This window comes from Nonomuraea insulae, assembly GCF_042656245.1.
Genome location: NZ_JBHSPA010000014.1, coordinates 1 through 112172 on the forward strand (window position 1 = coordinate 1; position 112172 = coordinate 112172).

Annotated in this window: 104 protein-coding genes, 2 tRNA genes and 1 pseudogene (1 of these 107 running past the window's edge); 56 read left to right on the plus strand and 51 right to left on the minus strand. The window is 69.8% G+C overall.

Going from position 1 to position 112172, the window contains the following annotated elements:
• Nucleotides 1-4: 4 nt before the first annotated feature.
• The 4 genes from ACFPZ3_RS10305 to ACFPZ3_RS10320 all read right to left on the minus strand — a co-directional run bounded on the left by ACFPZ3_RS10305 (nucleotide 5) and on the right by ACFPZ3_RS10320 (nucleotide 4184).
• Nucleotides 5-1426 (minus strand): type I restriction-modification system subunit M, encoded by a 1422-nt coding sequence (locus tag ACFPZ3_RS10305; protein WP_379513772.1) that lies wholly within the window; start codon nucleotides 1424-1426, stop codon nucleotides 5-7.
• 212 nt (nucleotides 1427-1638) lie between these two features.
• The gene (locus tag ACFPZ3_RS10310; RefSeq protein ID WP_379513773.1) at nucleotides 1639-1878 is read right to left on the minus strand and encodes a hypothetical protein; all 240 of its coding nucleotides are present in this window, start codon (nucleotides 1876-1878) and stop codon (nucleotides 1639-1641) included.
• Between the two features lie 164 nt (nucleotides 1879-2042).
• Nucleotides 2043-2555: a hypothetical protein gene (locus ACFPZ3_RS10315; RefSeq protein ID WP_379513774.1), complete on the minus strand. Its 513-nt coding sequence runs from the start codon at nucleotides 2553-2555 to the stop codon at nucleotides 2043-2045.
• A gap of 654 nt (nucleotides 2556-3209) precedes the next feature.
• Nucleotides 3210-4184 carry a hypothetical protein gene (locus tag ACFPZ3_RS10320; RefSeq protein WP_379513775.1) on the minus strand — a complete coding sequence of 325 codons (975 nt, stop codon included), beginning with the start codon at nucleotides 4182-4184 and terminating at the stop codon, nucleotides 3210-3212.
• 519 nt (nucleotides 4185-4703) lie between these two features.
• On the opposite strand from ACFPZ3_RS10320, the gene ACFPZ3_RS10325 reads away from it, so the two are divergent.
• The gene (locus tag ACFPZ3_RS10325) at nucleotides 4704-5156 is read left to right on the plus strand and encodes a DUF6119 family protein (RefSeq protein WP_379513960.1); all 453 of its coding nucleotides are present in this window, start codon (nucleotides 4704-4706) and stop codon (nucleotides 5154-5156) included.
• Between the two features lie 1161 nt (nucleotides 5157-6317).
• Entirely contained in the window at nucleotides 6318-7883 is a 1566-nt protein-coding gene (locus ACFPZ3_RS10330; protein ID WP_379513776.1) for a tyrosine-type recombinase/integrase, read from the plus strand.
• A 207-nt stretch (nucleotides 7884-8090) separates the two neighbouring features.
• Here the strand turns inward: ACFPZ3_RS10330 and ACFPZ3_RS10335 are convergent.
• Nucleotides 8091-8164 (minus strand) — tRNA-Arg (locus tag ACFPZ3_RS10335).
• A gap of 245 nt (nucleotides 8165-8409) precedes the next feature.
• Entirely contained in the window at nucleotides 8410-8931 is a 522-nt protein-coding gene (locus tag ACFPZ3_RS10340) for a ZIP family metal transporter (protein WP_379513777.1), read from the minus strand.
• Between the two features lie 90 nt (nucleotides 8932-9021).
• Between ACFPZ3_RS10340 and ACFPZ3_RS10345 the strand changes: the two genes are divergently transcribed.
• Together ACFPZ3_RS10345 and ACFPZ3_RS10350 are read left to right on the plus strand one after the other, a co-directional pair.
• Nucleotides 9022-9810 (plus strand): phosphotransferase, encoded by a 789-nt coding sequence (locus ACFPZ3_RS10345; RefSeq protein WP_379513778.1) that lies wholly within the window; start codon nucleotides 9022-9024, stop codon nucleotides 9808-9810.
• Entirely contained in the window at nucleotides 9794-10732 is a 939-nt protein-coding gene (locus tag ACFPZ3_RS10350) for a cobalamin biosynthesis protein (RefSeq protein ID WP_379513779.1), read from the plus strand. Before ACFPZ3_RS10345 ends, ACFPZ3_RS10350 begins: the two co-directional genes overlap by 17 nt.
• Before the next feature lie 72 nt (nucleotides 10733-10804).
• Here the strand turns inward: ACFPZ3_RS10350 and ACFPZ3_RS10355 are convergent, their stop codons facing one another.
• From ACFPZ3_RS10355 to ACFPZ3_RS10365, 3 genes are all read right to left on the minus strand, one after another.
• Nucleotides 10805-11038: a hypothetical protein gene (locus ACFPZ3_RS10355; RefSeq protein WP_379513780.1), complete on the minus strand. Its 234-nt coding sequence runs from the start codon at nucleotides 11036-11038 to the stop codon at nucleotides 10805-10807.
• A gap of 89 nt (nucleotides 11039-11127) precedes the next feature.
• The gene (locus tag ACFPZ3_RS10360; RefSeq protein ID WP_379513781.1) at nucleotides 11128-11925 is read right to left on the minus strand and encodes an exodeoxyribonuclease III; all 798 of its coding nucleotides are present in this window, start codon (nucleotides 11923-11925) and stop codon (nucleotides 11128-11130) included.
• A gap of 272 nt (nucleotides 11926-12197) precedes the next feature.
• Nucleotides 12198-12995 (minus strand): hypothetical protein, encoded by a 798-nt coding sequence (locus tag ACFPZ3_RS10365; protein ID WP_379513782.1) that lies wholly within the window; start codon nucleotides 12993-12995, stop codon nucleotides 12198-12200.
• 180 nt (nucleotides 12996-13175) lie between these two features.
• Here ACFPZ3_RS10365 and ACFPZ3_RS10370 point away from each other — a divergent pair, with 180 nt between their 5' ends.
• Nucleotides 13176-13904, plus strand: coding sequence for an AfsR/SARP family transcriptional regulator (locus tag ACFPZ3_RS10370; RefSeq protein ID WP_379513783.1), 729 nt, complete (start codon nucleotides 13176-13178; stop codon nucleotides 13902-13904).
• Here ACFPZ3_RS10370 and ACFPZ3_RS10375 read toward each other — a convergent pair.
• Both ACFPZ3_RS10375 and ACFPZ3_RS10380 read right to left on the minus strand, forming a co-directional pair.
• Nucleotides 13895-16888: an AfsR/SARP family transcriptional regulator gene (locus ACFPZ3_RS10375; protein ID WP_379513784.1), complete on the minus strand. Its 2994-nt coding sequence runs from the start codon at nucleotides 16886-16888 to the stop codon at nucleotides 13895-13897. The two genes, ACFPZ3_RS10370 and ACFPZ3_RS10375, sit on opposite strands and share 10 nt — an antisense overlap.
• A 50-nt stretch (nucleotides 16889-16938) precedes the next feature.
• Complete coding sequence (locus tag ACFPZ3_RS10380; RefSeq protein ID WP_379513961.1) at nucleotides 16939-17562, minus strand: hypothetical protein; 624 nt, start codon at nucleotides 17560-17562, stop codon at nucleotides 16939-16941.
• Nucleotides 17563-17583: 21 nt separating this feature from the next.
• Here ACFPZ3_RS10380 and ACFPZ3_RS10385 point away from each other — a divergent pair, with 21 nt between their 5' ends.
• Nucleotides 17584-17817 (plus strand): hypothetical protein, encoded by a 234-nt coding sequence (locus ACFPZ3_RS10385; protein WP_379513785.1) that lies wholly within the window; start codon nucleotides 17584-17586, stop codon nucleotides 17815-17817.
• 16 nt (nucleotides 17818-17833) lie between these two features.
• Here the strand turns inward: ACFPZ3_RS10385 and ACFPZ3_RS10390 are convergent, their stop codons facing one another.
• Nucleotides 17834-19393 (minus strand): ABC transporter substrate-binding protein, encoded by a 1560-nt coding sequence (locus ACFPZ3_RS10390; RefSeq protein WP_379513786.1) that lies wholly within the window; start codon nucleotides 19391-19393, stop codon nucleotides 17834-17836.
• Nucleotides 19394-19557: 164 nt separating this feature from the next.
• On the opposite strand from ACFPZ3_RS10390, the gene ACFPZ3_RS10395 reads away from it, so the two are divergent.
• Nucleotides 19558-21444 carry a sensor histidine kinase gene (locus tag ACFPZ3_RS10395; RefSeq protein WP_379513787.1) on the plus strand — a complete coding sequence of 629 codons (1887 nt, stop codon included), beginning with the start codon at nucleotides 19558-19560 and terminating at the stop codon, nucleotides 21442-21444.
• A complete protein-coding gene (locus ACFPZ3_RS10400) occupies nucleotides 21437-21793 on the plus strand; it encodes a DUF742 domain-containing protein (RefSeq protein ID WP_379513788.1) in 357 nt (118 codons plus the stop codon). Before ACFPZ3_RS10395 ends, ACFPZ3_RS10400 begins: the two co-directional genes overlap by 8 nt.
• Here ACFPZ3_RS10400 and ACFPZ3_RS10405 read toward each other — a convergent pair.
• Nucleotides 21771-23153, minus strand: coding sequence for an MFS transporter (locus ACFPZ3_RS10405; RefSeq protein WP_379513789.1), 1383 nt, complete (start codon nucleotides 23151-23153; stop codon nucleotides 21771-21773). The genes ACFPZ3_RS10400 and ACFPZ3_RS10405 overlap by 23 nt on opposite strands.
• 73 nt (nucleotides 23154-23226) lie before the next feature.
• On the opposite strand from ACFPZ3_RS10405, the gene ACFPZ3_RS10410 reads away from it, so the two are divergent.
• Nucleotides 23227-23694, plus strand: a complete 468-nt coding sequence (locus tag ACFPZ3_RS10410) for a MarR family winged helix-turn-helix transcriptional regulator (protein ID WP_379513790.1) — start codon at nucleotides 23227-23229, stop codon at nucleotides 23692-23694.
• Here the strand turns inward: ACFPZ3_RS10410 and ACFPZ3_RS10415 are convergent.
• Genes ACFPZ3_RS10415 through ACFPZ3_RS10445 form a run of 7 tightly spaced genes read right to left on the minus strand, consistent with a single transcriptional unit; the run spans nucleotide 23687 to nucleotide 31498 of the window.
• Nucleotides 23687-24553, minus strand: a complete 867-nt coding sequence (locus tag ACFPZ3_RS10415) for an ABC transporter ATP-binding protein (protein WP_379513962.1) — start codon at nucleotides 24551-24553, stop codon at nucleotides 23687-23689. The genes ACFPZ3_RS10410 and ACFPZ3_RS10415 overlap by 8 nt on opposite strands.
• A 2-nt stretch (nucleotides 24554-24555) precedes the next feature.
• Nucleotides 24556-25293 (minus strand): ATP-binding cassette domain-containing protein, encoded by a 738-nt coding sequence (locus tag ACFPZ3_RS10420; protein WP_379513791.1) that lies wholly within the window; start codon nucleotides 25291-25293, stop codon nucleotides 24556-24558.
• A 17-nt stretch (nucleotides 25294-25310) separates the two neighbouring features.
• Nucleotides 25311-26222: an ABC transporter permease gene (locus ACFPZ3_RS10425; RefSeq protein ID WP_379513792.1), complete on the minus strand. Its 912-nt coding sequence runs from the start codon at nucleotides 26220-26222 to the stop codon at nucleotides 25311-25313.
• A complete protein-coding gene (locus ACFPZ3_RS10430; RefSeq protein WP_379513793.1) occupies nucleotides 26219-27235 on the minus strand; it encodes an ABC transporter permease in 1017 nt (338 codons plus the stop codon). Before ACFPZ3_RS10430 ends, ACFPZ3_RS10425 begins: the two co-directional genes overlap by 4 nt.
• A gap of 3 nt (nucleotides 27236-27238) precedes the next feature.
• Nucleotides 27239-28843, minus strand: coding sequence for an ABC transporter substrate-binding protein (locus ACFPZ3_RS10435; RefSeq protein ID WP_379513794.1), 1605 nt, complete (start codon nucleotides 28841-28843; stop codon nucleotides 27239-27241).
• Between the two features lie 23 nt (nucleotides 28844-28866).
• Nucleotides 28867-30435: a hydantoinase/oxoprolinase N-terminal domain-containing protein gene (locus tag ACFPZ3_RS10440; protein ID WP_379513795.1), complete on the minus strand. Its 1569-nt coding sequence runs from the start codon at nucleotides 30433-30435 to the stop codon at nucleotides 28867-28869.
• Nucleotides 30428-31498 (minus strand): DUF917 domain-containing protein, encoded by a 1071-nt coding sequence (locus ACFPZ3_RS10445; protein ID WP_379513796.1) that lies wholly within the window; start codon nucleotides 31496-31498, stop codon nucleotides 30428-30430. The genes ACFPZ3_RS10440 and ACFPZ3_RS10445 overlap by 8 nt, the downstream gene beginning before the upstream one ends.
• A gap of 66 nt (nucleotides 31499-31564) precedes the next feature.
• Here ACFPZ3_RS10445 and ACFPZ3_RS10450 point away from each other — a divergent pair, with 66 nt between their 5' ends.
• The 5 genes from ACFPZ3_RS10450 (at nucleotide 31565) to ACFPZ3_RS10470 (ending at nucleotide 37509) form a co-directional block, all read left to right on the plus strand.
• Complete coding sequence (locus tag ACFPZ3_RS10450; RefSeq protein ID WP_379513797.1) at nucleotides 31565-31999, plus strand: RpiB/LacA/LacB family sugar-phosphate isomerase; 435 nt, start codon at nucleotides 31565-31567, stop codon at nucleotides 31997-31999.
• A 68-nt stretch (nucleotides 32000-32067) separates the two neighbouring features.
• Nucleotides 32068-33237, plus strand: coding sequence for an amidohydrolase (locus ACFPZ3_RS10455; RefSeq protein ID WP_379513798.1), 1170 nt, complete (start codon nucleotides 32068-32070; stop codon nucleotides 33235-33237).
• Between the two features lie 27 nt (nucleotides 33238-33264).
• The gene (locus tag ACFPZ3_RS10460; protein ID WP_379513799.1) at nucleotides 33265-35733 is read left to right on the plus strand and encodes a Tex family protein; all 2469 of its coding nucleotides are present in this window, start codon (nucleotides 33265-33267) and stop codon (nucleotides 35731-35733) included.
• A gap of 108 nt (nucleotides 35734-35841) precedes the next feature.
• Nucleotides 35842-36294 (plus strand): NUDIX hydrolase, encoded by a 453-nt coding sequence (locus ACFPZ3_RS10465; RefSeq protein ID WP_379513800.1) that lies wholly within the window; start codon nucleotides 35842-35844, stop codon nucleotides 36292-36294.
• A gap of 69 nt (nucleotides 36295-36363) precedes the next feature.
• Nucleotides 36364-37509, plus strand: a complete 1146-nt coding sequence (locus tag ACFPZ3_RS10470; protein WP_379513801.1) for a hypothetical protein — start codon at nucleotides 36364-36366, stop codon at nucleotides 37507-37509.
• A 222-nt stretch (nucleotides 37510-37731) separates the two neighbouring features.
• Here ACFPZ3_RS10470 and ACFPZ3_RS10475 read toward each other — a convergent pair whose 3' ends face one another.
• Nucleotides 37732-38430 (minus strand): TetR/AcrR family transcriptional regulator, encoded by a 699-nt coding sequence (locus tag ACFPZ3_RS10475; protein WP_379513802.1) that lies wholly within the window; start codon nucleotides 38428-38430, stop codon nucleotides 37732-37734.
• A 99-nt stretch (nucleotides 38431-38529) separates the two neighbouring features.
• On the opposite strand from ACFPZ3_RS10475, the gene ACFPZ3_RS10480 reads away from it, so the two are divergent.
• A complete protein-coding gene (locus ACFPZ3_RS10480; protein ID WP_379513803.1) occupies nucleotides 38530-39750 on the plus strand; it encodes a saccharopine dehydrogenase family protein in 1221 nt (406 codons plus the stop codon).
• A 74-nt stretch (nucleotides 39751-39824) separates the two neighbouring features.
• Nucleotides 39825-41474 carry a dihydroxy-acid dehydratase gene (ilvD, locus tag ACFPZ3_RS10485; RefSeq protein ID WP_379513804.1) on the plus strand — a complete coding sequence of 550 codons (1650 nt, stop codon included), beginning with the start codon at nucleotides 39825-39827 and terminating at the stop codon, nucleotides 41472-41474.
• Between the two features lie 323 nt (nucleotides 41475-41797).
• Here ilvD and ACFPZ3_RS10490 read toward each other — a convergent pair whose 3' ends face one another.
• The 7 genes from ACFPZ3_RS10490 to ACFPZ3_RS10520 all read right to left on the minus strand — a co-directional run bounded on the left by ACFPZ3_RS10490 (nucleotide 41798) and on the right by ACFPZ3_RS10520 (nucleotide 48210).
• Nucleotides 41798-42691 (minus strand): sigma-70 family RNA polymerase sigma factor, encoded by an 894-nt coding sequence (locus tag ACFPZ3_RS10490; RefSeq protein ID WP_379513805.1) that lies wholly within the window; start codon nucleotides 42689-42691, stop codon nucleotides 41798-41800.
• A 9-nt stretch (nucleotides 42692-42700) separates the two neighbouring features.
• On the minus strand, nucleotides 42701-43123 hold the full coding sequence (locus ACFPZ3_RS10495) for an STAS domain-containing protein (RefSeq protein ID WP_379513806.1): 423 nt from the start codon (nucleotides 43121-43123) through the stop codon (nucleotides 42701-42703).
• Nucleotides 43124-43129: 6 nt separating this feature from the next.
• Nucleotides 43130-44107 (minus strand): phosphotriesterase family protein, encoded by a 978-nt coding sequence (locus ACFPZ3_RS10500; protein ID WP_379513807.1) that lies wholly within the window; start codon nucleotides 44105-44107, stop codon nucleotides 43130-43132.
• A gap of 76 nt (nucleotides 44108-44183) precedes the next feature.
• A complete protein-coding gene (locus ACFPZ3_RS10505; protein ID WP_379513808.1) occupies nucleotides 44184-45584 on the minus strand; it encodes a methionine--tRNA ligase in 1401 nt (466 codons plus the stop codon).
• A 112-nt stretch (nucleotides 45585-45696) separates the two neighbouring features.
• On the minus strand, nucleotides 45697-46950 hold the full coding sequence (locus tag ACFPZ3_RS10510) for an APC family permease (RefSeq protein ID WP_379513809.1): 1254 nt from the start codon (nucleotides 46948-46950) through the stop codon (nucleotides 45697-45699).
• Nucleotides 46951-47076: 126 nt separating this feature from the next.
• The gene (locus ACFPZ3_RS10515; RefSeq protein WP_379513810.1) at nucleotides 47077-47535 is read right to left on the minus strand and encodes a universal stress protein; all 459 of its coding nucleotides are present in this window, start codon (nucleotides 47533-47535) and stop codon (nucleotides 47077-47079) included.
• Nucleotides 47536-47589: 54 nt separating this feature from the next.
• The gene (locus ACFPZ3_RS10520; protein ID WP_379513811.1) at nucleotides 47590-48210 is read right to left on the minus strand and encodes a DUF998 domain-containing protein; all 621 of its coding nucleotides are present in this window, start codon (nucleotides 48208-48210) and stop codon (nucleotides 47590-47592) included.
• Nucleotides 48211-48424: 214 nt separating this feature from the next.
• Here ACFPZ3_RS10520 and ACFPZ3_RS10525 point away from each other — a divergent pair, with 214 nt between their 5' ends.
• Together ACFPZ3_RS10525 and ACFPZ3_RS10530 are read left to right on the plus strand one after the other, a co-directional pair.
• A complete protein-coding gene (locus ACFPZ3_RS10525; protein ID WP_379513812.1) occupies nucleotides 48425-48775 on the plus strand; it encodes a MerR family transcriptional regulator in 351 nt (116 codons plus the stop codon).
• Nucleotides 48772-49749 (plus strand): aldo/keto reductase, encoded by a 978-nt coding sequence (locus ACFPZ3_RS10530; RefSeq protein ID WP_379513813.1) that lies wholly within the window; start codon nucleotides 48772-48774, stop codon nucleotides 49747-49749. Before ACFPZ3_RS10525 ends, ACFPZ3_RS10530 begins: the two co-directional genes overlap by 4 nt.
• A 1-nt stretch (nucleotide 49750) precedes the next feature.
• Here the strand turns inward: ACFPZ3_RS10530 and ACFPZ3_RS10535 are convergent, their stop codons facing one another.
• Nucleotides 49751-50671, minus strand: a complete 921-nt coding sequence (locus ACFPZ3_RS10535) for an anti-sigma factor RsbA family regulatory protein (RefSeq protein WP_379513814.1) — start codon at nucleotides 50669-50671, stop codon at nucleotides 49751-49753.
• A gap of 182 nt (nucleotides 50672-50853) precedes the next feature.
• Between ACFPZ3_RS10535 and ACFPZ3_RS10540 the strand changes: the two genes are divergently transcribed.
• Nucleotides 50854-51408: a DUF1707 SHOCT-like domain-containing protein gene (locus tag ACFPZ3_RS10540; RefSeq protein WP_379513815.1), complete on the plus strand. Its 555-nt coding sequence runs from the start codon at nucleotides 50854-50856 to the stop codon at nucleotides 51406-51408.
• Here the strand turns inward: ACFPZ3_RS10540 and ACFPZ3_RS10545 are convergent.
• Nucleotides 51378-52490, minus strand: coding sequence for an aromatic ring-hydroxylating oxygenase subunit alpha (locus ACFPZ3_RS10545; RefSeq protein WP_379513816.1), 1113 nt, complete (start codon nucleotides 52488-52490; stop codon nucleotides 51378-51380). The two genes, ACFPZ3_RS10540 and ACFPZ3_RS10545, sit on opposite strands and share 31 nt — an antisense overlap.
• Before the next feature lie 62 nt (nucleotides 52491-52552).
• Nucleotides 52553-53644, minus strand: coding sequence for an FAD-dependent oxidoreductase (locus ACFPZ3_RS10550; protein WP_379513817.1), 1092 nt, complete (start codon nucleotides 53642-53644; stop codon nucleotides 52553-52555).
• Between the two features lie 51 nt (nucleotides 53645-53695).
• Between ACFPZ3_RS10550 and ACFPZ3_RS10555 the strand changes: the two genes are divergently transcribed.
• The 3 genes from ACFPZ3_RS10555 to ACFPZ3_RS10565 all read left to right on the plus strand — a co-directional run bounded on the left by ACFPZ3_RS10555 (nucleotide 53696) and on the right by ACFPZ3_RS10565 (nucleotide 56251).
• A complete protein-coding gene (locus ACFPZ3_RS10555; RefSeq protein WP_379513818.1) occupies nucleotides 53696-54259 on the plus strand; it encodes a TetR/AcrR family transcriptional regulator in 564 nt (187 codons plus the stop codon).
• 90 nt (nucleotides 54260-54349) lie between these two features.
• Complete coding sequence (locus tag ACFPZ3_RS10560; RefSeq protein WP_379513819.1) at nucleotides 54350-54721, plus strand: hypothetical protein; 372 nt, start codon at nucleotides 54350-54352, stop codon at nucleotides 54719-54721.
• 153 nt (nucleotides 54722-54874) lie between these two features.
• Nucleotides 54875-56251 (plus strand): DUF2079 domain-containing protein, encoded by a 1377-nt coding sequence (locus ACFPZ3_RS10565; RefSeq protein WP_379513820.1) that lies wholly within the window; start codon nucleotides 54875-54877, stop codon nucleotides 56249-56251.
• Here the strand turns inward: ACFPZ3_RS10565 and ACFPZ3_RS10570 are convergent.
• The gene (locus tag ACFPZ3_RS10570; RefSeq protein ID WP_379513821.1) at nucleotides 56227-57342 is read right to left on the minus strand and encodes a glycosyltransferase family 4 protein; all 1116 of its coding nucleotides are present in this window, start codon (nucleotides 57340-57342) and stop codon (nucleotides 56227-56229) included. The two genes, ACFPZ3_RS10565 and ACFPZ3_RS10570, sit on opposite strands and share 25 nt — an antisense overlap.
• A gap of 23 nt (nucleotides 57343-57365) precedes the next feature.
• On the opposite strand from ACFPZ3_RS10570, the gene ACFPZ3_RS10575 reads away from it, so the two are divergent.
• The 3 genes from ACFPZ3_RS10575 to ACFPZ3_RS10585 all read left to right on the plus strand — a co-directional run bounded on the left by ACFPZ3_RS10575 (nucleotide 57366) and on the right by ACFPZ3_RS10585 (nucleotide 62770).
• The gene (locus ACFPZ3_RS10575) at nucleotides 57366-58184 is read left to right on the plus strand and encodes a PIG-L deacetylase family protein (protein ID WP_379513822.1); all 819 of its coding nucleotides are present in this window, start codon (nucleotides 57366-57368) and stop codon (nucleotides 58182-58184) included.
• Between the two features lie 50 nt (nucleotides 58185-58234).
• Nucleotides 58235-59290: a lysylphosphatidylglycerol synthase domain-containing protein gene (locus ACFPZ3_RS10580; RefSeq protein ID WP_379513823.1), complete on the plus strand. Its 1056-nt coding sequence runs from the start codon at nucleotides 58235-58237 to the stop codon at nucleotides 59288-59290.
• An 81-nt stretch (nucleotides 59291-59371) separates the two neighbouring features.
• Entirely contained in the window at nucleotides 59372-62770 is a 3399-nt protein-coding gene (locus ACFPZ3_RS10585) for a BTAD domain-containing putative transcriptional regulator (protein ID WP_379513824.1), read from the plus strand.
• Here ACFPZ3_RS10585 and ACFPZ3_RS10590 read toward each other — a convergent pair.
• Nucleotides 62739-63251, minus strand: coding sequence for a hypothetical protein (locus ACFPZ3_RS10590; RefSeq protein WP_379513825.1), 513 nt, complete (start codon nucleotides 63249-63251; stop codon nucleotides 62739-62741). The two genes, ACFPZ3_RS10585 and ACFPZ3_RS10590, sit on opposite strands and share 32 nt — an antisense overlap.
• A 132-nt stretch (nucleotides 63252-63383) precedes the next feature.
• Here ACFPZ3_RS10590 and ACFPZ3_RS10595 point away from each other — a divergent pair, with 132 nt between their 5' ends.
• Nucleotides 63384-63926 carry a DedA family protein gene (locus ACFPZ3_RS10595; RefSeq protein ID WP_379513826.1) on the plus strand — a complete coding sequence of 181 codons (543 nt, stop codon included), beginning with the start codon at nucleotides 63384-63386 and terminating at the stop codon, nucleotides 63924-63926.
• A 145-nt stretch (nucleotides 63927-64071) separates the two neighbouring features.
• Here the strand turns inward: ACFPZ3_RS10595 and ACFPZ3_RS10600 are convergent, their stop codons facing one another.
• The gene (locus ACFPZ3_RS10600; RefSeq protein ID WP_379513827.1) at nucleotides 64072-64263 is read right to left on the minus strand and encodes a YegP family protein; all 192 of its coding nucleotides are present in this window, start codon (nucleotides 64261-64263) and stop codon (nucleotides 64072-64074) included.
• Nucleotides 64264-64372: 109 nt separating this feature from the next.
• Between ACFPZ3_RS10600 and ACFPZ3_RS10605 the strand changes: the two genes are divergently transcribed.
• Nucleotides 64373-65209, plus strand: coding sequence for a D-alanyl-D-alanine carboxypeptidase family protein (locus tag ACFPZ3_RS10605; RefSeq protein WP_379513828.1), 837 nt, complete (start codon nucleotides 64373-64375; stop codon nucleotides 65207-65209).
• Nucleotides 65210-65269: 60 nt separating this feature from the next.
• Here ACFPZ3_RS10605 and ACFPZ3_RS10610 read toward each other — a convergent pair whose 3' ends face one another.
• Complete coding sequence (locus ACFPZ3_RS10610; RefSeq protein WP_379513829.1) at nucleotides 65270-65941, minus strand: hypothetical protein; 672 nt, start codon at nucleotides 65939-65941, stop codon at nucleotides 65270-65272.
• A 40-nt stretch (nucleotides 65942-65981) separates the two neighbouring features.
• Entirely contained in the window at nucleotides 65982-66161 is a 180-nt protein-coding gene (locus ACFPZ3_RS10615; protein ID WP_379513830.1) for a hypothetical protein, read from the minus strand.
• A 72-nt stretch (nucleotides 66162-66233) separates the two neighbouring features.
• On the opposite strand from ACFPZ3_RS10615, the gene ACFPZ3_RS10620 reads away from it, so the two are divergent.
• On the plus strand, nucleotides 66234-67283 hold the full coding sequence (locus ACFPZ3_RS10620) for a LacI family DNA-binding transcriptional regulator (RefSeq protein ID WP_379513831.1): 1050 nt from the start codon (nucleotides 66234-66236) through the stop codon (nucleotides 67281-67283).
• 85 nt (nucleotides 67284-67368) lie between these two features.
• On the plus strand, nucleotides 67369-67662 hold the full coding sequence (locus ACFPZ3_RS10625; protein ID WP_379513832.1) for a hypothetical protein: 294 nt from the start codon (nucleotides 67369-67371) through the stop codon (nucleotides 67660-67662).
• A gap of 363 nt (nucleotides 67663-68025) precedes the next feature.
• Here ACFPZ3_RS10625 and ACFPZ3_RS10630 read toward each other — a convergent pair whose 3' ends face one another.
• Nucleotides 68026-68379, minus strand: coding sequence for a hypothetical protein (locus ACFPZ3_RS10630; RefSeq protein ID WP_379513968.1), 354 nt, complete (start codon nucleotides 68377-68379; stop codon nucleotides 68026-68028).
• 22 nt (nucleotides 68380-68401) lie between these two features.
• Here ACFPZ3_RS10630 and ACFPZ3_RS10635 point away from each other — a divergent pair, with 22 nt between their 5' ends.
• Complete coding sequence (locus ACFPZ3_RS10635; RefSeq protein ID WP_379513969.1) at nucleotides 68402-68845, plus strand: hypothetical protein; 444 nt, start codon at nucleotides 68402-68404, stop codon at nucleotides 68843-68845.
• A 150-nt stretch (nucleotides 68846-68995) separates the two neighbouring features.
• Here the strand turns inward: ACFPZ3_RS10635 and ACFPZ3_RS10640 are convergent.
• The 6 genes and pseudogenes from ACFPZ3_RS10640 to ACFPZ3_RS10665 all read right to left on the minus strand — a co-directional run.
• A pseudogene (locus ACFPZ3_RS10640) lies at nucleotides 68996-69227 on the minus strand (TrmH family RNA methyltransferase); the annotation flags it as partial.
• A gap of 137 nt (nucleotides 69228-69364) precedes the next feature.
• The gene (locus ACFPZ3_RS10645; RefSeq protein WP_379513833.1) at nucleotides 69365-70024 is read right to left on the minus strand and encodes a response regulator; all 660 of its coding nucleotides are present in this window, start codon (nucleotides 70022-70024) and stop codon (nucleotides 69365-69367) included.
• A complete protein-coding gene (locus tag ACFPZ3_RS10650; protein WP_379513834.1) occupies nucleotides 70021-70917 on the minus strand; it encodes a sensor histidine kinase in 897 nt (298 codons plus the stop codon). Before ACFPZ3_RS10650 ends, ACFPZ3_RS10645 begins: the two co-directional genes overlap by 4 nt.
• 62 nt (nucleotides 70918-70979) lie before the next feature.
• The gene (locus ACFPZ3_RS10655) at nucleotides 70980-72617 is read right to left on the minus strand and encodes an alpha/beta hydrolase (RefSeq protein WP_379513835.1); all 1638 of its coding nucleotides are present in this window, start codon (nucleotides 72615-72617) and stop codon (nucleotides 70980-70982) included.
• A gap of 140 nt (nucleotides 72618-72757) precedes the next feature.
• On the minus strand, nucleotides 72758-73588 hold the full coding sequence (locus ACFPZ3_RS10660) for a TrmH family RNA methyltransferase (RefSeq protein ID WP_379513836.1): 831 nt from the start codon (nucleotides 73586-73588) through the stop codon (nucleotides 72758-72760).
• Nucleotides 73581-74354, minus strand: a complete 774-nt coding sequence (locus ACFPZ3_RS10665) for a DUF4184 family protein (protein ID WP_379513837.1) — start codon at nucleotides 74352-74354, stop codon at nucleotides 73581-73583. Before ACFPZ3_RS10665 ends, ACFPZ3_RS10660 begins: the two co-directional genes overlap by 8 nt.
• Nucleotides 74355-74495: 141 nt before the next feature.
• Here ACFPZ3_RS10665 and ACFPZ3_RS10670 point away from each other — a divergent pair, with 141 nt between their 5' ends.
• From ACFPZ3_RS10670 to ACFPZ3_RS10740, 15 genes are all read left to right on the plus strand, one after another.
• Complete coding sequence (locus tag ACFPZ3_RS10670; protein ID WP_379513838.1) at nucleotides 74496-75134, plus strand: cation diffusion facilitator family transporter; 639 nt, start codon at nucleotides 74496-74498, stop codon at nucleotides 75132-75134.
• A 223-nt stretch (nucleotides 75135-75357) separates the two neighbouring features.
• Nucleotides 75358-77040: a substrate-binding domain-containing protein gene (locus ACFPZ3_RS10675; RefSeq protein WP_379513839.1), complete on the plus strand. Its 1683-nt coding sequence runs from the start codon at nucleotides 75358-75360 to the stop codon at nucleotides 77038-77040.
• A gap of 105 nt (nucleotides 77041-77145) precedes the next feature.
• The gene (locus tag ACFPZ3_RS10680; protein ID WP_379513840.1) at nucleotides 77146-78723 is read left to right on the plus strand and encodes an RNA polymerase sigma factor; all 1578 of its coding nucleotides are present in this window, start codon (nucleotides 77146-77148) and stop codon (nucleotides 78721-78723) included.
• Nucleotides 78724-78988: 265 nt separating this feature from the next.
• Complete coding sequence (locus ACFPZ3_RS10685; protein WP_080045753.1) at nucleotides 78989-79360, plus strand: hypothetical protein; 372 nt, start codon at nucleotides 78989-78991, stop codon at nucleotides 79358-79360.
• On the plus strand, nucleotides 79357-80487 hold the full coding sequence (locus ACFPZ3_RS10690; RefSeq protein ID WP_379513841.1) for a GNAT family N-acetyltransferase: 1131 nt from the start codon (nucleotides 79357-79359) through the stop codon (nucleotides 80485-80487). Before ACFPZ3_RS10685 ends, ACFPZ3_RS10690 begins: the two co-directional genes overlap by 4 nt.
• A 147-nt stretch (nucleotides 80488-80634) precedes the next feature.
• Nucleotides 80635-81468: a glycosyltransferase family 2 protein gene (locus ACFPZ3_RS10695; RefSeq protein WP_379513842.1), complete on the plus strand. Its 834-nt coding sequence runs from the start codon at nucleotides 80635-80637 to the stop codon at nucleotides 81466-81468.
• Between the two features lie 11 nt (nucleotides 81469-81479).
• Nucleotides 81480-82421, plus strand: a complete 942-nt coding sequence (locus ACFPZ3_RS10700) for a glycosyltransferase family 2 protein (protein WP_379513843.1) — start codon at nucleotides 81480-81482, stop codon at nucleotides 82419-82421.
• Entirely contained in the window at nucleotides 82418-83221 is an 804-nt protein-coding gene (locus tag ACFPZ3_RS10705) for a polysaccharide deacetylase family protein (protein WP_379513844.1), read from the plus strand. The genes ACFPZ3_RS10700 and ACFPZ3_RS10705 overlap by 4 nt, the downstream gene beginning before the upstream one ends.
• Nucleotides 83214-84530 (plus strand): lipopolysaccharide biosynthesis protein, encoded by a 1317-nt coding sequence (locus ACFPZ3_RS10710; RefSeq protein WP_379513845.1) that lies wholly within the window; start codon nucleotides 83214-83216, stop codon nucleotides 84528-84530. The genes ACFPZ3_RS10705 and ACFPZ3_RS10710 overlap by 8 nt, the downstream gene beginning before the upstream one ends.
• Before the next feature lie 89 nt (nucleotides 84531-84619).
• A complete protein-coding gene (locus ACFPZ3_RS10715; protein ID WP_379513846.1) occupies nucleotides 84620-87505 on the plus strand; it encodes a hypothetical protein in 2886 nt (961 codons plus the stop codon).
• 42 nt (nucleotides 87506-87547) lie between these two features.
• The gene (locus tag ACFPZ3_RS10720; RefSeq protein WP_379513847.1) at nucleotides 87548-88873 is read left to right on the plus strand and encodes a DUF418 domain-containing protein; all 1326 of its coding nucleotides are present in this window, start codon (nucleotides 87548-87550) and stop codon (nucleotides 88871-88873) included.
• On the plus strand, nucleotides 88809-89384 hold the full coding sequence (locus ACFPZ3_RS10725) for a GNAT family N-acetyltransferase (RefSeq protein WP_379513963.1): 576 nt from the start codon (nucleotides 88809-88811) through the stop codon (nucleotides 89382-89384). Before ACFPZ3_RS10720 ends, ACFPZ3_RS10725 begins: the two co-directional genes overlap by 65 nt.
• Nucleotides 89385-89477: 93 nt before the next feature.
• The gene (locus ACFPZ3_RS10730) at nucleotides 89478-90356 is read left to right on the plus strand and encodes an alpha/beta hydrolase (RefSeq protein ID WP_379513848.1); all 879 of its coding nucleotides are present in this window, start codon (nucleotides 89478-89480) and stop codon (nucleotides 90354-90356) included.
• Nucleotides 90349-91680, plus strand: coding sequence for an acyltransferase family protein (locus ACFPZ3_RS10735; protein ID WP_379513849.1), 1332 nt, complete (start codon nucleotides 90349-90351; stop codon nucleotides 91678-91680). Before ACFPZ3_RS10730 ends, ACFPZ3_RS10735 begins: the two co-directional genes overlap by 8 nt.
• A gap of 104 nt (nucleotides 91681-91784) precedes the next feature.
• Complete coding sequence (locus tag ACFPZ3_RS10740; protein ID WP_379513850.1) at nucleotides 91785-92693, plus strand: RICIN domain-containing protein; 909 nt, start codon at nucleotides 91785-91787, stop codon at nucleotides 92691-92693.
• Between the two features lie 51 nt (nucleotides 92694-92744).
• Here the strand turns inward: ACFPZ3_RS10740 and ACFPZ3_RS10745 are convergent, their stop codons facing one another.
• The 3 genes from ACFPZ3_RS10745 to ACFPZ3_RS10755 form a co-directional block, all read right to left on the minus strand.
• Complete coding sequence (locus tag ACFPZ3_RS10745; RefSeq protein ID WP_379513851.1) at nucleotides 92745-94055, minus strand: GH39 family glycosyl hydrolase; 1311 nt, start codon at nucleotides 94053-94055, stop codon at nucleotides 92745-92747.
• 206 nt (nucleotides 94056-94261) lie between these two features.
• The gene (locus tag ACFPZ3_RS10750; protein WP_379513852.1) at nucleotides 94262-95014 is read right to left on the minus strand and encodes an SDR family oxidoreductase; all 753 of its coding nucleotides are present in this window, start codon (nucleotides 95012-95014) and stop codon (nucleotides 94262-94264) included.
• A 26-nt stretch (nucleotides 95015-95040) separates the two neighbouring features.
• Complete coding sequence (locus tag ACFPZ3_RS10755; RefSeq protein WP_379513853.1) at nucleotides 95041-96066, minus strand: phosphotransferase family protein; 1026 nt, start codon at nucleotides 96064-96066, stop codon at nucleotides 95041-95043.
• A gap of 156 nt (nucleotides 96067-96222) precedes the next feature.
• Between ACFPZ3_RS10755 and ACFPZ3_RS10760 the strand changes: the two genes are divergently transcribed.
• Nucleotides 96223-97305: a GNAT family N-acetyltransferase gene (locus tag ACFPZ3_RS10760; RefSeq protein ID WP_379513854.1), complete on the plus strand. Its 1083-nt coding sequence runs from the start codon at nucleotides 96223-96225 to the stop codon at nucleotides 97303-97305.
• Nucleotides 97302-98426 carry a DegT/DnrJ/EryC1/StrS family aminotransferase gene (locus ACFPZ3_RS10765; protein WP_379513855.1) on the plus strand — a complete coding sequence of 375 codons (1125 nt, stop codon included), beginning with the start codon at nucleotides 97302-97304 and terminating at the stop codon, nucleotides 98424-98426. Before ACFPZ3_RS10760 ends, ACFPZ3_RS10765 begins: the two co-directional genes overlap by 4 nt.
• On the opposite strand, the gene pdxR is transcribed toward ACFPZ3_RS10765, so the two are convergent.
• Complete coding sequence (pdxR, locus tag ACFPZ3_RS10770; protein ID WP_379513856.1) at nucleotides 98404-99783, minus strand: MocR-like pyridoxine biosynthesis transcription factor PdxR; 1380 nt, start codon at nucleotides 99781-99783, stop codon at nucleotides 98404-98406. The two genes, ACFPZ3_RS10765 and pdxR, sit on opposite strands and share 23 nt — an antisense overlap.
• Before the next feature lie 71 nt (nucleotides 99784-99854).
• Between pdxR and ACFPZ3_RS10775 the strand changes: the two genes are divergently transcribed.
• The 9 genes from ACFPZ3_RS10775 (at nucleotide 99855) to ACFPZ3_RS10815 (ending at nucleotide 109872) form a co-directional block, all read left to right on the plus strand.
• Nucleotides 99855-100493, plus strand: coding sequence for a pyridoxamine 5'-phosphate oxidase family protein (locus ACFPZ3_RS10775; RefSeq protein WP_379513857.1), 639 nt, complete (start codon nucleotides 99855-99857; stop codon nucleotides 100491-100493).
• Nucleotides 100494-100579: 86 nt separating this feature from the next.
• Nucleotides 100580-103012, plus strand: a complete 2433-nt coding sequence (locus ACFPZ3_RS10780; protein WP_379513858.1) for a serine/threonine-protein kinase — start codon at nucleotides 100580-100582, stop codon at nucleotides 103010-103012.
• A gap of 108 nt (nucleotides 103013-103120) precedes the next feature.
• Nucleotides 103121-104776: a serine/threonine-protein kinase gene (locus ACFPZ3_RS10785; RefSeq protein ID WP_379513859.1), complete on the plus strand. Its 1656-nt coding sequence runs from the start codon at nucleotides 103121-103123 to the stop codon at nucleotides 104774-104776.
• Nucleotides 104777-104798: 22 nt separating this feature from the next.
• Nucleotides 104799-106160: a protein kinase family protein gene (locus ACFPZ3_RS10790; protein WP_379513860.1), complete on the plus strand. Its 1362-nt coding sequence runs from the start codon at nucleotides 104799-104801 to the stop codon at nucleotides 106158-106160.
• A gap of 49 nt (nucleotides 106161-106209) precedes the next feature.
• Nucleotides 106210-107313 carry a DUF2510 domain-containing protein gene (locus ACFPZ3_RS10795; protein WP_379513861.1) on the plus strand — a complete coding sequence of 368 codons (1104 nt, stop codon included), beginning with the start codon at nucleotides 106210-106212 and terminating at the stop codon, nucleotides 107311-107313.
• A gap of 68 nt (nucleotides 107314-107381) precedes the next feature.
• The gene (orn, locus tag ACFPZ3_RS10800) at nucleotides 107382-107975 is read left to right on the plus strand and encodes an oligoribonuclease (RefSeq protein WP_379513862.1); all 594 of its coding nucleotides are present in this window, start codon (nucleotides 107382-107384) and stop codon (nucleotides 107973-107975) included.
• A gap of 67 nt (nucleotides 107976-108042) precedes the next feature.
• Nucleotides 108043-108118 (plus strand) — tRNA-His (locus ACFPZ3_RS10805).
• Nucleotides 108119-108306: 188 nt separating this feature from the next.
• On the plus strand, nucleotides 108307-108501 hold the full coding sequence (locus tag ACFPZ3_RS10810) for a helix-turn-helix domain-containing protein (RefSeq protein WP_379513863.1): 195 nt from the start codon (nucleotides 108307-108309) through the stop codon (nucleotides 108499-108501).
• Nucleotides 108502-108651: 150 nt separating this feature from the next.
• Complete coding sequence (locus ACFPZ3_RS10815) at nucleotides 108652-109872, plus strand: NAD(P)/FAD-dependent oxidoreductase (protein ID WP_379513864.1); 1221 nt, start codon at nucleotides 108652-108654, stop codon at nucleotides 109870-109872.
• A 7-nt stretch (nucleotides 109873-109879) separates the two neighbouring features.
• Here ACFPZ3_RS10815 and lat read toward each other — a convergent pair whose 3' ends face one another.
• The 4 genes in view from lat to trhA are tightly spaced (at most 47 nt apart) and all read right to left on the minus strand, a layout consistent with a single transcriptional unit that may run on beyond the window.
• A complete protein-coding gene (gene lat, locus ACFPZ3_RS10820) occupies nucleotides 109880-111148 on the minus strand; it encodes an L-lysine 6-transaminase (protein WP_379513865.1) in 1269 nt (422 codons plus the stop codon).
• Nucleotides 111149-111195: 47 nt separating this feature from the next.
• Nucleotides 111196-111738 carry an HdeD family acid-resistance protein gene (locus tag ACFPZ3_RS10825; protein ID WP_379513866.1) on the minus strand — a complete coding sequence of 181 codons (543 nt, stop codon included), beginning with the start codon at nucleotides 111736-111738 and terminating at the stop codon, nucleotides 111196-111198.
• Nucleotides 111739-111785: 47 nt separating this feature from the next.
• Nucleotides 111786-112151 (minus strand): PPOX class F420-dependent oxidoreductase, encoded by a 366-nt coding sequence (locus ACFPZ3_RS10830; RefSeq protein WP_379513867.1) that lies wholly within the window; start codon nucleotides 112149-112151, stop codon nucleotides 111786-111788.
• Nucleotides 112148-112172 carry the 3' portion of a PAQR family membrane homeostasis protein TrhA gene (gene trhA / locus ACFPZ3_RS10835; RefSeq protein WP_379513868.1) on the minus strand. Its footprint extends 623 nt past the window's final position, so only the last 25 of its 648 coding nucleotides appear in the window; its start codon lies beyond the right edge, outside the window; it ends in the stop codon at nucleotides 112148-112150. Before trhA ends, ACFPZ3_RS10830 begins: the two co-directional genes overlap by 4 nt.

Consider the following 112172-nt stretch of genomic DNA (forward strand, 5'->3'; position numbering starts at 1 on the left):
CTGCTCAGCCAGCTCCTGCGGCTCGGTACTCGGCATAGTCGCGATGTCGGCATAGGTCGATGCGGAGCATCTTGGAGTAGTCGGGGTCGGCGTCGGCGAAGTCGGCGTACAGCTGGACGACCTTGGCTCGGTCTGCGTCGCTGATCTCGCGGCCCTTGGAGCCGAGGTTCTTGCGCATCTTGGTCCAGAACGATGTGCCGTTGATGAGCTGGACTAGGCCCTTGCGGTCGGGGTGCTTGGTGTTGTCGAGGATCCAGATGTAGGTAGCGATGCCGGTGTTGAAGAACATGTTGGTCGGCAGTGCGACGATCGCCACGACCAGATCGTTCTCCAGCAGCCACTTGCGGATGTTGGACGGGCCGGACTCCGCGGCCCCATTGAAGAGCGGCGAGCCGTTCATGACGATCCCGACCCGGCCGCCGCCGTCCTCGGGTGCGCGCATCTTATGCGCCAGATGCAGCAGGAACAGCATCTGCCCGTCCGAGGCGGCCGGCAGGCCCGGCGCGAAGCGGCCGTACGGGCCGGCCTCGTCACGCTCCTTGGTGACGGCCTTGGCGTACTGCTTCCAGTCGACGCCGTACGGCGGGTTGGACATGCAGAAGTCGAACTGGCGGCCCTTGAAGGCGTCATCAGTGAGCGTGTTACCGAAGGCGATGTTGGACGCGTCGTGGCCCTTGGCGAGCAGGTCAGACTTGCAGATCGCGTACGACTGCGGGTTGTACTCCTGGCCATACAGGCTCAATCGGGCGTCCGGGTTCTGCGCGAGCAGGTGCTCCTCGGCGAGGGCGAGCATGCCGCCGGTGCCGGCGGTGGGATCGTAGAGCGTACGGACGATGCCCGCCTCGGTCAGGTCAGCGTCCTTCTCGGCGAAGAGCAGGTCGACCAGCAGCCGGATCGCGTCGCGCGGCGTGTAATGGTCACCAGAGGTCTCGTTCGCGGCCTCGTTAAACTTGCGGATGATGTACTCGAACGCGTCCCCCATGTCGGCGTTGGACACCACATCGGGGTGCAGGTCGACGGCCGCGAAGGACTTCACGATCTCGCGCAGGAGACCAGCCCGCTCCAGGGCGATGATCTCCTTCTTGAAGTCGAAGTACTCGAACACATCGACGCCGGCGGAGAACCGGTCGACGTAGTCGACGAGGTTGTCCTCGAGCCCGTCCGCGTCCTGCAGCAGGTTGGCGAAGCCGTACTTCGAAGAGTTGTAGAACGGCCGGCCAGTCTTCTTCTTAACCTCAGTCCGGAGCCGGTTCGGGTTCTCGTAGATCGCAGCCAGCTCTCGGACGGTCTCACGGTCCGGCTCCAGGATGCAGTCGAGGCGCCGAAGGATCGTGAACGGGAGGATCACGTTCCCGTACTGGTTGGGGCGGTAGGGACCCCGGAGCTGGTCGGCGATCGACCAGATAAAACTACCAAGCGTGCTCACAAGGCTCCTCACAGGGAATCACTCAACGTGCATGGCTGCGCCGGCCCACTGGGTAGTCGCGCCCACGCAAGGCAACGCACGTCCGCTGACGAGGCGTCATGAAGCCATCTTCGCGCACCTCGGTCTCCTGCGTACCTGGGAGTCAGGCGGAACTCCAGGCCCATCCGCACCGTAGCGGAGGGGACTGACACAAAAAAGCGAGCAAAGGTCAGTCAGCATCGGCTAGCTCCGCCTCGAACAGGCCGCACGGGATCAGGCCACTCTGGGCCACGGCGGCCGATGGCCAGATCCGGCTTGATCACCATGTCTTCGAAGGACTGTTCTGTCTTGGTGGTGTACCAGCGCGAGCGTGCCCGTCGTTCGGCGGTGTCGGCGGCGCTGTGTCCGCTCATGGCGTACCAGAGGATGGTCAGACTGAGGCAGATCACGCCGAACGGGACGGTGCGTTCCATTGCGGGTCGGGTGCGGTTGCGGGCTTGGCGATGCCGAGGTTCTGGCGGGCGTCGAAGAAGGCGACCTCGATGCACCGGCGGGCGGCGTAGCGGGCGATAGGTCTTCGGCGGGTGAGTGCAGGTCGGTGGTGATCAGGGGCAGGCCGTAGCCGCGATCGTCGCCGTCACGGGTGCGGGGGTGGATGTCGCGGACCAGGACGACGCGGATGCTCTGGCTGCGGAACGGCCCGTACCACAGACACGTTGTTTCGCTGTTCTGCACGGTATCGGTGTGTCCGTAGCGGCGTACCCGGGTGGTGCGCCAGGTGTCGGTCGCGGCCAGGTCGGCCGGGGTGCCCAGCCGGGCTCCTTGGTGCGAGCCGTCCGGACCTGCCGGTTCTGGGTGGGGGCAGGGCGTGCAGGACCGAGGTGACCTTCAGCCGGCTGGTCCAGGTGATCGAGGGGTCCAGGCCCCGCAGGTGTTCACCGGTGTAGGCGGCATCGTCGACAGCGTGCGCCACCAGGGCAGGGTGGCGGGCGGCGATCGCCTCGACCATCTCCCGGGCGAACGCGATCTTGCCGGTACGTCCTGGACGCCACAGCTGGGCCAGGACCGGCAGGCAGAGTGGCCAGGACAGGTGCCAGTCCAGCCCGACACCGTCCTGCGCCGGCACCGCGATCTGCTGCGGCGCCCTCACGCCGCGGCCAGCGCGCCTCGCGGGCGTGGACGCCCGCGCACCGTCCGGTCCATCCACTTGCTGGTGCTGCGACTGGCACGGGAGAACGCCTAGTTATGGAGCGGCAGCCCGTTCAGCAGCTTCCATCCGCCCGAACTATTCTCCTGGCATCCTGGGCTTCGCGGCGACTGCGACCCTTACGGTCTTCTCGGTAACCCATAGCATATGCGCAATGGTCAATGCTGCAAGGAGGATGGCAGCAAAACATAGAGTCGCTGCAAGCCGATTCGGACTGGTGTCGTTATCAACCAGCAGTGCAGCAAACGATAGGAGAGTAGCCATGGCAGCCCACCTCATACTTCTTGTATAGGAGCCAAACAGACGAGGCCACTGCTCGGTCCTGCGCAATATTTCGAATCTGGGAGAGTTTACGAAAGACAGGGCGATAGTGATGGCTGCAATGATGAAACCTAGAAGAGTTCCATGGAGTCCGAGAGTTGCGGCATAGATCTCCTTCCGGCGATCTAGAAGGATGCTTCGCAGCGGACTATCCAACTCTGGTAGCAGCGATAGCTGATAGAGCATTAAGGATATGGCGGCGAATACGGAGAGCTCTTTGGCGAAGGAGGGAAGTCGCCGCCACACCATCAGTTGCACCTCTTCGGGAGATTGGCTTTACCCCTTTGAGGACACACTAGCGGACGAGGCTGACAAAAGATCTTCGCGTAGCTCTCTGTAAGCCTCCTCTATCTTTCGGTAAGCATCGTCGCTGTTGAGTACCCTAGATCGCGAGGTTTGCCGAAGGATCGTCTTCTTACTGATGAGCTGATCCTCGAGGAGGTTTATTTCGTCGGCTCTTCCGGTTTGCTCGTTAACGATGGTCGCCTTGAGCTCCCGGGTCTGCTCACGAAGATCCTCCTTACGCATGATTCGACGCAAGAAGTGAATAAGATCGGACTTGAGGTCCACCCTCTTGTAAGGTTCCGGCTGGAGTATAAGTCCGACAACTGCAGCATCGCTTCCCAGAGCAGCAGCTTCGAGGGCCTGTCCCAGAGATTTGTTGGCCTCCCCGATAGTGGATGTATAGGATTTACGGACACGCAAGGTCAGCTTGCGGACAAACTTATTTCCTTCCAGCTGCTTGGCTACGTCGTGATTAAGCAGGACTTCCATCGCGAATGATGGAATTGCTCCAGAAAGAGCGTGCATCATATATGCAGGCAGGCGCTTTGCGCGGGGACCGTAGAAGTTATGCTCCACTCCGACAATCCCATCAGGAAAGAGACAAATATGCGACGTCTCACACAACCCTTCCTCTGCACCGAGTGCGAGATTGCGGAGAGTTCCTCCCAATTCGGATTGCGGAAGAGCGTTCTTTCTAATAGTCCCGAACCGTAGCCTGGTCACTTCCTCAGCGGCATCTATCCAAGCGCACAAACTGCTGCCATCTGATTGGTTCATATACCGGCGATTGGCAGAGTCGAAGGGAAGATCATCGATTGCCTTGAGGCCGGCCGCAAGATCGGCATCGATGTTCTTCGGGATGCCCGTCTCATCGGCGCCCGCATCGATTCGGTAGAAGTAGACGCTGCGCTTGACGGTCGGAGGCTTTGGCTGCTGGGGGCGGCGCTGAGGTGGCGGCGAACTCATGGCTCTAGGGTGCCACGAGTTGCTGGGTATCGTGTCCCTTGCGCAAGCATTCGCATTGATATGCCTGATCAAAGGGCCCCGCTTATACCACTATCGACCATAGAGTGAGATCATTTCGGCTGCGCACCTGCCGAAAACTCATCCGTGCAGCTCAAGCGGCATATGAGTACTGGTGAAGGAATCCTCTGAAGCTGTGTCGACGTAGGTTCAGGGCAGTGATTCGTCTTGGATCGGCGTTCGGAGCCGGGACAGAATGTACTGGAGCTGCCTGTTCGAGAGCTTGGTGGGCTCAGTGCGCGCTGTAGACCTGTTCGTACTCGCGTAGGGCATCGTGTGATGGTGTTCGTTCCAGGGCAGGCAGCTGTCTGACCATCCCGCAGCGGCCAACGTGTCCGCTGCCGCGTTCGGACTCCCCGCGGTCCGTCCCGCTCCCAGCCTCTACCAACTTCTTGTCGACAAATTGTCCGAGGATCAGCCAGCCAGTTTTTTGCGCGAAAAAAGGCAGAAGCAACCGCCGAGCTGAACCACCTCTTCGCGCAGGGCAAGGTAGCTATGGAAACCCTGCGCTTCGATACCGAGGCCCAGGAGAAGTTCCTTGCCAAGGTCGACGAGCTCGCCCCTGGCCACCCCCTGGACAGAACGTTCAGATCGCTGACCCTGATCTATGGCATCCTGCTCAAGGACTGGGTACCGCTGACCCCAGGCTCCCTGCTCGCCTTCGCGAAGGTCTCGCTACTGCACGCGGTGACCGCCCTGGAAGTGATGGGCGTGCGTGTGGAGATCATCTCCATCTCTCGAACTCGGCCACCAGGATGGTCACGCCGGAGGGAGGAGCAGACTCGTCTTCCTGACAGTCGCCGACCCGTGACGGTACCAGCAGCGCCTCAGAATCCATCGCGGGGTGCACCGAGGCGGCTTGACTCGGGCAAGATTCACCTCCAGGTATGGCCCACCCCAAGGTCTACCCCCTGAGATGCTCCTCTGAAAGTGATCGGCTCACAGAGTCGACGCCTCAAAACCATCGAAACCGGACGGTCAATTCCGCGCCAAGCGCCGTTCGGTTGCTCGGGAGTTGCTCTTCGGCATCTGATAAAGCATGACACCGGACGCCATTCTTAGACATTTCGGCGAGTGGTATCTGCACTTAGAATAGTACATTAAAATATAGATTGGCACGGTCGAGCATTGATGCTGTCGACTTTTAAATCCACAGGTTCGAGACCTTGGCGCTTTGTCGCCCACATCTTGAGCACCGTATCCACCATCGCCTTCATCCGGATAGGGCCGAGGTGCCTACCACCCAGGCTGGAACGTTGATGAGGCCGAGCTGGTGCGCCTGCTCTGGCTGACTGTCGTGGCCGAATCTTTGCTTCGTCTGATGTCCGAACTCGGGGCTGGAGACAGGTATTTAGAAAGGTGACAGGGATCAGGTGACCCGGGCGGACGGGCCACGCCATCGTGACGCCAGATAACCACTACACCACCACGTCATCCACGGCGCAGGCCGCCTCGGCCAGTCCCGGCCGGAACAGACGACCGGGATCCGCTTGTGCGCGGCTGGGCTCATCAGCAGCGGCCGCGCAACTCACTTCCACGCCAGCGCGGGAATCGCGACTCTGGGACCGGCTGTCTCACCGAGCCTGCACCCGATGCGCTACACCCGTGCTCAAGGCTCCGCCCTTATGCCGCGGCACGCCGAACAGCGACGCGGAAGCCTAGCGACGACACCACGCTGGGACGGACTGCGCCCCGTGCGGCCATGACCGTCGGATTCGGCTTGACCCCTGCCATCCAGGTGCGCGTCGATACGCCCTGTCCGACACGGCCATCGATACCGGTGGGCGATGACCACGTGCGTGCTCGCCTGATCACGCCCACCGCATCGGCCGTGCCAGATGGGCCCGCGGCCGCCCGCGCCCGCGCCCCGTCACCGCTCCAACGGCGGCGATGACGGCCGGGCTGACGCTGGCCCACATCCACATCTGTGGCCGTGGCCGACACGGCTGTGGCGAGACAGCCGCCATAAACGGAACGCACCAACGCCCTCACCAGGGGCGTCGGCCGCGGCCACCCGCTCATAACCCACAACGGCCAGACCGGCGGCACCAACGAGAAAGAAGGACCAGGCACACGATGGCTGAAGGACGCACGTTCAAACGCTGTTCCTGCCGCGACGACGACGGCAAGCCGCTCGGGCAGCAGTGCCCGAAGCTGCGCCGTCCCGGCGGCGGGTGGAGCTATCGGCACGGCATCTGGAACTACCAGATCGAACTCCCGCCTACCCCGGACGGCAAGCGGCGCGGGCCGCTGCGCCGCGGCGGGTTCGACTCCCAGGACGCTGCCGAGGCCGAACTCGGTCGGGTGCGTGACCTGCTGGCGCTGGCCGATCCGCGGGCGCCCGCCACCCGTACCCAGATCGCTGATCTGATCAAGCGGACGCTGGCCGAGACCGACGCTCTCCCGAATGTGGAGACGGTCCGCCGCAAGGTCAAGACCGGGCAGCATCTGACCCAGGAGATCACCGTGGAGCAGTGGCTGGCGGAGTTCCTCAATCGGAAGCGGAAGATCGAGGAGACCACGCGCCGCTCCTACGAGGGCCACATCCGCCTCTACCTGACCCCGTATCTGGGGCGGCTGCGGTTGGAGCAGCTCAAGGTCAGCGACATCGCGTTGATGTTCGAGCAGATCGAGGAGTTCAACGACAGCATCGCCGAACGCCGCGCCGACTCCGACCCGCAGGTGCGCGAGAGCGTCAAGTACCGGCGGCCGATCAGCGTCACCACCATGCACAACATCCGCGCCACCCTGCGCCACGCCTTGAACATGGCCATGCGGCAAGACCGGCTCATCGACTTCAACCCCGCCGCCGTGCTGGAGATGCCGGCCAAGACCCGGCCCAGACCTGTGGTGTGGACCGAGGACCGGGTGCGCGCCTGGCAGCAGGACTACCGCAACTACCGGGAGACGGAGAAGCAGCGCCGGGGCGGACGGCGGGTCGACCCGATCGACGCCTACACCAGCGTGCCACGCCCCTCCCCGGTCATGGTCTGGACACCCGCGCACACCCGCCGGTTCCTCCAAGAAGCCAAAGCGCATCGCCTGTTCGCCCTCTACCGGCTGATCGCGCTCCGCGGCTTGCGCCGTGGCGAGGCGTGCGGGCTGCGCTGGAAGGAGGTCGATCTCGACGGCCATGCCCTGACGGTGAACTGGCAGCTCGTGCAGCTGGCCTGGCAGGTTCATGAGGGAACTCCGAAGACCGACGCCTCGGTCCGGACCATCGCCCTGGACACCGACACCGCCCGGGTCCTGCGCACCCACCGGCAGCAGCAGCTACAGGAACGGCTGGGCATGGGCGAGGCATGGACCGACACCGAGTTCGTGTTCACCCAGCCCGACGGCAGCCGCCTGCACCCGCAACACGTCTCCGACCAGTTCCTCTGGCTCGCCTACCTCGCAGGGCTACCGCCCATCCGGCTTCACGACCTGCGCCACGGCGCCGCCTCGCTCATGCTCGCGGCAGGGGTGGAGATGAAGGTGGTACAGGAAACGCTCGGACATACCTCCAGTGCGTTCACCGCCGACACCTACACCTCCGTCTACCCACAGGTCGCCACGGCCGCGGCCGAGAAGACCGCTGCTCTGCTCTTCGGCGAGGCAGACCAGGCCGAACCGGGCAAAGTCATCTCGCTGAGGAGCTGACAGTCGGATTAAGCATCCGGCCCCGCATTCGCCGCCTGCTCACGGCGGGGCGGGGCCGCTGCTCTTGACGCAGAAGCCGGGGCTAGCAAATGATCATGGAATGTGCAGGGTTGGTGCAACCGAGCACGCAGGGAGCACACAAACGCCAGAGGAAAATTCTAGAACGCATCCGATCCCGCATCGCCGCAGGTCAGGCCATGATCAAAGCGCGCCCTGCAGGATTCGAACCTGCGACCGTCGGATTAGAAGTCCGGTGCTCTATCCAGCTGAGCTAAGGGCGCTCCCGCCTTATTGTGCATGATCCGGCGACATGTCACGCACACGTTTTCCCCGTGTCAGTCTGTCAAACCGATCACACCCCACATGAACAGCGCCCCCAGCACGGTTGTGGTCAGTGTCCAACCGGTGGCGTGTCTCGGCGTGTGGGCCTCAGGGAGGATATCGGAGGTGGCCAGGTAGAGGAGGAAGCCGGAGAAGAGGCCGAGGTAGGCGGCGAGGGCGGCGGACGGGATCGTGAGGAGGGTGGTCAGGGTGGCGCCGGTGAGGGGGCCAGGGCGTCGAGGGTGAGGGCGCGGCGGCGGGCGTTGCCGTAGAGGGAGGTCACGGTGTACGTGTTGAAGCCGTCCGTGAAATCGTGAGCGATTACTCCTATCGCGACGGCCACGGCCAAAGATGTGTCGGTCTGGTACGCGGCCCCGTCCAGGAAGCTGTGGACGACGAGGGCTGAGCCGGCCATGAGGCCGACGCCGGTTCGGGTGTGGCGGTGGGTGGCGTAGTCGCCCTCGTGGGCGTCGTGCAGGCCCATGGAGCGCTCCACGATGTGGATCGCGAGGAACGCCAGGGCGAACGTGAGCATGGGCAGGGGTCCGCCGTGCACCCTGAACGGGCTCTGGACCAGGGTTTCGGGGACGAGGTCGAAGGCGACCACGCCCAGCATCACGCCGGCCGCGAACCCCAGGACGAGGTGGCGGTGCTTGCCGACGCGGTCGGCGACGAGTCCGCCCAGCAGCGTCATCAGGAACGCCGCCGGCGACAGCAGGATCGGCATGAAGCGCCAGGTTAGCGCGACGGGGGTGCGATACCCAGGGTTGGAAAAGGCCGGGCGCGGGTAGGGCAAATGGGTCTAAGATTCCGTGCCATGTTCGCGACGCTCCTGCATGAGATTCCCCTGCAGGGCGGGGACGTGACAGACGGGGTGGTGCGCGTCGGGGACACCGTGCGCAGACCGGCCAATACGTCGACACCCGCCGTGCACGCCCTGCTCAGACACCTGGAAGCCGCCGGGTTCGACGGGGCCCCGAGGGTGCTGGGGATGGATGAGTTCGGTCGGGAGATCCTCACTTTCGTACCGGGGCGGACCGGGTTCCGGCTGGAGAGCGTGACTGACGAGGCGCTGGTGGAGCTGGCCGGATTGTTGCGGCGCTATCACGATGCGACGGTCGGGTTCCCGCTGACGGAGACGAGGTGGGGAGGGGGGTCGAACGATGACGATCTGCCGGAGGTCATCGGGCATTGCGATCTGACGCCGGCGAATGTGGTCCTTGAGCCGCGCTCCCTCGTCCCGTACGCGTTGATCGACTTCGACCTGGCGCGGCCCACCACCCGGCTCTTCGACGTCGTCACCACGCTTCGCCACTGGGCGCCCATCGCCGACCCCGTCGATCGTGTCCCGTTGCTGCGTACCGTTGACGTGGGTGCGCGGCTGCGGTTGTTCTGCGACGCCTACGGGGTCGCCCGGCGCGACCGGCGACGGCTTCTCGCGCTGGCCCGGCTTCGTTTTCAGCGCTCCTACACCGTTATGCGCACCCGCGCGACGGCTGGGGGCAACTGGGCGAAGATGTGGGCGGGGGGCGCCGGCGAGCGCATCCGACGGGCCGCGGCCTGGTTGGATGTGCACGAAGATGAGCTTCATGCTCATTTGGTGTGACCCCCTGGGGCTCGCGCTCGGCGTGGCCCTCGACCGGCTCGTCGCCGACCCGCAGAGCTCCGCCCACCCCGTCGCGTTGTTCGGGCGCGCCGCGGGGAGGCTGGAGAAGGCCCTGTACGCGGATGATCGGCCGCGCGGCGTGCTGCACGTCGCCGTGTGCGTGGGTGGCGTCGCCGCGCTCGGCGTTCTGGCAGGTCAGACGGTACGCAACCGCGCCGCCAGGACGGCCGTCACCGCAGTGGCCACCTGGGCCGTGCTCGGTGGCACCACGCTCGCCCGGGAGGGCGACTACCTGGCCGACGCCCTAGAACACGACGACCTGGAACGCGCCAGGGCCCGCCTCCCCCACCTCTGCGGCCGGGATCCACGCCACCTGGAGGCGCCCGAGCTGGCACGCGCCACGGTGGAGTCGCTGGCCGAGAACACCTCGGACGCCGTCGTGGCGCCACTGTTCTGGGGGGCGGTCGCGGGGGTGCCGGGGCTGCTGGCCTACCGGGCGATCAACACGCTGGACGCCATGATCGGGCACCGTTCCGCCCGGTACGAGCGGTTCGGCTGGGCCGCCGCCCGGCTCGACGACGTGGCGAACTACGTGCCGGCGCGGCTGACCGGCGTGCTCACCGTACTGACCGGGCCCGACGCCGGCGGGGCGCGGGCGATGTTGAAGCGGGACGGGCACCGGCATCCCAGCCCGAACGCCGGCCGGTGCGAGGCTGCCTTCGCCGGCGCGCTCGGCGTCACGCTGGGAGGACGGAACGTCTATGAGGGAAGGACCGAGGACCGGCCCACGATGGGTGACGGTCCCCGGCCCGAGGTCAAGGACATCCGCCGGGCCGTGCGGCTGACGAGGGCGGTGAGCCTGGCCGCCGCGGGGGTGACCGTCCTCACGGCCTGGTCCCTGCGCCGCGCGACCGCCCGGTGAGCGCCAAAGACAGCCCGGCGAACGCCGAACACAGCCCGGCGAACGCCGTAGACAGCCCGATGGATGCCGTAGTCACATCATGCGGTTGAGGTTGAGTACGAGCCAGGCGACGAACAGCGCGACAAGGGCGATCCCGATCACCGACTTAGCCGCGTTGTGCGCCGTCGTCCTCCTGGCGACGACCTGTTTGGCACTCTGCTTCCACACCTGACGCATGATGATCATGGCCTGGAAGCGACGGCCAAGGGTGAAGACGGCGAGTGCGATGAGGACGAATAAAATGACACGACCATCTGCAGGTTCCACGGAGATCCCCCCTGTGGTCCTTGGAAGTTAACCCCCCCGAAACTTTGGAGAACACAGAATACTCGGACGACAGCGGTTTGTGACGGTATTTATGCCTCCAGGTCGACCACGATCGGCGCGTGATCGGACGGGCCTTTCCCCTTGCGGGCCTCGCGATCGACGTACGCCGACCGCACCCGCCCGGCGACGCCCTCGCTCGCGTAGACCAGGTCGATCCGCATGCCCTTGTTCTGGTGGAACATCCCGGCCCGATAGTCCCAGTACGTGAACGGATGCGGCCCCTTCATCGGCGTCGGCACCACGTCGAAGAGCCCGAGTTCGCGCAGGTCCGCCAGCGCCTGGCGTTCGGCGGGCGTGACGTGGGTGGCGCCGACGAACAGGGCTGGGTCCCACACGTCGGCGTCGGTCGGGGCCACGTTGTAGTCGCCGCAGGCCACCAGCGGCCCGAGGGCCATCTCGGTGGCGAGGGCGTCGCGGAAGGCGGCGAACCAGTCGAGTTTGTAGATGTAGTGGGGCGAGTCGAGGCTGCGGCCGTTGGGCGCGTACAGAGACCACACCCGTATCCCGCCGCAGGTCGCGCCGATCGCGCGGGCCTCGAGGCGGGCGGCGCCGACCGCGTCGAGCTCCGCGAAGCCGGGCTCGCCGGGGAAGCTCAGTGTGACGTCGGAAAGCCCGACCCTGGACAGCAGCGCGACGCCGTTCCAGCGGCCGTCGCCGTGGGCCGCGGCGGTGTAGCCGAGCTCGCCCACCTCCGCCGCGGGGAACGCCTCCGCGGCGCATTTGGTCTCCTGCAGGCACACGATGTCGGGCTTGGTCTCGGCCAGCCATTCGAGCAGTCGGGGCAGCCGTGCCTTGACCGAGTTCACGTTCCAGGTAGCCAGGCGCATCCCCCTAGCCTGCCATCGCCGCGGCCGGCGCACCGGCAGGCGGGAAAGGAAGGCGCCGGCAGGCCGTAAGGAAAAGCGCCGACAGGCCGCAAGAAAACCGACGGCCCGTAAGAAAAAGGGCCGTAAGAAAAGGGCCGAAAGGGAGAAGGCCGGGCGGCCGGTGAACGGCCGGAAGGGACCGTAAGGGAGAAGGCCGGGCGGCCGGTGAACGGCCGGAAGGGACCGTAAGGGAGAAGGCCGGGGCGGCCGGTGAACGGCCGCCCGGCCCGTGGTCAGCGGCTGGTCCAGAGAGGCTTGTTGTCGCGCGAGTAGATGATGACCCGCCCATCGTTGCTGACCGAGAGCCAGGCTCCGGGGTTGCCCGCCGTCTTGGTCGTCCACAACGCCTTGTCGGAGCGGTCGACGACGACCCAGTTGCCTTCGGCCTGCATGATCGAGCGGGCGCCGGGGTGCCCGGCCGTGGGCGTGGTGAACAGGCTGCGCTGCCCGTCGTACAGGACCGCGTTGCCCTCGTCCTGCTGGATCAGCCTGTAGCGGCCGTTGGCCGACTGGATCGACTGTCCTGGCTGCAGCGTCTGTCCGGAGGGCAGCTTGCCGATGTACGCCTTGGAGGACCACAGCGGCGTGTTGTCCCTGGAGTAGATCACCAGGTTGCCGCTCTCCTTGGGCAGCAGCAGGTACGCACCGGGGTTGCCGGCGGTCTGGGTGGACCACAGCGGCTTGTTGTCGATGCCGTAGACGACGAGGTTGCCCTCCTTCTGCATGGTCGCCTTGGCACCGGGCTTGCCCGAGGTGGGCGAGGACCACAGAGCCTTGGTGCCGTCGTAGAACACCAGGTTCCCCTGCGCCTGCTGGACGAGCTTGAACCGGCCGCCCCCGGAGGTCAGCGACTGCCCGGGCAGCAGCCACTCGCCGGGGCCGAGCCGGTCCTTGGCGGCGGCGACGGTGGTGGTGGCGACGGTGGCGACGGCAGTGGCGGCGCTGCCGGGCTGCGTCATGACGACGGCGGCCACCGGCCCCGCGAGGAGCGAGCCTGCCATGACAGCGATCGCGGCCTTCTTCGTGATCAACTTTCGTCTCTTCCTGTGGGCGTACCTGGTGAGGAGAAGACCGTGACAGAGCCGATTGGCGTTCTCTTGGCGCGAACGAGCGTGAGCAAGCGGGGACGAGCCTGAACGAGCGGGGACGAGCGGGGACGAGCGGGAACGGGGTTTAGTCGCGTTTTAGCGGCCCCCAGCAGGATGTGACAGATGGATCACTTGGAGTTTCGCCTGCTCGGGTCCATTGACGCCTGTTCGGGGGGACGCGGCCTGGACCTCGGGCCGCGCAAGCGTCGTTACGTGCTGGCCGCGCTGCTGCTGGACCTGAACCGTCCGGTGCCGGTGGAGCGGCTGGTCGACGCCGTGTGGGAGGGAGATCCCCCGGACAGTGCGCGGATGACCGTGCAGGGACATGTGTACCGGTTGCGGCGCACCCTGATGGGCGCGTCGGTGGAGACGGGTTCGTCCGGCTACGTGCTGCGGGCCGACCCCGAGCAGGTGGACGCGCTGCGCTTTCGCCACTTACTCGCCGAGGCCGCGAGGCAGGGTGACCAGAGCGGCGCCGACCTGCTGGAGGACGCGCTCGGGCTGTGGCGGGGGCCGGCCCTGGGCGGCTCGGGGAGCGGCAGGTCGCTGGAGGTGGCGGCGGTCGAGCTGGAGGAGGCGCGGCTGACGGCCGTCGAGGAGCTGGCCCGCAAGAGGCTCAGGCTGGGGCAGCCGGAGCGGGCCGTCGCGCCGCTGCGCGCGATCGTGACGGCCGAGCCGCACCAGGAACGGCTGGTGTCGCTGCTCATGACGGCCTTCTACCGGGTGGGGAGGCAGACGGAGGCGCTGGAGCTGTACGAACGCACCCGCCGCCTGCTGGCCGACCAGCTCGGCGTGGACCCGGGGCACGAGCTGCGCACGACCTTCGAGTCCGTGCTCGCCGCTCAGGTCTGATCTCCCAGTACGGCCAGCGCCGCCGCCTCGTCCAGGCGGTGGCCGTACTCGCGATGCAGTTCGACGGCCCTGCGCGCGTCGTCGCGCCGATCAGGGCAGGCCCGCGCCAGCAGGGTGAGCGCCAGGCCCTCCAGCCGCCGCATCCCGTGGCGGACGGCGTCGTCGCGGGCCTGTCGCGCGTGGGCGGCGGCCTCCTCCCGCCGCCCGCCGTCGAGCAGCACCTCGGCCAGCCACACGCGGGCCCGGGTGTCGAGGTAGGGGTAGGTACGGTCCCGGTAGGCGGCCAGCACGTCCTCCAGCAGGCCGACACGTTCCGCGAGGTCGAGCGACTCGTCGACGCGGGCGAGGGTGCTGCGTGCCTCCTCGTACTCGCTGCCAAGCCCGCGCACCCGCCCCACCTGGACGGCCTGGCGGGCCAGCTCGGCGGCGCGCGGGCCGTCGCCCTTCATGTGCCAGGCCATGGCGGCGCTGGACAGCGTGCCGGCCAGTTGCACGCCGCGCGCCGACTCCAGCCCCTGCTCGAACGCCTCCATCGCGGCCCCGAGATCGCCCAGGGCCAGGTGGATGTCGCCGAAGATGGAGTATGCCCTGGCCTTCCAGCCGGGCGGCTCGCCGAGCGACTGACGCAGGCGTACCGAGCGGAGCTGCTGATCCAGCGCCTCGCGCGGGCGGCCGGCCCACAGGAGCTTGATGGCGTAGTTCTCCAGCGTGGCGGCCAGCTTCGCCGAGGGCTCGAACGCCTCCCACAACCGGATGACCCGCTCGTGGTTGCGCGTGCTCTCCTGCAGGTCGCCGAGCGTGGCGCTGATCACGATGAGGTTGGTCAGCGTCGCGAGCGTGCCGGCCTTCCAGCCGGCCTCCTCGTAGAGGCGGGAGGCGATCTCGTAGTGCTTGATGGCGGGGCGCGGCTCGTTCAGCACGAACCAGGCGTTGGCCAGCGTGTGGTGCATGCTGGCCTGGCCGTCGCGGTCACCGGCCCGCTCGGTCTCGGCCAGGGCGCGGCCGGCCGGCCCGATGACCACGTTGGGCTGGTAGCCGCCGTACATGAAGGCGCGCAGGGTCTCCACCAGCCGCCACAACAGCCGGCCGCCGGCGTGGTCGATCACGGCGAGCAGGTTGTGCTGCTCGGTACGGAACCAGGCGTTCGCGGCGTCGGCGCCGTCGAAGACCTCCCCGTCGCGCGGCGGGTCCTCGTGCGTCAGCGGGAGCAGGTCGATCGAGGGCGCGAGCAGCGGCGCGGCGGCGCGGGCCGTGTGCAGGTAGTACGCGTGCAGCCCGGCGGGATCGTCGTCCCCGGCGGTGCAGTGCTCACGGGCGTACAGGGCGACCAGGTCGTGCAGCCGGTAGCGGCCGGGCGCGTGCTCCTCGACCAGGTGGGCCGAGGCGAGCCTGGCCAGCAGCCGCTTGGCGGTGCCCGGGTCCGTCCTGGTCAGCCTGGCTGCGGAGGCGGCGGTGAAGTCGCAGCCGGGCACCAGCGCGAGGCGCCGGAACAACATCTGGGTGTCGGGCGCGAGCGCGGCGTACGAGCCGGCGAACGCCGTGGCCACCGTGGCCTGCGCGTCACCCTCGACGGCCAGCGTGCTCCAGCGGTCGGCGTGCAGTTCCTCGATGTACTCGCGCAGGCCGGCCCGGCCGAACAGGTTCGCGCCGGCGATGGCCAGGGCCAGCGGGAGGTGGCCGCAGAGGTCGGCCAGTTCGGCGGCGGCCTCCGGGTCGGCCGTGACCGGGTCGCGGCCCACCAGGTCGGCCAGCAGGTCGCGGGACTCGTCGGGGGCGAGCGTGCCCAGGCTTACGCACTGGGCTCCCTGCAGGGTCAGGCCGCGCAGCGCCTCGCGGCTGGTGACGATCACGCCGCAGGACGAGCCGCCGGGCAGCAGGGGGCGTACCTGCTCGGCGTGGGCGGCGTTGTCGAGCACGACGAGCACGCGCCGGGTGGCCAGCGTCGAGCGGTAGAGGTCGAGCTGCTCGGCCGCGTCGCGCGGCGCGGGCACGCCGAGCGCGCCGAGCAGCCGGGGCAGCACGCGCTCGGGCGGCAGCGGCTCGCCCTGGCCGTGGCCGCCGAGGTCCACGTGCAGCTGGCCGTCGGGGAAGCCGGCGGCGACCTGGTGCCCGACGTGCACGGCCAGCGCGGACTTGCCGATGCCCGCCGCCCCTGTCACCACGGCGAGGCGGCCGTCGCGCAGCAGCGCGCGCAGGCGTTCCGTCTCCTCCCGCCGGCCGACGAAGACGGCCACGTCCCTGGGGAGCTGGCGCGGCACCGTGGGCGGCCGGTGGCCCTCGACGATGCGCTGGTGCAGGTCGCGCAGGCGGGGGCCGGGATCGACGCCCAGCTCGCCCGCCAGCACCCGCTGCACGCCGTGGAACAGCTCCAGCGCCTCCGCCGTGCGGCCGTCGTGCCACAGCGCCGTCATGGCCAGGGCGTGCGGGGTCTCCCTGAGCGGCTCCTCGTGCCTGAGCTCCTGCAGCAGCGCGGGCACCTCGCGGTGGCGGCCCAGCTCGATCAGGGTGGCGGCGTACTCCTCCAGCAGGTCCCACGCCTCGCGCAGCAGCGGTACGCGTACGCGCTGCTCGACCCAGGCGGTGCCGATGCCCTGCAGCGGTTGCCCCCACCACAACCCGAGCGCCCGCTCCCAGGCGGCCGCGGCGAGCTCGGGGCGGCCCGCCGAGCGGCCCTCGGCGGCCAGGCGGCGGAAGCGGACGAGGTCGACCTCCTCCTCGGGCACCGCCAGCGAGTAGCCGGCCGTCGTGCTGGCGATGCGGTCGCCGAGCGTCTTACGCAGTTGCGACACCTTGAGCTGGACGATGGTCTTTGCGGTCTTGGGCGGCTCCTCCTCCCAGAGCGCCTCGATCAGCCGGTCCATCGGCACGTACGTCCCGTGGTGGGCCGCCAGCAGCCCGAGGACGCACTGCCGCTGTGCCCCCTCTATCGGTATCTGAGCGCCACCCTCGAACACCTCGACAGGGCCGAGCACGCGGATGTCCATTGCGACCGAGCATAATGCGTCAAAAACGCCTTTATCGTCGCGCCGGAAACTCAGTGGCGGGTGCGCTCCACCCCAATGGTGATCTCGTTGCCGAGTCTGCGGCCCAGGAGCAGCTCCAGGTCGTCGCCGCTCCAGAACCGGCCGGGGTCGTACCAGTTGGGGCGGCGCCCGGCCGGCAGCAACCCCATCTCCTCGTAGGTGACGGCCACCACCTCGGCGCAGTAGGCGCTCTCCAGCGTGCGCTCCTTGCCGAACCTGCGCGGGACGCGGCCCTTGGCCCAGCGGGCGGCCATCCTGGCGGTGGAGGGGAAGGGGGTGCCGTCGAGCCTGGCCACCGTACGCAGGGCGGAGTCCTCCATCTCGGGTGTGGCCTCCGGGTCGAGCTGGCGCAGCCAGGGCCGCTGGTCGTACCGGTCGGCCCACGTCGTCACCGCCGCGCGCAGGTCGTGCAGCTGCACGCCGCGGTGGTGCGTGCCCGCCCACAGGTCCAGCAGCGACTTGCCCAGCTCGGCGTGCCACATCATGGGCGGCATGTCATCGATCACGATGGCCATGCCCACGTGGTTGACCGGGCTGTTGGTCATCGTCTGGATGGCGCGGTCGGGCACCGAACGCCCGCGGAAGATCCACAGGTCGCCGGTCCTCGTCACCTTGACGGCCTCGTCGAGAGTCAGCACAAGGCTAGCCTAGGCATCATGCGCTGGTGGAAGATGCTGGGATTGGCCGGAATCATGGGTGTCGCGGCCACGGGAGTGGTGATCGCGCGCGCCGAACGCCGCCGCCGCGCCTACACCCCCGACGAAATCAGGGCCCGGCTCCGCGAGCGGGCCGTCGAGGGAGTGCCGTCGTCTGGAGGTGCGGCGGGAGCGCAGCGACCAGAGCGGGGGAAGACGGCGGCATCTGGCGACCGAGACCGCCTCACGGAGTGAGGCCATCAGACGCAGCTCAGCCGGAGGGGCGCAGGTCGTAGACGAAGACGACGTCGGGGTAGGCGGGGTTGTCGTCGTAGCCCTGCACGCCGCCCAGATACGCGCGCCGCGACTTGACCACCCAGGGCAGCGCGGCGGCCGCCCGCTGGTCGATCACGCGCGTCGTGGCCTGCTCGTACGTCCGCTGCGCCGCCGGCTTGTCGGTCACGGTCAGCTCGGGCACGGTGTCGAGCATCGCGTCGAGGTGCTGGTCGTTGAGGTAGGACAGGTTGAGCACGGGCGGGCTCGCGCTGTGGAAGACCTGCCCGAAGTAGGAGTAGCCGTCGGCGTAGTCGGGCCACCAGTACATGACGAAGATGTCCTGCCCGCGCTTCTTGCCCAGCTCCCACTGCTCGTTCCAGGGCATCCCGGTGGCCTGCAGGGTGATGTTGAGCGGCGCCAGCGTCGCCCGTAGCCGCCTGGCCAGCACCTGCTCGTCGGCCTCGCCCTCGCCGTAGGTCAGCCGCAGCCGCAGCGGCCGCCCGCCGGGCCCGTAACCGGCCTGCTGGAGCAGCCGGGTGGCGGTGGCCAGGTCCTGCTTGGGCACCCGGTCGGGCACGTGGCCGAGCAGTCCTTCCGGCACGACGCCGGTGGCCGGCTGCACGGAGCCCTTGAGCGCCTTGACCAGGCCCCGGTAGTCGATGGCCTTCTGTACGGCCTTGCGTACCCTGATGTCCTTCATCGGCCCGGCGGCCGTGTTGAACAACATCACCGCCGTCGTGAACGAGGGCCGGTCCGACGTGCGCAGACCGGGCGCGGCCGTGGCTCTGGCGAACAGTCGCGGGTCGAGCCGGTCCACGAAGCTCGCCTCGCCGCGCTGCAACATCCGGTACGCCCGCTCGGGGTCGGGCACGGCCCGGTACTTGACGGCGTTGTAGTGCGGCCGGCCCCACCCGCCCCAGTACCCGTCGTAGGCGGAGAGCGTGAGCTCATCCTCCTTGCCCTTGTTCCACTTCGTCACCGTGTACGGCCCGGACCCGGCGTCCCTGCCCTGCCCGAACCACTTCCCGAGGTCGGGCGCCGCCTTGGTGTCGTAGATGTAGGCCGCGTACCCGGCGGAGGCCACCAGATCCAGCGGCACCGGGTACTTCAGCGAGAACGTCACCGTGAGCGGCCCCTCGGCCCTGATGGAGGAGACGGCGTCCCAGATGTAGGAGGCGCCGGTCTTGGCCTTCATGGTGCGCTCGATCGAGGCCTTGACCGCCTCGCCGTCCAGCGGCCTGCCGGTGTGGAAGCTCACGCCGGGGCGCAGGCTGAACGTCCAGGTACGGCCGTCGGCCGACGACCGCCATGAGGTGGCCAGCCGGGGCGCGGACTTCTTGGTGACCGGGTTCCAGAGCGTGAGGGTCTCGTAGACGTTCTGGAAGGCGATGATCTCGTTGGAGTAGGAGCGGCTGGGGTCCCACTCGGTCACGATGTCGGTGTTCTTGACGTAGACGAACGACGACTCTCCCGCGGGGGCCCGCTGGGGCTCCGGGGGCGGCGCGCAGGCCGTGAGGAGGATCAGCGCGGCGGCCGCTGCGAGTCGACGGCGCAACGCGTCCCCCTCTGTCACCCGATGTACCCCGGAAACTTACTCCAAAGATCAAGCTTAGATGTCCAAAAGTCCCGAAAAATTGGGCATTTCGGTGATCGGATTGCTATCCTCGGGGCTTGTCCCGTCCGGGGTTGCCAGCTTGGGACCGACCGGAATGAGGTGCCATGGGTCGTAGCCGAACGATCCGCATGAAGATCATCGGACTACTCCTGGTGCCACTGGCTTCCATGGTGGTGTTGTGGGGAGTCATCACCGCCGTCACCGCGAGCGAGAGCCTGGAGCTGCGTCAATACAAGACAGTCTGGACGAACGTCCGTCTTCCCGCGTACAAACTCATCAGCGAGATCCAGCGTGAACGTCTGATTACGGCCCAACTCCTGCGCAACGCGGCGGACAAGTCCGCCGTGACGACGCAGCGGACCCGTACGGACGTCGCGAGGGACGCGTTCAGACAACTCTCCAGCAGTTCCAAGGACAAGTCGGAAGAGATCCGCACACAGGTGGACGCGGTGTACACAGCAATCGACAGGCTCGACGCGGTCCGAGGTGAGATCGACACGGGCCTGTCCGACCGTCTGCACACCGTGGAGGCGTACAACTCGATCACCGACACCCTCTTCGGCCTGCACCGGCGGGTCGCGATGATCGACGACATCCCGATCTACGAGCAGTCCCGCGTGGTGATCGACATGAGCTACGCCAAGGAGCTGCTGACCAGGGAGCAGGCCATCGGCCTCGGCACGGTGACGGCCGCCGAGCGCAGGCTGTTCACCCAGCTCGTCGGCAACCGCCGCTTCCTCGTCGACCAGAGCCTGGCCGAGCTCGACACTGCGCTGCGCGACCCCCAGGTGGCCCTCATCACTACCGCCGCCTACCAGCGCATGCGGATGATGGAGGACCAGATCATCGCCGGCACCGCGCCGCAGAGCTGGCTCGCCACCACGGAGGGCCTGGCCAAGTCGTTCCAGGAGGCCCAGATGCGGGCCAGCACGACGCTGAACGAGCGCGCGGACCCGGTGGCCGACCAGGTGTTGTCGCGGGCGTTCCTGCTCGCGGGCACGGCCCTGGCGCTGGTGATCGTGTCGATCGCGTTCTCGCTGCGGATGGGGAACCGGCTGTCCAGGGAGCTCGGCACGCTGCGGATGGCCGCGCTGGAGGTGGCCCAGGAGCGGCTGCCGCACGTGGTCGCCAAGCTGCGCAAGGGCGATCCCGTCGAGCTGCCCGAGCTGTCGGTGGCCAGCACCACGGTCGAGATCGACGACGTGGGCAAGGCCTTCTCCACCGTCCAGCAGACCGCGGTGGAGGCCGCGGTCGGCCAGGCGCAGCTCAGTGAGGGTGTCGGCCACGTCTTCAGGAACCTGGCCAGGCGCAGCCAGACGCTGCTGCACCGCCAGCGCATCCAGCTGGAGGACATGCAGCACCGGGCCACCGACCCCGACCAGCTCGACGACCTGTTCAAGCTCGACCACCTCACCACCCGCATGCGCCGCCACGCCGAGGGCCTGATCATCCTGTCGGGCGCCACGCCCGGGCGCGGCTGGAGCCGTCCGGTGCCGCTGCTCGACGTGGCCCGCGGCGCGGCGGCCGAGGTGGAGGACTACCAGCGGGTCATCGTCGAGCCGATGTCCGGCCAGCGCCTGGACGGCACCGTGGTCGGCGACGTGATCCACCTCATCGCCGAACTCATCGAGAACGCCACCGTCTACTCCCCCGCGCACACCTCGGTCATCGTGCGCGGCGAGGCGGCGGCCCGCGGCTTCGCCTTCGAGGTCGAGGACCGGGGGTTCGGGATGAGCGAAGAGGAGCTGGCCGAGTACAACGAGCGGCTGGCCAGCCCACCGGAGTTCGACCTGGCCGACAGCGATCGCCTCGGCCTGTTCGTCGTCTCCCGCCTGGCCGCCAGGCACGACATCCGCGTGACGTTGCGCGGTTCACCATATGGAGGGACCACCGCGATCGTGTTGATCCCGGAAGAGCACGTGGCCGAACCAGAGGCCGAGGCTCCCAAGAAGGAGCCCGCGCGGCCCATGCGGGTGGTGCGAAGTGACTGAAGAGCGCTGGCTGGACGAGGCCGCCGGTCCGATCGTCCCCGCCTACCTGCTGACCAGGGGCCGTACGGTGCCCGCGAGCGAGGCCATCGACCTCATCGCGGTGATCATCACCGCCGGCGGCCTGACACCGCCCCGCGGCCTCGACCCCGAGCACCTGATCATCCTGCAGAAGTGCACCCAGCCCACCCGGCTCGTGGACGTCGCCGCCGAGCTGAACCTGCCCATCGGCGTGGTCCGGGTGCTGGTCGGCGACCTGCACGCCCAGCAACTCGTCCAGGTCGAGCTGCCGCCGCCCGCCCCGGACGCCAAGGTGCTCCTCGAGGTGATCAGTGGGTTGAAGGCGCTGTGATCCCCCGGTTGAGATAGCCGAACCCGGCCGCGAACAGCGCGGCCACGACGCCCGCCCCGGCGGCTGCCCCGAAGACCCACGGGTAGCCGCCTCCGGCTGCCAGCACGGCGGCGATCGCCGCGCCCGCGACGCTGCCGCCCACGATGCGGACGAGAGCGTTCACTCCCGCCGCCACGGCGGTCTTGCCCGGGTCGACGTGTTCGACGGCCATGGTGCCCAGGGCCGCGTACCCGACGCCGAGGCCGATGCCCATCAGCGAGGACGCCACGTACAGGTGGGCCGGGGCGTCGTGCTCGGCCACCAGCCAGAGCGCCGCCAGACCCGTGATCAGGGAGCCCGCCGCCACCATGGACGACGCACGGACACGGCGCATGATCCGGCCCGCGAACAGCGAGATCACCAGCATGAACAGCGTGCTGGGCAGCAGGTAGATCCCGACCTCCAGCGTGGTGGCGGAGAAGCCTTCCGGCGCCTGGGCGAAGCCGGACATGCCGGTCAGGAGGGTGAAGAAGGAGAACCCGAGCAACATCGAGGACACCGTCGCCCCGACCGTGCCCCGCTGCACCAGCATCGCCATCTCCACCAGCGGCTCGGCCACCCTGCGCTCGACCAGCACCCAGACGACCGCCAGCACGACGGCCGCGCCGAAGAGGCCGAGCACGCCGGGCGAGGTCCAGCCCCAGGAGCCGCCCTGGCTGACGCCCAGCAGCAACGCGACGAGCCAGGCCGTCAGCAGCGCGGCCCCCGGCAGGTCGGGACGACCCTTGACGGGCGGGGCGCTGTCACGGACGAGGAAGGCCACGACGGTCCCGGCGACCAGCGAGATGCCGGTGACGATCCAGAAGACCAGGTGGAAGTCGCCGGAGGCCAGGCCGGCCAGGATCATGCCGCCGCCGCTGCCGACGCCCATTGTCGCGCTCAGCACCCCGATGCCGGTCGCGAGCTGGTTCCTGGGCAACGTGGCGCGTACCACCCCGATCGACAGGGGTACGAGCGCCGCCACGAATCCCTGGAGCACCCGGGCCACGATCAGCCAGGCCAGCGAGGTCGCCAGCGCGGCCATCACCGAGCCGATCACCAGCAGGACCAGGGCGATGAGGATCATGCGGCGCCTGCCGTACATGTCGCCAAAGCGGGACAACAGCGGCGTGGCCACCGCGCTGACCAGGAGGCTCAGCGTGAGCGTCCAGGTCACGGCGGACAGCGAGGCGTTCAGCTCCCGTTGCAGCAGGGGAAGGAGCGGCACCACCGCGGTGTTCTGCAAGGAGGCGATGGAGGCCGCGATGGACAGGGCGATGACCGCGGGCCAGGGATTTCTCGTCGGGGTCTCGCGCGACGCGGGCGCGACGACTGTCGCCATGACGGCTCCTTTAGATAACTTGGGTAAGTAACCGAGACTCGATAATACATACTTAAGTTAGGTAAGCAACCGGATGGACGATGATCTCCGTACGACGGTGGCCGCCTTCCGGCGGCTCGTGACCACGCTCAACCGTGGCAAGACGCATGAGCGGCTGACCGAGGCCGCAGGTGTCCGGCTGGACCGGCCCGACGTGCAGATCCTCGTCGACTTGCTGGAGGCGGAAGAGCCGCGCAGGATCGGGGTGATCGCCGAAAGCCTGCAGGTGGAGAGCCCGCACGTGACCCGGCACGTGGCCGCGCTGGAGCAGCGCGGCCTGGTCGAGCGGGTACGCGACCCCGACGACGGCCGGGCCTGGCGCATAGCCCTCACCAGCAGCGGGGCCGAGGCGGCGCTCAAGTGCCGCGCGGTCACCGACGAATGGCTCCGTGGCGCGCTGGCCGGATGGCCCGAGCGGGACAAGTCTGAGCTGTCCCGGCTGCTGGGCAAGCTCTCCGACGATCTCCAGGAGCACCTGAAGGCCCGTCAGGTGCTCAAGTGAGCAGGACGTCCTCCGCGCGGTGGCAGGCCACCTGACGGCCTCTCACATCCCTCAGCGGCGGCGCCTGCTCGCACTCCGGCACGGCCAGCGGGCAGCGCAGCCTGAACGGGCACCCCGTGGCCGCCGGTACGGCCTCGGTCCTGCCCTTCGCCTCCGGTGGGGCGCCGCCCAGCTTCGGCACCGCGTCGCGCAGGGCGCGGGTGTAGGGGTGGGCCGGGTTCGCCAGGAGGTCCTTCGTGGGTCCCGACTCGACGACGCGGCCCGCGAAGAGCACGTGCGAGAGGCGGCAGAGGCGTCGCACCACGGCGAGGTTGTGGGTGATGAGCAGGCGTTCGGTGTCCAGGGACGCCAGGAGGTCGAGGATCCTGGCCTGGACGGTGACGTCGAGAGCGCTGGTGGGCTCGTCGAGGATGAGCAGGCGGGGGGCGACGGCCAGGGCGCGGGCGATCACCACCCGCTGGCGCTGGCCGCCCGAGAGCTGGTGGGGGCGGCGGGTGGCCAGGGCGGGGTCGAGGCCGACCTGTTCGAGGAGTTCCCTGACCTTGGGGCGGGCGGCGCGGGGCAGGGCCTCGGCTATGGAGGTGCCGACGCGCATCCGGGGGTCGAGGGCCTCGGCCTGGAAGACGGGCTGGACGTCCTTGCGGAACATCCTCATGTCCGCTTTTTTCAGCGTTTGGTCGCCGTACCAGATATTTCCGGAGATGGGGCGGAGGAGGCCCAGGAACGCGCGGGCCAGTGTCGTCTTGCCCGAGCCGCTCTCGCCGATGAGGCCCACGCCGCCTTCGGTGATGTCCAGGGTGACGTCGTGGACGACGGGGTGACGGCCGTACCCGAGGGTCACGTTCTCGGCCCTGAGCATCGTCACGGCAGCGCCTCCAGCAGCTCGCGGGTGTAGGGATGGGACGGCTCGGCCAGCACCGTGGCGGCCGGGCCCGACTCCACCACCGCGCCGTCCTTCATGACGAGCACCCGGTCGGCGATCGTCGAGACCAGGGCCAGGTCATGGGAGACGAGCAGGAGCGCCAGGTCCCGTTCCGAACGCAGCCGGCGCAGCACGCCGACCACCTCTGCCTGGACGGTGACGTCGAGCGCGCTGGTGGGCTCGTCCGCCAGGATCACCCCGGCGCCCAGGGCGATGGCCAGGGCGATCGCGAAGCGCTGGGCCTGGCCGCCGGAGATCTCGTGGGGGTAGCGGCGCAGGATCTCGCGGTCGAGCAGGACCGCCTCGACGGCCTGCGCCATGGTCTCCCGCGTGCCGTCCCTGCCGTGCAGCTTGAGCGCGCGGCGCATGAGGACGCCGAGGCGGGTGGCGGGGCTGAGGGCGGCCTGGGGCGACTGCATCACCAGCGCCGCCCTGGCGCCGCGGATCTCGCGGAGCCGGCGCGGGGAGGCCGTTCGCACGTCCACGCCGCACACACTGATGTCTCCCGAAATCTCGGCATCCGGGGTGAGGCCCAGGAGCGAGAGCAGCGTCGTGGTCTTGCCCGACCCGCTCTCCCCCACGATCGCCACGCACTCCCCCGCGCCCACGTCCAGCTCCGGCACGTCGGCCACGAGCCGCCCGCCGTAACGCACCTGGAGACCGCGCACCTCGATCACTTGACCACCCTGCGTGCTCATGGTCGCGGCCGCTTCGGCACTCGTTGGCTCCTTCGTCGCTCTCTCCTGCCGAGCTCCTCCGCTCGGGGATCCAGCGCGTTACGCAAGCCTTCACCCAGCACGTTGAACGCGAACGCCGTCACCAGGATCGCCAGCCCGGGAAAGGTGACCACCCACCAGTTCGTGGTGAACAGGGTCTGCCCCTGCTGCACCATCAGCCCCCACTCCGCCGTCGGCTCCTGCGCCCCCAGCCCCAGGTACGACAGCGCCGCCGAGGTCAGGATCACCCCGCCCGCGTCCAGCGAGAGCTGCACCAGCACGGGGGTCAGCGAGTTGGGCAGCACGTGCCTGAGGATGATCATCGGGGCGGGCACGCCGAGGCACCGGGCGGCGTCCACGTAACTGCGGGTGGCGATCGAGGCGGCCACGGAGGCGGCCAGCCGGGTGTACCACGGCCACCAGGTCACCGCGATGGCCAGGATCACGGTGTTCACGCTGGGCTGCAGCACGACCGCCAGCGCCAGCGAGAGCAGCAGCGCGGGAAAGGCCAGGAACACGTCCGTGACCCGCATGATCACGTCTCTGATCCAGCCGCCCGCGTAGCCCGCGACCACACCGAGCGTGACCCCGGCCGCCGCCGAGACCGCGAGCACGGCCACGGCGATGAACAGGGAGGTGCGGCCGCCGTACAGGATGCGCGTGAGCACGTCGCGCCCGACCTGGTCGGTGCCGAACCAGTGGGCGCCGCTTGGCGGCAGCAGCCGCTCCAGCGGGCGCGGGTCGTCCATCGGGTACGGCGCCAGCCACGGCGCCAGGAGCGCGGCCAGCACCACGACCACGAGGAGCACCGCCCCGAACGCGGCGAACCGGTCCGGGATCCTCGGCAGGGTGCGGCGCAGCGGTTGCGCGCCGGTCGTCGTCTCCGTCATCGCGTCCTCGTCCGGGGGTCGACGAAGCCCTGCAGGATGTCCACGACCAGGTTGGCCAGGACGTACACCAGGGCGACCAGGAGGGTGACGCCAGCGATGGCCGGGGTGTCCAGCGAGCGGATCGACTCGGCGGCGTAGCGGCCCAGGCCCGGCCAGTTGAAGACGGCCTCGACGAGGAAGCCGTTGACGATCGCGTACGCGAAGACCAGGGCGATCAGCGACAGCACCGGATTGAGCGCCGGTCTCAGGGCGAACCTGGTCAGGATGGAGGTCTCGCCGAAGCCCAGCGCGCGCTCCAGCCTGGCGTGGTCCTGGCCGGACTCCTCGATGAGCGCCGCCCTCGTCATCTGGGCGATCACCCCCGTGGGGTAGGCGGCCACGACCAGGGCCGGGAGCGCCAGGTGGGCGAGGGTGCTGGTGAAGATGGGCCAGTTGCCGGTGATGAGGGCGTCGACGACGGTGATGTTCGTCCAGAGGGTGAGGGGGCTGGTGGTGTCGAGGGTGGAGTCGTACTCGCCGGCGATCGGGAACCAGCCGAGGTTGCTGGCGAAGACCGTCTGAAGCGCCAGGGCCAGCCAGAAGACGGGTACGGAGACGGCCAGCATGCTCCCGAACCGCACCCCGAAGTCCGGAAATTTCGTCTTGTAGCGGGCGGCGAGCACTCCGAGCGGGATGCCCGCGATGACGGCGATGAGCAGAGCCGTCCCGACCAGCTCCAGAGAGGCGGGGAAGGCGAGGTAGAGGTCGTCGCGCACGGGCTGCCGGGTACGCAGGCTGACGCCCCAGTCGCCGGTGACCAGGTCCCGCACGTAGTTCAGGAGCTGGACGGGCAGCGCGTCGTCCAGCCCGAACCGCGCGCGGGCCGCGGCGAGCTGCTCGGGCGTGGCCTTCGGCCCGGCGAAGGCCACCGCGGGGTCGCCGGGCACCAGCCGCATGACCGCGAACGTGAGCACGACCACGCCGGCCACGACCAGGAGGGCCTGGCCGAGCCGGCGGGCCAGATAGGCGGGCATCCGCTAGCGCGTGAGGTCGTAGAAGAAGACGACGTTGGGGTAGGCCGGGTTGTCCTTGTAGCCCTTTATGTCTGAGGAGAGGGCGCGTTGGTATTTCTGCACATAAGGCACCGCAACCGCTGCCTGGTCTTGGATGATCTTCTTTTGCAGGTCCTCGTACTGGTCCTCGGCTGCCAGTTTGTCCGTTGCCGTTAGTTCTGGGAGCTTGTCGATGGCCGAGTCGATGTCGCCGTTCTTGAGGTAGGAGAGGTTGAACTGCGGCTTGTCAGCGCTCTTGAACACGTTGAGGAACCAGGAGTAGGCGTCCGGATAGTCCGGATACCAGTACATGACGAAGACGTCCTGCCCCTCCTTCTTGCCCAGGTCCCACTGCGCGCTCCAGTTCATGGGCTTGGCCTGCAGCGTCACGTTGAGCCGCTTCAGCGCCGAGCTGAGCAGCGTGACCAGCAGCTTCTGGTCCTCGTCGCCGATGCCGTAGGTCAGGTTGAGCTTGAGCTCGGCGAGGTCGGGACCGAAGCCCGCCTCGGCCAGCAACGCCTGCGCCTTGGCCAGGTCCTGCTTGGGCTCCATGCCGGTGACGTGGCCGAGCAGGCCCTCGGGCACCAGGCCGCTGGCCTTCTGGCCCGAGCCCTCCAGCGCCGCCGCCAGGCCGTCGTAGTCGATCGCGAGCTGCAGCGCCTGCCGTACCCTGACGTCCTTGGTCGGCCCCGCCGCCGTGTTGAACAGCACCAGCAGGTTCTGGAACGACGGCGACTCCGCCGTCTGCACACTCCGCGTCTCCCCCGCCTGGGCGAAGAGCTGCGGGTTCAGGCGCTCGACGAAGTTCACCTCGCCCTTCTGGAGCAACTGCCAGGCGGTGGTGATCTCGGGCGTGACGCGGAAGGTGACCTTCTTGTACTGCTCCGGCTTCCAGCCGCCCCAGTAGTCCTCGTACGCCTTCAGCGTGAGCTCGCTCTCCTTGCCCTTCTGCCAGGAGTCGATCGTGTACGGGCCGGTGCCGGCGGTCTTCTTGCCGTCGGCGTCCACGGCGTCCACGTCGTAGATCCAGGCGGCGTAGCCGGAGGAGGCGGCCAGGTCGAGCGGGGCGGCGTACTTGAGGGTGAACTTCAGCGTGCCCGCGTCCACGGCCTCGATCTTGTCCACCGGGTCCCAGATGTAGGCCGCGCCGCCCTTCTTCTCCATCGTGCGCTCGATGGACTTCTTGACGGCCTCGGCGTCCATCGTGGCGCCGGAGTGGAACTTGACGCCCTGCCGCAGCTTGAACGTCCACTCCTTGCCGTCGCCCGACGACGTCCACTCGGTGGCCAGGCGCGGCACGGCCTTCTTGGACTCGGAGTCGTACCTGGTCAGGCCCTCGTAGATGTTCGACAGCGCGATGATCTCGTTGGAGTAGGAGGTGGCCGGGTCCCAGTCGGTGACCACGTCGTGGTTCGGCGCGTAGACGAACGTGCTGTCGTTGGCCTGGGCGGCGGGCGTGCCACCGCCGGCCGGGTTCGAGGGCTGGGGCGTCCCGCCGGCGCCGCGCACCTGGCCGCCCGCGCACGCGGAGGCGGTCAGGGCCAGGACACCGGCTACCCCGGCGACGAGCAGACGCTTGTGCCAGCGCATGGTGGGGGGATCCTTTCGAAGTGTCACCGGGCGAGGGGTCCGGCTGCTTTCACGTGTACCCGTACGGCGGGCTCGGAGAGGTAGCTCAGCGGCACCTCCAGGAGGTCCACGATCTCGACCTTGGAGGGGTCCGCCCCGGCCGCCACGGCACGCGCCCGCGCCTCCTCCTTGGCGCCTTCGATCGCATCTGACCGGCTATCTCCCGCTGGCAAGATCGTATCGACTCTGCCGCTCGCGAGTGCGATGGCGGCCCCCACGGCGTTGGCCACCTCCGCGTGCTCGGGGCGGATCACCCGGCTCGCTCCGGGGATGTGATCGGGCAGCAGGAACGCCCCGCCCCCTACCGCCACCAGGGGCCGGTCGGTTCTGCCGAGTGCCATGCGGTCCACGGCGTCGATGATCATCTCGTCGGCCACGGCGACCGCGCTTTGCAGAATGTCTGCGATTCTTTCCGACATGTCGGGTTCGTACGCCAGGATGGCCGCTTCCAGGCGTTCCGGCCAGCCCTCGGTCTCACGCGGGATCCGGCCCGCCCGCACGGCCGCGTCCGTCATCGTCGCCGTGCTGCCGCCGAAGATCAGGGCCTCGCCGGTGATCCGGTAGCCGACCGAGTCGGGCCCGACGCCCTCGCTCCGCGCCACGGTCCCGCCGCCGAGCGCGATGGCCAGGATGTCCGGCATGCGGAAGTTGGTCAGCACCCCGCCGATCTCGACCGCCGCCGCCGACTCCCTCGGGAAACCGCCGATCAGCACGCCGAGGTCGGTGGAGGTGCCGCCGACGTCCACCACGATCGCGTCCGCCACGCCCGACAGGTACGCCGCGCCGCGCAGGGAGTTCGCCGGGCCCGAGCCGATCGTGGAGACCGGCAGGCGGGCGGCGTGCTCCAGGGTCATGAGCGTGCCGTCGTTCTGCGCCAGGTACGGCCTCGCCCCGAGCCTCCGTTCGGCCAGGGCCGTGACGAGGGCGTCGGTGACGTGGGCGGCGACGCCGTACAGGGCGGCGTTCAGCACGGTCGCGTTCTCGCGTTCGAGCAGGCCGAGTGAGCCGATCTCATGGCTCACCGACACCGGCAGGCCGTACTCGGCCCTGATCAGCTCCCCGACCGCCCGCTCATGGGCGTCGTCCGCGGGGCTGAACACGCCGGTGACGGCCACCGCGTCGGCCTCCACGCCGTCCAGGAAGCGGCGGACGGCGTCCAGGTCGAGCGGGCTGATCTCGCGCCCGTCCACGTAGTGGCCGCCGGGCACGATCGCCTCGCCGGCCGAGACGACCTTGCGCAGGTCGGCCGGCCAGTCGGAGAGCGGGGGCACGGCGGTGGTGGCGGGCGCGCCGAGCCGCAGCACGGCGACCCGGCCGAGTCCGCGCCGCTCCAGGATGGCGTTCGTGGCGTGCGTGGTGCCCAGCATGACGCGGGTGACGTCCGTCGTGTCGTCGAGCTGGGCGAGCACGGCGTCCAGGGCCGCACGCAGGCCGCCGGTCACCTCGGGGGTGGTCGGCCGCTTGGCCTTGGCGATCACCCGGCCCTCGGCGCCGAGCACCACCGCGTCGGTGTTCGTGCCGCCGACGTCGATTCCTATCCGCAGGTCAGCCATGCGCCGTCAGCTCCTCGACGGGTACGTAGTCCAGGTCGTATCCGAACGCCCTCGGCCCGGCCGTCTCCAGGCCCTTGGGGGTGCGCCAGAGCGCGTCGCAGGGCCAGGCGAGGACCGTGACGCGTTGGCCGTACCTGAGGGACTCGGTCTGCACGGCGTCGGCGGTCTCGGTGTCCACGACGGTGATGAGGTCGGGCACCATGGCGCGTACCCGGCCGTCCTCGATCGCGACCAGGTTCTCGTTCTGCAGCTCCAGGGTCAGACGGCGGCCCCTGTCGTCGCCGGTGCCCTCGATCGTGGCGGTGCCGCGGACGAAGCCGCCCGTGGTGCGCCGTTCCACGTCGGTCAGCTTGCCGGTGATCAGCCTGGCGGCGCCGAGGCGGTCTCTGAGGGCTTCGAGGGGGTCCGTCGCGCCCTCCGTGGCCCGGCCGACGTCCAGGGCGCGGGTGACCGTGCCCTCGATGACCGCGCCCCTGGCCCGGTCGGCGGTGAGGACGTAGTCGGCCATCAGGGCGTGCGACCCCGCCGCCACGCAGACGGCTCTGGCCAGGCGCTCCGACCAGAGCCCGTCGATCGGGCGGATGGTGACCACGTTGCCCGCGACGTCCGACATGATCACCAGATCTGCCGGGAGCCCCGCCACGTACATGGAGACCATCTGGACCTCGGGGAAGGCTCGTCCCATGCCGTCGGCGTCGAGCAGCGGCACCCCGAGCTGGGCGGCCCAGGCGACCGGCGCGACCCCGTTGGCGCCGCCGATCTCGGAGGACATGATCGCGCTCGGCGGGCGGCCGAAGATCCGCTCGACCTCCTCGGCGATGCGCTTCGGCTCGTCCTCGCCGTGGATCATCTCGTGGCTGACGGTCGGCGCCCCGATGCCGGACAGCGGCACGACCAGCGCGTCGCCGGGCAGGTCGGCCAGCTCGACCAGCGGCACCTCGCCGTACTCACGGATGGCCCTGATCGCGGCCAGCGATCCGGTACGCACGCCTCCCCCGCCGCCGGTGCCCAGCACGGCGCATCCGCGGGCGAGAGCGGGAATATCGTTCTCGTCAATGCTCATATGACGCCACAACCAAGCACATACCACCTCATCGCGCCAGTCAGCGCACCGTGGGAACATGGATGGATGCGGATTTCGGTGGCGGCCGACAGCAAGGACGGAGTGGCCGAGCGCGTCGTGGCGGAGCTGCGCGAGCGGGGGCACGAGGTGGTGACCCACGGGGCGCTCGACGACGAGGAGCGCCACGACTGGGCGTGGGCCTGCGAGCTGGCCGCCAGAGACGTCGGCGAGGGGCGGGCCGAGCAGGCGGTCGTCTGCTGCTGGACCGGGACAGGGGCCTCGATCGCGGCGAACAAGGTCCCCGGGGTGCGCGCGGCGCTGTGCGTGGACGCCTACACCGCCGGCGGTGCCCGCAAGTGGAACGACGCGAACGTGCTGGCCCTCAGCCTCCGGCTCACCTCCGACGTGGTGCTGAAGGAGATCCTGGACGCCTGGCTGGAGGGGCGGCCGAGCACGGACTCCGCGGACGTCGCCAACGTCACCCACCTCGACGCCATCTGACCGCCGGTTTCAGAACCGTCACAGTGGAGCCACGGAAATCGTCGGTCCCGCCCTTTAGGGTGCTTGGCATGACCCACGTGCTGCTCCGCGGCGGTCGCCCCTGGAGGTCCACCGCTACGGGCCCCGCCGACATCCTGGTGCGCGACGGGCGCATCGAGCGCGTCGGGCCGGGCATCGAGGCGCCGCAAGCCCAGGTCATCGACATCGCGGGGCAGCTCATCCTGCCCGGCCTCGTCGAGGCGCACTGCCACCTCGACAAGACCCTCTACGGCGGCCCGTGGGTGCCGCACTCCGCGGATGACACCCTGGCCGGGCGCATCGGCAACGACCTCGGCCGCCGCGCGGAGCTGGGCGTGCCGAGCGTGACGCGGATCGCCGCGCTCCTGGAGCGCATGAGCGCGGCGGGGACGACGCATGTGCGCTCCCACACCGACATCGACCCCGTGGTCGGGTTGCGAGGCGTGGAGGCCGTGCGCGAGGCCGCGGCGGCCTCTCCCATCGACGTGCGCCAGGTCGCCTTCCCCCAGCACGGCGTGCTCACCAACCCGGGCACGGCCGAGCTGCTGGAGGAGGCGCTGAAGGGCGGGGTGGAGGCGGTGGGCGGGCTCGACCCGGCCGGCATCGACCGCGACCCGGTGCGCCACCTCGACCTGGTCTTCGGCCTGGCCGGGCGCTACGGCACACATCTCGACCTCCACCTGCACGACGGCGGTTCGCTGGGCGGATGGGAGCTGGAGCTGATCATCGAGCGGACGAAGGCGCTCGGGCTGGGCGGCCGGGTGGCCGTCAGTCACGCCTACGCGCTGGGCCAGCTCGACGCCGCCTACCAGGAGCGCCTGGCCCAGGGCCTGGCCGAGGCGGGAGTCGCGATCGTGACCGCCGCCGTCTACTCCTTCCCCGTGCCGCCGATCAAGACGTTGCGGGCGGCCGGGGTCACCGTGGCGTGCGGGCACGACGGCATCCGCGACCTGTGGGGCCCCTACGGCAGCGGCGACATGCTCGAACGGGCGATGCACGTCGCCTACCGCAGCACGTTCCGCGGAGACGAGGACATCGAGCTGGCGCTGGAGGCGGCCACCCATGGCGGGGCGCGGGCGCTGGCGCTGGAGGACTACGGTCTGGCCCCGGGCGACCGGGCCGATCTGGTCGTGGTGCCCGCAGGCGGTCCAGCGGAGGCCGTGGTCGTTCACCCTGCGCGCACTCTGGTCATGAAGAACGGCGTTGTCCTGCACAATTGACCGGCGGGACCATCGAAAGGCAGGCAAGTGCTCTCTATTCACCAACGGATCGCGGCAGAGCTCGGCGTACGCGACGGGCAGGTGCAAGCCACCGTCGAGCTGCTCGACGGCGGCTCGACCGTGCCGTTCATCGCGCGATACCGGAAAGAGGCCACCGGCGCCCTCGACGACGCGCAGTTGCGCACGCTCGAGGAGCGGCTGCGCTACCTGCGGGAGCTGGAGGAGCGCAGGACGGCGATCCTGGAGTCCATCGAGTCCCAGGGCAAGCTCGACGACGAGCTGCGCGGGCAGATCATGGCGGCCGAGACCAAGGCCAGGCTTGAGGACATCTACCTGCCCTACAAGCCCAAGCGGCGCACCAAGGCGCAGATCGCCCGCGAGCTGGGCCTTGAGCCGCTCGCCGACCAGCTCCTCGCCGACCCGACGCTCGACCCGGCGGCGACGGCCCAGGGGTTCGTCACCGAGGGCGTGGCCGACACGGGCGCGGCGCTCGAAGGCGCCAGGGCGATCCTGATCGAGCGCTTCGCCGAGGACGCCGACCTCATCGGCGGCCTGCGCGAGCAGCTCTGGGGCCGTGGACGGCTGGTGTCGAAGGTCCGGGAGGGCAAGGAGGAGGCGGGGGCCAAGTTCTCCGACTACTTCGAGTTCGGCGAGCCGTTCACGAAGCTGCCCTCGCATCGCATCCTGGCCATGTTCAGGGGGGAGAAGGAGGAGATCCTCTCCGTCGTCCTCGAGCCCGACGACAGCCCCGACTACGAGCTGCGCATCGCCTCCCGGTTCGGCGTCTCCGACCAGGGCCGCCCGGGCGACAAGTGGCTGGGCGAGACCGTGCGCTGGGCCTGGCGCACCCGCATCCTCGTGCATCTGGGCATCGACCTGCGGATGCGGCTGTGGCAGGCGGCCGAGGAAGAGGCGGTGCGGGTGTTCGCGACCAACCTGCGCGACCTGCTGCTCGCCGCACCGGCGGGCACCCGGGCCACGATGGGGCTCGACCCGGGTCTCCGCACAGGCGTGAAGGTCGCCGTGGTGGACGCCACGGGCAAGGTCGTGGAGACCGCGACCATCTACCCGCACGAGCCCAAGCGGCAGTGGGACCAGTCGCTGGCGGTGCTGGGCGCGCTCGCGCAGCGGCACGGCGTCGAGCTGATCGCCATCGGCAACGGCACGGCCTCCCGCGAGACCGACAAGCTGGCCGGTGAGCTGGTCCAGCACATGACGTCGATCACCAAGATCGTGGTGTCGGAGGCGGGCGCCTCGGTCTACTCGGCCTCCGCCTTCGCCTCCCAGGAGCTGCCCGAGCTCGACGTGTCGCTGCGCGGCGCCGTCTCCATCGCCCGGCGGCTGCAGGATCCGCTGGCCGAGCTGGTCAAGATCGACCCCAAGTCGATCGGCGTCGGGCAATACCAGCACGACCTGGCCGAGTCCAAGCTCTCCCGCTCGCTCGACGCGGTCGTCGAAGACTGCGTCAACGCGGTCGGCGTCGACGTCAACACGGCCTCCGCGCCCCTGCTCACCCGCGTGTCGGGCATCGGCTCCACCCTGGCCGAGAGCATCGTCCGCCACCGCGACTCCAACGGCCCCTTCCGCACCCGCTCCGCGCTGAAGAGCGTGCCCAGGCTCGGGCCCAAGGCGTTCGAGCAGTGCGCGGGCTTCCTGCGCATCCCCGGCGGCGACGACCCGCTCGACGTGTCCAGCGTGCACCCGGAGTCCTATCCAGTGGTGCGGCGCATCCTCACCTCGGCCAAGACCGACCTCCAGGCGCTGATCGGCAACACGGCGGCGCTGCGCTCGCTCAAGCCGCAGGAGTTCACCGACGACACCTTCGGCCTCCCGACGGTCACCGACATCCTGCGCGAGCTGGAGAAGCCCGGCCGCGACCCGCGTCCCGCCTTCAAGACGGCCACCTTCAAGGAGGGCGTGGAGAAGATCTCCGACCTGACGTCCGGGATGATCCTGGAGGGCGTGGTCACGAACGTGGCGGCGTTCGGCGCGTTCGTCGACGTCGGCGTGCACCAGGACGGCTTGGTGCACGTGTCGGCGATGTCGCGCAACTACGTCAAGGACCCGCGTGACGTGGTCAAGCCCGGCGACATCGTCCGGATCAAGGTTCTCGACGTGGACATCCCGCGCAAGCGCATCTCCCTGACCCTGCGCCTGGACGACGAGACCACGCCGGAGTCCGGTGGCGAGGGTCCCCGCAAGGGCGCGGGCCGCCAGGGCAAGGGCGACGGCAGCCGGACCGACACGCCCGGTGGTGGCGGCGGCCGTGGCGACGCGCGCGGTGGTGGTGGCCGTGGCGACGCTGGACGTGGCGACGGCGGACGTGGCGACGGCCAGCAGGGCCGTGGCCAGGGCGGACGCGGCGACGGTGGTCAGGGCGGACGCGGCCGGGGCGACGGTCAGCGCGGGGGTCAGCGCCGCCAGGACCGCCCCGCTCCGACGGGCGCCATGGCCGAGGCCCTTCGCAAGGCAGGCCTGACCGACGACAAGCGTTGACGTCAGCCTGAGGCGGAATGGCGTACTGCCCTGCGATGTCGGGCAGTACGCCTGGCCAAGGTGACGTCGGTATGCGCGACACGCCCGAAGCTAGGTGAAGAGTAGTTCGTGGATCACAGCAGCCGCCACTCTGTCAGCGTCGCGGGCGTGATTCTCGACGACCATGGCAGGGCGCTGCTCATCCAGCGGCGGGACAACCATCACTGGGAGGCCCCCGGAGGCGTCCTTGAACGGGACGAGGACATTCTCACCGGCCTGACACGTGAGGTGCGTGAGGAGACCGGCCTCGATGTGGAGCCCGTCGCCCTGACCGGCGTGTACAAGCACATGCTGCGGGGTATCGTCGCGCTCGTCTTCCGCTGCCGCATCGTCGCCGGCCATCTGACGGAAACCGACGAAACCCGAGCCGCCCGATGGGTCACCGCCGACGAAGTGCAATCGCTGGCGAATCAAGCCTTCGCCGTACGTGTCCTCGATGCCATGCGCTTCGCCGGCCTCCCCGCTGTGCGCCAACATGACGGTACACACCTGCTCGGTGCGGCATCGGCCCTTGGAAGCTGATCGTCGTGGGGGCTTCGGCTGAGCGCGTAGCGGAGCCTGCGGGTGGTGGTGCGGCGATACGGTTGAGAAGTGAGCACGACGATGTTCGACACGGCGATCACTCAGGCCCGCGACCTGCTCAGATGGCGTTCTCCGCTGCGGACCGAGCTCTGGGCGGCCCGGCTCACGGCCGAGCTGGAGACGGGCGGGAAGGTGGCGGAGTTCCTGCGGCGGGCGAAGGAGGACGGCCGTCAGGAGGCGCGCCTCGCTCTGGCTGCTCTGGCGGCGGTCAACGGGCCCGCCGAGGTGAGCGCGCGCGAAGATGACCGCTATGTCGGCACGCAGGACGACGACCACGACCCCGACGCGCAGGACAACGACCGCGACGCGAGGGAACAAGACGGCGACCGCGAGGCGGGCGCGCTGGACGACGACCACGACGCGAGCGTGCAGGACGGCGACCGCGACGCGGCGGTAGCTCGGCCGTACACCGTGGCGGGGGCTGGGGTGGCTGACAGCCTGCCCGGGTGGGTGCGGCGGATGGGGCGGGTGAGCTGCGACGGCGGTTGGTACGGCAAGGCCGACCCCTACGGCGAGCAGGTTCTGGCGGTTCTGGCCTTCCGGTACGAGAACGGCAAGGAGGCCCACATCCTCGTCACCGGCATCGACCAACCCCAGGGTGGCCTGGCCGTGGACGCGCTCGTCGAGGAGGTGAAGTTCCTCGACGACCTGGGTTTGCGCAAGGCGAATCCGCAGGTGGTCGCACGCCGGATCCTGGACGCGTTCGAACTGGGCGATCGGATCCTGGGGGCTACCGTCGCCGACACATTGCCCATGATCCGTCCTCTGGCCCTAGCCCGCGCCCTGTCCGTGGCCGACACCGGCGCCCTGTCCGTGACCGACGACACTGTGGCCGCGTTTCAGGACTTGCCGGAACTGCCGGGGGCGCGGGAGGCGTTCGGGAAGCTTGTCGAGTTCGTTGGGGATCGGCCGTTGTGGTGGAGTCCGGGGAGGGTGTCGCAGTTCCTGACGTCCTGGTTGCCGCGTGAGGCGATCTTGTCGGAGGATGCGATCGCCGCCATGCCGGAGGTCGTCCGGGCCTGGAGCCGTTACTGCGGCGACCAGCCGGCGGTGTTGCGCCAGATCGACGAGGACGTGCCCCGCCTGCCCGCCCTCATGGCCGACGACTCCCTGGCCGGACTCGGCAAGCGCCTCGCCCAGAACCGTCACCCCTGAACACGGCGAGCTCCGCGCGCGTGCAGCAGGAAACACGTCCGCAGAGGTGAGCGGGCGGACGCCGGACGCGCCTCGTACAGGCACCTGGCGTGGGCATGGGGGCGGCGGACGCCCCCGGCGGACGCCCCGCCCACCCAAGGCGAGCGCCCCGCCCACCCAAGGCGGCCGCCCTGCCCACCAAGGCGGCCGCCTCGTCCGGCCTTGGCGGACGCCCCGCCCGGCCTACGCTTCGAGCTGGGCCGCCGCGCTGGACAGCAGCATGTCGAGTGCCGTCGGGTAGGCGCTGGAGTTCATGCGGGCCACCAGCAGCGGCGCGGTGGCGGCGATGTTGGGGTGGGTGCGGGCGGGCAGGTGGGCGTATGTGTCCCGCCACACCTCCTCATCCGCCTCCCGCGAAGCCTGGGGCAGGGCGAGGGTGGAGGCGTCGAGGATGGCGAAGGCCAGGCTCTGGTCGATGAAGGCGTGGTAGATCCGCACCGCGTCCCCATCCGCGAACCCGGCCCCGCGCAGGACCCCGAGGATGGTCTCGTCGCTGGCCACCTCGTTCGGCCGCCCCGTGACCCGGCTGGCGGTGAGGGCGGCGGCCTGCGGGTGGGCCTGGTAGGCGTGGTGGATGCGCAGCCCGAGGCCGCGTAGGTCGGCACGCCAGTCGCCGGTGGGCGCCCAGTCGGCCATGGCGTGGCGGAACAGTTCGTCCGCGATCGCCAGGATCAGGTCGTCCATGCCCCGAAAGTACCGGTAGACGGTGCTGGCGTCCGCCCCGAGCGCCAGGCCCAGGCGGCGGGCGGTCAGTCCGGCCGCCCCGTGTTCGCGCAACATGCGCAGCGCGGTCTCGACGATGAGCTCATGCGTCAGCACCTGCCCCCGTTTGGTGGGACGCCGCCGCCGTCGCCCCGCCTCGGGCACCACCCGCTTGGCCATCGAGAACCCCCTTATGCCAACGCCATTGACGTTGACAAGCCTATGGGCATTGGATGAACGACACGCCCCCAAAACGCTGTTAAAAGGGGATCTATCGTCATGCGTATCCTTCTCGTGGGAGCCGGCGGCGTGGGAACGGCCATCACCCGAATCGCCGCCCGCCGCCCGTTCTTCGACCACATGGTGGTCGCCGACTACGACCTCCCCCGCGCCAAGGCGGCCGTCGCCGCGCTGGGTGAGCGGGCCGCGAGGTTCACCCCGGCCGGGGTCGACGCCGCCGACGCGCGGGCCGTCACCGCGCTGCTGGCCGAGCACCGCTGCGACGTCCTGCTCAACGCCACCGACCCGCGTTTCGTGCTGCCGCTGTTCGACGCGGCGCTCGCCGCCGGGGCCGACTATCTCGACATGGCCATGTCGATGTCCAAGCCGCACCCCCTCCGCCCGTACGAGGAGGTCGGGGTCAAGCTCGGCGACGAGCAGTTCGCCCAGTCGGGAACGTGGGCCGCGAAGGGCAGGCTGGCGCTGGTCGGCATGGGAGTGGAGCCCGGCCTGGCCGACGTCTTCGCCCGGTACGCCGCCGACGAGTTGTTCGACGAGATCGAGGAGATCGGCATCAGGGACGGCGGGAACCTGACCGTCGAGGGCTACGACTTCGCCCCCTCCTTCTCCATCTGGACCACCATCGAGGAGTGCCTCAACCCGCCGCTGATCTACGAGAAGGAGCGCGGCTGGTACACGACGGAGCCGTTCAGCGAGCCCGAGATCTTCGACTTCCCCGACGGCATCGGGCCCGTGGAGTGCGTGAACGTCGAGCACGAGGAGGTCGTGCTCGTGCCCAGGTGGATTCGGGCGCGGCGGGTGACGTTCAAGTACGGCCTGGGCGAGGAGTTCATCGGCACCCTCAAGACCCTGCACGCGCTGGGCGTGGACCGTACGGAACCGGTGTCGGTCATGACCGACCGGGGCACCGCCATGGTGTCGCCGCGTGACGTGGTCGCCGCCGTGCTGCCCGACCCGGCCGGGCTGGGCGACCGCATGAGCGGCAAGACGTGCGCGGGCACCTGGGTGAAGGGCGTCAAGGACGGGCGGGCACGGGAGGTTTACCTGTACCACGTGGTGGACAACCAGTGGTCGATGCGCGAGTACGGCTCCCAGGCCGTCGTCTGGCAGACCGCGGTCAACCCGGTGATCGCGCTGGAGCTGCTGGCGGGCGGGGTCTGGAAGGGCACGGGCGTGCTGGGGCCCGAGGCGTTCGAGCCGCGCCCGTTCCTGGATCTGCTGGTCGAGTACGGCTCACCATGGGGCCTGCGCGAGCAGTGAGGGGGCCGGGGACGGCCGGCGGACCCGGGCACTGGATCATTGAGGTGCACCAACCCGTCCATCGGAGGAATTTCTTGAGCATCGCCGACGATCCCGACCGCGCACCGGCCCGCTCCCACCTGTACGCCATGGGCATGTCGGAGGAGGAGATGCGCCGCCCCGTGGTCGGCATCGCCTCCACCTGGACCGGCACCATGCCCTGCAACCTGAACCACCGCGAGCTGGCCGCCCACGTGGCCGAGGGTGTGCGGGCGGCCGGCGGGCTGCCGATGGAGTTCAACACCATCGCGGTCTCCGACAACCTGACCATGCACACGCCCGGCATGCGCACGTCGCTGATCAGCCGCGAGGTCATCGCCGACTCGATCGAGCTGATGGGCCGCGCGCACGAGTTCGACGCCCTGGTGGCCATCGTCGGCTGCGACAAGACCGTTCCGGCCGCGATCATGGCGCTGGCCCGGCTGGACCTGCCGTCGGTGGTCCTGTACAGCGGCAGCATGATGCCCGGCCGCTGGCGCGGGCGCGACGTCACCATCCAGGACATGTGGGAGGCGCTCGGCGAGCGCGAGGTGGGCCGGATGGACCAGGCCGACCTGGACGACCTGGCCAAGCACGCCTGTCCTGGCGCCGGCACCTGCGCCGCCCAGTACACCGCCAACACCATGGGCACGGTCGCCGACTTCCTCGGCCTGGCGCCGTTCGGGGTGGGCGACATCCCGGCGGTGGCGGAGGAGAAGAACGCGGCGGCCCGGCGCGTCGGGGAGATCGCCATGGAGGCGCTGGCCCGCGACGCCCGCCCCTCACGCGTGCTCACCGCGGACGCCCTGCACAACGCGATCGTGTCGGTGGCGGCCATGGGCGGCTCCACCAACGCCGTGCTGCACCTGCTGGCCATCGCCCGCGAGGCGGGGCTGCCGCTGGAGATCGACCGGATCGGCGAGGTCTGCCGCCAGGTGCCGATCATCACCGGGCTCAAGCCCAGCGGCGGCGACTTCGTGGCGCTCGACCTGTGGCGGGCCGGCGGCACCTCGCTGGTGGTGCGGCGACTGCTGGAAGCGGGGCTGCTGCGCGAGAACGTCACGCTGGTGGACGGCCGCACGCTGGCGGACGTGGCGTCGGACGCGCGGGAGACGCCGGGCCAGCGGGTCGTGGCGAGCGCGGAGGAGCCGTTCAAGCGGCGCGGCGCGCTGGCCATCCTGCGCGGCTCGCTGGCGCCGGACGGGTGCGTGCTCAAGCTGGGCGGCAAGGAGGACTTCCGCCACGAGGGGCCGGCCAAGGTGTTCGACTCCGAGAGCGACTGTTACGTGGCCATCCAGGAGGGCCGGATCGTGGCCGGTGACGTCATCGTCGTCCGGTACGAGGGCCCGGCGGGCGGCCCCGGCATGCGCGAGATGCTCTCGATCACCGGTCCCCTGGTCGGCCGCGGACTCGGGACCTCGGTGGCCCTGGTCACCGACGGCCGGTTCAGCGGGGTCTCGCATGGTCTGGTGATCGGGCACGTGGCGCCGGAGGCGTACCACGGCGGGCCGATCGCGCTGGTCCGCGACGGCGACACGGTGCTGATCGACAGCGCGGCCGGCACCCTCGACCTGCTGGTGCCCGAGCCTGAACTGGCCGCACGGCGCGCGTCCTGGCGGCGGCCCGAGCGGGAGGTCGAGCGCGGGGTGCTGACCAAGTACGTGGCCACGGTCGGCTCCGCCTCGGACGGCGCCGTCACAGCCTGAGCCCCTAGCTCCGGCGCGACCTGAGCGGCGTGGGGCCCCGGGCTCCGGCGCGACCTGAGCGGCCCGCGCCCGGGCAGCCTGAGACCTGGGATCGAGCAGGTGGCAGGGGCCGCTATGCTGCGCAAGGACGTTTGCTGTGCCCTCACCTGAAGGAGACCTGCGCGATGTACAAGGAGTTCGCTTTCGAGGCCGTGATGTGGGTCGTCCCGGTCGTGGTGCTGATCGGCGTGGCGCTCCTCGTCACCGCGTGAGCCGAAGGGGCCGCGCCACGACGCGGCCGGCCCCGACTCAGCTCCCCGCCTGGCGAACGGCCGGCGAACGGCTCATGAGGCCCACGCCAGCAGCGGTCCCCCTTGCCTGAGCCGTCTCAGCGCCTGTTTCTCCAGTTGCCTGATGCGCTCCCTGGTCAGCCCGAGATGCGCCGCGATCTCGGTGTAGGTTTGAGTGTCCTGGCCGCTCAGGCCGTACCTCAGCTTGATCACGAACGCCTCCCTGGGCGGCAGCGTCGTGACCACCTGGCGCAGCTCGGCGCTCAGGGCGTGCCGCTCGGTCAGCTCGTGCACCTGCAGCCCGTCGTCGTCGGCGATCATGTCGCCGATCCGGCCCTCGCCGTGTTCCCCGACCGGGAGATCCAGGCTGACGATCTCCTGGCCGAGCCGGCGTAACGCCGCGACCTGGCGGGGCGACCGCTCGGACGCCTCGCTCAGCTCGGCGTCCGTCGGCTCGTGACCGAGCTCGGCGGCGAGTTGCCGCTCGACCCTGATCAGCCGCGACAGCTCCTCAGCGACGTGGATGGGAAGCCTTACGGTACGGCTCTTGTCGTGGATGCCACGTTCGATGGCCTGCCTGATCCACCACATCCCGTACGTCGAGAACTTGTATCCCCTCCTGTAGTCGAACTTCTCCACCGCCCTGATCAGCCCGAGGTTGCCCTCCTGGATGATGTCGAGCAGCGGCAGCCCCCGGTAGGAGTAGCGCCTGGCGGCGGAGACCACCAGCCGCAGGTTGGACCTGATCAGCAGGTCCTTGGCGCGCCGCCCGTCGCGTGCGACGCGTTCCAGTTCTGGCGTGCCCTTACCACGCTCGATCAGATGGCCCGCGTACAGGCCTGCCTCGATCCGCCGGGCGAGATCCACTTCGTCCGCGGCGGAGAGCAAGGGGGTCTTTCCGATCTGCTCCAGGTACATGCCGAGCAGGTCGGGCTCTTCGGCCGACATGCACGGGCACTACCCGGTAAACGGCGGCGAATTCCCGGCTTCGTTGAGTTCTGCGATGGCCAGCTCCGCCGTAGTGCGGATATCGAAGAACTTGTCCAGCGCGGTGATCGCGAAAAGGTGCTTACACCTGCCGTTGAGCCCGGACAACAGCAGCCGGCCGCCGGAGGCGGTGACCGCCTTGTGCAAGTAGACCAGCACGGAAAGACCGGAGGAATCACAGACGCTGACGGCCTGCATGTCGATGACGAGCATCGGCGGCTGCGTGAGGTCGAGGGCCTTGGTGACGCGGTCACGAACCTCGGCTGCCGAGCCGAAATCGAAGTCCCCCGTCAAGCGCGCTATGACGCAGGGTCCCTGGAGCCCGAGGCTTATCGACAAGGCCTGCTCCGAAGTCACCCAGTTCCACCTACCCGCGTCGCTCTCCCGATCCACCCCACTTTACGAGAAGTAGCGCTTCGGGTTGAACACCAGCATCTGCTCAATCTGGTCACCGGTCACACCCGAGTCCAGCAGTGCGGCCAAGACGTCGTCGTGAATGTGATCGTAGCGCCAGTTCGGCGTGAGCGTGCTCCGGGTCTCGTCCCAGTCGCCGCCGAAATAGTCCATAAAGCATGCGGCGTCGTGGCTGAGCACCATGCGATCGGCGTATCCGCGCTGGCAGAGCGCCGCGACCGTGGCCACCCGCTGCGCGGTCGAGTTGTAGGCGTCCAGCCCGAATCGGTCCATTCCGAGGATCGCGCCGGTGTCGGCCAGGCGCATGAGGTAGTCGAGGTCGTTGCTGTCGCCCGCGTGCCCGACGACCACCTTCCCGAGGTCCACGCCCTCCTTGGCGAACAGGTCGAGCGCGATCAGGCCGGTCCCCGCGGGAGAGTTGGTGTGTACGGTGATCGGCGCTCCTGTGCGCACGTGCGCCTTCGCCACGGCCCGGCAGATGCGTTCGACGCCGGGCGTGAGCCCCTTCTCCTCGACCACGCACTTCAGGAAGGCCGCCTTGATCCCGGTGTCGGCGATGCCCACGGTGAGGTCGCGGACGAAGTCGTCGACCATGGGGTCGGGGCGGTCGATGATCAGGCCGGGGCCGCGGAAGGTGTAGGTGTGGGGCATCTCCTCGAAGGCGTAGATGCCGGTGGCGACGATGATGTTGAGCTCCGGCACCTGCTCGGCGATCCGCTGGACCCGCGGGATGTAGCGCCCCAGCCCCCACACCGTCGGGTCCACGATCGTGCGCACACCCTTCGCCGCCGCCGCGCCGAGCTTGGTGACCGCGTCCGCCACCCGGAACTCCTCATCCCACCAGGCGCCCTTGCCGTAGTTGTTCAGGTGCTCGGTGGCCACCACGAAGATGTGCTCGTGCATCAGCGTCTGCCCGAGCGCACCGACGTCCACAGGGCCGCGAAGGGTCTCGACGGTGGGCATGCGCGCCTCCATACCGGTCGGTCTGTCGGGCCAACGTAGGCTGCCGCACCACCGCCGTCAACCGGCGCGCCGCGGGTCAGCCGGCTCGCCTGGGGAACAGCGGCTCGGGCCGGGACAGCCGATCACCGCCCACCGCCGCCGCCACGCGCGCCGCCGCCGTCGGCAGAAACGGTTCGAGCTGTACGGCCAGCGCCCGGCACGCCCCCACCAGCCTCCCCAGAGACGCCTCCTGCTCCCCGCGCGCCTGCCGCCACGGCCGGGTGCGCTCGACGTACCTGTTGGCCTCCTCGACGATCTCCCACACGCCCTTCGCCGCCCGCCGGAAGTCGAACTCGGCCAGGGCCTCATCCACCGACACCTCCACCAGCGGCTCCCCGGCGGGCGGCACGTGCCCGTCCAGGAAGCGGTGGACCATGGTGGCGACCCGGCTGACCAGGTTCCCCAGCCCGTTGGCCAGGTCCTCGTCAGCTCTGGCGATGAGCCGCGCCTCGGTGAAGTCGGCGTCGCCCACACGGGGCACCTCGCGCAGCAGCCACCACCGCACGGCGTCCACCCCGTACGCGTCCACGAGCGCCACCGGGTCGGCCGCGTTCCCCGACGACTTGCTGATCTTGCGGCCGTCGACCGTGAGGTAGTCATGGACGAAGATCGCCGTGGGCAGCGGCAGGCCCGCCGACAACAACATCGCCGGCCAGTACACCGCGTGGAACCGGATGACCCCCTTGCCCATGAGATGCACCTTCCGCGGCTCACGGACCCACCACCGCTCGTAGTCGCCGCCATCGTCGAGCGCGGTGACGTAGTTGGCCAGCGCGTCCCACCACACGTAGACGACCTGGCCGGGATCGTCCGGCACCGGAATGCCCCACCCCCTGGCCCGGGCGGCGGAGCGGGAGACGCTGATGTCGTCGAGGCCCGCCTCGATGAAGGCCAGCACCTCGTTCCGCCGCGCCGCGGGCTCGATCGTGAGCCGCCCGCTCTTGACGAGGTCGAGCAGCTCGTCCTGGTAGCGGGACAGCCGGAAGAACCAGTTCTCCTCGGACACGCGCTGCAGCGGCGCCTCGTGCCCGTCCGGGCAGGGGCCCTCGGTGTAGAACTGCTCGCAGCCCACGCAGTAGAGCCCCTCGTAGTGGCGCTGGTAGAGGTCGTGCCCGATGGCCCGCCAGATCCGCTCCACCCCGGGGCGGTGGCCGGGGTGGGCGCTGGTCCTGATGAAGGAGTCGAAGGACAGGTCGAGCGTCTCCCGCAGCCCCTCGAACGCGGCCGCGTTCCTGTCCACCAGCTCGCGCACCGGCACGCCCTCCGCCTCGGCGGCCAGCACGTTCTTGAGCGAGTTGTCGTCGGTGCCCGTCTGGAACCGTACGGGCTCGCCCCGGCGCCGGTGGTGCCTGGCCAGCACGTCGGCCTGGACGAGCTCCAGCGCGAACCCGAGGTGGGGACGGGCGTTGACGTAGGGAATGGTCGTCGTGATGTACATCGGATGCCTCCCGAGGGGCCCCGGACACGACGAGAGGCCCCGGCTAGCAGGGCCTCAACGTTGAACGTGCCGAGTGAAACCCCCTAGGGGGCCATCATCGCCAGGCACGTCGTCATGCCCTCATCGTACGCCGTCGCCGTACCAGATAAATCACCGTTCCGACCGCGAACACCGCCAGCCCCGCCACCACCGACGTCAGCGGCAGCGTGACGGCCAGCACCAGGCACAATGCCAGCCCCAGCACCGGGATCACGCGTGGCGGCGCGCCCTCGTCGCGGGTGAGCGTGAGCGCGCTCGCGTTGGCGATGGCGTAGTAGACCAGCACGCCGAACGAGGAGAACCCGATCGCCTCCCGCAGGTCGGCCACGAGCAGCAGCACGATCACCGCGCACCCGACCGCCAGCTCGGCTCGTCTGGGCGTCTGCCGCGCCGGGTCCACGACGGCCAGCACGCCCGGCAGGTCGCGCTCGCGCGCCATGGCCAGCACCGTGCGGGAGACGCCGAGCAGCAGCGCCAGCAGCGCGCCCAGCGCCGCCACCGCCGCGCCGGCCCCTGTCAGCGGCGCCAGCCACCCGAACCCGGCCTCTCTGACCACATCGGCCAGCGGCGCGCCGGACCTGGCCAGCGACTCGGGCTTGAGCGCGCGCAACGCGGCCAGGGCGACCAGCGCGTAGACGGCGAGCGTGATGCCCAGCGCGATGCCGACGGCCCTCGGGATGGTGCGGGCCGGGTCGCGCACCTCCTCGCCGAGGGTGGCGATCCTGGCGTATCCGGCGAAGGCGAAGAACAGCAGCCCGGCCGCCTGCGCCACGCCCCACGCGTCGGACGGGGGCGCGGGCATGGAGGAGTAGGTGAAGAACGTCGTCCGGTCGTCGCCGAACAGCCCGGCCACGATCACCACGGCGAGCACGGCCAGGACGAAGGCCACGATCACCCGGGCCACGCCCGTCGAGCGCCGCACGCCGAACAGGTTGAGCAGGGTCAGCGCGGCCACCGCGGCGATGGCCAGCGGCCGTTCGAGCTCGGGCAGCGCGTACGCGCCGAACGTCAGCGCCATCGCCGCGCAGGAGGCCGTCTTGCCGACCGTGAACCCCCAGCCCGCCAGATAGCCCCACAGCGGCCCCAGGCGTCTCCTGCCGTAGACGTAGGCGCCGCCCGACTCGGGGTAGCGGGCGGCCAGGCGGGCCGAGGAGGTGGCGTTGCAGTAGGCGACGACGGCGGCGAGGGCGAGCGACAGCAGCAACCACTCGCCGGCGGCCGCGGCGGCGGGCGCGAAGGCCGCGAACACGCCCGCGCCGATCATCGCGCTCAGCCCCACGACCACCGCGTCCGTGGTCCCGAGCCGCCGCGCCAGCTCCTCCGGCACCGCCCCCCGCCTCCCCCTGCCGCAGAAGGCACCCACTCTGCCGCACCCCGCCGACAAAAGCGGTGACGCTCAGGCGCTCATCCCCAGCGAGTCCCCAGCGAGCCCGCACCGAGCCCGCACCGACGCTCAGGTGCTCTTGTCCGCCCCCGGCACCACCAGCACCGGCCGGTGCGCGTGGTGCAGCACCCGGTCCGACGTGCTGCCCAGCAACAGCGAGCGCACCCCGCCCAGCCCCCTGGTGCCGGTCACGATGAGCTGGGCGTCCAGTTCGTCGGCCACGTCCACGATCGTCGACCAGACGGCCACGGAGTCCACGTCGCAGCGCGGCGTCGCGTCCAGCCCCGCCTCGCGGGCCAGGTCCGCGCCGTGCCGGGCCAGCTCGCTCATCGCCTGCCCGATCGCCTCGTCCTCGACGCCGGACTGGTCGAGCGTCACCATGAGCCCGGCGGAGGCCCGGGCCGAGGTCATCGCCAGCCGCTCCCACACCGTCAGCACCACCGCGGCCTGGCCGCGGAACATCTGCCCCGCGAAGGCGATCGCGGCCTTGGCATCATCCGAACCGTCATACGCGATCAAAATCGTCATCTCAGACCACTCCCAAAGAGGTAGGGGCCCTTACCCTTTCCCGAATGACGGCTTTCAAGCCATGATCGGCGACACGCCGCGCCTGGCAGACGGCTTGAGCAGCGACATCCCGGCCAGCGCCAGCACACCCAGCTCGATCACGACCACGGCCCGCTGGGTCAGACCCGCCGGGATGTCGTCGTTGCTCAGCGGGATCCCGAACATGCGCACCACGTACGGGATCACGACCAGCAGCAACACCCCCAGGGAAAGCGCGCTGAGGATCCGCACCGCCTTCGCGTACCGGATCCTGGCCCTGGCCAGCAGCAGCCCCGCCAACGGCATCACCATGAAGGCGGCGAACGCGGCGTAGCGGTGGATGCCGCCCGACATCGACAGCGGCACGCCTGGCCGGTCGGTCGGGAAGGCCCCGATCATGAACATGCTCGCCCCCCACGCCAGCAGCAGCGCGACAATCCAGCGGCTCATCCCGGCCCGGCGCATCGCCTCGGCGATGAACGCGGAGCCCACGGCGAACAACGTGAGCGACACGGGCAGCAGCCAGCCGGCCGACTGCCAGACGTACTCACTGATCACACTGTGCAACGGGTCCAGGTTCGAACTGGCGTGCAGAGTGAGCATCGCGCCGCTCCCGGCGCCGATGGCCGCGAATCCACTGACAAGCAATCCCCTCATGCGTCCAAGCTCGTGGAACGCGGGCTTGGCGGACATCGGAGATCGGCCCGAACCGGCCCTGAAGGTTCCCCTAATACCTTGGTCGGGTCCGACCCTGAGGATGGCCGTTGACCTGCTCGTACGTGACCCTGGGTAGGGGCAGCCCCCTCAGGGTGGGGACGGCTGGCCTGAGCGGATTTGACTTGGAGTGCACTCCAAGGGCGAGTCTGGAACCATGACGATCCAGGAGGCCGCGCAGCGGTCCGGGTTGAGCGCTCACACGCTGCGTTACTACGAGCGCATCGGGCTCATCCACTCCGTGGGCCGCAACAGCAGCGGGCACCGCGACTACGAGGAGGAGGACCTCCGGTGGTTGTTGTTCCTCACCAAGCTGCGCATGACCGGCATGCCGATCGCCGACATGTGCCGCTACGCGGAGCTGCGGCGCCTGGGCGGCCACACCGCCGGGGAGCGCAAGCAGATGCTGGAGCTGCACCGTGAGCGGGTGCACGCCAGGATCGCCGCGCTCACCGAGGATCTGAAGGCGCTGGACCACAAGATCGACAATTATGGGGGTTACGCATGATGGACAAGCGCACGCTCGGCGGGGACGGCCTCCAGGTCTCCGCTCTCGGGCTCGGCTGCATGAGCATGTCCGGCGTGTACGGCAACGGCGACGAGCAGGAGTCCATGGCCGTCATCAACCGCGCCCTCGACCTTGGCATGAATTTTCTGGACACGGCCGATATGTATGGCCTGGGCGGGAACGAGGAGCTGGTCGGCCGGGCCATCAAGGGCCGCCGCGACGAGGTGGTGCTGGCCACCAAGTTCGGCGTCAAGCGGGATGGAAACACCCGCACGATCGAGAACAGCCCCGAATACATCAGGGCCGCCTGCGACGCCTCGCTCCGCCGTCTCGGCATCGACCACATCGACCTCTACTACATGCACCGCCGCAACCCGGACGTCCCGATCGACGAGTCCGTCGGGGCCATGGCGGAGCTGGTGAGCCAGGGCAAAGTACGCCACCTCGGGCTGTCGGAGGTGAGGGCGGAGACCCTGCGCCAGGCCGCCGCCGTGCACCCGATCGCGGCCCTGCAGAGCGAATACTCGCTGTTCACCCGGGGGCTGGAGAGCGAGATCCTGCCCGCGGCCAGGGAGCTGGGGATCGGGCTGGTGGCGTACTCGCCGATCAGCCGCGGCCTGCTGTCGGCCGCGATGCCCCGCGCCGAGGAGCTGCCCGCCGAGGACTTCCGCCGGCACATGCCGCGCACCACGGGCGAGGACGCCGAGCACAACAGGGCGCTGGCGGCCGGGGTGAAGAAGATCGCCGACGCGGCAGGTGTGACGGCGGCCCAGATCTCGCTGGCCTGGCTGCTCGCCCAGGGTGCGGACATCGTGCCGATCCCGGGCACCAAGCGGCTGAAGTACCTGGAGGAGAACGCCGCCGCCGCCGACATCGCGCTGACGCCGGAGCAGGCCGGCGCGCTGACGGCGGCCGTGCCGCTGGAGGCCGTGCGGGGCGACCGTTACCCCAGCATGCACGAGGTCGAGCGCTGACTCAGGGCCGGTCGAAGTAGACGCGGATCGTGGTGGCCCCGGCACGGGTGTGGACGCGTACGAGGTCGGCGAGAAGGTTGACGATGAGCAGGCCGCGAGACCCCGCCTCACGCGGGTCGACCGGCCTGCGCCCCACCAGCGGGTCGGTGATGTGGCCCGCGTCGCTCACCTCGCACACCAGCCGCCCGCCCTCGGCCCACACCCGCAGCGTGCCGGAGCCGCCGCCGTGGTCGAGGCTGTTGGCGCCGAGCTCGGCCACCGCGAGCCGGATGTCGTCGAGCCGGTCGCCGCAGAACCCCATCGCCTCGCCCTCCCGGGCTGCCAGGATCCGCACCGCCGACAGGTTGGTGTGGTCGAAGAAGAGCGACAGGCACGTCTCCGGCTCGTCGAGCGGCCGGTTGTGCCCGTCGACCACCAGCTCGGGCGCGTAGTCGGCGCTGAACCACTCCCGTGAGGCGTCGCGCAGCACGGGGTGGGTGCGCGCCGCCTCGCTGATCACCTCAGCGCCCAGCCCCACGACGTCGTACGGGCACAGGATCGTCACCCTCCGGCCCGTGAACGACAGGTTGATCAACGCCTCGTGCTGGGCGCAGGCCGGATATTCCATCGCCGTGCGGCCCGGCCAGATCGGCTCGCCGATGATCCGCACGTGGTCGTCGGGGTGCCGGTCGGCGAAGGCCCGCAACACGGCCGGGATGATCCGCCCGGGGTTGCGCCCGGCCTCCTGCATGTCGAGCAGGAGCACGTCCGCGGCCGCCGGGCCCAGCGCGGCCTCGATCAGCGCGAGGTTGGCGGCTGGAACGGCGACCGCGACAGGCTCGCCACCGGCCAGGCCCTCGCGCACGAATGCCGTCGTGGCAGCCACGTATTCCCGGTCACCCGAGTAGAGGAGCGCCGGATGCAGGAACGGTTCGGCCAACATCAGGCCTTCACGCTACCTAAAGTTGATGACTTCAAGGCAATTCGTTTGGGTACCTAATGGGTGTGAAGAGAGTCCAGCTCATCAGCCGCCCCCGTCCCCGCCGCCTGCCGTCCGACCTCGATCTCCGCACCCCTTCTGGCCGGCGTCTCCCGTTCTGAGCGTCACGAACCTATGCTCGGGGCATGTCGGAATTGCAGATGCGGGTCTCCGATGAGGACCGAGAGCGGGCCGCCCAGCAGTTGCAGCGTGCGTTCACCGAAGGCCGCCTCACGCAGTTGGAGCTCGAAGACCGGCTCGAGATAGCGCTGACGGCGAAGACGTACGGCGATCTGCTCGGCCTGATCGAGGATCTCCCCGTCGAGCAGTCGCAGGGTGGCGACGTGGTCGAACTGGAGTCGAAGAACGGCGCCGTAAAACGCTCGGGCGACTGGGCCGTGCCGCGCCGGCTGCGGGTGGCCTCCAAATACGGCAGCGTCGAGCTGGACCTGTCCGAGGCCGTCGTCGACCACCCCGTGGTGGACATCGAGCTGGACCTCACCTACGGCTCCGCCAAGATCATCCTGCCCGAGGGCGGCGTGGTGAACGTGGACGCCTTCCAGAGCGACTGGGGCGCCACCAAGACCTCGGACATTCCGAGCCGCCGCCGTCACGGCTCCCTCTACGTGGTGATCAGCGGCCAGGCGAAATACGGCGGGCTCACCGTGCGCTATCCGCGCAGGCGCTGGTTCACCCACTGATGGAAGATCGAGATGTGGTGCTCGCTGGGGACGAGCACCCCGCCGTCCCGGTACACCCGTGACGCCATCCCCGGCTGGGTGCGCTCGCAGGCGTCGAAGTCCTGCTCGTTGACCCGGTGGAACAACTCGACCGACAACGACAGGTCGGCCCCAGAGGCGACCACGTCCGGGTGGTAGAGCCAGTCGCACTCCACCACGGTGCGGTCCACGGCCATGGGGATCATCCGGTGCAGGATCACGTGGTCGGGCACCAGGTTGACGAACACCTGCGGCTTGACGGTGATCGCGTAGTAACGGCGGTCCTGGTCGTCGGACACGTCGGGTAACTTGCCGAACCCCGCGCTGCCGTCCACCGTGAACCCCTCGGCCCGCTCGGCGAACTCGGCGCCGTGGCCCACGTAGTACTGCGCCGCGAAGCCCCCGGCGAACTCCGGCAGGACCGCGGTCAGCTCCGGGTGGATGGTGGCGCAGTGGTAGCACTCCATGAAGTTCTCGACGATGAGCTTCCAGTTGGCCTTGACGTCGTAGACGACGCGGCGGCCAAGCGTCAGCTTGTCCACGTGGTAGCGCTCGATGGCGGCGGGGTCGCCGAGGCGCTCGGTGGCCGCGCCCGTGACGTTCTCCTCGAACGAGGGTGGCTCGTCGGCCAGGCACACCCACGCGTACCCGAGCCATTCGCGCAGGTGCACGGGGACCAGGCCGTACTCGACGCGGTCGATGTCGGGCATCTTGGCCAGGTTGGGCGCCGCGGCGAGGCGGCCGTCGAGGTCGTAGGACCAGGCGTGGTAGGCGCACCTGATCGTCCTCCTGACCTCGCCCGACTCCTCCACGCATAAGCGGGCGCCGCGGTGCCGGCAGACGTTGAGGAAGGCCCGCAGCCGGTCGTCGCGCCCGCGGACCACGATCACACTCTCCCGGCCGACCTGGACCGTCCTGAACGCACCCGGCTTCGGCAGCTCGTCGGCCCTGACCGCGCAGAACCAGAGGGTTTCGAAGATCCTTTCCTGCTCTCGGGCGAAGATTTCGGGGTCGGTGTAGGAGCGGCCGGGAAGCGTGGAGATCAAGCTCGACGTGGTGGTCAACCGACACCCCTTGTTGCGTATTACGCACCGAGTTGCTCTATATGCGACATAGTCAGGCGGGCTCAGGAGGCTGTCAAGAGGTAGTTGCTGTACCTACGGAGCAGCGCCGTGTACACCTTGGTCGTCAGCGCGTCGGGGAGCAACCAGGCGTACGACCGCTGCATGTCGGTGGCCTCGGTCCCGGCAATCCTGGCGGGCCTGCGCACCACCTTCGACCTGGCCCTTTCGTAGGCCCGCAGGTCCCCGATCGACCGGCTCAGCAACCAGGCGTCCTCCAGCGCCTGGTTGGCGCCCTGGGCCATGGTGGGCGGCATGGTGTGGGCGGAATCACCCGCCAGCGTGGTCGGCCCCTTGCCCCAGACGTCGCGGATCTGCTGCCGGTGGTGCGGGAAGAAGCCGACGTCCTCAAGTGTGTCCAGGATGCCCGGCACCGGCTCCGCCCAGCCGCCGAACCGCTCGCGCAGCCGCTCCACCACCCGGGAGTCGTCGACCCAGAACGGCTGCCCGGGCGCCGACCTGACGTCGAACCACCACAACAACCGCCCCTTGCCCGCCGGGATCAGCCCGCACAACCCTTGCCCGCCGGCGATCATCACCGCCCTGCGCTCCTCGGTCAGCGTGGTGGGCCTGGTCGTGAACCCCTGCCAGGTGACCCAGGGGCTCAGCGTCGCGGGGTCGTCTCCCCACAGGGCCGCGCGCACCGCGGAGCGGCGGCCGTCGGCGCCCACGAGCACGTCGCCGCGGACCGTACGGCCGTCGGCCAGACGCACCTCGGCCCGTTCCGGCACCACGTGCTCGGCCCCCGCCCCGTACGTCACGGGCACGCCCTCGGCGAGCAGTTCGACCAGTTCGTGGCGGGCGACGTGCACGATCGGGTGGCCGTAGCGGCGCTCGGCCACCGTCAGGTCCAGGGTGAACAGCCGCTTCCCGTCGTCGGCCCACGACTCCAGGGTCTCCAGGCGGCGTCCGATCGTGGCGTAGTCGGCCTGGAGTTCGCCGAGGATGGCCGTGCTGCCCGGCCAGAGCGTGACAGATCCCCCGACCGTCCGCAGTTCCGGCGCCTCCTCGTACACCTCGGCCTCGTGCCCGGCGTTGAGCAGGCCACGCGCCAGGGCGAGCCCCGCGACGCCCGCGCCGATGATGATTACCCTCATAGCGACCCCTTAATTACGAGACTCCCAATATCAGATACGAGGAGTATCACAATGTCTGCGCGCGGCCGCAAACCCGACCCCACGGTCGACCACCGCATCAGGCAGGCCGCGGCCGGACTGGTGCTCTCCCACGGCCTCGACTTCACCATGGACGACGTGGCCGAGGCGGCAGGCGTGGGCAGGGCGAGCGTGTTCCGCCGGTACGCCACCAAGCGCGACATGTTGCTCGAAACCCTGGGCGGCATCATGAACACCTACGTCGCCATCCCCGACACCGGCTCCCTGGAGGGCGACCTGCGCGTGGTGGTCACCGACACGCTCGCCCTCTGGACCACGGCGGGGATCGGCCGCATGGCCAGGCAGGTGTACGCCGAGGCCGGCCGCGACCCGGCGGTCGCCGAGCTCATCCGCACGAGCATGCGCGACCGGATGGAACGGTCGTGGGTCGTGTACGAGCGCGCGATCGAACGCGGCGAACTCCCGCCGAACGCCGACCTGTGGATGCTCACCGACATGTTCGTCGGTTTCGTGACCTATCGGGGGATCCTCGAGCTGCCCCTGCCAGAACCCGAGGAAATTGTTCAGGTCCTCCTGCATGGTTTTACGCCCGCTTGATACGCGTGGTGTTAGTGGGGTGCAAGTGACGATCAAGTCGTCGCCCCTAACGTCCCTTCCGTTAGCTAAACCTACGAAGGGCACCAAAAGATGACACCCCCTCGTCGTCGCCTCGCCGTTGCGGCCGCGACGTTGACTCTTGCCGTCCTCACCACCGCCTGTGGTGCGATCGGCCAGGCCGTCGACTGCAACACCGCCGCAAACGACGCCACCAAGATCGCGACCGAGTGGAGCAGCGCGATCACCAAGGACATCGCCGACGCCGACGCCGTGAAGACGGCCTCGAAGACCGCGTCCGACAAGACCAAGGAGCTTGCGGGCAAGTACGACGGCGAAGTCGCCGCCGCGCTGAACGACCTGGCCTCCGCCTACGAGTCCATCGACGGGGACGCGAGCGGCGTCGCCGAGTTCAGCGGCAAGGTCAACGGCTTCACCAGCAAGATCACGGCTGCCTGCAGCTGATGAGCCGCGGTCGCCGTCGGCGCCTGCGGGGGGCTGGTGAGGCGGCGGCCGCGTCTAGGCTTGCTCGGTGTGACGGGTGAGACGGCTGTGACGCATCTGGGGGTGAGCGTCACGGCCGATCCCCGTCGGAAGCTCCCTGGCCACCGTGTGCGGGTGGGCGCGACAGCGCTCCTCGCCGCGGTGGCCTACGCCGTTCTGGGCCTGGTGCGGCTGAACACCTACCGGGCCACGTCGTTCGACCTGGTGATCGTGGACCAGGCCGTGCGCAACTACGCCGCCCTGCGCCCGCCCCACATCCCCGTCCTGGGCGTCTTCCACGGCCGCGGCATGGACTACCTCCAGCTCGCCGACCACTTCTCCCCCGCCTACGCCCTGCTGGCGCCCCTCTACTGGCTCCACGACGGCCCTGAGACGCTGATCGTCGCGCAGGCGGTGCTGTTCGCCGGCGCGATCCCGTTCCTGTGGCGCTTCACCAGGCGCGTGCTGGGCGTGGGTCCCGCCTACCTCGTCTCCGTGGCGTACGCGCTGTCGTGGCCGATCGCGCAGGCGGCGGCGTTCGACGCGCACGAGGTCATGTTCGTCCCGCTGCTCACCGCCGTCGCCATCGAGCGTCACCACGCGGGCCGCCTCCTGCCCGCGGGCCTGGCGCTGTTCGCGCTCCTGCTGGTCAAGGAGGACATGGGGCTGATGGTGATCGGGGCGGGCCTGTACCTGGTCGTCATCGGCGACCGCCTGCGCGGCGCGCTGACCGTCGTGTACGGGCTGGGGGCCGCCATCCTCGTACGCGGCCTGCTGATCCCCGCCTTCGGCGGCGACGCGAAGGACTTCTGGGCCTACGGTCACCTCGGCCCCGACGCGCCGAGCGCGATCATGGCGCTGCTGCGCGACCCGATCGGGGCGGTGCTGCTGCCGTTCAGCGAAGAGGCCAAGATCGACACCTTGTTCCTGCTGGCGTGGCCGACGCTGCTGCTCTGCCTGCTCTCGCCCCTGTCGCTGATGGCGCTGCCGCACGTGCTGGAGCGCGTGTTGTCGGATCGGGCCCAGTGGTGGCAGGCCGACTTCCACTACAGCGCGTTCACCGTGGTGATCCTCTTCTGCGCGGGCGTGGACGGGCTGGCCAGGCTCCTGCGCCGGATCAAGCGTCCGGACGACGCCTCGCTCAAGCTGGCCTGGTCGGCGGCGGCCTGCGTGATCGCGATCACGCTCGTGCCTCAGTACGCGCTCAACCGCCTCTACCACCCGGCCTTCTACAGCCGGCCCTCCGCGGCCGCCGAGGCCGTCGCCAAGGTGCCTCGCGGGGTGACCGTCGAGGCCGTCAACTCCCTCGGTCCCGCCCTCACCGCCAAGGCCACCGTCCTGCTGTGGACCCGCCGGTCGCACGGCTCACCCTGGGTGGTGGCCGACATCTCGCGCTGGGAGTATCCCTTCGGCTCGGCCGACGACCAGCGCGCCGAGGTGGCGGAGCTGCGAACTCAGGGGTACGTGGCCGTCTACGAGAACGGCGGCTACGTGGTGTTGCGACGCGGATAGGAACGCGCCTGCTCGTAGGCCCCATCGAACCCCTCCAGCACGGTGGGCCACGACCCCGCGCCGGGCGGTGTGACCCTGTTGTGCGCGGCGATCGTCTCGCGCAACTCCGCATCCGCGCACAGCCGCGCCACAACCCGCACCAGATCCCCGAACGTGCGGCCGAGCAGGCCCTCGGTGCCGTCCTTGACGAAGTCGGCGACCCCGCTCTGTGCGCGGGCCACCACCGGCAGGCCCGCGGCCCGCGCTTCCAGCGCCGCGATGCCGAACGACTCGCGCGGCGCGGGCGCCACGAACACGTCGGCCGACTCCAGCACCTTGGCGATCTGCTCCCGCGTGTAGCGGCCGGGCAGCGAGACCCAGCCGGTCATGCCGCGCCGCTCCAGGAAACGGGCCATCTGCCCGCGAGCCGGCCCGTCGCCGACGATCGTGGCCCTGATGGGGATCCGGTCGGGCACGCGGGCGCGGGCCGCCTGGAGCAGCTTGAGCAGCCGCAGGGGCTGCTTGCGCGGCGCCAGCCGGCCCACGGCCACGATGTGCACTTCGTCACGCCTGGCGGGCGTGCCGGGCGGCGGCGCCCAGCCCGACAGGTCGAGCCCGTTGGAGACCACCCGCACCGGCACCTCGGGCCCGGCCACGGCGCGGATCGGGGCCGCGGCGGCGTTGCTGACCGTGGTCGCCACCAGCCGCCACCGCTGCCAGCCGAAGACCAGCCGCAACAGCCGGTAGAGCGCCCGCGTGACCGGATCCCACATGCTGTGCACGGTCACCACGCACGGCACCCCCGCGCGGAAGGCCGCCCGCACGCCCATCCAGGCGAACGGCGAGACCGCCCCCATGTGCACGTGCACCACGTCGGGACGCGCCGAGGTGATCCACCGCGTGAGATGCCCCACCCCGAACGGGTGCACAGGCAGATCGAAGGGCATCTTCGCCACAATTCTCCGCACGCCGGGCAGCGGTTCGCCCCTGGTCGCCGTGGCCACCGACACCTCGTGTCCCGCCGCCCGCTGCATCAGCACGAGATCGGCCACCTGGACCTCGATCCCCCCGAGTCGCGGCAGGTAACAGTCACTCACGTGAAAGATCCGCACCCCTCCCAGACTAATCTGGGCGTGTGCCTCCACGTACCGCTGTGTTCTTCCATGCCCACCCCGACGACGAGGCCCTGCTGACGGCGGGCACCATGGCGATGCTCGCGGCCGAGGGCCACCGCGTGGTGCTCGTCGTGGCCACGGCGGGCGAGCGCGGCCTGGCCGAGATGGCGCCGGGCGACGCGCTGGGCGAGACCCGGCTCAAGGAGCTCTACGAGTCGGCCGCGCTGCTCGGCTGCGCCCGCGTCGAGTGTCTCGGCTACGGCGACTCGGGCCTGAGCCCCAAGGGCGGCGTCGCCGAGGAGCGGCCCGACAACGCCTTCATCGACGCCGACTCCGAGGCCGCCGCCAAGGCGCTGGCCGCGATCCTGCAGGAGGAGAACGCCGAGCTGCTGGCGATCTACGATCCGGCGGGCGGCTACGGGCATCCCGACCACGTGCAGGTGCATCGGGTGGGCAAGCGGGCCGCCAAGATCGCGGGCACGGAGATCGTCCTGGAGGCGACGGTCAACCGCGATCCGCTGGTGCGGCTGCTGCGGCTGGCGGGCCGGTTCTACCGGTTTCCGCCCGAGTTCGACGTACGGACGTTCGAGAGCGCGTACTCGTCGGGTGAGACGATCACCCACCGCGTCAATGTCCGGAGATATACGAAACAGAAGCGGGCCTCCATGGCCGCGCACACCTCCCAGGCCAGCGGCGGCGACAGCGACCGCACACTCGCTGTGATGCTCAAGGTCCCCCGCCCGATCTACCGCTTCGTCTTCGGCACCGAGTGGTACGTTCGCCGCGACCTGCCCCCCGGCGCCCGCCTCACTCATCCCTTCGATCGGTGGCCCAAGTAATACTTCTGAACGACGAGGCCGCCCTCCGCCAACCGGCAGACTGGAGTCCGATGAAGAACAAGTGGCTCCAGATCGCCCTCTCCGTGTTCTCGCTCGGCCTGGCCGTGCTGCTCGTGGTCTATCTGCCGCAGATCGTGCACTCGCTGACCGGCAAACCGGTCTCCTGGCGCGAGATCGGCGCGCTGTTCGGCTCGCTCAGCCTGGGCCAGATCGCGTTGATGACCGGGTTGTGGCTGCTCAGCCTGCTCGCGTACACGTTCGTGCTGACCAACTCGCTGCCCGGCCTGAACAACCTGCAGGGCCTGGCGCTCAACGCGGCCGGCAGCGCGGTCAGCAACCTGCTGCCGTTCGGCGGCGCGGTGGGCGTGGCGGTGTCGTGGGGGATGACCAAGGGCTGGGGCTTCACCAGCCGATCCTTCGTGGTCATGACGCTGGTGAGCGGCATCTGGAACACGTTGTTCAGGTTCGTCCTGCCGGCCGTCGGCATCATCGCGCTGCTGCTCGCGGGCCAGGTGCCCAACGCGACCGTGGCCAAGGCGGGCTGGACCGGCGCGATCTCCATCCTGGTGATCTGCGTGGTCGTGGCCGTCGCCCTCTACTGGGAGCGCGCGGCCGTCTGGCTCGGCAAGGGCATCGACGCGGTCACCCGGCTGCTGCGGCTGAAGTTCCACGCCTCCGAGGCCTTCCACCGGCTGCGCGCCGACACCGCCGACGTGGTCAGGACACGCTGGGCCGGGCTGTCGCTCGGCATGGTGTTCTTCCTCGGGTTCCAGTGGGCGATCATGGCGGCCGGCATGTCCGCCACGGGCGCCTGGCCCGGCCTGGCGGAATCGATCGCCGTCTTCGCGCTGTCCAGGGTTCTGACCAGCGCCCTGATTACGCCCAGCGGCGCGGGGATCATGGAGAGCGGCGTGGCCGCACTGCTGATCGCGTTCGGGGTGGACACCGCTCCCGCGGTCGCGACCGCACTGCTTTTCGGCTTCTGGACTTACACTATCGAGATCCCGTTCGGCGGTCTGGCACTGGGCGCATGGGCGCTGCTGCGCAGGCGCAACGGCCGGAACGCCGGCGCGGAGCCCCCGTCCGCGATCTCGAAGGCCACCTAGTGACAATCCCAAACCCATCTCGTGCTAATCAACCACGGGCCTTGTGCGTGATTCACAGGCCCGCATAGCGTGGCGGCTGACATGGTGGCGTTCCGAGTTCTGGGGCCAGTCGAGGCGTACGAACACGACGACGAACTCGACCTCGGCGGGTTGCGGCAGCGGGCCGTCCTCGCCCGGCTTCTCGTGGCCAGAGGTCAGGTCGTGCCCGTTGACACACTTCTCTACGATCTGTGGGACGACGACGCGGCGAAAGGCGCGCAGTCCGGCCTGCAGGTCTACATCTCGCGCCTGCGCAGGGTGCTGGAGCCCGGCAGGCCGCGCGGCGGGCCCAACCGGCTGCTGGTGACGGTCGCGTCCGGCTACGCCCTGCGCGTGGCCTCCGAGCAGGTCGACGCGCTCAGGTTCGAGCAGCTCGTCCGCGCCGCGGGTGAGCACCTGGAGGAGAGCGACCCGCAGTCCGCCCGCGGCCGCCTGGAGAAGGCGCTGGGGCTGTGGCGCGGCACCCCCTACTCCGACTTCGCCGACCAGGCGTGGGCCGAGGCCGAGGTCAACCGGCTGACCGAGCTGCGGCTGGTGGCCCGCGAGCGGCATGCCGACACCGGGCTGCGGCTCGGCATGCACGCGGAGACCGTACCCGATCTTGAGGCGCTCACCACGGAGCATCCGCTGCGTGAGGAGGGCTGGCGGCTGCTGGCGCTCGGCCTCTACCGCTGCGGCCGGCAGGGCGACGCGCTGGCCGCGCTGCGCAGGGCCAGGAACATGCTGGCGGACGAGCTCGGCATCGACCCGGGGCCCGCGCTGCGCAAGCTGGAGTCCGACATCCTGGCCCAGGCGTCCGAGCTGGAGCTGGTCATGGCCGCGCGCGCCCCGAGGCCGGCCGCGCCCGTCAGCGACACCTGGCCGCCCCGGCCGGCCACGACGGTCGAGCCGCCGCCGCTGGAGCCCGAGCCGTTCGTCGGCCGTGACGCCGAGCTGGCCAGGCTGACCACGGCCGCCTCGCGCACCGGCAGGTTCCAGGTCGCGATCGTGACCGGGGTGGCCGGCGCGGGCAAGACGACGCTGCTGCGCCAGCTTGAGGGCAGGCTCGGCGCCGACGGCTGGATCACCGCCTCCGGCGCCTGCCCCGACTCCAGCGCCACCCCGCCCGGCTGGGCCTGGGTGGACATCCTGCGCACGCTCATCGGCATGACCGGCGCGGGCGAATACGCCCAGCTCCTCGCGCCGCTGCTCGACGACGCGGCCCCCGATCCCGACGAGGACGAGGTGTCGGGCGGGTTCCGGCTGCACCGCGCGGTCGGCGGTTACCTGGCCGGGGTGGCGCGGCGGGGGCCGGTGCTGCTGACGCTCGAGGACCTGCACTGGGCCGACGACCAGACGCTCGCCCTGCTGCGCGCGCTGCCGAGCCTGCTGGCCACCAGCAGGGTGCTGCTCGTGGTGACGTGCAGGGAGAGCGAGCTCGACGACCGCCAGTCCGACGTGCTGGCCGCCCTGGCGCGGCTCGGTCCCGTGCGTGTGGGGCTGTCGGGTCTCGATCCGAAGGCCGTGGCCGAGCTGGTCAAGGCCACCTGCGTACGCGAGATCGACGAGGACGCGGTCGAGTCGATCGTCGAGCGCACGGGCGGCAACCCGTTCTTCGTCCGCGAGACCGTGCGCCTGCTCGACTCCGAGGGCGCGGCCGACCGGGCCAGCGCGACCGAGGTGCTCTCGCAGGTGCCCTCCGGCGTGCGCGACGTGCTGCGGCGGCGCATCTCGCGGCTGCCCGCGGGCGCGCAGCAGATCCTGCTGCAGGCCGCGGTGATCGGCCGTGACGTCGATCTCGACGTGCTGGTGGCCGTGGCGACGGACGAGGAGTCGGTGATCGAGGCCGTCGAGGCGGCGCTGCTGGCCGGGCTGGTGACCGAGCCGGGTCCCGGGATGTTGCGGTTCGACCACGATCTCGTCCGCGACACGATCTACTCCGACGCCTCCAGGCTGCGCCGCACCAGGCTGCACGCGGCCGTGGCGGCGGTCATCGAGCAGCGCACGCCGTCCGACGTGGCGGCGCTGGCCCATCACTACTTCCAGGCCGACGCGGCGGAGAAGTCGGTCCACTACGCGGGGCTGGCGGCCGAGCAGGCCGAGCGGCGCTTCGCCCACCGCGAGGCGGCCATGTTGTGGGAGCAGGCGATCGCCGCGTTCGACCGCTCCCGCGGCGACGAGCAGAGCGGCGAGCAGCGGCCCGAGCGCGCCAAGGAGCGCCTGCGGCTCATGCTGCGCCAGATCAGGGCCCTGGCCCTGTGCGGCGACATGCACGCGGCCCGGCTGCTGCGCCGCCAGGCCATGGACGCCGCGCTGCCGCTGGGCGACCTGGAGATCACCGCGAAGGTGGCGGCGTCGCTGGCCGTGCCGCACAAGGGCATGGCGCGCGACTTCACCCGCACGGCGTGGGAGATCGTGGACGTCACCGAGAAGGCGCTGATCGAGCTGCCGGCGGGTGAGCAGCGGCTGCGGGCGTCCCTGCTGACCACGCTGGCCCTGGAGCTGGAGGGCTCCTCCTCGCCCGAGCGGGGGCGGCAGGCGTCGCTGGAGGCGCTGGAGCTGGCCAGGCAGAGCGGCGACCCCGCGTTGATCGCGGCGGCGCTGAGCGGCCGCCTGCGGCAGTCCTACGACATCCCCGCCGTGGACACGCGCGAGAGCATCGGCAGGGAGTTGCTGGAGGTCGCCCAGCGCTCGGGGCAGATGGCCACGCAGGCGCTGGCCCACCTGGTGCTGCTGGAGTGCGCGGCGGCCAGGGGCGAGTTCGCGACGGCCGACGAGCACGCGGCGGCGGCCGACGCCCTGGCCAAGCAGTACGACCTGTCGGCGCCCGCCGCGGTCGTCGTCTGGTACGCGGGCCAGCGCCTCATGATCTCCGGCGACTACGAGGGCGCGGAGCGGGCCTACCGCGAGGCGGCCAGGATGACCGCGCGCGCGGGCATGCTGGAGGGCCGCCAGGACCTGCCGCGGATCACCACGTTCTGCCTGCACCTGGTGGCGGGCCGGGCGGCTGAGATGGTGGACCTGCTGGCCGAGTCCCACCTGCGCGGCGCCAAGTGGACGCTCGACGCCTACGCGCTGGCCCTGGCCTCGGCGGGGCACCTCAACGACGCCAAGGCCGTGGCCGCCACCCGGCCGCCGGTGCGCCCCGACTTCCTCTACGAACTGGCGATGATCTGGCGGGCGCTGGCCGGCATGTTGCTCGACGACCGGGAGCGGATGGTCGACTGCTACGACAAACTCAAGCCGTTCTCCGACCGGGTGGCGGGCGCGGGCACGGGCGTGGTGGCGCTCTGGCCGGTGGCGCTGACGCTCGGCGACCTGGCCGTCCGCCTGGGGCAGCCGGACGCGGCGCGCGAGCACTACAGGAAGGCGCTGGAGGTGGCCGAGCGGGTGGGCGTGCCGCGCTGGGTGGAGGCGGCGCGGCAGTCGGTCAGCAACTCACCTGGAAACGGGCACTCTTGACGGACTTGGCGCTCTCGACCGACAGCTCGACGCGATACCAGCCCGGGTTGCCGGAGATCTGGGGGCGCCATTCGACGGCCTGCTCGGCGGCGGCGAAGCCGTCGTGGTCGGACAGGTACGTGCGCCAGGTCCTGGTGGCGGGGCTCCAGCGGACGAGCTTCCACCGGTAGTGGACGGCCTGGTCGGCGTCGGGGTCCACCACGAGGCCGCGGGCCACGTACGATGTGGCGCAGCCGGCGTCGCCGCTGGTCAGGAGGCTGACTGTGACCCTGCCCGCCGTCGCGCCCCGGCTCGCGAGCTCCTCGGTGATGGGCACCTCGCGGGACGACAGCGTCAGCTTCGTGGCCGGCTGGGCGGCGGAGCCGGCGTTGCCGAAGGCGGAGAATCCGACGTACGCACTGGTGAACGCGAGGGCCGCGACGAACAGCTTGGCGGCGGTGGCGGTTCCACTGGCCAGAACGGCCGCGCTTTTCGTCGGCATCTCAACACCCCTTTTGGCTCACCCATAGAGTGGGCCTGGGTGGTTGAGTGCTGGTTGTCGGGCGGTTGCACCTTTTGCGAGCGGCTTGCAGGCCGATAAGGTAAGCCTGACCTAAGGGTGTGTGAAGGGGTGGTGGACCAGCAGATGCGGCATGCGATGATCGCCGTCCCCGCTCCCTCGGAGCCGTTCTGGCTGGGAATTCCGTACTGGCTGGTGGGAGCCATCCTGATCCTGGCCCTGTTCGGGGCGTTCCAGGTCTACTACTGGGTCGGGCGCAAGCTGGGCGAGAAGCTCTACGAGTCGCGCATCGGCGTCAGGCTGGGCCGGGAGCGGATCGCCAAGATCGAGCACGTCGTCGAGCGGTGGGGCGCGCTGGCCGTCTACGGGTGCTTCTGGGTGCCGATGTTGCGGCACACGCTGCCGTGGGTGGCGGGGGCGCTGCGCATCTCCTATCCCTGGTACGTGGTCGCCAGCGCCCTGGGCTGCCTGACCTGGGCGCCGATGTGGTGGTTCGGCCTCACCGCGCTGGTGTGGGGGTGGCTGGAACTGGCCGCGCAGTCGCCGGTCACCGCCGGGGCCGTGGCCGTGCTCGCCGTCGCGGTCGTGGCCTTCTTCGTGGTCAGGCGCAGGCGCAAGCGGCGCGCTGCGACCGAGGACGAGGCGCTGGTCTCCTAGAGGCGCTGGCCCCCTGGACGCCCTGGTCTCCCAGAGGCCCTGGCCTCCTGGACGCCCTGGTCTCCTTGAGGCCCTGACCTTCTGGACGCCCTGGTTTTAGGCGCTCCGGCCTCCTGGACGCCCTGGTCATCAATGAGGCCGGCCGCTAGGCTCCCTGGCCGCACTGGTCATCGATGGTGGCCTCCGGAGCGTTCCTGCGCACGGTCTCGATGCCGTTCACGCAGGCCACCTTGTTGGGGAAGCCCTCGCCCACCGCGAGCGTCTGCCCGTTGTTCGCGACGAGCGCGAAACGGTATCCGCCCTGTCCGTCCTCGCTGATGACGAACCGTCCTGCCATGACCACCGCCCCTGTCATATCGGATCTATCAATGATTTACCCCCATCTGATGGCGACTCGTGGCCGAGTTAGGCAAACGAAACCTTGATCTCCTGTCACCATGATGAGCATGCGTATTGGGGGTTTGATCGGCTCTGCCGTTGTCGCCGTACTTGTGGGGTTCTCCTCTCCTGCCCAGGCCGCGGACGCCCCGTCCGTGGGGGCCAAGGAGGCGTACGTCATCGACTCGGCGGGAACGGTCCACTTGGGCAAACGGGAGACGCGGCGGGTGCCGGTGGCCAGCCTGGTCAAGGTCATGACGGCCTACGTCGTGCTCCACGAGGCCAATCTGAGCGACACGGTCACGATCACCGCGACCGACGTCAAGTACGCCGCCCGCGGCGGCGCCGCGACGGCCGGGCTGCGCAAGGGCGAGCGCTTCACCGTAAGAGATCTCCTGTACGCCCTCATGCTGCCCTCAGGCGCCGACGCGGCCAACGCCCTTGCCTGGCACTACGGCCCGGGCAAGGCGGCCTTCATCGCCAAGATGAACCGCACCGCCCACTCCCTCGGCCTGGCCGACACCCACTACACCAACCCGGACGGCATGCCCACCCCCGCCAACGGCGGCTACTCCACGGCCCTCGACCAGGCCAAGCTGGCGCAGCAGGCACTGGAGAGCGGCACGTTCACCTCAGTGGTCGGGAGCAAGGCGCACAAGGTGACCAAGACGGGGGTGCACCGGGCGCACACCTGGCGCAACACGAACAAGCTGCTCTCGCAGGCGGACGACGTGCTGGGCGTGAAGACCGGCTACACCAACGCGGCCGGGTACTGCCTGCTGTTCGCCGGCCAGCGCAACGGGCGGACGGTCGTGGGAGTGCTGCTGGACGACCAGAACACGCGCCGGTTCACCACGGCCGAGCGACTGCTGGGCTACGCGGGCGAACAGATCGCCTTCGGCTGACCACCTGCCAGCTGACCGCTTTCGGCCTCAACACCTCTCGGCTCACCGAGCTTCGGCTGATCAGCCGAAGGCGATGTGGCCGTCGCCCACCAGGGTGCCCATGCCCGTGGTCGCGCAGCCGAGGATGGCGCTGGTGGGCGTGATGCCGCCGCTGACCCGCTCCCCCACGAGCCATCCGGCCGCGACGGAGCCGGTGAGCAGCGTGTCGGCCGGGTGATGCGCCACGAGGCGGTCGGCGCGGATCCGTAGCTTGGAGGTGCCGACGGGGCGGCCCGTCACGCCGAACCAGGTGATCACGGCGCTGCCGCGTACGTGGCGGGCGCTTGTGCAGGATGCCTGCGCGGTGGCCTTCACGCTGGCCCAGCCCGAACGCAGGAACGCGGCCGAGCCGTCGGGCGAGGTGCACCCCGTGAGCTGGAGGTTGCCGCGTGCCGCGACGCTCCGAGGGGTCAGCCCCACGTTAGGCGCGAAGGTCAGGGGCCGGCTCGACGGCGTGGTGACCGCGCACGTGAGCGCGGCGGTCCGCGCCGGGCCCAGAGCGGCGGCCTGTGCCGGGCCCAGAGCGATGGCCTGCACCGGACTCAGAACCGCGACCTGCGCGGGACCCAGAGCGGCGGCCTGTGCCGGGCCCAGAACCGCGACCTGTGCCGGGCCCAGAGCCGTGGTCTGCGCCTGCGCAGGGCTCAAGGGCCCCGCGACGGCAGCGACTGCGATGATCCAGACCACGTTCACGGAGCCCCTCCTGTAATCGATCGATCACATTCTGCATCATTCAGATGGGCCGCCAGGCCGGATCCAGCCGGTCGGCGGTCCATCTGAGCGAGTGCGCCAGGCGCACGCGGACCCGCGCCGCCCGCCGGCGCGGACGGCGCGGCGCCCCCGGCAGCGCCTCCTCCAGAGACCCTCGATACCCCATCGCCGTCTGGTGGGCGAGGACTTGCATGGCGTCCATAACTCCTCCTTAATCAATTAAGACCTTAATTGATTAAGAACCGACGGGCAAGGCGTCCTATACGGTGGGGCGATGGCCAAGGTCACGCTCCAGACGATCGCCGATCGCCTCGGCGTGTCCCGGGCCACGGTGTCCTATGCCTTCTCCCGCCCCGACCAGCTCAGCGACGGGCTGCGGCGGCGGATCATGGAAGTGGCCGACGAGCTCGGCTACGCCGGGCCCAATCCGACCGCGCGCTCGCTGCGGCTCGGGCGGGCGGGGGCGCTCGGGCTGCTGTTCAGCGAGACGCTTGCATACGCGTTCGCCGACCCGTACGCGATCGGGTTCTTCCAGGGTCTGGCCACGGCGGCCGAGGACGCCGGCGTGGGCCTGCTCATCCTGCCGCTACCGCACGGCGACCGGCGCAGCGACACGGTCAGGGACGCGGTGGTGGACGCCTTCTGCGTGATGTCGCTGCCCGACGGGCATCCGGCGCTGGCGGAGGTGCTGGCCAGGAAGCTGCCCGTGGTGGTGGTGGACGAGCCCTACGTGCCGGGGCACCCGTTCCTCGGGATCGACGAGCCCGCCGCGGCGGGCACGGCGGCGCGGCACGTGCTGGAGCTCGGGCACCGGCGGATCGGCGTGGCCATGGTCGGACTGCACGAGGACGGCCACACCGGCTGGGCCGGCCAGGAGCGCCAGCGGGCCACGGTGTTCGAGGCCATGCGGGCGCGGCGCGGCGGCTATCAGAGCGCCTGCGAGGAGGCCGGCATCGACTGGGCCGGGGTGCCGTTCTACGAGCTGGCGCGCAACTCGCGCGAGGCCGGGCGGCAGGCCGGGCACGCGCTGCTGGGCCGGGAGCCGCGGCCGACCGCGATCCTGACCAACACCGACGTGCTGGCGCTCGGCATCCTCGACGCGGCCGGCGATCTGGGGCTGGAGGTGCCCGGCGACCTGTCGGTGGTGGGCTTCTCCGACAGCGCGGCCGAAGAGGCAGGGCTCACCACGATCCGGCAGGCCAAGCAGGAGATCGGGGAGAAGGCGGGGCGGCTGTTGTTGTCGGGGGGCGCGGCCGAGCCGGAGCGGCTGCTGTTTCCTTACGAGCTGATCGTCCGCGCCTCCACCGGCCCACCATCGCCCTGACCAGGAAATCCCCACGAAATCGGACCCCTCGCCTATTTCCCGCAGGTAGGGTGGGGTTGACACCCCTCTACGAAGGACAGACGTCATGGCGGAATTCTTCGAGCTCCGCACGACGATAGAGGGTCACGAGAGGGCCGCCGAGCTCGCGCACGGCATCCTCCTCGCGGGCCTGGCCACATCACTGGACATCGCCGAAGTCCCGAATCCGGCCACGCACCACGACGCCGCCGCCTGGCAGCTCACGCTGATCACGACGCAGCGGCAGGTGCCCATCCTGGAGCAGCACATCAGGGAGACCGGCGCGGACATCATCGACTGCACGCCAGTCAGCCACGACATCGACCACTATCCCGACTGGCTCACCGACGGCCAGTCCTGACCTCACGGCTCCCCTCAAGGGCGCGCCGCCGCTCCCTCCTCGAACGCGGCGTTCTGCTCCTGCCGGTCCTTCGAACCGAACCCCCGGCGCCGGAACGCTGCTCATCGGAATGCACACCGCCAGGTCGGGCCTCCGCCGGCCAGTGCGACGACAGCCCGTAACCCTCGGCCCCGAGCAGCAGCGCCATGCGGTCCGCGGGCTCCACCGTCTCCAGGGGAACGGCCTCCTGGCCATGGCCCTCAGCGGACCTCTTCCTGTCGTCAACGAGCAGGGCTTGGATCTGCCGGAAAACCCCGAGCCTGTCGGGGATGGCGGGCATGATTGTCAGTTATGCCAGCGCGTCGCTCGCCCAGCACCCGGCCGTCACGTGACGAGCTTTCGGATGATGCCGTTCTGACCCAGTTCGGCAACAGACTCAACCCAGGATTCTGCATCTTCCCCTTCCGAAGTCAGCTTCGGATGGGGGAAAAGGGCCTGTCCCTCACTATCGGTGAGCGAAGCGTCAAAGAGATGGTTGACCTGATGTATCGCGGCCGCCGGAGCGCGAGCATGCACGACGGGGTCCGTTACACGGCGGCTGGCAAACTGCGAGCAGCGGGCTTCCTGCTTGTCCCGGATGGGGGCAAAAGAAACCCTAACCATGTGTCTGTCTGTCTGGACGGGGATACTGATTGGACCGACGATGAGAGTGCACGCTTTAGTGAGTGCTTTGGCCAACCGGTTTGGATGGAGGACGGCGATGCCTGAGCTGGTACATCTCCAGTTCGGCGCGAAGCCCTGGGAGCCCTCCGAGACCTCCAGGGTCATCGCGGTGTACGACAAGCACGACCGGCCGACATGTGGGCTCCTCGAGCAGCAGGGGCACAAGTTCCTCTTCGACTGCATCGAGGGCCACGCCTGGGACATCAACGTCTGGGCTTATGTCGAAGTCACCGAAGATCAGATCGCAGAGCTGACAGCAGCCGAAGGCGCGAAGTTCGCCGCATTCGTCGACCGGACCCTCAAGGGCGTGCCGCTGGTAGCGGCCCTCGCTGTGGGTGACCGGCTGGAGATGGCCCACGTCTTGGGGCCCGAAGAAACAGGATCGAACGTATACACGAGCATCATGGAAGCTGTGCTGGCGAAGATCGAGCGCGGAACCAACGCAGCCGAGACGCTGCGCCGAGTTCAGCTTGTCAGCTGATTCCACGCGCCAATGTGAAAGAGCCCCCGCCCGGCGAACCGAGCGGGGGTTCTTCGATGTGCGGCCGGTCGGTGTCCTGGTCGCGGTCACCGGATCTGGTCGTGCTGCGGGCTGTTTGCGGCAGGCGACATGTCGGTCTCGGACGTGCGACGCCAACGTCTGGAAGCCCGCCTCCCGCAACTGGGTGAGCCCCCTCGAACCAGTTGTCCATGCGCGCGTACGGGATCGAGAACACCGCGCCCATCGAGACCTTCGCCGCCCGCCGATACAGCGGATCCGCACACCGAGGCGACAGGACGATCCCGTCCACCCCAAGCGCCGCCGCCGACCTGAAGATCGCCCCGATGTTGCTGTGATCAACCAAATCTTCCAGAACCAAAATCTTCGAGGGTGTTGTTCGGCGACCTCCACATTCATGCGGACGACGTTCACCAATCGACGTCAGCGAATGCCGCCGTCGCAGACACATGCCTTCGGTTGAGCGGCGCAGTCGAGTAGTCCGCTGCCTGCGCCGCACCCTCAGTCGGCGCCGGCGCGGATCACGCCGTTCTCGTACGCGAACACCACTGCCTGTGCGCGGTCGCGCAGGCCGAGCTTGCCGAGCACGCGCCCGACGTGGATCTTCACGGTCGCCTCGGAGATGTGCAGCCGTGCGGCGATCTCGGCGTTGGAACGGGCGCGGGCGAGTTCCATGAGCACGTCACGTTCGCGCGTGGTCAGGCCGTCGAGTGGCTCTGGTGCGCCCGCTACCGGCAGGTGGGACGCGAACGTCGAGATCAGCCGTCGTGTCACATTCGGAGCGACGGCCGCGTCACCGGACGCGACCACACGGATGCCGCTCAGCAGGTCCGCCGGCAGCGCGTCCTTGAGCAGGAACCCGCTCGCGCCGGCGCGCAGTGCGGCGAAGACGTATTCGTCCAGGTCGAACGTGGTCAGCACGAGAACCCGCGCTGAAGAGCCCGACGCCACGATCCGCCGCGTCGCCTCGATCCCGTCCAGCCTCGGCATCCGCACGTCCATCAGGACGACGTCCGGTCGCAGCGTCCGTGTCTGGGCCATGGCCTGTTCCCCGTCCCCGGCCTCCCCGACCACCTCGATGTCCGGCTCCTGCTCCAGCACCGCCCGGAAGCCCAACCGTAACCAGGCCTGGTCGTCGACCAAGAGCACGCGGATCGTCATGACGGCACCGGCAGCCGCGCGTGGACTCGCCAGCCACCGCCGGGCACCGAGCCGGCGACCACGTTGCCACCGCACGAGGCCACCCGTTCGCGCATACCCGCCAGTCCGTGGCCCGTGGGCTCCGGCCCGGCAAGCCGGCGGCCTCCGCCGTCGTCGACGACCTCGACTTCCACGTCGGTCTGGCCGTAGCGCAACCGCACCGTGGCGGTAGCCTGCTGTCCCGCGTGTTTCATGGTGTTGGTGAGCGCTTCCTGAACGATCCGGTACACCACCAGGTCCACCATCGTACGGGCGTGGCCCTCGCGGATCAGGGTCACCGGCAGACCAGCGCCGCGTACCTGGTCGACGAGCGTGTCGATCCGGAGGTCCAGAGCCTCGTCGTCGCGCAGCACGCCGACCAGCCGGCGCACCTGCGACAGCGCCTCCCGGCCGGTCACGGCGACCTTGGCCATCAGGCCGGCCGAACGCTCGGGATCGGCGGCGGACGCGACCGCTCCATCGGCCAGCGCGACCATCACCGCGAGGTTGTGCGCCACGATGTCGTGCACCTCGCGAGCGATCCGGCCACGTTCGGCCGTGGCGCTGAGGAGGGCCTGCTGCTCACGGATCCCCTCGAGCCAGCGAGCGCGTTCCTCCAGGGCCGCGAGATAGGCATGCCGGGTCCGGATGGTCAGCCCCAGCAGGAGGCATCCGCCGAACCCCAGGGCGACCATGAGCGCGTCCCACCAGGGCCCGCCGTTCGAAACCCACCCGACCGTGAATGGCACGATCGGTAACCAGGCCGGCCACAGATGGCGCCGGGGCCCGTAACGGGCGACGAAATAGGCGGCGAGCATCGGGCCGATCAGCAGCACCGGGCTCATCACGTCGAAGAGAGCCAGGGCGAACGCCATCACGATCACAGCCCAGAAGACCACGACAGGCCACCCACGCTGCCACCGAGCCGGCATGGAAATCATCGTACGGTCGCCCAGCTCCGCGAGACGAACTCGGCGATCTGCGAGATCGCCATTCTGCTCTCCGGCGCCTCCTCCGCCACGAGCGGCCACGCGTGCAGCATGCCCGGCCAGACTTGCGTCTGCCCCGGCACACCCGCCGCGCGCATCCGATCGCCAAGCCGGGTCACGTCGCTGAGCAGGACCTCTTGGCTGCCGACCAGCAACAGCGTCGGCGGAAGCCCGGCGAGATCCGCGTACAGCGGCGACAGCAGCGGGTCGCGCAGGTCGATCGTGCCGTTGCGGGTGTAGCTGTCGAACGTGAGTTCGCGGGTGCCCTGTGTCAGAACCGGGTCGCGATCGGAAAGCGTGCCGAACGTCTCACCCCGTAGCGTGAAGTCGGTCACGCCCGAGAGTGACACGAGCGCGGCCGGCAGCGCATCACGGCTCCCGCGGAGGGAGAGCGCGGTCGTCAAGGCGAGGTTGCCACCCGCGGAGTCGCCCACGATCGCGAGGCGTGACGCAGCGATGCCCTGTCGGCGGAGCCAGTGGTAGGCGCGTACGCCATCCTGCATGGCCGCTGGATAGGGATGTTCGGGCGCCAGGCGGTAGTGCGCCAGCAGCACGCACGCGCCGGTCCCTCGCGAGATCGCCGCGGCGAACCGACGAGGCCCGTTCCCGGCCATCTCGATGAAACCGCCGCCGGGGAGATAGAGGATCATCCGCTCGGCGGAGGCGTCGCCGGCGCAGATCCGTTCGGACGGGACGCCGCCCGCGTCGATCCGCTCCATCGTCGCGCCGGCTGGGAGCTCGGGCCGGGTGGCCAGATCACGCTCCCGATCGGCTCGCAATTCCGTCTCATTCGTCGGCAGTGGCATGAGGGCGGGGACGGCCATCGTCACCAGGTAGAAGACCGACCCGGTGACGCTCGGCACCGCCGGCGCACCATTGCCGTGGGGCGCTGGTGCCAGGCCGATCGTGGTGGCGGCGTACCCGATCACGAGGATCGGCGTCAGCACCACAGAGGCCAGCCGCCGGGTCGTACCCCTGCGGGCGAGCCACGCCGCCCAGAGGGGGAACGTGAGCAGCACGGCGACGGTCAGGATCGCCGAGGTGAGGTGGAAGCCGCGCTCTGGCGGGAGTGCCGCGTTCAACGCCCACAGCGACGAACGCGCGGCGGTCAGCAGCAGGCCGGCCGCACCGAGCAGAGCGAGCACGCGGCCGTCCCGGTGGGCGATGGCCATCGTCCAGCCCGCCAGCAGCAACGGGGCGGCGATGGCCGCGCCGGCGAAGGCCGTCCAGGAGAGAACGGGCACCCAGGCGGCGACGTCGTTCGCCCAGAGCGGCATCAAGAGCAGTCCGAGGATCGCGCTCGTTCCCCAGCACGCCCCCGCGGCGGTACCGAGCGAACGCACGCGAGCGGTGTCCGCCCGGCGCGAGAGGACCACGAGCACGATGCCGCAGGCCAGCAGGCTGGACAGGCTCAGGGCGACGCCGACCGGGTTGTCGGTGGCGAGTGTGGCCGCGAACGAGCGCGGGCCGAGCAGCACCTCGGGGAAGTGCAGCGTCGTGGACAGTCCGAGGCTGCTGACGATGACGAGAAGGAACGCGAGGCGGAAGAGGCCGCGTTCGCCGACCAGCGTGGCGGTATCGATCACGCGGTCGACGCTAGGAGCCGGACCGCCCGCCGCGTATCAACCCAGAAGCGAGCGTTCGCCGGCCCGCATACGACTTGAGTCGTATGCTCGCCGACGGCCTGTGGCTGTCGCCGAACGAACATGAGGCAGAAGCCATGTGGTCAGCCCTGCTCAGAGGGCGGCTCCGCGGACCGCATCAAGCCGTGACAGGCGATCGCCGCCGCGGCCACCACGTTCAGCGAGTCCACACCCGCCGCCATCGCCGCCGCGCTCATCGGGATGCACACCGTCTCATCGGCCTCCTCCAGCCAATGGGAGGACAGTCCATCCCCCTCGGAGCCGAGCAGCAGTGCCACCCGGTCCGCCGTCTTGACAATGTCCAGAGGTGTGGTCGTTTGATCCGGTGTCAGGGCCAGCGTCTGGTAGCCCGCCTCCCGCAACTGCGAAAGCCCCTCGAACCAGTCGTCCATGCGCGCGTACGGGATCGAGAAGACCGCGCCCATGGCGACCTTCACCGCCCGCCGGTACAGCGGGTCGGCGCACCGGGGCGACAGGATGATCCCGTCGACTCCGAGCGCGGCGGCCGACCTGAAGATGGCCCCGACGTTGGCGTGGTCGACCAGGTCCTCCAGGACCAGGAGGCGGCGGGAGGCGCCCTTCAGCAGGGTCTCCACGGCGGGCAGCGGGAGGCGTTCCATGGAGGCCAGGGCGCCGCGGTGGACCGGGAAGCCGGCGATCCCCGACATGATCTCCTCGCTCGCCACGTAGACCGTCGCGTCCCCCAGGACGTCCTCCAGGTCCGTCAGCCAGCGAGGCGTGGTCAGGACCGAGCGGATCGGGTAGCCGGCGCCGATGGCCCGCCTGATCACCTTCTCGCCCTCGGCCAGGAAGAGGCCGCGCTCGGCTTCGAGGCTCTTGCGCAACTCCACGTCCCGCAGCCGGGTGTAGTCGGAGAGGCGGGGGTCGTCGGCGTCGGTTACGTAGTCAAGCACCTTCCGATACTGCCATGCGCCGCCTGACCTGCCAGACGACCGCGTAGCAGGCCAGGACCAGGCACAGGCCGATCACCGTGCCCGCGCCGGTCTTGGTGATCAGGCTGGCGATGCCGAACTTCGGGTTGGGCTCGTCCACGAGGGGCCACAGGAGGGCGCCGGCCAGGACGCCCACGGCGGCGGCGGACAGAGCGGCGCGGCGCAGGCGCGGGGAACTGCGCAGGTGCGAGGGAACGGGGGCCGCGGTCATCCTGGACAACCCGCGCCAGCCCCACCACACCACCACGGCCAGGCCGATCAAGGAGGAGGCGTACTGCAGGAGGCGGAAGAGCCTGATCACGCCGAAGACGGAGACCGACAACCAGGCGCCCCAGAGCGCGGGACCGGTGGAGTGGGTGAAGGAGTCCCACGCGACGTGGGTGGCGGCGCCCACGACGGCTCCCAGAGCGATGGGGAGGATCCGGAGGCGGCCGGGGGTCAACAGGGCGGCGCGGCCCGCGAGGGAGGGCGGGAGGAGGGCGATCAGGGGGTCGCGCAGCACCAGGTGGAAGAACGGCAGCAGGATCAGGACGGCCAGCGGGTCGATCGTGACCACGCCGGTCCAGGAGTGCCAGTCGCTGTAGTCGGGCAGGAACGGCAGAAAGATCGGCAGGTCGGGCACCATCGAGCCCATCGCCAGGGCCCAGGGGTCGAGGAACCTGCGCAGGTGGCGCGACGATCCGATGAGCGGCACGATCGCGGCGATGTGGCTGGGCGTGAACGGCATGAGATCTCCCCCCGGTTGATCAACGCTCATTATGCGGCCGAAGCTTGACCATCCTTTGCTACCGGGATTCGAGGTCACGCACGGTAGCGGGTACGGTACACATCGCTGTCGACGGCCGGATAGCCGGGAGTTCGGGGGTTCATGGTGCCTGATCAGCGGATTCATGAGCATCCGGCCGCGTCAGCCGAATGGTTGCGCGCCGCGCGCTCGGCGCGTTCGCTCTCCGTGGCCACGCTGCTCTGGCTGGGCGTGGAGAGCACGCTCGGTCTGGCCGCCGGTCTGGCCGCGCATTCCGTGGCGCTCATCGGCTGGGGCCTGTCGGCGATCGTGGAGGCGGCGGCCAGCCTGATCGTGGTGTGGCGCTTCACCGGCGCCCGCACGTTGTCCCCGAGCGCCGAGACCACCGCGCGCCGGGCGGTGGCGGTGAGCTTCTGGCTGCTGGCGCCCTACCTCGTCGTCCACGTCGCGTACGACCTGGAGGCGGGACATCGGGCCGTGCCGAGCGTGCTGGGGATCGTGGTGACGGCGTTCAGCCTGGTCAGCATGCCGGTGCTGGGCCTGGCCAAGCAGCGGCTGGGCAGGCGGCTGGCCTCGGCGGCGACCTCGGGCGAGGGTGCCCAGAATCTCATCTGCGCGGCCATGGCGGCGGGCGTGCTGGCCGGGCTGTGGCTCAACACCCTGGGGTGGTGGTGGGTGGATCCGTTCGTGGCGGTGGCACTGGCGGTGGTCGCGGTACGGGAGGGAAAGCGCGCCTGGAGTGGTCACGCTTGCTGCCATTGACCACCACACTGGGTAATCGCTGCACCAAAAGGGCTGTTTTGCCACACATACCGCACCGAGTATCGTTCCCGGGTATTGCGGAGTATCTCCCGCTAGGGTCTCCGGCAGGTCTCGAGAAACCTAAGAGGACATCGTGGGGCGACACCGCACAGACGAGCTCGACGGCGGATACACAGCCAACGAACCCCCTTCGCGCAAGCGGTCCAGAAATGGCCGCGGCAGGGTGCTCGTACCACTGGCCGGGGCCGTGGCCCTGGCCGTGCTCCTTGGTGTCGCCGCGTTCGTGATCTTCACCCGCGACCACGACTGCTCGGGCGGCAAGCTGCCGCTGCGCGTCGTCGCGGCCCCCGACATCCAGCCCGCGCTCAACAAGATCGCCGGCAACTACAACAAGGCCATGCACTCGATCGACAGCAAGTGCGTCGAGGTGACGGTGGCCAAGGAGGCGGCGGCCAGGACCGCGAACGCGTTAGCGGCGGGCAAGGCCACCGCCGACTTCTGGGTGGCCGACTCCAGCCTGCTCATGGAGAGCATGCGCGGCCTCGCGGGGGCCGATGCGCTGCCGCAGGTGGAGGGGTCGATCGCGACCTCCCCGGTGGTGCTGGCGGCGGCCAAGTCCGCCGCGGCGAAGTTGTCGGGGACGCTCCAGCCGAGCTGGACCGCCATGATCTCGGCGGCGAACGTGGCGAACGTGGACGGCCCGGGCAAGAAGGTACGTGTCCTCGCCCTCGACCCGCAGAAGAACTCCGCCGGCCTGGCGGCGCTGCTGGCCGCGGCCGGCACGGCCAGGGAGGCCAAGCAGGACACGGAGCTGGTGGGCGCGCTCAAGGAGCTGTCGGGCCAGCTCGCCTCCGACCCGACGGCGCTGCTGGCCAGCCTCACCGTCAAGTCCGGCAGCCGGGTGCCGATCGGCGTCGCCTCCGAGCAGGCCATCTACACGCACAACACGAAGAAGCCCGAGGCGCCGGTGGTCGCCCTCTACCCCAAGGAGGGCACGCTCAGCCTCGACTACCCCGTCACGATCCTGACCAAGGATCCCGGCGTGCTGAAGGCCGCGGCGGACTTCAAGCAGGACCTGGCCACCGAGCACGCCCAGAAGGTGTTGCGGGCCGCGGGCTTCCGCAGCGCGGACGGCAAGGCGGGCGACGCGCTGTCGGAGGACAAGGGCTTCATCCCCGAGACGCCGGTGGCGCTCGACCCGCCGGACGGCGCGACCGTGACGCGCATGGTGCAGACCTGGACCCGGCTGAACCTCGGCACCCGTCTGCTCACCCTGCTCGACGTCTCCGGCACGATGGCGCTGCCCGTGCCTGGCACGAACATGACCCGCATGCAGGCCATCAACAAGATCGCCACTGAGGGCCTGGGGCTCTTCCCGCCCAGCTCCGACATGGGGTTGTGGACGTTCTCCACACATCTGGACGGAAAAGGCAAGGACTGGAAGGAGAACGTGTCCGTCGGGCCGCTCACCGAGTCGATCGACGGGCAGCTCCGCAAGGACATGCTGGTCAAGTCGTTCTCCCAGACCCAGGCCAAGGCCACCGGCGACACCGGGCTGAACGACACGGTCAAGGCGGCGTACACGCAGCTCACCAAGTCGTTCCAGGAGGACAAGGTCAACACCCTGCTGATCCTCACGGACGGCGCGGGCAACGACGATCCTGACGGCGGCGTCAAGAACGCCGAGCTGCTGCAGTTCCTGAAGAAGACCTACAACCCGAAGCGGCCGCTCACCATCCTGCTCATCGCCTTCGGCCCCGACGCCAAGAAGGGCAAGCAGCAGATGGAGGCCCTGGCCAAGGCCACCGGCGGCGAGGCGTACATCGCCGAGAACATCCTGCAGGTCCGCGACTTCTTCCTGCAGGGCATGGAGCGCCGCCTCTGCACCCCGAACTGCGACGGCTAATCCATAAGCATGCTCGTTGGGCATGACGGGCGAACCTGGACGATCGAGGGGGCGTCCTCTCCGCGTGGGGCTTGAGTGCCTGTCTTACCCGCGGGGAGGAAATCCGTGCCTGGATGGCCGACGGTCGATCGCGGCGCCGATCAGGAGCTGGTCGAGGCTCTGCGGCGGGCGGACACCGATGCTCCCGCCAAGCTCTACGACTCCTACGCCGAGCGGCTGCACGACTACGCGTACTTACTCGCCAGAGAGCGCGATGTGGCCGCCGACGCCGTGCACGACGCGCTGGTCACCGCGCAGGGGTGCGTGGACCGGCTCAGGGAGCCGGCCAGGATGCGCGCCTGGCTGTACGCGCTGACCAGGTTCCAGGTACGCGCCCGGCTGGCCCGCCGCTCCGGCACCCCCACCGGCGGCCTGCCGCTGCCGGACCTCGACGAGCAGGACGACCCCGAGCTGGCCGAGCTGGTCCACGAGACGCTGGGCGAGCTGAGCAGGGGCCAGCGCGAGGTGCTGGAGCTGTCGCTGCGCCACGGCCTGACCCCGCCTGAGGTCGGCGCGGTGCTCGGGCTGACCTCCCGGCAGTCGGCGGCCAGGCTGGGCCGGGCCCGCGACCAGTTGGAGAACGCCGCCGCGGCCGTGCTGCTGGCCAGGACGGGCCGGGCGCACTGCCCCGACCTGTCGGCGATGGTGGACTCCTGGGAGGGACCGCTCACCCCGCTGCTGCGGCGGCGGCTGTCGGGGCACATCAGCGGGTGCGAGGTGTGCACCGAGGGGCGGCACCGGCAGGTCTCGGCGGAGCGGCTCCTGGACATGGTGCCGGTGGCGTACCCGGCGATCTCGTTGCGCCGCCGGGTGATCGACACGTGCGTCAGCCCCGAGCTGGACCAGACCCGCGTCCTGATCACCGATCGCGGGGACGACCTCGACCGCACCGGCTTCCCCCTGCCGGCCGAACGCCGATCGCGCCGGCGCCGGCCGCGCCGCGTGGGGCCGCTCCTGCTGGCGGGCGCGTGCCTGCTGACGGCGACCGGCGCCATGGTCGTGATCAACGGGCGCGACGCCTCCGAGGTCACCGCGCTGCGACCGGTCCCCTCCCCCTCGCCGACCGAAAACCCGTTCACGGAGGTCCCCGAGGAGGAGAGCCCGGCTCCTGAACCGACGCCCACCCCGACCGGGAGCCGCACCCCCTCGCCGAAGGCCACGCCGGGCGCGCGGCCGGCCGCCTCGCGGCCGGCCAGCAGGCCCGCGCCGACCCGCCGCAGGCAGGCGCCCGATGCCCGGCTCGGCGCCTCCTGCCCGCAGGGCAGCTGGGACACGGCGAAGATCCGGCTCAGCGCCCGCAACGCAGCGGTCTCCTGGGTCGCCACGGCCTCGCAGGGGCTGGAGGTGTCCCCCGCGAGCGGGTCGATCAGGGCCGGCGCCTCCGCGTCGATCTGGGTGACGATCACCGACCCGAACGGCTCCGGCAGCGGCCGCGTCGCCTTCACCTCCAACGGCGGCACCGCCACCTGCTCGATGACCTGGCACGGCGAGGGCACCAGCACCCCCGAGCCCCCGACAGAGGAGCCCACGGCCACCGACGACCCCACCGCGGCGCCCGAAACGCCCGAAACCGAATCGGCGGTGTCTTCGACTAGCGAGCCGCTGGACGCTGGAGTGGATAAATCAACCGCCAACTCACAGTAGATCCACAGATTTGGCAGACAAACGGTGATAAATCGGACCCTGACTCGAAGATGCATGGTCACATAGGGCATCCTGGTGTGCTTGGGGACCGCAGCGGGACCGGCGAACACTTGACCGTGTGTTGAATGTCACATGAGAAATCTCGGCCTGCCGGTAAACCGGAGCGCGTCGCCAAGCGTCGGCATTGACGTGTCCAAGCGCGGATTGGTCCCATGAACTGCGATCGAAACGCGCTTAACCAGAAGAAGCAGGAGAGATACAGGAGATGCTCAAGCAGCACCGCAGAGCGCTGGCCTGGCTGGTCGCGCTCGCCTGCATAGCGGGAGCGGTCATCGCGCTGTTCGATATCGAGACGCCGCTGCGGCCGTTCCTGATCTCCTTGTTCCTTCTGGTGGTTCCAGGGGCGGCAGTGGTGGGACTGTTGCGTGATCGTGACCCCCTTGCCGCACTATCAGTAGGAGCCGCCGCAAGTCTCGTACTGAATGTGCTCCTCGCCGAGGCCATGCTGCTGTTCAACGCGTGGTCGCCCCGAGCCGGTGTCGCGACGGTCGCCGTGCTCGGTGGGTTCATGTACGTGCTTCGGGTGTTGTACCGGGGGAAGAGCATGCAGACCGAACAGGGGGCCAGGGCAAGGTGAACATCCAGGTAGTTCGGCCGAGGGAGCTCGGAGACTCCGAGCGGGCGCGATGGCGGGAACTGCAGAAGGCCGATCCGAGTCTGGACAACCCGTTCCTGTCGGTCGAGTTCGCCGTGGCGATGGATCGCCTGCGCGACTACGTGAGAGTGGCGGTCATCTCCGAGGGGGGCCGCATCGCGGGATTCTTCCCGTACGAACGACACAGTTTCGGCATCGGCAAGCCACTCGGTGGCTTCCTCACTACGTGTCACGGTTTGATCTCGATCCCGGACCTTGAGCTCGACGCGAAGGCTCTCCTGCGCGCCTGCAAGCTCAGTGTGTTCGACTTCGATCACCTGGTGGCGGGGCAGCCCACGTTCGCGCCCTATGAGGCCGACGTCCGGCCGGCGCCGGTGATGGATTTCACCGCCGGCTTCGAGGCCTGGATCGAGCAGGTCAAGGCCAACTCGCCGAAGAACCTCAAGACCGTTCGCTACAAGGAGCGCAAGCTCGGCCGGGAGCATGGCGATCTGCGCTTCGAGTGGTCCACGCCCGATCCCGAGGTGCTGCGCACCTTGCTGGCGTGGAAGTCCGACCAGTATCGGAGAACTGGCCGGGTGGACAGGTTCGCGCAGCCGTGGATCGTCGAATTGACGGACATGATGCATGCCGAGAACTCATCGGACTTCGCGGGTGTCCTGACCATGCTTTATGCCGGGGACGTGCCGGTGGCCGGGCATTTCGGCCTCCGTACGGCGACCACGCTTGTAGGGTGGTTCCCCGCCTACGACACCGAGTTCGCCCGATACTCGCCGGGCATCGTCCACCATCTCCAGATGGCCGAGGCCGCGGCGAACGCCGGTCTGCACATGGTGGACATGGGCAAGGGCGGCAAGGAGTACAAAGACTGGCTGAAGAGCGGGGTCCTGTACGTCGCCGAAGGGCGCATCTCGAGACCGTCCCCGACGGCGGCGGTTCACTGGATGGGCCGAACTCCTTTCAACAAAGCCCGAACAATTGTCATGGATCGACCGTCTCTCTATAGAGCGGCCGACCGTGTGCTCAAGGGCTTCGGTCGGGTGCGCAGCTCGATGCAACAGCAAGAGTCACCCAACGCAGTAAGTCAGGAACCTACGGGAGCACGCTAGAACGCTCCCGATACCCCCCGGCCAGCACAACACCCTCACTCCACAGGACCCTTCGATGCACCGTTCGCAGGCTTCGCCATTCCCGCAGCACCCGGGGGTGGTTCCGTACGGGCCGCAGCGCGGGGTCCCGGAAGGATTTCCCTCGCCATGAGTCCCGAGATAACCAAGCACAACGGCAAGGCCCACACCTCGCCCCTTCGTTCGATGCCGCCGCCCTCCAGCTTCACGCCGGTCACGCCGCACCTGGCGATCTCTCCGACGGTCAGCGTGGTCGTGCCGGCGATGAACGAGGCGGAGAACCTGCCGCACGTCTTCGCCACCATCCCGCAGTGGGTCGATGAGATCGTGCTCGTCGACGGCAACTCCATCGACGACACGGTGGCCGTGGCCAGGCGGCTGCGGCCCAACGTGAAAGTCGTGACGCAGACCGGGAAGGGCAAGGGCGACGCCCTGTCCGCCGGTTTCGCCGCGTGCACCAGCGACATCATCGTGATGATCGACGCCGACGGCTCGACCGACGGCCACGAGATCATCAACTTCGTCGGGGCCCTCGTGACGGGCGCCGACTTCGTCAAGGGTTCGCGCTACGCCTCAGGTGGCGGCAGCGACGACCTGACGGTCAACCGGCGGCTCGGCAACAAGGTGCTGACCGGCATCGTCAACGTGATGTACCGCACCTCCTATACCGACCTGTGCTACGGCTACAACGCCTTCTGGGCGCGCCACTTGGACGTGCTCGACCTCGACTGCGACGGCTTCGAGGTGGAGACGCTGATGAACGTGCGCGCCGCGAAGGCCGGGTTGAAGGTGCACGAGGTGCCCAGTCACGAACGCAACCGCATCCACGGCGAGAGCAATCTTCACGTCGTACGAGATGGTTTCCGCGTGCTCAAGACCATCCTGAAGGAGTGGCGTCGCCAGCCCACTCAACCTCAGCCTGAGCCCGCCGCCACTCCCGCCGCTGACCGAGGCGTCGCTTAAAAAGGAACCTAGTGAACACGTCTGTTGTCATCTGCGTCTACACCGACGAACGGTGGGAGGACATCAGGCAGGCAGTCGAGTCGGTCGAGAACCAGACACGCCCGGCACACGAGCTGATCCTGGTGGTCGACTACAACCCGGACCTGCACCTCAAGCTCAAGCACGAATATCCACAGGCCATTGTGGTGGAGAACACGCACGAGCAGGGGTTGTCCGGTGGCAAGAACACCGGCGTGGCCACGGCCAACGGTGAGATTGTCGCGTTCCTCGACGACGACGCCGTCGCCGATGCCGGGTGGCTGGAGGCTTTGGAGGAGGGCTTCCAGGAACCCGGCGTGGTGGGCGTCGGCGGCCGTACCGAACCCCTGTGGGCGTCGGGCACGCGGCCGCGCTGGTTCCCGTACGAGTTCGACTGGACGGTCGGCTGCTCCTACCGCGGCATGCCCGCGGTGCGTGCGCCGATCCGCAACGTCATGGGCGGCAACGCCGCCTTCCTGCGCGACGCCGTGTCCGAGGTGGGCGGTTTCCACAGCGGCATCGGGCGCAGCGTGCAGGGACGCAAGTCGCGCCCCCTGGGCTGCGAGGAGACCGAGTTCTGCATCAGGCTCTCGCAGCGCAGGCCGGGCTCGGTCATGCTGTTCGAACCGCGCGCGGTGATCGGGCACAAGGTGTCCCGTGTCCGCGAGCGGTTCGCCTACTTCAGGTCCAGGTGCTACGCGGAAGGGCTGTCGAAGGCCCTGGTGACGCGGGAGGTCGGCACCCAGGACGGCTTGTCCAGCGAGCGGGCGCACGCGATCAAGACGCTGCCGCTCGGCGCGCTGCGCGGGGTCGGGGAGGCTGTCAGGGGCGACGTGGGCGGGCTCGGCCGCGCCGCCGCGATCGTGGTCGGGCTGGCCTGGACGACCTGGGGTTACGTCGTCGGTTCCGTACGGTTGAAGGTGGCACGCTCATGATCCGCGTACCGATCCTGATGTACCACTCGGTCACCGACGACCCCAACGAGGAGACCCGCCCGCACGCGGTGCGGCCCTCCGACCTGGCCGAGCAGCTGGCGTACCTGTCGGAGAGCGGTTTCACGCCGCTCACGCTGGGCGATCTGGTGGCCTCGCTCAACAAGAACAACGGCCGCTCGGTGCCCGACAAGCCGATCGTGGTGACCTTCGACGACGGCTACGCCGACTTCCACAGCCACGCGCTGCCGCTGCTCGACCGCTACAACTTCCCGGCCACGGTCTTCCTGACCAGCGGCTGGGTCTCCGACGCCGGCAAGGACGCCGCGGGCCGGCCGCTGGACGGCATGTTGTCCTGGGGCCAGGCCCGCGAGGCCGCCCAGACCGGCATCGAGATCGGCGGCCACAGCCACAGCCATCCCCAGCTCGACCAGCTCCGCACCGAGGAGTTGCGGCAGGAGCTGCGCAAGAACAAGGGCCTGCTGGAGGAGAAGATCGGCGCGCCGGTCGCCACCATGGCCTACCCCTACGGGTACTCCAGCGCCCGCGTACGCCGGGAAGTGCGCAGGGCCGGATATTTCGCGGCCTGCGCCGTGAGCAACACGATCGCCGCCGATCGTCACGACATGCTCGCCATCCCCCGGCTGACGGTCGGCAAGGGCACGACCATCAGCATGTTCAAGCGCGCCGTCGAAGGCAACGCCGTACCCCTCATCTACCTGCGCGAGCGCATCCTCACCAAGGGATACGCGGTCGTGCGCAGGACGAGGTACGGGCTGCAGCGGGTGCGCGGCAATGTCTAAAATCTGGGCGAAAGTCCTCATAGATCTCCGCAACCCCCTGTTCCGCCAGGGCTACGCGCTCATGACGAACACCGTGGTCACCGGCGTGCTCGGCATGGGCTACTGGCTGCTGGCCGCGCACTTCTACACGCCGGAGGAGTTCGGCCGCGGGCAGGCCGTGATCACGGCGATGCGGCTGTTCGCGTCGCTGACCGCGCTCGGTTTCGTGGGCGCGCTGGCCAGGTTCCTGCCGGTGGCGGGCCGCCGCACACCCGAGCTCATCCTGCGCGGGTACGGCCTGGCCGCCGCCACGGGCGGGGTCGCGGCGCTCGGCTTCCTGCTGACGCTGCCGCTGTGGGGCAAGACGTACTCGGTCCTGTCCGGGTTCGGGCCGGGGCTGTTCTTCTTGGCCTCCGTGGTCGTGTGGGCCGTGTTCACGCTGCAGGACGTGGTGCTGACCGGGTTGCGCAGGGCCACCTTCGTGCCCCTGAACAACCTGGTCTTCGGCCTGGTCAAGATGGGGCTGCTGTTCGCCCTGTACCAGGCGCTGCCGACCGGCGGGGTCTTCGTCTCGTGGGTGATCCCGACCGCGCTCGCGCTGATCCCGGTCAACTGGCTGATCTTCGGCGTGGTGGTCCCCCGCCACCTCAAGCAGGCCCCCGTGGTCGCGGAGCCGCCCAAGCTGCGCGAGATCGGCAGGTTCCTGGCGGGCGACTTCCCCGGGACGCTGTCGATCCTGGCGATCGTCTACCTGGTGCCCGTGGTGATCGCCACGCAGGTGGGCGAGGCCACGTTCGGGCGCTTCTCGATGGCGCACACGCTGGCCAGCATGATCGAGCTGCTGGCCATGAACATGGCGGTGTCGCTGACCGTCGAGAGCTCTTTGGAGCGCGCCAAGCTGGCCGTGAAGTGCCGGCAGGCGTTGCGGCGGGCCTTCATGATCGTCACTCCGATCATCGTCGTGGCGATCGTCGGGGCGCCGCTGATCCTGCGCATCTTCGGCTCCGACTTCGCGGAGGAGGGCACGACGCTGCTCCGGCTGATGGCGCTGGCCGTGCTGCCGCGGGTACTCATCGAGGTCTATCTGAGCGCGCTGCGGGCGCAGAGCAAGGCTCGGATGCTGGCGTTCGTCCAGATCGGGCTGGCCGTGCTGGTGCTGGTGTCCACCGTGACGCTCTTCCCCTATTTCGGGGTGAACGCGGTGGGGTACGGATTGCTCTTCAGCGAGGTACTTGTCGCACTTTTGATCTTTGGAAATCTACGCAAAATTCTCAAATTTGGCGAAACCGGTAGGCCGACTGTCACCCAGGGGTCGTCCGGGGCCGCATGATGGTCAACGTGAGTCAACGGGACGGCGATGGCAGGCCAACGGGGATCACCGGCTCCTCGGATGCGCGCGGGGACAAGGAGGAGTCAGACGTGCCCTTCGATCCGGAAGCTACGGGAGTCATCCCCAAGCTGACGTTCGACCCTCCGCCCTCGGGCGAGAAGGCCGCTTCGGCTGAGGAGCCTTCCGAGGGCGCCACCGGGGAGGGCGCCGAGAGGACCACGGCCTTCCGGCTTCCCGGGCCTCTGCACATCGGGCACCCGCCCACGGCGGATGAGACCGGGACGGTGCCCACGCCCGTACAGGAGGACGAAGAGCCCCCGGCCCCGTCTGCCAAGCCCGGACCGCGCCCACAGCCGCCCAGCGGGCCACAGAGCGCCGCTGGGACCCATGGGGCTGGTGGGGCGCCGGCGGGCGTACGCCCGCAACCCGGCAGCGGACCCCAGCCAGGGCCTGTCAGCGGGCCCCAGTTCGGCCCCGGTCAGCAGTCCGGCAACCGTCCCCACCCAGGCGGCGGTCCGCGACTCGGCATGGGGGCGCCTCCGGCCGGAGCGCCTCCCACCGGAAGGCCGCCCGCGGGAGGACCGGCCGGGCGGGGGCAGCCGGGGCCAGGGGCGCACAGTCTCGCGGATCTCGTCCAGCCCTCCACCGCTCCAGGCGTCGGCGCGCCGTCGCAGAGTCCGGCGGGGGCCCCGCCCCAAGCCCCGTCCCAAGGCCCGCCCCAAGGCCCGCCCCAAGCCCTGTCTCAAGGCCCGTCCCAAGCCCCGCCCCAAGGCCCGCCCCAGCAGCTCCAGGCGCCGCTCCAGCGGGGTCCGGCCAAGCCGCGCACCCTGCGGGCCCGCGCGGGAGCGCTGATCGCGAGCGCGCCCAAGTGGCTGCCGCTGCTGCTGGTCCTTGAGGGCCTGGCCATGTACATCCTCGCCCTCAAGGTCCCCCCGGGGCCCCTGCGCGGCGTGAACCCGGCCGACATCGACGGCCTGGGGCTGATCTCGGCGCTTCCGACGACGGCGTTCGTCGCCATCCTGATCATGATCGTGTCGTTCTTCGTCACGGTCACCCAGAGAAGCGACCGCAAGTTCCTGCTGCTGTTCCAGATCGCCGCCATCACCTTCGCCCTGCACGGCGCGGGCGCGCTGGTGGCCGAGGAGCCGCGCTTCCCCACCGCGTACATCCACGCCGGTTTCGTGGAGTTCATCGGCAGGACCGGCGAGACCGCGATCAACATCGACGCCCGCATGGGCTGGCCGGGCTTCTTCGCGTTGTTCGCGTTCGTGACGAAGGCCGCGGGCATCAGCGACATGACGACGATCCTGCAGTGGACGCCGCTCCTGTCGAACCTGCTCTACCTGCTTCCGTTCGTGCTGATCCTGCGCCAGGTGGTGGCGACGACGCGGGCGCGGTGGTTCGCGGCGCTGCTGTTCGTGCTGGTGCAGTGGATCGGGCAGGACTACTTCTCGCCCCAAGGGTTCACTTTCGCCCTTTATCTGGCGTTCGTGGCGATCCTGTTGCGATGGTTCGGGCGGGTCGAGTCGCGTACGAAGCCGATCCCGCCCAAGGGCCTGCGCCGGCTGATCGGCAAGCTGGATGCGATGACGCCGGGCGAGCTGGCCAACACCGGCACGTTCAGGGCCGACAAGCTGCTGATGCTGATGATGCTGGTGGCCCTGTTCGTGGCGGCGGTGGCCTCGCACCAGATCACGCCGTTCATGATGCTCGGCGTGGTGACCGCGTTCCTGATCTTCAAGCGGACCACGCTGACCTGGGCGCTGCCGTTCTTCTTCGGGCTGATCGTGCTGGCCTGGATCAGCTACATGACGGTGGGCTTCTGGGCCAGCCAGATCGACACGATCTTCGGCGGCCTGGGCAACATCCTGGCGAACCTGCGCAGCAACACCGGCGACCGCATCGAGGGCAGCGACCCCGCGCACGCCATGGTGCTGCAGGCCCGGCTGGGCATCCTCGCGGTGATCCTGGGCTGCGCGGCGGCCGGGCTGTTCAGGCGGCTGCGGCGCGGGGTGTTCGACCGGTCGGCGCTGATCCTGCTCTGCGTTCCGGTGCTGGCGCTGGGGCTGCAGAGCTACGGTGGCGAGATCGGGCTGCGGATCTACATGTTCGCGCTGCCCGGGGCCTGCCTGCTGGCGGCGTACGCGTTCTTCCCGAACATGCCCGCCGACAGCGCGGACGTACGCGAGGAGACCGTGCCGCTGCGCAAGCGGAACGTGCGCTTCAACCCCGAGCTGACCAGGAAGATCTCCCTGGTGCTGGCGGCGTGCTTCGCGGTGATGTTCGCGATGGCGTTCCTGCTGGCCAGATACGGCAACGAGAAGTTCGAGCGGGTCGACACCGGCGAGGTGGCCGCCCTGCACTACGTCTACAACCACGACAAGCCCAGCGCCAGGGTGCTCTACCTGGTGCCCAAGGTGGGACCTGAGGTCACGCCGACGCTGCCATGGGGCGAGCGGGACGTCGAACTGGTCAACTTCGCCACGCAGGCCCTGGTCCACAAGGATCCCTCGGTCATCAAGGACTCGGTGCAGGCGCTGAAGGAGCAGCCGCGGAACTCGTACCTGATGGTGAGCCGCGGCCAGGTGAGCTATCTGCAGCTCAACGAGGGCTATCCGGCGGACTGGGGGGAGAGGTTCCGTGCGGCGCTGGACAAGTCGCCCGACCTGAAACGGGTGCTCTCCAACGACGACGCGGCGCTCTACACCTGGAAGAAGTTCGTCAGAGGGACCGAGATCCCCGAACCGAACGAGTACAAGGGCCGCGGCGACCCCACGACTCCCTGGACACCGGTCGGCATCGCCGCGCTGGGTGTGACATGGGTCGCACTCTTCGGCTACGAAATCATCCGGCTGAACGGTCCGAACCGGGCGCCGAGAGCCCGCAAACGCCTGCTGTTCCTGGCGATACCGGCCTTCGTGGTCGCCCTAGCAGTGATCATCGAGCGTTTCATCTATATCGCACAAAATAACTGAATTCACAGGAAACACTCAGGTTTTGCGGGATGATGCTCTCCGATGAGGACACAGGAGACACATCCCGTCAGGACGGACGTACGACTCGCAGCCGCGAGGATCGCTTCCGTCGATGCCTTACGGGGTTTCTCGCTGCTCGGCATCCTCATCGTGAACATCGCCTTCCTGGCCTCCGGTTACCGGATGGCCGGGATGGCGGAGCCCGGGTTCGACTCGTCCCTGGACTGGGGCGTGCGGTGGGTCGTGACGCTGTTCCTGGAGAACAAGTTCTACCTGCTGTTCTCGTTCCTGTTCGGCTACAGCTTCACGCTGCAGGTCGACTCGGCGAAGCGGCGGGGGCTGGCGTTCGTGCCGATGTTCCTGCGCCGGCTGGCGGGGTTGTTCCTGCTCGGGCTGGCGCACGCGGTGCTGCTGTTCCCCGGGGACATCCTGACCACGTACGCGGCCGTGGGGCTGGCCCTGCTGGTCCTGCGCGGGATCCGGCCGAAGACGGCGGTGGTGCTGGCCGTCATGCTGACGGCGATGCTGGCCCTGGGGTTCGTGCTGCTGGCGGTGCTGGCCGGCCTCGGACTGGACGCGTCGGGCCACGTCGTGGACGGTCACGCGCAGGCCGCCGCGTCGAACTCGGCGCTGGGCGGCGGGATCTGGCAGATCGTCACCGAGCACCTCAGGAAGTTGTCGCTGATCATCGTGGCGCGCGTCTTCTTCCAGGGCCCGGCCGTGCTGGCGGCCTGCCTGATCGGGCTGGCGGTCGGCAAGATGGGCGTCCTGCGGAACATCTCGGCGCACACGCCGGCGCTGCGCAGGCTGCAGTGGGCCGGCTTCACGGTGGGGCTGGGCGGCGCGCTCTTCGCCACGTACGCCGCGTGGACCGGGGCGGTGCACAAGTTCTGGGGCGAGGCGGTGGACCTGCTGACGGCTCCGCTGCTGGCGGCGGCGTACGCGGCGACGTTCCTGCGGGTGCTGCCGTACCTGCCGCGGCTGGGGCGGGCGCTGGCGGGCCCAGGGCGGATGGCGCTGTCCAACTACCTGGCGCAGTCGCTGATCTGCTCGCTGATCTTCACCGGGTACGGGCTGGCGCTCGTGGACAGGGTCAGCCCGCCGCTGGAGGTGCTGATCGCGCTCGGCATCTTCACCGCCCAGGTCCTCTACAGCCGGTGGTGGCTCAGAGGACACCGGTACGGGCCTGTGGAGTGGTGGCTGCGCTTCCTGACGTACTGGCGACGGCCCGGGATAATGGCTCACCATGCGCCACCTGCCGGTATTCAACCTCCGCCTCACCACGCCCCGCCTGGAGCTGCGGCTGCCCACTCTGGACGACCTCGACGAGCTGGCCGACCGAGCCTTGGAAGGCATTCACGATCCTGACCGGATGCCGTTCGGCGTGCCGTGGACCGACGCGCCCGCCGAGGCCCTGCCCGGCAACGTCATCCTGTACCAGCTCGGGATCATCGCCCGGTGGCGGGCCGAGGAGTGGTGCTGCAACTTCGCCGTCGTCCACGAGGGCCGGGTGATCGGGGTCCAGGACCTGTCGGCCCACGAGTTCGCGATCACCCGCGAGGTGCACACGGGCTCGTGGCTCGGCCGCTCCCACCAGGGCAAGGGGCTGGGCACGGAGATGCGGGCGGCCGTCCTGCACCTGGCCTTCGCCGGGCTGGGCGCCCTGACGGCCGTCTCCAGCGCCTTCCTGGACAACCCGGCCTCGCTGAGTGTCTCCCGCAAGCTCGGCTACCGCCTCAACGGGCTGTCGGTCCACGAGGTACGCGGGGAACGCGCCGAACAACGCCGGCTCCGCCTCGACCGTCCTGACTTCACCAGCCCCGTGCCGGTGGAGATCCACGGCCTGGAGCCCTGCCTGCCGCACTTCGGGCTGGGCTGAGACGCCGTACCCCGCGTAGTACCTCAGGACTACGCCGGAGATCCACTCTCTGGTGGGACGCGGACGACGACGCGGCGTTCGTAGGTTCGCCGCATGTTCTCCCGCCCGCTCCGTGCCCTGCTCCCCGCGCTCCTCGCCGTCTCCGTGGCCGCGCCGCTGTCGAGTGCGGAGGTGCCGGCGCCCGCGCCGGTCCGGCCGCCCGCGGGACTGACCGAGGCGCGATACACCGTCGTCCGCCAGAACATCCGGGCGGCCGAGCGGATGGCGGCCGGGTACGGCCAGGCGCGGCGGGCGGGGGCGTTGCGCGCGATGGCGGATCCCGCCCGGCGCTTCCTGTCCTTCGACGGTCGTGACGGTGGCCGGGCCGCAGAGGTGTTCGGCGACCTGGCGAAGGCCGGGCGGGTCGCCGTCATCGTGCCCGGCTCGGACACCGGTCTCGAGAGGTACGGGCGGCTCCGCTCCGGCGCGCTGGCCCTGCGACGGGAGCTGGGCGCCGAGGCGGCCGTCGTCGCCTGGCTCGGCTACCAGCCGCCCAGCATGCTCAGCGCCGCCGTCCTCACCACGGCCCGCGCCGATGAGGCCGCCCCCGCGCTCCAAGCCCTCGTACGGGAGCTGGGAGCCTCCAGGGTCTCCCTCCTGTGCCACTCCTACGGCGCGGTCGTCTGCGGGCGGGCCGCGCCCGGGCTGGGCGGCGTGGCGAACATCGTCCTGTACGGCGCCCCCGGCACCGGCACCACCGCCCCTCTCCGCACCACCGCCCCCGTCTGGGCCGCCCGCGGCGCCGGCGACTGGATCGCGAACGTGCCGCACACGCAGGTCCGGCTCCCCTTCGTCACCGTGGGGCTCGGCCTCGACCCCATCGAGTCCGGCGCCCGGGTCTTCGCGGCGGGCGCCGGCGGCCACAGCGACTACCTGAGACCCGGTTCCCTGTCCCTGCGCGCCATCGCCGCGATCGTCTCCGGCCATGAGTGACGCCTCCCGGGAGCGCGACCGGGGGGTGGACGGGCTGCGCGCGCTGGCCATCCTCGGCGTGGTGCTCGGGCACTGGCTGGTGACGGCCCTGGTGACCGACAGCGGCACCGTGCGCACGGCCAGCCCGCTGCGCGCATTCCCCCAGCTCACCCCGCTCTCCTGGCTGTTCCAGACGCTGGCGGTGTTCTTCCTGGTCGGCGGGCTGGTGGCAGCGCGCGGCCGTGCCGGGTCGAGCAAAAGCCGCGCCACGTCGAGCGAAGGCCGCTCCGCCTCGGACCAGAGCCACGCCGCCTCGGGCGAGGGCCGCTCCGCCTCGGGCGAGGGCCGCTCCGCCTCGGGCGAGGGCCGCTCCGCCTCGGGCGAGGGCCGCTCCGCCTCGGGCGAGGGCCGCTCCGCCTCGGGCGAGGGCTACCTGACCTGGCTGGGCGGGCGGATGGCCCGGCTGTTCCGGCCGGTGGCCGTCGTGCCGGCGGTGTGGGTGGTGATCTCGGTGGCGATGCTGGCCGGTGGGGTCGGTCTGGACACCGTGCGGACGCTGGCCAAGCTCGTGTGGTCCCCGCTGTGGTTCCTGCTGGTCTTCACGGCGCTGACGGCGGCGACCCCGCTGGTGGCCCGGCTGCGTCCGATCTGGCCGCTCGCCGCCGTGGCGCTCGTCGATCTCCTCCGGTACGGCCTGGGCGGTCCCGGAGGTCCCGGAGGTCCCGGAGGTCCCGGAGGTCCCGGCTGGCTCGGCTGGCTCGGCTGGCTCGGCTGGCTCGGCTGGGTGAACGTCCTGGCCGGTTGGCTGGTGCCGTACTGTCTGGGCCTCACCTGGGGCAGGAACGGAATGCCGGGCCGCGGAACGGGATGGGCGCTGCTGCTCGGCGGCGCCGCGGCCACCGCCGGGCTGGTCCTGTGGGCCGGCTATCCGGCGGCGATGGTGGGCGTGCCGGGCGCCGAGACCTCCAACCTCGACCCGCCCACGCTCGCGGCCGTCACCTTCGGCCTGGCCCAGTGCGGGGCGGCCCGGCTGCTGCTCGGCCCCCTGCGCCGGGCTCTGCGACGCCCCCTGGCGTGGGCCGCCGTGTCGGCGGTCAACCTGCGCGCGATCACGATCTTCCTCTGGCACCAGACCGCCATGATCACCGTGACCGCCCTCGGCCTGCTCGCCGGACAGGCGCTCCCCGGCCTGCACACCGCCCCGGACTCGGCCGGCTGGGTGCTCGCCCGGGTGGCCTGGCTGCCGGTGTTCGGGCTGGCGCTGGCGGCGTGCGCGGCGGCCTTCCGCGGGCACGAACGGCGGCGCCGTCCCGGGAAAGCGTTTTATCGGCTCGAACGAAAATGAACGGTAAACACAATTCCACTCCCGCCGCCTTGCGCCCGGATGGGGCCGGGTGTTTAGTGAGGGAGTTCTACCGTCATCCCGATGTTTTGGGGAGAGGAGGGAAGATGACCTCCGAAAGCACGGAAGGAACGGATTTCGGCGCTGCGGCGGCCGAGCCTTTCAACCTGCTGGTGTCCCTTTCCACGGGACACGTCGCGGAAGTGCAGGGAGCGTTCAACCCGGGATCGCCGGTCAATCTGGCGCCCCCGACGGGACGGCCCGAACAGTCATTCACGGCGGAGCCCGTGGCGAGCGGCAGTGCGGTCAACCGCATACGCCTGCGCAACACGAACCTCGTGCTCGAAGTGGCGGGAAGCGGGGTGGGCGCGCAGCTACGGCTGGGAACATGGGCCAACGCTGGCAACCAGCGGTTCACGCTGGAGGCCGCCGGCGCCTACCGCCTGCTCAGGCCCGCCAGTGACGGAACTCTGGTCGTGGAGATCCCACCCGGGAAACCGACGGCGGGCACGCTCGCCCCGTTGCGACTGGGCGCATTTAATCTCGGCGCCAAAGATCACCAGAAATGGGTGACGAATTTCGGGCTGCAGCCCGACTGGCGCTACTGCGAGAAGTGCAGCATTTTGCATTTCGGACTCGCCCAGGCAACCTCACGCTGCCCCAAGGACAACGGCACTCACTCGGTTTCCCACAGCGGCCGTTACGCACTGAGCAATAACAATCCCGAAGTCACCGGCTGGGACACCGGCTGGCGATTCTGCGACAAGTGCAAGGGAATGTACTCGCTCGGTTCTCTGGGCGTGTGCCCGGTCGATCACGCTGATCACAGTCATGCGCAGAGCGGCACCTACATTTTGCCGTCCAACATGCCGCCGGCGAAGGTGCAGACGGAGTGGACCTTCTGCATCTCCTGCACCGGCCTGTGGTTCTACCTCGACAAGACAGCCTCGGTCTGCCCCAAGAACGGCGGACCGCACATCCAGGCCCAGGAGAGCTTCAGCATGTTCCAGGTCTGAGGCCGGCCGCGATCCCGCCCCCGGCGAAGGGGGCGGGATCCCTCAAGAGGCCTACGCGCCGCCGCGCCCCGACCACTTGATCTCGTACGGCGTCAGCGTGACCTGCCGCCCGTCCACGGTGGCCGTGACGTCACGGTCGGAGGTGTTCACCATCACGACCTGACGCTCCTGCCCCAGCGCCTTGACCTTCGGGTCGGAGGACTTCACCTCCTGCACGCGCACCCCGGAGGGGAACCACTTGGTGAAGCCGCTGAGCAGCCCCGCCATCGGCAGTTCACCGCCCACCTTGGGCGCCCACAGGCAGCCGGCGCAGTCGCCCTTCCCCCTCAGCTGGGGATTCCAGTAGAGGGCGGTGGTGACCCCGCTCCTGGCGAACTCCATCAGCGCGGTCGCCTGCACGGCCGTGCGCCGCTCCTCGGTCCACTGGGAGTTCTCAGGCTCGATGTACCACTCGGCCCACCACACCGGCAGGTCGTCGCTCTGCTGCCGCAACCACGTGGTGATGGCGCCGAACTTGGCCTGGGCGGCGAAGTCGTTGGGCACGTTGCCCTTGTCGTTCGTCATGGAGGCCCCGTCCACGACGATGAAGTCGGCGCCCTTCTTGTTCTCGATCCAGTATTTGACGGCGTCCAGAGCCCGCTGGTCGACCGTGCCCCATGCCCCGCTCAGGTCCGAGGGCTCCTTGCGCGCGTTGCTCTCGATCGGCACGTACGGCCCGCCGACCTGGATGTCCTTGTTCACCTTCTTCAGCGCCGTGTAGACCTTGTTGTACATCTCGGTGTACGCCTCGGCGTCCCACCGGTTGGTCGTCGGGTCCCAGAAGCCCTTGAACTCGTTCCACACCATGTAGTGCTTGACCGTCGGGTACTGCTTGGCCACCCGCGCCGCGAGGTTGGCGAAGTCGTCGAAGTGCTCCTTCTGGGGAGCGACCGTGTGGTTCTTGTTCCAGTCCGTACGCCCGGCCTGCCCGCCCTTCATCCAGTCGGGCGCGCAGCACAACGTGATCACCGGCACCCCCCGCGACGACGACACGAACGTCAGCCGCCGGTCCAGGTCACGGAAGTTGAACTGCCCCGGGCTGGGCTCGGGGTTGCCGACGCCCCAGCCCATGATGTGCTGGTTCTGCAACATCGGGACCCGGCCGAGCACGCCCCTGGCCTGATCCACGACCTGCTGCGGCTCGTTGTCCGCGCTGTATTGGGTGTGCGTGATGCCCCAGCGAGGCCAGTTCGCGAGTGCGGGCGGCTCCTCAAGCTTCGGCGCGGGCTCCGTGGGCACCTTCGTGGCCACGTCACTGCCCTTGAACTCGCCCCGCTCCTTGGTGCGGAGCGCCGCGTAGACCATGATGCCGGCCACCAGCACGACCGCGAGGATGCCCGCTCCAACTGCGATGGGCCATGACGATCGTCGGCGCGCGTGTCGGCCGTCGGTCGGTATCACTGGGGGCTCCTCATCCTCGCGAGACGTTCAGGGGGATTCACGAACCTACAAGATTCGCAACGTAATAAGGGCTGAGCAGAAGCTCAGCCCTTATTACGCTAATCGTCCCGCTTGCAAGCCGCTTGCCGTCATTCCACCTTTGGTGGCCGCTGACCACCCGCGGGACCGGGCACCCCGGCATAGCGGTAGGGCACCGGCTGCCTGCCCGGCTGCACGATGAGGAGCGTGCCCGAGGTGTCGGCGTAGAAGGCGGATTCGACGGCGGCGGCCACGTCCTCGGCCGTGAGCAGAGGGAAGCCCGCGTTGACGAACATCTCCCGCGCCGCGGCCACCAGCGGCGTGTCGGTGAAGCCGGGGCAGACCGCCCCGATGCGGATGTTGTCGGCGGCCAGCGGCTCGGCCAGCGCCCTGACCAGGCCGACCACGGCGTGCTTGGTCATGGTGTAGACGGGGTCGCCGGAGAAGGCGACGAGCCCGGCCAGCGAGGAGGTGACCACGATCCCGCCCCCGCCCGAGCGCACGAGCAGCGGCACGCTGGCCCGCACGCCGAAGACGACGCCGTCCATGTTGACCCCGACCACCTGGCGGTAGCGGTCCAGGTCGAAGTTCGCCAGGTCCACGCCCCCGCTGACACCGGCGTTGAGGTGCACCAGGTCGAGCCGCCCGTAACGCTGCTCGGCCAGCGCGACCGCCTCCAGCGAGGCCTCGGGCGTGCTGACGTCGGCGGCCAGCCAGGCGCCCTCCACCTCCTTGGCCAGCCGCTCGACCCCTTCGCCGTCACGGTCGACGAGAACGCATTTGACGCCGCCCGCCGACAGGCGCCGGGCCACGGCGGCCCCGATGCCGCTCGCCGCTCCAGTGATCAGTGCAACAGTGCTCATGACGCTCCTTGCGGGGGTCGAGGCGTTCAGTGCTGGTCGAGCATGCGGTGCGCGCGGGAGATCAAGGTGGGCACGGCGGATCCGATGCCGTCGAATCCCTCTCCCACGGTCTTACCCTGCTGGAAGCGGGCGTGGATACCCTCCAGGATGACCGCGAGCTTGAAGTTACCGAAAGCCACATAGAACCCAAGGTCTGAAATATCCCGACCTGACACCTTGGCGTAGTGCCCGGCGAACTCACTGACGTTCAGGAACCCCGGCGCCGCCGTCACGTCACCGGACACCGGGACCCGGTCCTGCTCCCCCGCCCCGAGATCGTGCCAGTAGGTCAGCGTGAGCCCCAGGTCGGCCAGCGGATCCCCCAGCGTCGACATCTCCCAGTCCACCACGGCCGCGATCTCCAGGTCGCCGAGCCGCAGCAGCGTGTTGTCCAGCCGGTAGTCCCCGTGCACGAGCGTGCCCGCGGCCTCGGCGGGCAGCCGCTCCCGCAGTCGCTCCACCAGCCGGTAGTACTCGGGCAGGTCGGCCGTCTTCGACCGCTCCCACTGCTGGCACCAGCGGCCGAGCTGCCTGGCCATGTATCCCTCCGGCCGGCCGAAGTCCGCCAGGCCCACCTCGCGGTAGTCCACGGCGTGGATGGCGGCCAGCACCTCGGCCAGCCGCTCCGCCAGCCGCCGCGTCTGCTCGGGCGCCGGGTCGCCGAGTTGCTCCCTGTTGCGCACGGCGGTGCCGTCCACGTATCCCATGAGATAGAACGGCGCCCCGATCACGTCCTCGTCGGCGCAGAACGCGATAGCCTCGGGAACCGGGACGGGCGTCGGTGCGAGCGCCGAGATGACCCGCCACTCGCGGCGCATGTCGTGGGCGGTGGGCAGCACGTGACCGAGGGGGGGCCTGCGCAGCACCATCCGGCGCTCCCCGGTCTCGACCAGGTAGGTGAGGTTGGACCTGCCACCCGAGATCAGCGAGACGGATCGGGGCTCGCCGGCGTCGGGCACGTTCCTGCCCATCCACGCGACCAGGTGGGGGTGGTCGATGCCAGGTACGGTCATGAACACACACTAGAACGTCGCTCGGTCCTGAGCACTAGCTGGGAGTTCTGTAACGTTCCGGACCTGCGGCTATGGCATGAGGCGAGATCCTTTAACCTGGGAATACACCCCTGGCCGACATGCTGGACTGCGAGTGCGTGTTGACAGTAGGAGCCCATGCGCGTCACCCTTGCCCTGCCTCGAGAGCTGGGCCAATCGGAAGTGAGTCGATGGCGTGCCCTGCAAGAAGCGGACGCCGCCTTCGACAATCCCTTCCTGTCGCCAGAGTTCACCCTAACAGTGGGCGAACTGCGCGACGATGTACGAGTCGCCGTCCTCTACGACGGTTCCGACATCGTGGGGTTCTTCCCCTTCGAACGACATCCGATGGGCATCGGTAAACCGGTCGCCGCCGGGCTGACCGACGCGCAGGGTCTCGTGCACGTCAAGGACTACGAGATCGACCCGCGCCGCCTGATCAAGGGCTGCGGGCTGTCGGTCTACGAGTTCGATCATCTGGTGTCCGGGCAGCCCCTGCTCGGCGCGCATCACGAGCGGCACGCGTCGCCGATCATCGACCTGCGCGACGGCTGGGAACGTTACACGGAGTCGCTGCTCCGCAACTCCGGCAAGACGTACAAGTCCACCCTGGCCAAGTCGCGCAAGCTGCAACGCGAGGCGGGGGCGATGCGGCACGACTACGCGACCACCGACCTGGCGCCCCTGCGCACGCTGCTGGGCTGGAAGACGGACCAGTACCGCAGGACCGGACGCACCGACAGATTCGCGCACAAGTGGATCGTGGAGCTGGTCGAGCGGCTGCTGGCCACCCAGACGGAGAGCTTCGCCGGGGTGCTCGACATGATCTACGTGGACGAGAAGCCGGTGGCCGGGCACTTCGGGCTGCGCACACGCACGACGCTGGCCGGCTGGTTCCCCGCCTACGACACCCAGTTCGCCAAATACTCCCCCGGTCTCATCCACCACCTGGCGATGGCCGAGCGCGCCGCCGAGTCCGGCATCGAGATCATCGACATGGGGCGGGGCCAGAAGGAGTACAAGGACAAGCTCAAGAACGGCGACTTCGAGGTGGCCGAGGGCCGCGTGGCCAGGATCGGGGCGGCGGCGGGCGTCCACTGGGTGATGCGGGTGCCGGTGCGCAAGACACGCGCGACGGTGATGGCCAACCCTTTGCTGCTCAGAACCGCTGACAGGGCATTGAAAACCTACGGAAGACTGCGTACTGTCCTACAAGGGTGAAACACATCGCAGAGCGCACAGGCCGTCACTGCCTGTCGCTTCCGTCCAACCGGCTTGGCCTCTATCTGGCCTTCCGCCATTGGTGCCTGCCGGGGCAACGGCTGCTCATGTCTCCCATCTCGGCCGACGAGATCCTCTTTCTCGTGCTCGCGGCCGGTCTGCGCCCGGTGATCGCGCCGCTGTCCCCTCGTGACGGCAACATCGACGTCACCCGGGTGGACCTCGGCGCGGTGGACGCGGTGCTCACGACGAACCTGTATGGCCTGCCCGACGACGCGCCCGCGTTCGCCGGGAAGGTGCTCATCGAGGACGTGGCGCACGCGATGGAGAGCGACCTCGGGGGACGGCCGCTGGGCACGTTCGGCCAGGCGGGGGTCTTCAGCCTCTCCAAGCATCCGGGCGCGGGCTCGGGCGGCGTGCTGGTCGTGGAGAGCGAGTCCGACCTGGAGGCGCTGACCCGCGCCCGCGACGACCTGCTGACCCCTGGCTCCCTGCGCGCCGACGTGGCGAGCGTGGCCACCTCCATGGCCCGCCAGGCGGCGCTCAAGCTCGACCTCGTACGCCCCGCGCTCAAGCTCATGCGCCGCCTGGGCCTGCAGGAGCCGCGCGAGGGCTTCCGCATCGCCCTCGCCCCCGAGGAGCTCAAGCTCGCGCTCAAGCACGTCCCCTCGCTGCCGCCCTTCGACCCCTGGGTACGCGCCGACCTGCACCGCTACCGCTCCCACCGGGGCCGCCTGGTCCGCTGGTACCAGCGCAGGCGCGTGAGCAAGGTCCCCCGCGACCGGGCGCGCCGGCTGGCGGGCGTGCAGCGCCTGGCCGAGCTGCCCACCGTCGCGCCGGCCGTGCTCGACGACCTGTCCAGGCCGCTTTTCAGGGTGCCCCTCCTGGTCCGCGACCGCGACGCGGCCATCGCCGAACTGGAACGGCACGGGGTCTCGACGGGCTACCTGTACGACCCCCCGTACGACGACTACGCCCCCTCCTTCACCGACCGCTCCCCCGACCCGGGCCCGGCCCGCTGGTGGGCCCGCCACGTGCTCCCGGTGGACCCGATGTACACCGCCCGTTCCCTCCCCGTCCTGCGGGCTCTGGAGCCCCCTACGTCCGGGCCGCGCGGATGAGCTCGGCCAGGATCCGGCAGCCGCGCCGGATGTCGGCGAGCGAGGCGGAGCCGTACCCGATCACCAGGCCGTGCAGGTGCGCGTCGCCGTGGTAGTGGCGCTCGGTGGAGTCGAGCAGGACGCCGCGTTCCCTGGCCCGCTCGACCACGCCGGGCAGCACGCCGGCGGGCAGTTCGGCCAGGACGTGCAGGCCGGCCGTGTCGCCGCGCAGGCGGCAGGCGGGACCGAGCACCTCGACGACGGCGGCGCGGCGGCGCGCGTACTCCAGGCGCATCCTGCGCAGGTGGCGGTCGAGGTCGCCGCGCTCCAGCAGGGTCACCACGGCCTGCTGGACAGGACCGCTCGTGCGGTCGCCCATCGCGCGGCGCAGCCCGGCGATCCTGTTCACCAGCTCCGGGTCCCCGACCAGCCAGCCCACGCCCACGTCGGGCGCGAGAATCTTGGACAGCGTGCCGAGCAGCACCACCCGGGACGGGTCGAGGCCGTAGAGGGCGGGCAGCGGGGCGACGTCGTAGCGGAACTCCGCGTCGTAGTCGTCCTCCACGATCATCGCGCCGGTGCCCCTGGCCCAGGCCAGCAGCCGCTCCCTGCGCGGGATCGGCAGGCGGCCGCCCAGCGGGTACTGGTGGGCGGGCGTGGTGTAGAGCACGCGCAGGTCGCCGGGGAGCCCGTCCACGATCACGCCGTCCTCGTCCACCGGGCACGGCACCACCTCGGCGCCCCTGGCCGCGAGCACCGTGCGCGCGACCGGGTAACCCGGGTCCTCCACCCCGGCCCTGGCGCCCGGGCCGAGCAGCGCCAGCGCGCACAGGTCGAGCCCGTTGCCGGTGCCCCTGGTGACCAGGATGTTCTCGGGGCCGACCGCCATGCCTCTGGCACGTCTGAGGTGGTCGGCGAGCAGCTCACGCAGGCGCGGCAGGCCGCGCGGGTCGGGATAGTCGCCAGGCGGCAGGTCGGCGGCCTTGCGCCAGGCCCGCTTCCAGGCCGCGCGGTCGTAGTCGCGCACCCAGGGCTGGCCGGCCGTGAGGTCGATCCATTCGGCCGGGGGCGGCGGCGGGGCCGGCACGTACGCGCTCTCATCCGGCGCTTTGGGCGTCTGCTCCATTTCCGCCACGAACGTGCCAGAGCCGTGCCGCCCGTCCAGCCACCCCTCCGCGTAGAGCTGCTGGTACGCCTCCGTCACCACGGTCCTGCTCACCGCGAGCTGGGCGGCCAGGGCCCGCGTGGACGGCAGCCGCTCCCCCGGGGCCATCGTGCCGTCCAGCATGGCGCGGCGCAGCCACCCGGCGAGCTGGGTGGTGAGAGGCTCGGCCGCGTCGCGTTTCAGTGATACAGGCAGGTCAACATGGGTGCGCATGAAAGTGGTCTCTACGAAGGTGCTGATAGTGGCCCTACAGAGTAGGTCCACTTCCTCGTTACCGTCGAATCATGCTCTCCACCACTCCACGCACCACGCTGGGCCGCGAGAAGCAGCGCGGCAGCACCGACAGGAACGACCTCCACGACGTGCTCGACACCGGCCTGATCTGCCACCTGGGCGTGGTCGTGAACGGCCATCCCATGGTCGTGCCCACCGGCTACGGGCGCATCGGCGAGACCCTCTACCTGCACGGCTCCACCGGCGCGCAGTCACTGCGCGCGGGCGACGGCGGCGAGGTCTGCGTCACGGTCACGCACCTGGACGGCATCGTGCTGGCCCGCTCGATCTTCCACCACTCCGTCAACTACCGCTCGGCCATCGTGTACGGCCGCGCCCGGCTGGTGAGCGACCCCGACGAGCGCATGGAGGCACTGCGGGCCATCTCCGAGCAGCTCGCGCCCGGCCAGTGGGACTACGTGCGCAAGCCGTCCCGCAAGGAGCTGGCCTCGACGGCCGTGCTGGCGCTGTCGCTGGAGGAGGCGTCGGTCAAGATCCGGCGCGGCGCGCCCAAGGACGAGGAGGAGGACTACGACCTGCCGGTGTGGGCCGGGGTGTTGCCGCTGGTCATGTCGTGGGGCGAGCCCGAACCGGATTCAGTGCTCCCAGAAGGTATCGACGCGCCTGTTCACATCCTCCATCGGGAGTAGTTCCATAAATCCGGGACCACATGGCAAACCCGACTCCTTGATCGCACGTCTCATCAGGTGGGCCGGCTCCTGATGGGAGAGGGCAGATGGAGTGGAGCGCTCCCGGTTATACAGAGATCAAGCATCTCGGGGCAGGTGCCAGCGGGCATGTCACGCTGGCCGTGCACGACGAGACCGGTGTCAAGGTCGCGATCAAGTACCTGTCCGAGGACCTGCGGCGAGATCCGTCCGCCCTGGCCAGGTTCCAGCAGGAAGCGCGGCTGCTGACCACCTTGCGAGATCCGAACATCGCCACGTTGTGGGAGTACATCCAGGACGCCGGCGGCGCGGCCATCGTGATGGAGCTGGTCAACGGCGTCTCGCTGCGCGCGCTGCTGCGCGAGAACGGGACGACAGAGCCGGAGGCGGCGCTGGTCGTCCTGAAGGGCTCGCTGCTGGGGCTGGCGAAGGCGCACGATCTCGGGCTGGTGCACCGGGACTACAAGCCGGAGAACGTGCTCGTACGCGATGACGGCGTCAGCAAGCTCGTCGACTTCGGCATCGCGGTCCGCCAGGGCACGGCCGCCCGGCCCGAAGGCACGCCCCCTTACATGGCGCCCGAGTTGTGGGAGGGCCAGCCCGCCTCCGCCGCCACCGACGTGTACGCCGCCACGGCCGTCTTCTTCGAGTGCCTGACCGGGCACCGCCCTTACCGGTCCACGGAGCCGAGCGTCCTGGGCTACCAGCACGTCCACGCCCCCGTGCCCTTCCACGACGCCCCCGAACCGGTACGCGAGCTGGTGCGGCGCGGCCTGGCCAAGGACCCGGGGCGGCGGCCCGCGGGGGCGCTGGCGTTCGTGAACGAGCTGGAGGCGACCGCCAGGGCGGCGTACGGGGAGGACTGGGAGGAGCGGGGCAGGCGGCGGCTGGCCGCGCTCGTGGCCCTGCTCGCCCTGCTGTTACCGATGCCGCAGACGTCCATGCCCGAGGTGAGCACGTCGCTGGCCAGGACGGTGTTCCGCGGCCTGCGCTCGAACGTGCGGCGGCTGGCCATGGGCGGCGCGGTGACCGCGGCGGCGGCCGTGGCGGTGGTGGTCGTGCTGGCCAACCGGCAGACGCCGCCTCCTCCTGAGGAGGCTGTGGGGGCGGCGGCGATCGTACCGCCCAGTGAGGTCTCGACGGCGCCGGTCTCCGGCCCGCCGACGACACCCGCGTCCACGCCTGAGATCACGCCGGAGAGCGACCCCGAGCCCGAGGTCGTGCCGCAGAGCTCGCCCGAGGCGGTCGTGCCCGAACCGGACCCGGAGACCTCCAGGCCCGCCCCGCGGACGACCACGACCCGTCCCGCGCCTCGGACGACCACCACCCGTCCCGTGCCCACCCGCACCCGTCCCGTGCCCACCCGCACCCGCACGCGCACTCCCACGCCCACACCCACCACCCTGACGCCGACTCCCACGCCTACCCCGACCCCGACCCCAACGCCGACCCCAACGCCGACCCCGACTCCAACGCCGACTCCGACGCCGACTCCGACCCCGACTCCGACGATCACGACGGAGCAGCCGGGCACGTCGGTGCTCGGGGTCTCCCTGGGCGACATCACGATCGGCGAGGAAGCGGTGGCCAGCAGCACGGTCACCCTGCGCACGAGCGGCACCGCCGCCGTCACGGCCGCCGCGACCTGGGCGGCCCCGGGCTCGGACGGCCGGACCCAGCGCGTACGGCTGAGCGGCGCCAGGACCTACACCCGCACGCTGAGCTGGTCCATGGGCGAGCGCCCGTGCGGCAGGACGGTCACACTGACCGTCGCCACCTCCCCGGCGGCCTCAGGCGGCGCGAGGACGGCCTCCCTGTCGGTGCCGTCCTGCCCGACCAAGGTGACCAGGCTGAACGTCAGCCTCAACCTGCCCCCGGCGCCCGGCCGCACCGCCACCGCCCGGGTCAGGGTCGCCGCGAGCGGCACCGGGGACGTCCCGGTCGAGGCCAGGTTCGCGGTCAACGGGGACACGGTCGGCGGCGCGCGTACCGCGAGCCTGTCAGGAAAGACCTCCTACAACCGGGCGTTCACCCACAGCTTCAGGGCCCGCCCCTGCGGCTCCACCCTGTCGGTACAGGTGCGCGCCGGCGGCAGGACCGCGACCGCGCGCGCCACGGTGCCCTGTCCACCGCAGGTGCGGCAGGTGACGATCGGCGGCGTCAGCACCGAGGGCGGGCTCAGCGCGACGGTCAGGGTGAGCACGTCGAGCACCCAGCGGGTACGGCTCACGGTCAGGTTCGCGGCAGGAGAGGGCGGGGACTCGCAGACGATCACCCTGTCGGGCAGCACCGCCTACAGCCGGACCCTCAGCTACCGGGCCAGGTTGTCCTGCGGCACGAAGTGGACCATAACCGCCTCCACCAACCCGGCGGCGGCCGGCGGCGGCGACAGCCGCAGCGGCTCCACACCCGCGTGCCAGGAGGAGGAGCCTCCGGAGGAACCGCCGAAGGAGACACCCAAGGAGACGCCGAACCCGGAGTCGCCTAGCACCATTGAGTGACATTTCACCAGCCGTCAGGATAAAAGTAGCGGGAAAGCGGTTCCCTCTGGTTAAGCTACGGACCGTTTGATGAGGGTGGGGGCCCACAGAACTCCAGAGGAGACCGTTATGTACGGTGATGGGCCATGGGGGGTCCCCGGCTATACCGAAGTTCGCGAGCTGGGCTCGGGATCTGCGGGCCGGGTGGTCCTGGCCAGGCGCGACCACGACGGTGTCGAGGTGGCCATCAAATATCTCAGTGACGAGCTGAGATCCGACGTCGGCTTCGTCGCCAGGTTCCGGCACGAGGCCAGGCTGCTGGGCACGCTGCGAAGCGCGTACCACGCCCGGCTGATCGACTATGTCGAGGCCGGGCAGGGCGCGGCGATCATCATGGAGCTGATCAACGGAGTGTCGCTCCGGGAGCTCCTCAGATCGGAGGGGCCCACAGGGCCTGAGGCGGCGCTGGCCGTGCTCAAGGGCTCACTCCACGGCCTGGCCTCGGCGCACGCGATCGGCGTCGTGCACAGGGACTTCAAGCCCGAGAACGTCATGGTGCAGGGCGACGGCACCAGCAAGCTCGTCGACTTCGGCATCGCGGTCCTTGCCGGGGAGGGCGCGAGCTCGGCGGGCACGCCGCCGTACATGGCGCCCGAGCAGTGGTCGGGCGGGCCCGCGGGACCCGCGACCGACGTGTACGCGGCCACCGTCGTGTTCTTCGAGTGCCTGACGGGCACGCGGCCCTACCGCGCGCCCAACCTCGCGGCCCTGGCCCACCAGCACCAGGTCATGCCGCCGCCGATCGAGGAGGTCCCTGCCCCGTTACAGGGACTGGTCGAGCGCGGTCTGGCCAAGGACCCGGCCGAGCGGCCGCCGTCGGCCGAGGCGTTCCTGACCGAGCTGGAGGCCATCGCGGCGGGGGCGTACGGACCCGACTGGGAGGAGCGCGGGCGGCGGCGCCTGGTCGCGCTCGCGGGCCTGCTGGTGGTGCTCTTCCCGACCGCGCTCGACGAGACGGCCGAGGCGCAGACCTCGCTCGCCCAGACCCGCTTCAAGGATCCGACGCGCATCCTGAGCAAGGTCTCCGCCAAGGTCGCCGTCGGGGCGGTCGGCGTCGGCGTGCTGGTCGCCGCCGTAGTGATCATCCTCAGCTCCGGGTCGGAGCCGGTGCTGCAGGCGCAGACCACTGGGGTGACGCCGACCACGGCCGTACCCGCCACGCCCGAGCCCGTGGAGACGACGGAGGAGCCGCCGCCCACCCTTGAGGAGACCACGCCGGAGCCCACACCGACGGCCACGGAGAGCCAGGCGCCGCCGCCGGCCACCCAGCCGTCGGCCTCCCCCCGGCCCACCCGGTCGAGGTCGCCCAGGCCGACGCCGGTCAGGACGCCGCCCAGGACCAGGAAGCCCACCGCGACCCCGACGCCCACACCATCCTCCGAGCCCCGGTTGAGCGGCGACATCAGTGACCCAGAAGGCGCCCCGCCCGCCACCTCCACGCCGCCTCCCTCGACCCAGACCTCGATCCCGACGCCCACCACCACCCCGCCCACCGAGACCACCAGGCCACCCCAGGAGACCCCCACGGTCGGCGAGGACGGCACCATCGGCACGGGCGAGCAGGGCGGGAACGAGACCAAACCGCCCACCGACACCCCTCGCCTCGACACGGCCGGCAAGGCCCAGGCCGCACTGATGGCGCTGGGCCTGGTGACTACGGGCGCTGTTCCGGTCACACTTGCGGTGAAACGCCGTATGGCGGGACGCCACAGAAGGAAGCGCTGAGACGCGCCGGGGGGCAGCGGCGATGAACAACCCTGCAAGTGGTATCGCCGGATTCCGGCTCACCGAGCACACCTGGATGACCGAACTGGGCAACTGGATCGACGCCATCTCACCGGACGGCCGCAGGGCCGGGGCCCTGCTGTTCGACCCGAAGATCATCGGCCTGCCCGACGTCCGCGACCGCGTCGTGAACGCCGTCATGACCGACCAGCGGCTCGTGCTGGCCGGGCTGAGCGGGCTGATCCCGGTGGCGGACGTGGTCGCGGCGGGCGACCAGGTCTGGCTGCTCACCGCGCAGGCGGTCAGCCCGACGCTGAACGACCTGCTCCCCGCCGGGATCGATCCAGGCGGGGCGGCGTCCGTGCTGGTGGAGACCGCCCAGACGCTGCTGGCGCTGCACGCCGCCGGGGTCACGCACGGCTCGGTGCACCCGGGCACGGTGGTGATCACGGCGGAGGGCGTCTCCCTGCTGTCGGAACGCGGCCTGTCCGACGCCATCCGCGCCCGGGTCTCCCCGCGTGAACGGGACGCGGCGGGCTGGGCGTCGCTCGCCCGCGGGCTGGCCGCCTCCTTCAGTCAGCGGGCGCCGGAGGTGAGCCGGCTCCTCGACCGGGCCGCGAACGCCGCCACCACCCTCGGGCTGGGCTCCGCGCGGGATCTGCTGGTCAACGAGCGGGGTACGCTGCCCGGCGGCCGGATCAGCAGGGACGGGCTGGCCAGGGCGGCGCGTGGGAGGTCGATGTTCGCGCAGGCTCCGGCGTACGCGCAGGCCCCGATCGTGACGCCGCAGGACGAGGGCGACATCGTCACGCTCCTGCACGTGCCCGGCCGGTCGGCGGGGCCCGTGCAGTTCGGGCCCGGGGTCGGCTCCGGGTCGGTGGGTACGCATCCCCAGATGTCCGAGACCCCGGCCGAGCGGATCTGGCGCGACGGGGCCTCCACGATGCACCGGCCCGGCGGGCGGGCGGCCCAGGCGTCGCGGGCGCGGCGGCGGCGGACGATCCTGGCCACCGCCGTCTTCGCGGTGATCATGGCGGGGGCGATCTTCGCCTGGTTCAGGCTGGGGAGCGCGCCGGACCTGACGGTCCAGTCGATCAACGTGGTGGCGCCGAAGAAGACCCAGGGCTGCAACAAGGCCGTCCTGATCACCGGCACGGTCGTCACCAACGGATCGCCAGGGGAGATCACCTACGAATGGCGCAAGAACCTGGACAAGGAGGTTGTCAGGGGAACGCTGCGCGCGAAGGAGGATCAGACGTCGTACACGGTGCCGCTGCGGTGGACGCTGCAGGGGAGGAGCAACGTCAAGGCGACCGCCACGCTGAGGATCATCACGCCGGGGCCGGTGCGCACCGACAAGGCGAGCTTCACGTACAAGTGTTGATCACCGTCCAGCAATGCATATCAAAGCGGTTCTTACTAATCTGGCGAACATGACCACGCAGACCCCCGCGGGCTGGTACCCAGACCCCTACGGAGAGCCCCAGCTCCGCTGGTGGGACGGCAACCAGTGGACGGACGCCCTCCACGCTCAGGAGCAGGGGCAGCCCCCGCAACCGGCTTCCGGCCCCCAGCCACAGCCACAGTCCCAACCTTCGTCGCCGCCGCCGCAGCAGCCCCAACCGCAGCCCCAGACGGGCCCCGGCTGGACGGTGACCCCGGCGAACCCCACCCTGCAGTTCGGCCGGCCGACCCATGGCCAGTCCGCCTACGGCGCGCCCGCGCCGCCCACCCAGCAGTGGAACCCACCGGGACAGGGCTACGCCCCGCCGCCCAAGCAGCAGGGCAACCCGCTGCCCTGGGTGTTCGGCGGGCTGGCGGCGCTGGTCGTGATCGCGTTGATCGTGGTCGCGGGGATCTTCTTCATCAACAGGGACAGCACGGAGAGCGCTTCGCCGCCGGCGCCGACGGACACGTTCGGGCCGCAGCAACCGCTGCCCACCGAGGAGCCGCCGTCCCAGCAGCCGCTGCCCAGCCAGGGGGGCGAGTTCCCGCAGCCGTCGGGTGACCGCGTCACCGACCCGCGCGCGGGGCTGTCGTTCGAGGTGCCCAAGGACTGGACGGTGCCTCCGTACAACGAGGTCAACAACCCCGACCCGGCGCAGCAGCAGTGGTCGGCGGCGGTGAAGGCCGACGCGCAGGAGAACTACGAGGGCGAGGCCGACTGGATCGGCAACGTCTTCACGGGGCTGCTCAACGAGCTCTACCCCTACACCGGCACCGCGGACATGGGCGACACGGCCAAGGCCGTCTTCGTGCACTTCACCGCCAACTACTACGCGCTCGCGCACGAGAGCAGGATCGTCCAGGACAAGGCGATGAAGGTCGGCGATCGGGACGCCTGGCTGTTGCAGTTCGAGCTCGACTTCACCAAGATCTCGGAGGAGAAGGGTTACAAGTGGAAGAAGGAGAACGGAGCGATCGTGCTCGTGGACCGCGGTGCCGGGCAGAGTCCGGCCATCGCGTACGTCTCCGTACCCGACAATCTGGGCACCGACGTGGTCAATAAGGTCCTCAGCTCGCTGAAGCCCGCCTGACCGGTGGCACTAGGCTGGTGGGGTAACAAGCGGGCGGATTGCTCCGAGCCGCTGGGCGAGGAGATCGAATGAGTGACTTGCTGGTCTGGATCGACTGCGAGATGACCGGGCTCGACCTGAGTCGCGACGCGCTCGTCGAGGTGGCGTGCGTCATCACCGACAGCGAGCTCAATCAGCTGGACGAGGGCGTGGACGTGGTCATCAAACCACCGCCCGAATCACTGGAGCAGATGTCGCAGGTCGTGCGCGAGATGCACACGGCCTCCAGCCTGCTGCCCGAGCTGGCCGGAGGCGTGACCCTGGCGGAGGCGGAGTCGCTCGTGCTCGACTACATCCGCCGCCATGTCCCGGAGCCGAAGAAGGCGCCGCTGTGCGGCAACTCCATCGGCACCGACCGCACGTTCATCGCGCGCGACATGCCCGGGGTGGATGGCTATCTGCACTATCGGATGGTCGACGTCTCGTCGATCAAGGAGCTGGCGCGCAGGTGGTATCCACGGGTCTACTTCGCCGCGCCCGAAAAGCAGGGCGGGCACAGGGCTCTGGCCGACATCACGGAGAGCATCAGAGAGCTGCGCTACTACCGCGCGGCCATCTTCGTGGGCCAGCCAGGACCCGATTCGGCGACCGCCAGGACACTGGCCGAGCGGGTCAGCGGCTAAACCAGTGGCGTAAAGACTCCCGAATCCCGCTACACTTTTCCTGTGCCGCCACATGCGGGTGGCCATGGTGGGTGTAGCTCAGTTGGTAGAGCGCCAGGTTGTGGTCCTGGATGCCGAGGGTTCAAGTCCCTTCACTCACCCCAGCACGAACGGCCGGTCCCTCGGGACCGTCCGTTATCGTTTTCTCCCGGGCAACGGCCCCAAATCATGACAATGCGGGTTATGCTCGCTGTCTACCGCTAACGCCGGAAGCACGGGGGCCATCGGCGATTCTGACCGACTGCGCGCCCCCGGAGGCCGGATGAGAGTCGACGACGCAGCGTTCGATAGCGTGTTCACGTCCCTGAGCAAACGCGAGGCCGAGGTCATGGACCTGATCGCCACAGGTCAGTCCAACGGGCAGATCGCGCAACGGTTGTTCCTCAGCGAGAAGACCGTCAAGAACCACGTCAACCGCATCTACTCCAAACTCGGCGTGGACTCCCGGGTCACGGCCATCGGGCTGTGGCGCTCCCGCCAGGACTGATCACCCATCCTCCCGGCCTTCTCGCCTCAGAGGGCGAGCGGGCCCTTCCGCATGCGCGCCCGACGGGCGGCAGGGCTGAACCTGAGTGGTTTAAGAGATGCTGGCCGTGCCATAGGCATCCAAGACGACGTTGAGGGGGAGGGACGTGTCATGGTGAAGAGACCGCGGGTCGTCGTCGTGGGGGCGGGTTTCGCTGGCCTGGCCGCCACGCAGGAGCTGGGCAGGACCGGCGCGCTGGTGACGCTGGTGGACCGCAATCCGTACGCGACCTTCCAGCCCCTCCTCTACCAGGTCGCGACGGCCGGGATGGGCACGGCGGACGTGTCATACCCGATCAGGACCTTCGCCGCGAAGTGGCCCAACGTGCGGGCGCACCGGGCGACGCTGAGCAAGGTGCTGGCCGAGGAGCGGCGGGTGGAGTTCGAGGACGGCAGCGCTCTCGACTACGACTACCTGGTGGTGGCCACCGGGGTGACGACCAACTGGCTGAACGTGGCGGGCTCGCGGGAGAACGCGCTGCCGATCTACTCGCTGAGCGACGCGGCCGTGCTGCGGCGGCGGTTGCAGCACTACCTGGAGGACACGGCGGCGGGCCGGCGCGAGAGCACCCACGTCGTGGTGGTGGGCGCGGGCGCGACCGGCGTGGAGATGGCGGGCACGCTGGCGGAGTTGCAGCGGCACACGATCCCGCTGACGCATCCCGAGCTGCGGCCCGACCAGACGAGCGTGACGCTGGTGGAGCGGTTCGAGTTCGTGCTGGCGCCGTACAAGCCGCGGCTGCGCGACTCGGCGGCGAAGGCGCTGCGCAAACGAGGGGTGAACCTGCGGCTCGGCGCCACCGTGGCCGCCGTCGAACCGGACGCGGTGGTGCTGGAGGACGGCACGCGGCTGCGGAGCGACGTGACCGTGTGGGCGCTGGGCGTCACCGCGCCCCCGGAGGTGGGCTCGTGGGGGCTGCCTCAGGGCAAGGGCGGCCGGGTCACGCTCACGGAGGCGCTGAACCTGACGGAGCATCCGGAGATCTTCGTGGCCGGAGACCTGTCGGGCCCGCCCAACCCACTGCCGCAGCTCGCGCAGCCCGCCATCCAGATGGGCAAGCACGTGGGCAAGCAGATCATCGCGGCGGCGCACGGGCGGCCGCTACAGCCGTTCTCCTACCGCGACCCGGGGATCATGGCGACGGTGGGCAGGGCGGAGGCGGTGCTGCAGTTGTCCAACGGGCTGACGATGCGCGGGCTGCCCGCCTGGCTGGTGTGGATCTTCGTGCACGTGGCGTACCTGCTGGGCGGGCGCAACCGGGTCAGCGTGCTGCTCAACTTCTTCTGGCGTTATGCCGGGCCCCACCGCAGCAGGGCCAGCATCACGCAGTAGAGGCCTCTCACAGGGCCGCTGAGAGCGCGGCCAGTCCGAGGTCGAGGTCGGATTCTGGGATGTTCAGGGCCGGGCGCAGGCGTACGGATCTGGGCCCGCAGGGCAGCACCAGCACGCCGTGCTCCTCCCTGAGCCGGGTCACGAGGGCGTCGCGGGCGGCCTGGTCCGGCAGGTCGAACGCGCACATCATGCCGCGGCCCCGTACGTTCGCCATAGAGTCGGGGCGCTCGGCCTCCAGCTTGGTCAGGCCTTCGAGCAGGTCGTCGCCCACGCTGGCGGCGCGCGCGATCAGCCCGTCGCGCTCGATGATCTCCAGGATGCCGCGGCTGCGCACCATGTCCACCAGCCCGCCGCCCCACGTCGAGTTGATCCGGCCGCTCTGCTGGAACACGTTGTCCGGCACCTGGTCCACCCTGCGGCCCGCCATGATGCCGCCCACCTGGACCTTCTTGGCGAACGCCACCACGTCAGGCTCGAGCTCCAGCTGCTGGTAGGCCCACGGCGTGCCGGTCGTCCCGCCGCCGGTCTGCACCTCGTCCAGGATGAACAGGGCGTCGTGGCGATGGCACAGGTCCTGCATGGCCCGCAGGAACTCGGGCCGCATGTGGTTGTCGCCGCCCTCCCCCTGGATGGGCTCGGCGATGAAGCAGGCGATGTCGTACGGATCGCGCTCGAACGCCTCCCTGGCCTGGGCCAGCGCCCGCTCCTCGGCGGCCTCGACGTCGCCGAAGTGGATGGCCGGCACGTCGATCCGCGGCCAGTCGAACTTGGGGAAGCGGTCGGTCTTGGCCGGCTCGGTGTTGGTCAGGCTCAGCGTGTAGCCGCTGCGGCCGTGGAAGGCCTTGGTCAGATGCATGACCTTGGTGCCCAGGTCACGTGACCTGCCCGCGGCCTCGTTCCGGCGGCTCTTCCAGTCGAAGGCGGTCTTGAGCGCGTTCTCCACGGCCAGGGCGCCGCCCTCGACGAAGAACAGGTGCGGCAGGGCGGGGTCGCCGAGCACCCGGTCGAAGGTGTCGACGAAGTCCGCCAGGTGCTCGGTGTAGATGTCGGGGTTGGCCGGTTTGTTCCGGGCGACCTGGCCGAGGAGCTGGGTGAAGTCGGGGTCGAAGGGCGGGTTCACGCCCAGTGGGGCCGAGGCGAAGAAGGTGTAGAAGTCCAGGTAGCGGCGGCCGTTCCGGGCGTCGACGAGCCAGGAGCCGTGGCTGAGCTCCAGGTCGAGCACGAGGCGGTAGCCGTCGACGAGCAGGTGGCGGGCAAGGCGGGCGTGTACGTCCATGGCGCCTCCACAGTTCCTGTTGAGCAATGCGGTTATATATATAAAATCTACGGCGTACCTGCCCCTTGAGTGAAGTTCTTCACGCGGAACGACAAGGCGATCATGGCGATTCCGTACAGGATGGCGAAGACGCCGATCAGCCAGACGAGGCTGAGCATGCCCGCGCCCGGCCAGACGAGCAGCAGCACACCGAAGATCACCGACAGGATGCCGCCGACGATGAACATCCACTCGTTGTCGATGACCTTGCGCAGGTGCACGCCGGCCACGATCTCGGACACGCCGGTGAAGATGGCCCAGAAGGCCACGAGATAGAGCAGGGCCAAGGAAGTGATGCCCGGCCAGAGGAACGCCACGATCCCGGCCAGGATGCCGATGATTCCGGAGATGATGAGCCAGGCCCGCGGCCGTTCCCCGTGCCGGAACCCGGCGAACAGCTCGAACAGCCCGCTGATCAGGGCGTACACGCCGAAGAAGATCACCAGTACGAGCAGCGTGATGCCCGGCCAGATGAGCGCCAGAATGCCGAAGACGATGGCCGCCAGCCCACGTATGAGCAGGAGCCACCACGAACGAGAGATTTCCCCCATGCTGGTCTGCCTTTCCGGGACATACCCGAAAACAGACCAGCGGTAGGTCAAATGTCGGTGATTCGCACCCCTACGGTGCCGGTGTCACCCCGGCGGAGCTTGCTGCCGAACAACACGATCCGCCCGGTCAGGCCGTATTTGCGGCGCAGCAGCGCACGCACGTGGTCGGTCCCGGCCGCGTCCAGGATCTCGGCCCTGCCCTTGACCGGCTCCGTGGTGAGGTCCCCGCGATAGCCGCACCCGGCCACGCTGACCTCGGGGTTGTTCCTGATCCGCTTGATCTTCCCGGAGTGGGCGGGGGTCCAGAAGACCACCGCGTCACCGTCCTGGGCGGCCCAGACGGGAGTCGCGACCGGCGTGCCGTCCCTGCGGTAGGTGGTCACCGAGATGTACTGCTCCGCGCCGAGGTTCATACGTGCGAGTAGACCACGATC

Excerpts from the sequence above, each read along its gene's own strand:
- orn (WP_379513862.1), top strand. The coding sequence starts at position 107,382 with ATGAGTGACTTGCTGGTCTGGATCGACTGCGAGATGACCGGGCTCGAC.
- lat (WP_379513865.1), bottom strand. The coding sequence starts at position 111,148 with ATGGACGTACACGCCCGCCTTGCCCGCCACCTGCTCGTCGACGGCTAC.
- ACFPZ3_RS10785 (WP_379513859.1), top strand. The coding sequence starts at position 103,121 with ATGTACGGTGATGGGCCATGGGGGGTCCCCGGCTATACCGAAGTTCGC.
- ACFPZ3_RS10425 (WP_379513792.1), bottom strand. The coding sequence starts at position 26,222 with ATGACGGAGACGACGACCGGCGCGCAACCGCTGCGCCGCACCCTGCCG.
- ACFPZ3_RS10430 (WP_379513793.1), bottom strand. The coding sequence starts at position 27,235 with ATGCCCGCCTATCTGGCCCGCCGGCTCGGCCAGGCCCTCCTGGTCGTG.
- ACFPZ3_RS10735 (WP_379513849.1), top strand. The coding sequence starts at position 90,349 with ATGAGTGACGCCTCCCGGGAGCGCGACCGGGGGGTGGACGGGCTGCGC.
- ACFPZ3_RS10795 (WP_379513861.1), top strand. The coding sequence starts at position 106,210 with ATGACCACGCAGACCCCCGCGGGCTGGTACCCAGACCCCTACGGAGAG.
- ACFPZ3_RS10505 (WP_379513808.1), bottom strand. The coding sequence starts at position 45,584 with ATGTACATCACGACGACCATTCCCTACGTCAACGCCCGTCCCCACCTC.
- ACFPZ3_RS10370 (WP_379513783.1), top strand. The coding sequence starts at position 13,176 with ATGGATCACTTGGAGTTTCGCCTGCTCGGGTCCATTGACGCCTGTTCG.
- ACFPZ3_RS10830 (WP_379513867.1), bottom strand. The coding sequence starts at position 112,151 with ATGAACCTCGGCGCGGAGCAGTACATCTCGGTGACCACCTACCGCAGG.
- ACFPZ3_RS10410 (WP_379513790.1), top strand. The coding sequence starts at position 23,227 with ATGGACGATGATCTCCGTACGACGGTGGCCGCCTTCCGGCGGCTCGTG.
- ACFPZ3_RS10695 (WP_379513842.1), top strand. The coding sequence starts at position 80,635 with ATGAGTCCCGAGATAACCAAGCACAACGGCAAGGCCCACACCTCGCCC.
- ACFPZ3_RS10540 (WP_379513815.1), top strand. The coding sequence starts at position 50,854 with ATGTCGGAATTGCAGATGCGGGTCTCCGATGAGGACCGAGAGCGGGCC.
- ACFPZ3_RS10440 (WP_379513795.1), bottom strand. The coding sequence starts at position 30,435 with ATGGCTGACCTGCGGATAGGAATCGACGTCGGCGGCACGAACACCGAC.
- ACFPZ3_RS10740 (WP_379513850.1), top strand. The coding sequence starts at position 91,785 with ATGACCTCCGAAAGCACGGAAGGAACGGATTTCGGCGCTGCGGCGGCC.
- ACFPZ3_RS10665 (WP_379513837.1), bottom strand. The coding sequence starts at position 74,354 with ATGCCGTTCACGCCCAGCCACATCGCCGCGATCGTGCCGCTCATCGGA.
- ACFPZ3_RS10415 (WP_379513962.1), bottom strand. The coding sequence starts at position 24,553 with ATGCTCAGGGCCGAGAACGTGACCCTCGGGTACGGCCGTCACCCCGTC.
- ACFPZ3_RS10650 (WP_379513834.1), bottom strand. The coding sequence starts at position 70,917 with ATGGCGTTCGCCCTGGCTCTCTTCGACGTGATGAGCCCGGTGCTGCTG.
- ACFPZ3_RS10780 (WP_379513858.1), top strand. The coding sequence starts at position 100,580 with ATGGAGTGGAGCGCTCCCGGTTATACAGAGATCAAGCATCTCGGGGCA.
- ACFPZ3_RS10455 (WP_379513798.1), top strand. The coding sequence starts at position 32,068 with ATGACCCACGTGCTGCTCCGCGGCGGTCGCCCCTGGAGGTCCACCGCT.
- ACFPZ3_RS10670 (WP_379513838.1), top strand. The coding sequence starts at position 74,496 with ATGGTGCCTGATCAGCGGATTCATGAGCATCCGGCCGCGTCAGCCGAA.
- ACFPZ3_RS10825 (WP_379513866.1), bottom strand. The coding sequence starts at position 111,738 with ATGGGGGAAATCTCTCGTTCGTGGTGGCTCCTGCTCATACGTGGGCTG.
- ACFPZ3_RS10615 (WP_379513830.1), bottom strand. The coding sequence starts at position 66,161 with ATGGACGCCATGCAAGTCCTCGCCCACCAGACGGCGATGGGGTATCGA.
- ACFPZ3_RS10580 (WP_379513823.1), top strand. The coding sequence starts at position 58,235 with ATGAAGAACAAGTGGCTCCAGATCGCCCTCTCCGTGTTCTCGCTCGGC.
- ACFPZ3_RS10405 (WP_379513789.1), bottom strand. The coding sequence starts at position 23,153 with ATGGCGACAGTCGTCGCGCCCGCGTCGCGCGAGACCCCGACGAGAAAT.
- ACFPZ3_RS10635 (WP_379513969.1), top strand. The coding sequence starts at position 68,402 with ATGCCTGAGCTGGTACATCTCCAGTTCGGCGCGAAGCCCTGGGAGCCC.
- ACFPZ3_RS10585 (WP_379513824.1), top strand. The coding sequence starts at position 59,372 with ATGGTGGCGTTCCGAGTTCTGGGGCCAGTCGAGGCGTACGAACACGAC.
- ACFPZ3_RS10750 (WP_379513852.1), bottom strand. The coding sequence starts at position 95,014 with ATGAGCACTGTTGCACTGATCACTGGAGCGGCGAGCGGCATCGGGGCC.
- ACFPZ3_RS10395 (WP_379513787.1), top strand. The coding sequence starts at position 19,558 with ATGGGTCGTAGCCGAACGATCCGCATGAAGATCATCGGACTACTCCTG.
- ACFPZ3_RS10345 (WP_379513778.1), top strand. The coding sequence starts at position 9,022 with ATGTTCGCGACGCTCCTGCATGAGATTCCCCTGCAGGGCGGGGACGTG.
- ACFPZ3_RS10310 (WP_379513773.1), bottom strand. The coding sequence starts at position 1,878 with ATGGAACGCACCGTCCCGTTCGGCGTGATCTGCCTCAGTCTGACCATC.
- ACFPZ3_RS10525 (WP_379513812.1), top strand. The coding sequence starts at position 48,425 with ATGACGATCCAGGAGGCCGCGCAGCGGTCCGGGTTGAGCGCTCACACG.
- ACFPZ3_RS10730 (WP_379513848.1), top strand. The coding sequence starts at position 89,478 with ATGTTCTCCCGCCCGCTCCGTGCCCTGCTCCCCGCGCTCCTCGCCGTC.
- ACFPZ3_RS10600 (WP_379513827.1), bottom strand. The coding sequence starts at position 64,263 with ATGGCAGGACGGTTCGTCATCAGCGAGGACGGACAGGGCGGATACCGT.
- ACFPZ3_RS10710 (WP_379513845.1), top strand. The coding sequence starts at position 83,214 with ATGTCTAAAATCTGGGCGAAAGTCCTCATAGATCTCCGCAACCCCCTG.
- ACFPZ3_RS10320 (WP_379513775.1), bottom strand. The coding sequence starts at position 4,184 with ATGAGTTCGCCGCCACCTCAGCGCCGCCCCCAGCAGCCAAAGCCTCCG.
- ACFPZ3_RS10330 (WP_379513776.1), top strand. The coding sequence starts at position 6,318 with ATGGCTGAAGGACGCACGTTCAAACGCTGTTCCTGCCGCGACGACGAC.
- ACFPZ3_RS10645 (WP_379513833.1), bottom strand. The coding sequence starts at position 70,024 with ATGACGATCCGCGTGCTCTTGGTCGACGACCAGGCCTGGTTACGGTTG.
- ACFPZ3_RS10360 (WP_379513781.1), bottom strand. The coding sequence starts at position 11,925 with ATGCGCCTGGCTACCTGGAACGTGAACTCGGTCAAGGCACGGCTGCCC.
- ACFPZ3_RS10445 (WP_379513796.1), bottom strand. The coding sequence starts at position 31,498 with ATGAGCATTGACGAGAACGATATTCCCGCTCTCGCCCGCGGATGCGCC.
- ACFPZ3_RS10535 (WP_379513814.1), bottom strand. The coding sequence starts at position 50,671 with ATGTTGGCCGAACCGTTCCTGCATCCGGCGCTCCTCTACTCGGGTGAC.
- ACFPZ3_RS10475 (WP_379513802.1), bottom strand. The coding sequence starts at position 38,430 with ATGGCCAAGCGGGTGGTGCCCGAGGCGGGGCGACGGCGGCGGCGTCCC.
- ACFPZ3_RS10480 (WP_379513803.1), top strand. The coding sequence starts at position 38,530 with ATGCGTATCCTTCTCGTGGGAGCCGGCGGCGTGGGAACGGCCATCACC.
- pdxR (WP_379513856.1), bottom strand. The coding sequence starts at position 99,783 with ATGCGCACCCATGTTGACCTGCCTGTATCACTGAAACGCGACGCGGCC.
- ACFPZ3_RS10620 (WP_379513831.1), top strand. The coding sequence starts at position 66,234 with ATGGCCAAGGTCACGCTCCAGACGATCGCCGATCGCCTCGGCGTGTCC.
- ACFPZ3_RS10340 (WP_379513777.1), bottom strand. The coding sequence starts at position 8,931 with ATGCCGATCCTGCTGTCGCCGGCGGCGTTCCTGATGACGCTGCTGGGC.
- ACFPZ3_RS10375 (WP_379513784.1), bottom strand. The coding sequence starts at position 16,888 with ATGGACATCCGCGTGCTCGGCCCTGTCGAGGTGTTCGAGGGTGGCGCT.
- ACFPZ3_RS10625 (WP_379513832.1), top strand. The coding sequence starts at position 67,369 with ATGGCGGAATTCTTCGAGCTCCGCACGACGATAGAGGGTCACGAGAGG.
- ACFPZ3_RS10590 (WP_379513825.1), bottom strand. The coding sequence starts at position 63,251 with ATGCCGACGAAAAGCGCGGCCGTTCTGGCCAGTGGAACCGCCACCGCC.
- ACFPZ3_RS10530 (WP_379513813.1), top strand. The coding sequence starts at position 48,772 with ATGATGGACAAGCGCACGCTCGGCGGGGACGGCCTCCAGGTCTCCGCT.
- ACFPZ3_RS10500 (WP_379513807.1), bottom strand. The coding sequence starts at position 44,107 with ATGCCCACCGTCGAGACCCTTCGCGGCCCTGTGGACGTCGGTGCGCTC.
- ACFPZ3_RS10490 (WP_379513805.1), bottom strand. The coding sequence starts at position 42,691 with ATGTCGGCCGAAGAGCCCGACCTGCTCGGCATGTACCTGGAGCAGATC.
- ACFPZ3_RS10350 (WP_379513779.1), top strand. The coding sequence starts at position 9,794 with ATGCTCATTTGGTGTGACCCCCTGGGGCTCGCGCTCGGCGTGGCCCTC.
- ACFPZ3_RS10560 (WP_379513819.1), top strand. The coding sequence starts at position 54,350 with ATGACACCCCCTCGTCGTCGCCTCGCCGTTGCGGCCGCGACGTTGACT.
- ACFPZ3_RS10520 (WP_379513811.1), bottom strand. The coding sequence starts at position 48,210 with ATGAGGGGATTGCTTGTCAGTGGATTCGCGGCCATCGGCGCCGGGAGC.
- ACFPZ3_RS10435 (WP_379513794.1), bottom strand. The coding sequence starts at position 28,843 with ATGCGCTGGCACAAGCGTCTGCTCGTCGCCGGGGTAGCCGGTGTCCTG.
- ACFPZ3_RS10720 (WP_379513847.1), top strand. The coding sequence starts at position 87,548 with ATGAGGACACAGGAGACACATCCCGTCAGGACGGACGTACGACTCGCA.
- ACFPZ3_RS10515 (WP_379513810.1), bottom strand. The coding sequence starts at position 47,535 with ATGACGATTTTGATCGCGTATGACGGTTCGGATGATGCCAAGGCCGCG.
- ACFPZ3_RS10815 (WP_379513864.1), top strand. The coding sequence starts at position 108,652 with ATGGTGAAGAGACCGCGGGTCGTCGTCGTGGGGGCGGGTTTCGCTGGC.
- ACFPZ3_RS10555 (WP_379513818.1), top strand. The coding sequence starts at position 53,696 with ATGTCTGCGCGCGGCCGCAAACCCGACCCCACGGTCGACCACCGCATC.
- ACFPZ3_RS10775 (WP_379513857.1), top strand. The coding sequence starts at position 99,855 with ATGCTCTCCACCACTCCACGCACCACGCTGGGCCGCGAGAAGCAGCGC.
- ACFPZ3_RS10705 (WP_379513844.1), top strand. The coding sequence starts at position 82,418 with ATGATCCGCGTACCGATCCTGATGTACCACTCGGTCACCGACGACCCC.
- ACFPZ3_RS10550 (WP_379513817.1), bottom strand. The coding sequence starts at position 53,644 with ATGAGGGTAATCATCATCGGCGCGGGCGTCGCGGGGCTCGCCCTGGCG.
- ACFPZ3_RS10790 (WP_379513860.1), top strand. The coding sequence starts at position 104,799 with ATGAACAACCCTGCAAGTGGTATCGCCGGATTCCGGCTCACCGAGCAC.
- ACFPZ3_RS10450 (WP_379513797.1), top strand. The coding sequence starts at position 31,565 with ATGCGGATTTCGGTGGCGGCCGACAGCAAGGACGGAGTGGCCGAGCGC.
- ACFPZ3_RS10605 (WP_379513828.1), top strand. The coding sequence starts at position 64,373 with ATGCGTATTGGGGGTTTGATCGGCTCTGCCGTTGTCGCCGTACTTGTG.
- ACFPZ3_RS10760 (WP_379513854.1), top strand. The coding sequence starts at position 96,223 with ATGCGCGTCACCCTTGCCCTGCCTCGAGAGCTGGGCCAATCGGAAGTG.
- ACFPZ3_RS10685 (WP_080045753.1), top strand. The coding sequence starts at position 78,989 with ATGCTCAAGCAGCACCGCAGAGCGCTGGCCTGGCTGGTCGCGCTCGCC.
- ACFPZ3_RS10385 (WP_379513785.1), top strand. The coding sequence starts at position 17,584 with ATGCGCTGGTGGAAGATGCTGGGATTGGCCGGAATCATGGGTGTCGCG.
- ACFPZ3_RS10755 (WP_379513853.1), bottom strand. The coding sequence starts at position 96,066 with ATGACCGTACCTGGCATCGACCACCCCCACCTGGTCGCGTGGATGGGC.